At 64.9% G+C, this 114,549-nt stretch carries 108 protein-coding genes and 1 tRNA gene (2 of these 109 only partly in view); 53 read left to right on the forward strand and 56 right to left on the reverse strand.

The features are described 5' to 3' along the window. Both ARTH_RS10825 and ARTH_RS10830 read right to left on the reverse strand, forming a co-directional pair. Positions 1–1,955: the 5' portion of an acyl-CoA dehydrogenase family protein gene (locus ARTH_RS10825; RefSeq protein ID WP_011691988.1), read on the reverse strand. The gene continues 160 nt to the left of window position 1, outside the view; only the first 1,955 of its 2,115 coding nucleotides appear in the window; it begins with the start codon at positions 1,953–1,955; its stop codon lies off the left edge, out of view. Positions 1,956–1,985: 30 nt separating this feature from the next. Continuing rightward, on the reverse strand, positions 1,986–2,642 hold the full coding sequence (locus ARTH_RS10830) for a TetR/AcrR family transcriptional regulator (RefSeq protein WP_052309777.1): 657 nt from the start codon (positions 2,640–2,642) through the stop codon (positions 1,986–1,988). A 156-nt stretch (positions 2,643–2,798) separates the two neighbouring features. Between ARTH_RS10830 and ARTH_RS10835 the strand changes: the two genes are divergently transcribed. The 3 genes from ARTH_RS10835 to ARTH_RS10845 are packed head-to-tail and all read left to right on the forward strand — an operon-like array spanning position 2,799 to position 6,440. Further along, on the forward strand, positions 2,799–4,169 hold the full coding sequence (locus ARTH_RS10835) for an acetyl-CoA C-acetyltransferase (protein WP_011691990.1): 1,371 nt from the start codon (positions 2,799–2,801) through the stop codon (positions 4,167–4,169). A gap of 10 nt (positions 4,170–4,179) precedes the next feature. Next, on the forward strand, positions 4,180–5,520 hold the full coding sequence (locus tag ARTH_RS10840) for a 3-oxoacyl-ACP reductase (RefSeq protein ID WP_011691991.1): 1,341 nt from the start codon (positions 4,180–4,182) through the stop codon (positions 5,518–5,520). Continuing rightward, complete coding sequence (locus ARTH_RS10845) at positions 5,517–6,440, forward strand: MaoC family dehydratase (protein ID WP_011691992.1); 924 nt, start codon at positions 5,517–5,519, stop codon at positions 6,438–6,440. The genes ARTH_RS10840 and ARTH_RS10845 overlap by 4 nt, the downstream gene beginning before the upstream one ends. On the opposite strand, the gene ARTH_RS10850 is transcribed toward ARTH_RS10845, so the two are convergent. Genes ARTH_RS10850 through ARTH_RS10870 form a run of 5 tightly spaced genes read right to left on the reverse strand, consistent with a single transcriptional unit; the run spans position 6,431 to position 10,977 of the window. Beyond that, a complete protein-coding gene (locus tag ARTH_RS10850; RefSeq protein ID WP_011691993.1) occupies positions 6,431–7,552 on the reverse strand; it encodes an FUSC family protein in 1,122 nt (373 codons plus the stop codon). The two genes, ARTH_RS10845 and ARTH_RS10850, sit on opposite strands and share 10 nt — an antisense overlap. 51 nt (positions 7,553–7,603) lie before the next feature. After that, positions 7,604–8,740, reverse strand: a complete 1,137-nt coding sequence (locus ARTH_RS10855) for an EstA family serine hydrolase (protein ID WP_011691994.1) — start codon at positions 8,738–8,740, stop codon at positions 7,604–7,606. Between the two features lie 36 nt (positions 8,741–8,776). Beyond that, on the reverse strand, positions 8,777–9,859 hold the full coding sequence (locus tag ARTH_RS10860; RefSeq protein WP_011691995.1) for a glutathione S-transferase family protein: 1,083 nt from the start codon (positions 9,857–9,859) through the stop codon (positions 8,777–8,779). Between the two features lie 9 nt (positions 9,860–9,868). Then, on the reverse strand, positions 9,869–10,615 hold the full coding sequence (locus tag ARTH_RS10865) for a M50 family metallopeptidase (RefSeq protein WP_011691996.1): 747 nt from the start codon (positions 10,613–10,615) through the stop codon (positions 9,869–9,871). Beyond that, positions 10,612–10,977: a TraR/DksA family transcriptional regulator gene (locus tag ARTH_RS10870; RefSeq protein ID WP_043429769.1), complete on the reverse strand. Its 366-nt coding sequence runs from the start codon at positions 10,975–10,977 to the stop codon at positions 10,612–10,614. Before ARTH_RS10870 ends, ARTH_RS10865 begins: the two co-directional genes overlap by 4 nt. A 165-nt stretch (positions 10,978–11,142) precedes the next feature. Here ARTH_RS10870 and ARTH_RS10875 point away from each other — a divergent pair, with 165 nt between their 5' ends. Next, positions 11,143–11,661, forward strand: a complete 519-nt coding sequence (locus tag ARTH_RS10875; RefSeq protein WP_011691998.1) for a hemerythrin domain-containing protein — start codon at positions 11,143–11,145, stop codon at positions 11,659–11,661. A gap of 76 nt (positions 11,662–11,737) precedes the next feature. Continuing rightward, a complete protein-coding gene (gene malQ / locus ARTH_RS10880; RefSeq protein WP_011691999.1) occupies positions 11,738–13,891 on the forward strand; it encodes a 4-alpha-glucanotransferase in 2,154 nt (717 codons plus the stop codon). Positions 13,892–13,951: 60 nt separating this feature from the next. Here the strand turns inward: malQ and ARTH_RS10885 are convergent, their stop codons facing one another. The 6 genes from ARTH_RS10885 to ARTH_RS10915 form a co-directional block, all read right to left on the reverse strand. Further along, the gene (locus ARTH_RS10885; protein ID WP_011692000.1) at positions 13,952–14,845 is read right to left on the reverse strand and encodes an HNH endonuclease; all 894 of its coding nucleotides are present in this window, start codon (positions 14,843–14,845) and stop codon (positions 13,952–13,954) included. Positions 14,846–14,903: 58 nt separating this feature from the next. Continuing rightward, positions 14,904–15,275 (reverse strand): STAS/SEC14 domain-containing protein, encoded by a 372-nt coding sequence (locus ARTH_RS10890; protein WP_011692001.1) that lies wholly within the window; start codon positions 15,273–15,275, stop codon positions 14,904–14,906. Positions 15,276–15,414: 139 nt separating this feature from the next. Continuing rightward, positions 15,415–16,614, reverse strand: a complete 1,200-nt coding sequence (gene lhgO / locus ARTH_RS10895; protein ID WP_011692002.1) for an L-2-hydroxyglutarate oxidase — start codon at positions 16,612–16,614, stop codon at positions 15,415–15,417. 45 nt (positions 16,615–16,659) lie between these two features. Further along, entirely contained in the window at positions 16,660–17,964 is a 1,305-nt protein-coding gene (locus ARTH_RS10900) for a class I SAM-dependent methyltransferase (RefSeq protein ID WP_011692003.1), read from the reverse strand. A 527-nt stretch (positions 17,965–18,491) separates the two neighbouring features. Next, positions 18,492–18,683 (reverse strand): hypothetical protein, encoded by a 192-nt coding sequence (locus ARTH_RS10910; RefSeq protein WP_011694000.1) that lies wholly within the window; start codon positions 18,681–18,683, stop codon positions 18,492–18,494. Then, positions 18,680–19,153: a hypothetical protein gene (locus tag ARTH_RS10915; RefSeq protein WP_011692004.1), complete on the reverse strand. Its 474-nt coding sequence runs from the start codon at positions 19,151–19,153 to the stop codon at positions 18,680–18,682. The genes ARTH_RS10910 and ARTH_RS10915 overlap by 4 nt, the downstream gene beginning before the upstream one ends. Before the next feature lie 113 nt (positions 19,154–19,266). Here ARTH_RS10915 and ARTH_RS10920 point away from each other — a divergent pair, with 113 nt between their 5' ends. The 3 genes from ARTH_RS10920 (at position 19,267) to ARTH_RS10930 (ending at position 21,907) form a co-directional block, all read left to right on the forward strand. Beyond that, complete coding sequence (locus ARTH_RS10920; protein WP_011692005.1) at positions 19,267–19,839, forward strand: hypothetical protein; 573 nt, start codon at positions 19,267–19,269, stop codon at positions 19,837–19,839. Positions 19,840–19,968: 129 nt separating this feature from the next. Next, positions 19,969–20,721, forward strand: coding sequence for an HNH endonuclease family protein (locus tag ARTH_RS10925; protein ID WP_011692006.1), 753 nt, complete (start codon positions 19,969–19,971; stop codon positions 20,719–20,721). Positions 20,722–21,124: 403 nt separating this feature from the next. Then, entirely contained in the window at positions 21,125–21,907 is a 783-nt protein-coding gene (locus ARTH_RS10930; protein ID WP_232223509.1) for a hypothetical protein, read from the forward strand. Between the two features lie 485 nt (positions 21,908–22,392). On the opposite strand, the gene ARTH_RS10935 is transcribed toward ARTH_RS10930, so the two are convergent. Further along, a tRNA-Leu gene (locus ARTH_RS10935) sits at positions 22,393–22,475 on the reverse strand. A gap of 165 nt (positions 22,476–22,640) precedes the next feature. On the opposite strand from ARTH_RS10935, the gene ARTH_RS10940 reads away from it, so the two are divergent. After that, positions 22,641–23,945: a M20/M25/M40 family metallo-hydrolase gene (locus ARTH_RS10940; protein WP_011692008.1), complete on the forward strand. Its 1,305-nt coding sequence runs from the start codon at positions 22,641–22,643 to the stop codon at positions 23,943–23,945. A gap of 44 nt (positions 23,946–23,989) precedes the next feature. Then, positions 23,990–25,153, forward strand: coding sequence for an acyl-CoA dehydrogenase family protein (locus ARTH_RS10945; RefSeq protein ID WP_011692009.1), 1,164 nt, complete (start codon positions 23,990–23,992; stop codon positions 25,151–25,153). 4 nt (positions 25,154–25,157) lie between these two features. Here the strand turns inward: ARTH_RS10945 and ARTH_RS10950 are convergent, their stop codons facing one another. Next, positions 25,158–25,391: a DUF5703 family protein gene (locus ARTH_RS10950; RefSeq protein WP_011692010.1), complete on the reverse strand. Its 234-nt coding sequence runs from the start codon at positions 25,389–25,391 to the stop codon at positions 25,158–25,160. Positions 25,392–25,430: 39 nt separating this feature from the next. On the opposite strand from ARTH_RS10950, the gene ARTH_RS10955 reads away from it, so the two are divergent. Beyond that, entirely contained in the window at positions 25,431–25,697 is a 267-nt protein-coding gene (locus ARTH_RS10955) for a hypothetical protein (RefSeq protein ID WP_011692011.1), read from the forward strand. Positions 25,698–25,751: 54 nt separating this feature from the next. Here the strand turns inward: ARTH_RS10955 and ARTH_RS10960 are convergent, their stop codons facing one another. Continuing rightward, positions 25,752–26,687 carry an aldo/keto reductase gene (locus tag ARTH_RS10960; RefSeq protein ID WP_011692012.1) on the reverse strand — a complete coding sequence of 312 codons (936 nt, stop codon included), beginning with the start codon at positions 26,685–26,687 and terminating at the stop codon, positions 25,752–25,754. A 52-nt stretch (positions 26,688–26,739) separates the two neighbouring features. Here ARTH_RS10960 and ARTH_RS10965 point away from each other — a divergent pair, with 52 nt between their 5' ends. Continuing rightward, positions 26,740–27,573, forward strand: a complete 834-nt coding sequence (locus ARTH_RS10965) for an undecaprenyl-diphosphate phosphatase (RefSeq protein WP_043429776.1) — start codon at positions 26,740–26,742, stop codon at positions 27,571–27,573. A gap of 15 nt (positions 27,574–27,588) precedes the next feature. Further along, positions 27,589–28,869 (forward strand): cysteine--1-D-myo-inosityl 2-amino-2-deoxy-alpha-D-glucopyranoside ligase, encoded by a 1,281-nt coding sequence (gene mshC, locus ARTH_RS10970; protein ID WP_011692014.1) that lies wholly within the window; start codon positions 27,589–27,591, stop codon positions 28,867–28,869. A gap of 65 nt (positions 28,870–28,934) precedes the next feature. Here mshC and ARTH_RS10975 read toward each other — a convergent pair whose 3' ends face one another. Continuing rightward, positions 28,935–29,840, reverse strand: a complete 906-nt coding sequence (locus ARTH_RS10975; protein WP_011692015.1) for a PAC2 family protein — start codon at positions 29,838–29,840, stop codon at positions 28,935–28,937. A gap of 164 nt (positions 29,841–30,004) precedes the next feature. Here ARTH_RS10975 and ARTH_RS10980 point away from each other — a divergent pair, with 164 nt between their 5' ends. The 18 genes from ARTH_RS10980 (at position 30,005) to ARTH_RS11065 (ending at position 50,867) form a co-directional block, all read left to right on the forward strand. Continuing rightward, a complete protein-coding gene (locus tag ARTH_RS10980) occupies positions 30,005–30,754 on the forward strand; it encodes an HAD family hydrolase (protein WP_083812691.1) in 750 nt (249 codons plus the stop codon). Further along, a complete protein-coding gene (locus tag ARTH_RS10985) occupies positions 30,723–31,934 on the forward strand; it encodes a site-2 protease family protein (protein WP_011692017.1) in 1,212 nt (403 codons plus the stop codon). The genes ARTH_RS10980 and ARTH_RS10985 overlap by 32 nt, the downstream gene beginning before the upstream one ends. A 101-nt stretch (positions 31,935–32,035) precedes the next feature. Next, on the forward strand, positions 32,036–33,103 hold the full coding sequence (locus ARTH_RS10990; protein ID WP_011692018.1) for a tRNA (adenine-N1)-methyltransferase: 1,068 nt from the start codon (positions 32,036–32,038) through the stop codon (positions 33,101–33,103). A gap of 82 nt (positions 33,104–33,185) precedes the next feature. Beyond that, positions 33,186–34,967 carry a proteasome ATPase gene (gene arc / locus ARTH_RS10995; protein ID WP_043430712.1) on the forward strand — a complete coding sequence of 594 codons (1,782 nt, stop codon included), beginning with the start codon at positions 33,186–33,188 and terminating at the stop codon, positions 34,965–34,967. Positions 34,968–35,017: 50 nt separating this feature from the next. Then, a complete protein-coding gene (gene dop, locus ARTH_RS11000) occupies positions 35,018–36,637 on the forward strand; it encodes a depupylase/deamidase Dop (RefSeq protein WP_052309781.1) in 1,620 nt (539 codons plus the stop codon). Positions 36,638–36,721: 84 nt separating this feature from the next. Beyond that, positions 36,722–36,925: a ubiquitin-like protein Pup gene (locus ARTH_RS11005; RefSeq protein WP_043429778.1), complete on the forward strand. Its 204-nt coding sequence runs from the start codon at positions 36,722–36,724 to the stop codon at positions 36,923–36,925. Between the two features lie 86 nt (positions 36,926–37,011). Further along, complete coding sequence (prcB, locus tag ARTH_RS11010; RefSeq protein WP_011692022.1) at positions 37,012–37,839, forward strand: proteasome subunit beta; 828 nt, start codon at positions 37,012–37,014, stop codon at positions 37,837–37,839. 1 nt (position 37,840) lies between these two features. Next, positions 37,841–38,548, forward strand: a complete 708-nt coding sequence (gene prcA, locus ARTH_RS11015) for a proteasome subunit alpha (protein ID WP_011692023.1) — start codon at positions 37,841–37,843, stop codon at positions 38,546–38,548. A gap of 1 nt (position 38,549) precedes the next feature. Then, on the forward strand, positions 38,550–39,914 hold the full coding sequence (gene pafA, locus ARTH_RS11020; protein ID WP_011692024.1) for a Pup--protein ligase: 1,365 nt from the start codon (positions 38,550–38,552) through the stop codon (positions 39,912–39,914). A gap of 111 nt (positions 39,915–40,025) precedes the next feature. Next, positions 40,026–40,955 carry an FKBP-type peptidyl-prolyl cis-trans isomerase gene (locus tag ARTH_RS11025; protein ID WP_011692025.1) on the forward strand — a complete coding sequence of 310 codons (930 nt, stop codon included), beginning with the start codon at positions 40,026–40,028 and terminating at the stop codon, positions 40,953–40,955. A gap of 26 nt (positions 40,956–40,981) precedes the next feature. After that, positions 40,982–41,377: an FKBP-type peptidyl-prolyl cis-trans isomerase gene (locus tag ARTH_RS11030; protein ID WP_011692026.1), complete on the forward strand. Its 396-nt coding sequence runs from the start codon at positions 40,982–40,984 to the stop codon at positions 41,375–41,377. A 125-nt stretch (positions 41,378–41,502) separates the two neighbouring features. Continuing rightward, positions 41,503–43,494, forward strand: a complete 1,992-nt coding sequence (locus ARTH_RS11035; protein WP_011692027.1) for a helix-turn-helix transcriptional regulator — start codon at positions 41,503–41,505, stop codon at positions 43,492–43,494. Positions 43,495–43,504: 10 nt separating this feature from the next. After that, positions 43,505–43,876: a hypothetical protein gene (locus ARTH_RS11040; RefSeq protein WP_011692028.1), complete on the forward strand. Its 372-nt coding sequence runs from the start codon at positions 43,505–43,507 to the stop codon at positions 43,874–43,876. Between the two features lie 32 nt (positions 43,877–43,908). Beyond that, complete coding sequence (tatA, locus tag ARTH_RS11045; protein WP_011692029.1) at positions 43,909–44,205, forward strand: Sec-independent protein translocase subunit TatA; 297 nt, start codon at positions 43,909–43,911, stop codon at positions 44,203–44,205. A 48-nt stretch (positions 44,206–44,253) separates the two neighbouring features. Further along, entirely contained in the window at positions 44,254–45,048 is a 795-nt protein-coding gene (gene tatC / locus ARTH_RS11050) for a twin-arginine translocase subunit TatC (protein WP_011692030.1), read from the forward strand. A gap of 24 nt (positions 45,049–45,072) precedes the next feature. Continuing rightward, a complete protein-coding gene (locus ARTH_RS11055) occupies positions 45,073–47,967 on the forward strand; it encodes a DEAD/DEAH box helicase (protein ID WP_011692031.1) in 2,895 nt (964 codons plus the stop codon). Positions 47,968–48,029: 62 nt separating this feature from the next. Then, positions 48,030–49,706 carry an amidohydrolase gene (locus ARTH_RS11060; protein WP_011692032.1) on the forward strand — a complete coding sequence of 559 codons (1,677 nt, stop codon included), beginning with the start codon at positions 48,030–48,032 and terminating at the stop codon, positions 49,704–49,706. Positions 49,707–50,126: 420 nt separating this feature from the next. Beyond that, positions 50,127–50,867: a polyprenol monophosphomannose synthase gene (locus ARTH_RS11065; protein WP_011692033.1), complete on the forward strand. Its 741-nt coding sequence runs from the start codon at positions 50,127–50,129 to the stop codon at positions 50,865–50,867. 118 nt (positions 50,868–50,985) lie between these two features. On the opposite strand, the gene ARTH_RS11070 is transcribed toward ARTH_RS11065, so the two are convergent. The 4 genes from ARTH_RS11070 to ARTH_RS11085 form a co-directional block, all read right to left on the reverse strand. Continuing rightward, a complete protein-coding gene (locus ARTH_RS11070) occupies positions 50,986–51,333 on the reverse strand; it encodes an RNA polymerase-binding protein RbpA (RefSeq protein WP_011692034.1) in 348 nt (115 codons plus the stop codon). 261 nt (positions 51,334–51,594) lie between these two features. Further along, complete coding sequence (locus tag ARTH_RS11075) at positions 51,595–52,581, reverse strand: SPFH domain-containing protein (RefSeq protein WP_011692035.1); 987 nt, start codon at positions 52,579–52,581, stop codon at positions 51,595–51,597. Positions 52,582–52,684: 103 nt separating this feature from the next. After that, positions 52,685–53,146 (reverse strand): NfeD family protein, encoded by a 462-nt coding sequence (locus ARTH_RS11080; RefSeq protein ID WP_011692036.1) that lies wholly within the window; start codon positions 53,144–53,146, stop codon positions 52,685–52,687. Positions 53,147–53,268: 122 nt separating this feature from the next. After that, the gene (locus ARTH_RS11085; protein ID WP_011692037.1) at positions 53,269–54,120 is read right to left on the reverse strand and encodes a putative RNA methyltransferase; all 852 of its coding nucleotides are present in this window, start codon (positions 54,118–54,120) and stop codon (positions 53,269–53,271) included. Between the two features lie 124 nt (positions 54,121–54,244). On the opposite strand from ARTH_RS11085, the gene ARTH_RS11090 reads away from it, so the two are divergent. Continuing rightward, a complete protein-coding gene (locus tag ARTH_RS11090; protein WP_043429785.1) occupies positions 54,245–56,305 on the forward strand; it encodes a S9 family peptidase in 2,061 nt (686 codons plus the stop codon). On the opposite strand, the gene ARTH_RS11095 is transcribed toward ARTH_RS11090, so the two are convergent. Both ARTH_RS11095 and ARTH_RS11100 read right to left on the reverse strand, forming a co-directional pair. Next, entirely contained in the window at positions 56,302–56,982 is a 681-nt protein-coding gene (locus ARTH_RS11095; protein WP_011692039.1) for a peptide deformylase, read from the reverse strand. The two genes, ARTH_RS11090 and ARTH_RS11095, sit on opposite strands and share 4 nt — an antisense overlap. A 9-nt stretch (positions 56,983–56,991) precedes the next feature. After that, positions 56,992–57,918, reverse strand: coding sequence for a hypothetical protein (locus tag ARTH_RS11100; RefSeq protein WP_156810669.1), 927 nt, complete (start codon positions 57,916–57,918; stop codon positions 56,992–56,994). Positions 57,919–58,007: 89 nt separating this feature from the next. Here ARTH_RS11100 and ARTH_RS11105 point away from each other — a divergent pair, with 89 nt between their 5' ends. Continuing rightward, positions 58,008–58,448, forward strand: coding sequence for a nuclear transport factor 2 family protein (locus ARTH_RS11105; RefSeq protein WP_052309685.1), 441 nt, complete (start codon positions 58,008–58,010; stop codon positions 58,446–58,448). Between the two features lie 13 nt (positions 58,449–58,461). Here ARTH_RS11105 and ARTH_RS11110 read toward each other — a convergent pair whose 3' ends face one another. Genes ARTH_RS11110 through ARTH_RS11120 form a run of 3 tightly spaced genes read right to left on the reverse strand, consistent with a single transcriptional unit; the run spans position 58,462 to position 61,540 of the window. After that, a complete protein-coding gene (locus tag ARTH_RS11110) occupies positions 58,462–59,598 on the reverse strand; it encodes an FAD-dependent oxidoreductase (RefSeq protein WP_011692042.1) in 1,137 nt (378 codons plus the stop codon). Further along, positions 59,595–60,326 (reverse strand): class I SAM-dependent methyltransferase, encoded by a 732-nt coding sequence (locus ARTH_RS11115; protein WP_011692043.1) that lies wholly within the window; start codon positions 60,324–60,326, stop codon positions 59,595–59,597. The genes ARTH_RS11110 and ARTH_RS11115 overlap by 4 nt, the downstream gene beginning before the upstream one ends. Beyond that, the gene (locus tag ARTH_RS11120) at positions 60,326–61,540 is read right to left on the reverse strand and encodes a type III polyketide synthase (protein WP_011692044.1); all 1,215 of its coding nucleotides are present in this window, start codon (positions 61,538–61,540) and stop codon (positions 60,326–60,328) included. Before ARTH_RS11120 ends, ARTH_RS11115 begins: the two co-directional genes overlap by 1 nt. Positions 61,541–61,710: 170 nt before the next feature. Between ARTH_RS11120 and ARTH_RS11125 the strand changes: the two genes are divergently transcribed. The 4 genes from ARTH_RS11125 to ARTH_RS11140 all read left to right on the forward strand — a co-directional run bounded on the left by ARTH_RS11125 (position 61,711) and on the right by ARTH_RS11140 (position 67,395). Beyond that, the gene (locus tag ARTH_RS11125) at positions 61,711–64,095 is read left to right on the forward strand and encodes an ATP-binding cassette domain-containing protein (protein WP_011692045.1); all 2,385 of its coding nucleotides are present in this window, start codon (positions 61,711–61,713) and stop codon (positions 64,093–64,095) included. A 354-nt stretch (positions 64,096–64,449) separates the two neighbouring features. Next, positions 64,450–65,556 carry a tyrosine-type recombinase/integrase gene (locus tag ARTH_RS11130; protein WP_011692046.1) on the forward strand — a complete coding sequence of 369 codons (1,107 nt, stop codon included), beginning with the start codon at positions 64,450–64,452 and terminating at the stop codon, positions 65,554–65,556. Then, positions 65,550–65,888 (forward strand): helix-turn-helix domain-containing protein, encoded by a 339-nt coding sequence (locus ARTH_RS11135; RefSeq protein ID WP_232223511.1) that lies wholly within the window; start codon positions 65,550–65,552, stop codon positions 65,886–65,888. The genes ARTH_RS11130 and ARTH_RS11135 overlap by 7 nt, the downstream gene beginning before the upstream one ends. Next, entirely contained in the window at positions 65,878–67,395 is a 1,518-nt protein-coding gene (locus ARTH_RS11140) for a recombinase XerD (RefSeq protein WP_011689759.1), read from the forward strand. The genes ARTH_RS11135 and ARTH_RS11140 overlap by 11 nt, the downstream gene beginning before the upstream one ends. A 425-nt stretch (positions 67,396–67,820) precedes the next feature. On the opposite strand, the gene ARTH_RS11145 is transcribed toward ARTH_RS11140, so the two are convergent. The 3 genes from ARTH_RS11145 to ARTH_RS11155 form a co-directional block, all read right to left on the reverse strand. Then, positions 67,821–68,117 (reverse strand): putative quinol monooxygenase, encoded by a 297-nt coding sequence (locus ARTH_RS11145; RefSeq protein ID WP_011692047.1) that lies wholly within the window; start codon positions 68,115–68,117, stop codon positions 67,821–67,823. A 138-nt stretch (positions 68,118–68,255) separates the two neighbouring features. Further along, positions 68,256–68,732, reverse strand: coding sequence for a VOC family protein (locus ARTH_RS11150; RefSeq protein WP_011692048.1), 477 nt, complete (start codon positions 68,730–68,732; stop codon positions 68,256–68,258). Between the two features lie 130 nt (positions 68,733–68,862). Continuing rightward, entirely contained in the window at positions 68,863–69,231 is a 369-nt protein-coding gene (locus ARTH_RS11155) for a VOC family protein (RefSeq protein WP_011692049.1), read from the reverse strand. 168 nt (positions 69,232–69,399) lie between these two features. Here ARTH_RS11155 and ARTH_RS11160 point away from each other — a divergent pair, with 168 nt between their 5' ends. Next, positions 69,400–69,816, forward strand: a complete 417-nt coding sequence (locus ARTH_RS11160; RefSeq protein ID WP_011692050.1) for a DUF3054 domain-containing protein — start codon at positions 69,400–69,402, stop codon at positions 69,814–69,816. Positions 69,817–69,897: 81 nt separating this feature from the next. Further along, the gene (locus ARTH_RS11165) at positions 69,898–70,179 is read left to right on the forward strand and encodes an Lrp/AsnC family transcriptional regulator (RefSeq protein WP_011692051.1); all 282 of its coding nucleotides are present in this window, start codon (positions 69,898–69,900) and stop codon (positions 70,177–70,179) included. A gap of 11 nt (positions 70,180–70,190) precedes the next feature. On the opposite strand, the gene trpD is transcribed toward ARTH_RS11165, so the two are convergent. Beyond that, positions 70,191–71,249 (reverse strand): anthranilate phosphoribosyltransferase, encoded by a 1,059-nt coding sequence (trpD, locus tag ARTH_RS11170; protein ID WP_011692052.1) that lies wholly within the window; start codon positions 71,247–71,249, stop codon positions 70,191–70,193. 148 nt (positions 71,250–71,397) lie between these two features. Between trpD and ctaE the strand changes: the two genes are divergently transcribed. The 4 genes from ctaE (at position 71,398) to qcrB (ending at position 75,739) form a co-directional block, all read left to right on the forward strand. Next, entirely contained in the window at positions 71,398–72,036 is a 639-nt protein-coding gene (gene ctaE / locus ARTH_RS11175; RefSeq protein ID WP_011692053.1) for an aa3-type cytochrome oxidase subunit III, read from the forward strand. A gap of 87 nt (positions 72,037–72,123) precedes the next feature. After that, a complete protein-coding gene (gene qcrC / locus ARTH_RS11180; protein ID WP_011692054.1) occupies positions 72,124–72,912 on the forward strand; it encodes a cytochrome bc1 complex diheme cytochrome c subunit in 789 nt (262 codons plus the stop codon). A 99-nt stretch (positions 72,913–73,011) separates the two neighbouring features. After that, the gene (gene qcrA / locus ARTH_RS11185; RefSeq protein WP_011692055.1) at positions 73,012–74,082 is read left to right on the forward strand and encodes a cytochrome bc1 complex Rieske iron-sulfur subunit; all 1,071 of its coding nucleotides are present in this window, start codon (positions 73,012–73,014) and stop codon (positions 74,080–74,082) included. Beyond that, entirely contained in the window at positions 74,060–75,739 is a 1,680-nt protein-coding gene (qcrB, locus tag ARTH_RS11190) for a cytochrome bc1 complex cytochrome b subunit (RefSeq protein ID WP_043429792.1), read from the forward strand. The genes qcrA and qcrB overlap by 23 nt, the downstream gene beginning before the upstream one ends. Positions 75,740–75,803: 64 nt before the next feature. Here qcrB and ARTH_RS11195 read toward each other — a convergent pair whose 3' ends face one another. Then, positions 75,804–76,598 (reverse strand): GntR family transcriptional regulator, encoded by a 795-nt coding sequence (locus tag ARTH_RS11195; protein WP_011692057.1) that lies wholly within the window; start codon positions 76,596–76,598, stop codon positions 75,804–75,806. A 160-nt stretch (positions 76,599–76,758) separates the two neighbouring features. Between ARTH_RS11195 and ARTH_RS23880 the strand changes: the two genes are divergently transcribed. Then, positions 76,759–77,052 carry an HPr family phosphocarrier protein gene (locus ARTH_RS23880; protein ID WP_043430722.1) on the forward strand — a complete coding sequence of 98 codons (294 nt, stop codon included), beginning with the start codon at positions 76,759–76,761 and terminating at the stop codon, positions 77,050–77,052. 141 nt (positions 77,053–77,193) lie between these two features. Here ARTH_RS23880 and ARTH_RS11205 read toward each other — a convergent pair whose 3' ends face one another. From ARTH_RS11205 to ARTH_RS11225, 5 genes are all read right to left on the reverse strand, one after another. Next, complete coding sequence (locus ARTH_RS11205) at positions 77,194–77,595, reverse strand: cytochrome c oxidase subunit 4 (protein ID WP_011692059.1); 402 nt, start codon at positions 77,593–77,595, stop codon at positions 77,194–77,196. Further along, positions 77,592–79,319: an aa3-type cytochrome oxidase subunit I gene (gene ctaD, locus ARTH_RS11210; protein WP_011692060.1), complete on the reverse strand. Its 1,728-nt coding sequence runs from the start codon at positions 79,317–79,319 to the stop codon at positions 77,592–77,594. The genes ARTH_RS11205 and ctaD overlap by 4 nt, the downstream gene beginning before the upstream one ends. A gap of 10 nt (positions 79,320–79,329) precedes the next feature. Next, positions 79,330–80,202: an aa3-type cytochrome oxidase subunit II gene (gene ctaC, locus ARTH_RS11215; protein ID WP_011692061.1), complete on the reverse strand. Its 873-nt coding sequence runs from the start codon at positions 80,200–80,202 to the stop codon at positions 79,330–79,332. A gap of 186 nt (positions 80,203–80,388) precedes the next feature. Then, complete coding sequence (locus tag ARTH_RS11220) at positions 80,389–80,778, reverse strand: HesB/IscA family protein (protein ID WP_011692062.1); 390 nt, start codon at positions 80,776–80,778, stop codon at positions 80,389–80,391. A 209-nt stretch (positions 80,779–80,987) separates the two neighbouring features. After that, positions 80,988–82,418: a dipeptidase gene (locus ARTH_RS11225; RefSeq protein WP_011692063.1), complete on the reverse strand. Its 1,431-nt coding sequence runs from the start codon at positions 82,416–82,418 to the stop codon at positions 80,988–80,990. A 131-nt stretch (positions 82,419–82,549) separates the two neighbouring features. On the opposite strand from ARTH_RS11225, the gene ARTH_RS11230 reads away from it, so the two are divergent. Further along, the gene (locus tag ARTH_RS11230; protein WP_011692064.1) at positions 82,550–83,152 is read left to right on the forward strand and encodes a DUF3043 domain-containing protein; all 603 of its coding nucleotides are present in this window, start codon (positions 82,550–82,552) and stop codon (positions 83,150–83,152) included. A gap of 84 nt (positions 83,153–83,236) precedes the next feature. Here the strand turns inward: ARTH_RS11230 and ARTH_RS11235 are convergent, their stop codons facing one another. Further along, complete coding sequence (locus ARTH_RS11235) at positions 83,237–84,310, reverse strand: quinone-dependent dihydroorotate dehydrogenase (protein ID WP_011692065.1); 1,074 nt, start codon at positions 84,308–84,310, stop codon at positions 83,237–83,239. A gap of 126 nt (positions 84,311–84,436) precedes the next feature. Here ARTH_RS11235 and ARTH_RS11240 point away from each other — a divergent pair, with 126 nt between their 5' ends. Beyond that, the gene (locus ARTH_RS11240) at positions 84,437–85,447 is read left to right on the forward strand and encodes an alpha/beta hydrolase (protein WP_011692066.1); all 1,011 of its coding nucleotides are present in this window, start codon (positions 84,437–84,439) and stop codon (positions 85,445–85,447) included. Further along, entirely contained in the window at positions 85,444–86,529 is a 1,086-nt protein-coding gene (locus tag ARTH_RS11245) for an alpha/beta hydrolase (protein WP_011692067.1), read from the forward strand. Before ARTH_RS11240 ends, ARTH_RS11245 begins: the two co-directional genes overlap by 4 nt. 6 nt (positions 86,530–86,535) lie before the next feature. On the opposite strand, the gene ARTH_RS11250 is transcribed toward ARTH_RS11245, so the two are convergent. From ARTH_RS11250 to leuA, 3 genes are all read right to left on the reverse strand, one after another. After that, complete coding sequence (locus tag ARTH_RS11250) at positions 86,536–87,396, reverse strand: isoprenyl transferase (RefSeq protein ID WP_011692068.1); 861 nt, start codon at positions 87,394–87,396, stop codon at positions 86,536–86,538. Between the two features lie 2 nt (positions 87,397–87,398). Further along, positions 87,399–88,154, reverse strand: coding sequence for a DNA repair protein RecO (gene recO, locus ARTH_RS11255; RefSeq protein ID WP_043429795.1), 756 nt, complete (start codon positions 88,152–88,154; stop codon positions 87,399–87,401). Positions 88,155–88,244: 90 nt separating this feature from the next. Further along, on the reverse strand, positions 88,245–89,984 hold the full coding sequence (leuA, locus tag ARTH_RS11260; RefSeq protein ID WP_011692070.1) for a 2-isopropylmalate synthase: 1,740 nt from the start codon (positions 89,982–89,984) through the stop codon (positions 88,245–88,247). A gap of 254 nt (positions 89,985–90,238) precedes the next feature. On the opposite strand from leuA, the gene ARTH_RS11265 reads away from it, so the two are divergent. Beyond that, positions 90,239–92,191 (forward strand): M13 family metallopeptidase, encoded by a 1,953-nt coding sequence (locus ARTH_RS11265; RefSeq protein WP_043429797.1) that lies wholly within the window; start codon positions 90,239–90,241, stop codon positions 92,189–92,191. 79 nt (positions 92,192–92,270) lie between these two features. Here ARTH_RS11265 and ARTH_RS11270 read toward each other — a convergent pair whose 3' ends face one another. From ARTH_RS11270 to ARTH_RS11290, 5 genes are all read right to left on the reverse strand, one after another. Next, positions 92,271–93,836 carry an LCP family protein gene (locus ARTH_RS11270; RefSeq protein WP_011692072.1) on the reverse strand — a complete coding sequence of 522 codons (1,566 nt, stop codon included), beginning with the start codon at positions 93,834–93,836 and terminating at the stop codon, positions 92,271–92,273. Positions 93,837–93,987: 151 nt separating this feature from the next. Then, entirely contained in the window at positions 93,988–94,944 is a 957-nt protein-coding gene (era, locus tag ARTH_RS11275) for a GTPase Era (protein ID WP_011692073.1), read from the reverse strand. Then, a complete protein-coding gene (locus ARTH_RS11280; RefSeq protein WP_011692074.1) occupies positions 94,928–96,271 on the reverse strand; it encodes a hemolysin family protein in 1,344 nt (447 codons plus the stop codon). Before ARTH_RS11280 ends, era begins: the two co-directional genes overlap by 17 nt. Continuing rightward, positions 96,268–96,741 carry an rRNA maturation RNase YbeY gene (gene ybeY / locus ARTH_RS11285; RefSeq protein ID WP_011692075.1) on the reverse strand — a complete coding sequence of 158 codons (474 nt, stop codon included), beginning with the start codon at positions 96,739–96,741 and terminating at the stop codon, positions 96,268–96,270. Before ybeY ends, ARTH_RS11280 begins: the two co-directional genes overlap by 4 nt. Next, a complete protein-coding gene (locus tag ARTH_RS11290) occupies positions 96,738–97,826 on the reverse strand; it encodes a PhoH family protein (protein WP_011692076.1) in 1,089 nt (362 codons plus the stop codon). Before ARTH_RS11290 ends, ybeY begins: the two co-directional genes overlap by 4 nt. A 378-nt stretch (positions 97,827–98,204) precedes the next feature. Here ARTH_RS11290 and ARTH_RS11295 point away from each other — a divergent pair, with 378 nt between their 5' ends. Beyond that, positions 98,205–99,167 (forward strand): GerMN domain-containing protein, encoded by a 963-nt coding sequence (locus ARTH_RS11295; protein ID WP_011692077.1) that lies wholly within the window; start codon positions 98,205–98,207, stop codon positions 99,165–99,167. Between the two features lie 8 nt (positions 99,168–99,175). Here ARTH_RS11295 and ARTH_RS11300 read toward each other — a convergent pair whose 3' ends face one another. The 3 genes from ARTH_RS11300 to hrcA all read right to left on the reverse strand — a co-directional run bounded on the left by ARTH_RS11300 (position 99,176) and on the right by hrcA (position 102,190). Next, on the reverse strand, positions 99,176–99,952 hold the full coding sequence (locus ARTH_RS11300) for a 16S rRNA (uracil(1498)-N(3))-methyltransferase (RefSeq protein WP_011692078.1): 777 nt from the start codon (positions 99,950–99,952) through the stop codon (positions 99,176–99,178). Positions 99,953–99,954: 2 nt separating this feature from the next. Further along, on the reverse strand, positions 99,955–101,082 hold the full coding sequence (gene dnaJ, locus ARTH_RS11305) for a molecular chaperone DnaJ (RefSeq protein WP_011692079.1): 1,128 nt from the start codon (positions 101,080–101,082) through the stop codon (positions 99,955–99,957). Positions 101,083–101,176: 94 nt separating this feature from the next. Continuing rightward, positions 101,177–102,190 carry a heat-inducible transcriptional repressor HrcA gene (hrcA, locus tag ARTH_RS11310; RefSeq protein WP_011692080.1) on the reverse strand — a complete coding sequence of 338 codons (1,014 nt, stop codon included), beginning with the start codon at positions 102,188–102,190 and terminating at the stop codon, positions 101,177–101,179. A gap of 244 nt (positions 102,191–102,434) precedes the next feature. Between hrcA and ARTH_RS11315 the strand changes: the two genes are divergently transcribed. Both ARTH_RS11315 and ARTH_RS11320 read left to right on the forward strand, forming a co-directional pair. Then, a complete protein-coding gene (locus ARTH_RS11315; protein ID WP_011692081.1) occupies positions 102,435–103,286 on the forward strand; it encodes a DUF3097 domain-containing protein in 852 nt (283 codons plus the stop codon). A 167-nt stretch (positions 103,287–103,453) separates the two neighbouring features. After that, on the forward strand, positions 103,454–103,873 hold the full coding sequence (locus ARTH_RS11320; RefSeq protein ID WP_011692082.1) for a DUF4870 domain-containing protein: 420 nt from the start codon (positions 103,454–103,456) through the stop codon (positions 103,871–103,873). A gap of 39 nt (positions 103,874–103,912) precedes the next feature. On the opposite strand, the gene hemW is transcribed toward ARTH_RS11320, so the two are convergent. Together hemW and lepA are read right to left on the reverse strand one after the other, a co-directional pair. Next, on the reverse strand, positions 103,913–105,142 hold the full coding sequence (gene hemW, locus ARTH_RS11325; RefSeq protein WP_011692083.1) for a radical SAM family heme chaperone HemW: 1,230 nt from the start codon (positions 105,140–105,142) through the stop codon (positions 103,913–103,915). A 36-nt stretch (positions 105,143–105,178) separates the two neighbouring features. Beyond that, positions 105,179–107,032, reverse strand: coding sequence for a translation elongation factor 4 (gene lepA / locus ARTH_RS11330; RefSeq protein WP_011692084.1), 1,854 nt, complete (start codon positions 107,030–107,032; stop codon positions 105,179–105,181). A 180-nt stretch (positions 107,033–107,212) separates the two neighbouring features. Between lepA and ARTH_RS11335 the strand changes: the two genes are divergently transcribed. Both ARTH_RS11335 and rpsT read left to right on the forward strand, forming a co-directional pair. After that, the gene (locus ARTH_RS11335; RefSeq protein ID WP_043429802.1) at positions 107,213–107,770 is read left to right on the forward strand and encodes a type II toxin-antitoxin system PemK/MazF family toxin; all 558 of its coding nucleotides are present in this window, start codon (positions 107,213–107,215) and stop codon (positions 107,768–107,770) included. Positions 107,771–107,968: 198 nt separating this feature from the next. Then, positions 107,969–108,229, forward strand: coding sequence for a 30S ribosomal protein S20 (rpsT, locus tag ARTH_RS11340; RefSeq protein ID WP_011692086.1), 261 nt, complete (start codon positions 107,969–107,971; stop codon positions 108,227–108,229). 124 nt (positions 108,230–108,353) lie between these two features. Here the strand turns inward: rpsT and holA are convergent, their stop codons facing one another. From holA to leuS, 6 genes are all read right to left on the reverse strand, one after another. Then, on the reverse strand, positions 108,354–109,370 hold the full coding sequence (gene holA / locus ARTH_RS11345) for a DNA polymerase III subunit delta (protein WP_043429803.1): 1,017 nt from the start codon (positions 109,368–109,370) through the stop codon (positions 108,354–108,356). Beyond that, complete coding sequence (locus tag ARTH_RS11350; protein ID WP_011692088.1) at positions 109,304–111,274, reverse strand: ComEC/Rec2 family competence protein; 1,971 nt, start codon at positions 111,272–111,274, stop codon at positions 109,304–109,306. The genes holA and ARTH_RS11350 overlap by 67 nt, the downstream gene beginning before the upstream one ends. 1 nt (position 111,275) lies before the next feature. Continuing rightward, positions 111,276–112,256 carry a ComEA family DNA-binding protein gene (locus ARTH_RS11355; protein ID WP_011692089.1) on the reverse strand — a complete coding sequence of 327 codons (981 nt, stop codon included), beginning with the start codon at positions 112,254–112,256 and terminating at the stop codon, positions 111,276–111,278. Positions 112,257–112,355: 99 nt separating this feature from the next. After that, a complete protein-coding gene (locus ARTH_RS11360) occupies positions 112,356–112,541 on the reverse strand; it encodes a hypothetical protein (protein WP_043429806.1) in 186 nt (61 codons plus the stop codon). 43 nt (positions 112,542–112,584) lie between these two features. Further along, a complete protein-coding gene (locus tag ARTH_RS11365) occupies positions 112,585–113,589 on the reverse strand; it encodes a DegV family protein (RefSeq protein ID WP_011692090.1) in 1,005 nt (334 codons plus the stop codon). A 69-nt stretch (positions 113,590–113,658) separates the two neighbouring features. Then, on the reverse strand, positions 113,659–114,549 hold the 3' end of the coding sequence (leuS, locus tag ARTH_RS11370) for a leucine--tRNA ligase (RefSeq protein ID WP_011692091.1). The gene runs 1,641 nt beyond the window's last position; only the last 891 of its 2,532 coding nucleotides appear in the window; the start codon falls outside the window, past its right edge; it ends in the stop codon at positions 113,659–113,661.

The following is a 114,549-nucleotide window of genomic DNA, read 5'->3' on the forward strand; positions in this document are numbered from 1 at the left end:
GGGCCGTAGCCGAAGGCATCCACCAGGTCCAGGGCATGCGGGCGGATCTTGACCAGGAGGCGGTTGATGTAGTCGCCCACAGTGCGCGCCCGCTGCATCGACAGGCGACCGTTCATGAGGTACCAGGACAGGTTCTTCTCGATGAGCGAGAGTCCGAACAGATCCCGGAGCCAGGTCAGCACCCGCTTGGTGCCCGGGTCCTTCACGTCGGCCAGGGCTTCCGTGAAGGCTTCCCACTGCAGAAGCTCCGCGTGGGCCTGCGCCGCCTCAATCAATTCGTGCTGGTGCTGGTTGAAAGCCGCAGCGGCCTTCTGCTGCGGCAGCTTGTTGGTTCCCTTGAGTGCTGCTCCGGCCTCGGCAACCATGGTCTGCACCCTGTCCGTCAGCAGCAGCCGCTGGGTGTCCTCGTCCCGGAGTGCAATGGCCGCCTTCTGCACCGAGCCCGTGTCGGCCATGAACTGCGCGACCTGGCGAAGCCCGGTCCGGTGTACCGCGGCGCCGGCCGCCTGGCTCACTACGTAGCGTGCCAGCACCCCGACGTCCACGTTGCGGAATTCCTTCGCGTAGTCCGCGAGGAGCCGCTTGGCCACCAGCTGGAGGAGCACGGTGTTGTCGCCTTCAAACGTGACATACACGTCCAAGTCCGCCCGGAGGGAAGCGAAACGGTTCTCGATCAGGAACCCTGCGCCGCCGCAGGCCTCGCGGCACTCCTGCAAAGTATCCAGGGCGTGCCACGTGCTGAGCGGCTTGAGTGCGGCGGCCAGTGTCTCGAGGTCCTGGCGGTCCTCGTCGGTGTCGTGTGCACCCGAGAAGACGTCGTCGAATTTCTGCAGCAACTGTTCGTGGGCGAAGCCTGCGGCATAAGTGGTGGCGAGCCGGGTGAACAGCCGCCGCTGATGACGCTGGTAGTCGAGCAGCACTTCTTCGTCAGTGTGCGAGGAGGCGTTGAACTGGCGGCGCTCAGTGGCGTACTGGATGGCGGTCTTGAGGGCCAGCTTGCTGGCAGCCACCGCGGCACCGTCCAGGGAGACGCGGCCCTGGACGAGGGTGCCCAGCATGGTGAAGAAGCGACGGCCCGGGCTGGCAATGGGAGAGGTGTAGGCCCCGTCGGCGTCAACGTTGCCGTACCGGTTGAGCAGGTTGGCCCGCGGTACGCGGACGTTGCTGAAGTGCAGCCGGCCGTTGTCGATGCCGTTCAGCCCGCCCTTGACGCCGTCGTCCTCTCCACCGATGCCCGGCAGGAACTCCTTGGTCTTCGGGTCCCGCAGGTCCACGTAGAACGCGTGGACCCCGTGGTTCACGCCGCGGGTCACCAGCTGGGCGAACACCACGGCGCCGAGACCGTCGATGGCGGCATTTCCTATGTAGTCCTTCCAGGCGGCACGGAAGGGCGTGTTGATGACGAATTCCTGCGTGGCCGGGTCAAAGGTCGCCGTGGTGGCAATGCTGGCCACGTCGGAGCCGTGCCCGGTTTCCGTCATCGCGAAACAGCCGGGAATGTCCATGTTCATAATGCCGGGCAGCCACTTGGCATGGTGCTCCTCGGTGCCCAGGTGCATCACAGCCGAACCGAACAGCCCCCACTGGACGCCAGCCTTGATCTGCAGCGACGGATCGGCTGTGACGAGTTCCTCGAACCCGGCGATGTTCCCGCCGTGATCATCCGAACCACCCAGTGATTCGGGGAAAGCGCGATGAACGGCACCGTTCTCCACCAGGTACTGGAGCTGGCCGAACGTGCGCTTCCGGTGCTCGGTGTGGGTGAGGCCTTCGGTCTTGTGCAGTTCGGGACGGCCTGAAAGGTCGCGCGAATGCCGGCGGATGTGGGCCCACTTGCCCAGGAGCTGCTCGCCCAGCGCAGCGACGTCGACGGCGGGCGCCGCGTCGGCATGGTGGTGTGCGCTCCCGGCGGGGCGGCGCGCCTGGCTGGCGGCGCGGTCAACTACGTCAGTCATGTCGATTCCTTCTTTGGTTCTGACAATTCACTAGGGGTTTGGATTGTGGGGGTCCAGGGTCTCCAGCTCCGGGGCAATCCCGACGCACAGCCAGGCGGTGATCTGGCGGGCCATGGTTTCCTGGTCGGGTTTGCCAGGCGACTCCGGCGCGGCGAGCCACTGTTCGCCGGCGTTCCGGACGAGCCCGATTGCCGCGGTGGGCCAGTAGCCGATCACGGCTTCCTTGCCGGTGCCCAGGTGTGCGCGCATGGGCCGGGCGATCATGTCACGGACCTCTTCGAAGAAATGGCCGAGCGCGCCTGTTGCCGCCATGCCGCCGATGGCTGTTCCGGATTCTCCTGCCGAGTACGTGGTGACGAATGTGTAGACGTTGGGGCTGGTTTCCGCCATTTGAAGGTAGGCGGACACCATGGCCAGAAGCCCCTCCCGGGGCGTCTGGGCGCCCTTGGCGGCCTCGTGGATGCGGCGTTGCATCTGGCTTATCACCACCTCGCCGACAGCCTGCTGCAGCCCCGCCTTGTCGCCGAAGTAGCGGTAGAACACGGACTTGGACGTCCCGGCGGCGGCGGCGATGTCCTCCATGGAAGCGTCGCTGCCCAGTGCATGGACCGCTTTCCGTGCGGACTTGATGAGTTCGCGACGGCGCTCCGCCCGGTGGGACTGCCAGCGGGCGGCGCGTCCGTCAATTGCTGAGCCGCTTGCGGCGGAACTGGCTGGAGCGCCGTGGCCGGGGGAGTTGCCACCCCTGGAAACGCCAGGGTCGGCGGGAAGGATGTTCACGATACCCAGCGTATCAGGTACGCTGGGTATCGGTAATCAGCGTTGAGCAAAAGGAGAGAGCACATGTCCTTTAACGGACAGTCCGCCACCGGACCAGATGAATCAGCCGCAGCCCCCGCAGCCACACCCGGCGCAGGCCTGCTGCGCAAGGCTGTGGTCGTGGGCGGAAACCGGATTCCGTTTGCCCGGACCGGCGGCGCGTACACCAAGTCCTCGAACCAGGACATGCTGACCGCAGCCCTGGACGGCCTGATTGCGCGTTTCGGCCTCGCTGATGAACGGATCGGCGAGGTTGCCGCAGGCGCTGTGCTCAAACACTCCCGCGACTTTAACCTCACCCGCGAGGCGGTGCTGGGCTCGGCACTCTCCGCGGAGACTCCTGCCTATGATCTCCAGCAGGCGTGTGCCACGGGACTCGAGACGGTCCTCGGCCTTGCCAACAAGATCAAGCTCGGACAAATCGATTCGGCCATTGCCGGTGGAGTCGACTCCGCGTCCGATGCGCCCATCGCCGTGAGTGAGGGCCTGCGCGAGGTCCTGCTGGACCTCAACCGCGCCAAGACCCTGCCCCAGCGCCTGAAGGTCCTGGGCCGGCTTCGCCCCAAGGACCTGGCGCCCGACGCACCCAATACGGGGGAGCCCCGGACGGGGCTTTCGATGGGCGAACACCAGGCCCTCACCACCGCGCAGTGGAAGATTACCCGCGAGGCCCAGGATGAGCTCGCATATAACAGCCACCGCAACCTCGCGGCCGCTTACGATGCCGGCTTCTTCGACGATCTGCTCACGCCGTACCGCGGACTGAACCGGGACTCGAACCTCCGCGCCGACACAACACGTGAAAAACTGTCCACGCTCAAGCCCGTTTTCGGTAAGAACCTGGGCGCCGAAGCAACCATGACGGCCGGCAACTCCACCCCGCTCACTGACGGCGCGTCCACCGTGCTGCTCGCCTCGGAGGAGTGGGCGGACGCCCACGAACTTCCCAAGCTCGCGACGGTTGTTGACGGCGAGGCGGCCGCCGTCGACTTCGTCCATGGCAAGGACGGACTGCTGATGGCGCCGGCCTTCGCGGTGCCCCGCCTGCTGGCCCGCAACGGTCTGACGCTGGATGACATCGATTTCTTCGAGATCCATGAAGCATTTGCCGGCACAGTCCTCAGCACGCTGGCAGCGTGGGAAGACGAAGAATTCGGCCGCACCCGCCTCGGCCTGGACGGTCCGCTGGGCAGCATCGACCGGGCCAAGCTGAACGTGAACGGTTCCTCGCTGGCAGCCGGGCACCCCTTCGCCGCGACCGGAGGGCGGATCGTGGCCACGCTGGCCAAGATGCTTCACGACAAGGGGCAGGTGGACGGCCGACCGGCCCGCGGCCTGATTTCCATCTGCGCTGCCGGCGGCCAAGGCGTCGTCGCCATTCTTGAAGCATCCTAGGGAGACCGGAATGACGGACAAGTACACACAATTCGTATCCCGTGGCATCGGGAAGGACGTTGCCAAGAAGCTTGGCTTGCCGCAGCCAGTGGTGCTCAGGCGCTACCAGCCAGGGCAGCCCCTTGTCACGGGGCCGATCCTGGTCCAGGGCTCCAGCAACGGTGCTGACGAGCTTGCGGCCGCCCTCCTGTCCTGGGACCTCGATGTCCGGAGGCATGCGGTGCCCCGGGAGAAGCTGGGCGCCATCATTTTGGTGCTGGATGAACTGGCCCACCCTGAAGAACTTGAACGGCCGGTTCTCTCGGCGGCGGCGTCCGTTCGGGATCTGGCACCAAATGCCCGCGTCGTGACGGTGTCCCGTACACCGGCGAGCGCGCCGGGGCCCGCTTGCGCAGCAGCGCGCCAGGGAGTTGACGGCCTGCTGCGATCCCTGGCCAAGGAACTGCGTGCCGGCGCCACCGCCAACGGCATCGTTCTGGCAGACGGGGTGACCACCACGAGTCCCAGCTCCCTCGGAGCTCTGCGCTTCTTCCTGTCCGGCCGGTCAGCCTTTGTCGACGGCCAGTCCCTCACCGTCACATCCGGGGAAGGTCAGCTCCCCGCCGATCCTGAAAAACCCCTTGCCGGCAAGGTGGCCGTGGTGACCGGGGCCGCACGGGGCATCGGCGCGGCCATCGCCCGCACGCTCCACCGTGACGGTGCCACCCTGGTGGTCGTGGACATCCCCGCAGCCGGAGACCACCTGGCCGCGGTAGCAAACGCGGTCCGCGGGACGGCGCTGCAGCTGGACATCAGCCGGGAGGACGCCGGGCAACGGATCATCGAGCATGCGGTGGGCAGGCACGGGCGCCTGGACATCGTGATCCATAACGCGGGAATCACCCGGGACAAGCTCCTCGCCAACATGGACCAGGGCCGCTGGAGTTCCGTCCTTGCCGTGAACATCGCAGCCCAGTTGCGCATCAATGAGGCGCTGCTGGCGTCCGAGCACTTCCGCAGTTCCCCGCGGATTGTGTCGGTCGCCTCCACCAGCGGTATTGCCGGCAACCGCGGCCAAACGAACTACGCGGCGTCCAAGGGCGGCGTCATTGGAATGGTCCGCGCCACGGCCCCCCTTCTTGGGGAGCACCATGGCTCCATCAACGCCGTGGCGCCGGGCTTCATCGAAACCGAGATGACTGCCCGGATTCCCTTTGCGACGCGGGAGGTGGCCCGGCGCCTGAACTCCCTGCAGCAGGGAGGGCAACCCGGGGATGTTGCGGAAGCCATCGCCTTCCTTGCCAGCGACGCCGCGGGCGGCATCACCGGTGAGGTGCTGCGGGTGTGCGGCCAGAACCTGGTGGGCGCATGACCGGTGCCCAGCCCGTAATCCTCGGGGACATGCCGTCGCTGTCCAAGCTCTACGTCAATGCCGCGGCCACCGCAGCCAGGCGTCGGGTGCTCGGTACCGGCACGGGGATCTCGCTGCCTCCCTGCGGACACGAGGTCAGGGGAGTGGTGGCCGATGTGGGCAACCTCACCGCCTTCCAGCACCTGGTGGGTGAGACAGCAAGCGACACCCTGCCTGCCGGTTTCATTCACGCCCTCGCCTTCCCGGTATCAATGAGTGTGATGAACCGTGACGACTTCCCGTTGCCGCTGCTGGGAATGGTGCACTTGAAGAACAAGGTGGAACAGCACGGAACCATCCTGTTCACTGAAGCGCTGGACATTACCTCTTGGGCTGAGAGCCTGCGCGGCCACCGCGCCGGCACGCAGGTTGACATCGTGGCGGAGGTCCGGCGATCCGGGGACGCCAAGGTCCTCTGGAAGGGAACGTCCACGTATCTGGCCAAAGGTGTCTTCCTGCCGGGCATAGACAAGCCGTCGGTCCCTGCCCCGCCCGCAACGTTCTCGGCGCCAGACCCTACGGCACTGTGGGAGTTGGGTGTTGACACCGGCAGGGCGTATGCGGCCGTATCCGGCGACTTCAACCCCATTCACCTCAGTGTCCTCTCGGCGAAAGCGCTGGGCCTGCGGCGGTCCATAGCGCACGGCATGTACCTCGCCTCGCGGGCGCTGGCCGACGTGGGCGCCGTGAAGGGGGAATCCTTCAGTTGGGAGGTGTCCTTCGAAACGCCGGTGTTCCTGCCGGCGCGGGTGGCACTGGACATCAGCTCGGTCGATTCCCCGTCGGGCGCCTGGCAGCACTCCGACTATGCCGCGTGGAATCCGCGGTCGGGCCGGAGGCACTTCAGCGGGAGCGTAACGGCGCTCCAGGGTCAGGACTGACCGGCCGTGACCACCCTGAGAATGCGGTGCAGGTTCAGCACGATTGATTCCGCGGCGCTGGGGGCATCCGGGTTGACGTCATCGGATGCCATCCGGTCAGCCAGGGCGTCCACGGCGGCAGTGGCCGCCTCAATCAGTTCGTTTTGCCGGTCAGGGCGCTCGTCTTCCATGGACCTGAGGACCTCGCTGACCGCCGCCAATGCATCCGCCAGCGGCTCGCTGTAGGGAAGCGGAATGACGAAGGGGACGTCCTTGTCCCAGATGACATCGGCCAGCACTTCGGTCATGTCCTGAATGTGGAAGGTCACGCGCTCGAGGCCCCTGAGGTCCTTGAAGTCCCGGTCCAGATCGTGAGGGTGGAGGCGGCGCCGCGGATTGACCTGCCTGCTGGCATCGGCCTTCTGGACGGCGGCCCGGACGGCACGGGCCGATTGGGCGAGCTCGTCCGATCGCGCTGCCCAGTCCTCGTGCTCGGGCGGCCACGTTTCCCGCATCGCTTCGCCCATGTCCGAGAGCTGCTTGGCGAGCGCCCACCGGAGTTCGGCAAGGCTGAGCGCGGCGGCTTTGAAATGCAGGGGCGGGAAAACCAGCATGTTGACGGCTATGCCCACCACGACTCCTACGCCCATCTGCAGGAGGTAGCCGAAGGAGAAGTCGTCCGGGTTGTTGCCGCCCACAAGTAGGACCAGAAGCGCCGCCGTCGGAATCCAGTCACGCCCCGCTCCGAGCCGCGGCAGCCCGGCGAGCAGGACACCCAACCCCATGACAATCGCCACCGTCACCGGCGAAGGGTCGGTGACACTCACGAGCAGGAAGGCCAGGCCAATGCCGATCCCGAGCCCCACGAGCGTCTGCACCCCTTGCTTCATGGAACCCGACACGTTTTCGTACATTGCCACGAGGGCACCGAGCGGGGCGTAGTAGGGATACTGGGCTGCGGCACCCGGCATCAGGGGTGCAATGAGGAATGCCAGGCCGGCGGCGAGTCCTGCCTTGGCAGCCAGCTGGAGGCGGGGTCCCGCAACTGCTACGGCCACACTGTCCGTCACGGACTGCCGTATCTTGCCAACCCGCGACGGGGCGGCCTCGTCCTGCTGTTTTGTATTTACCATTTGGGCCCACGATAAAGGTGCATGGCAGGTGCTACAAATGGACAAACCTACTCACGGGTAAGTGCCGGCCGGCATTGCCTGCGCGGCGGAGGCCGCAGCTTGCCGTGCCGCGTGTGCCAGCCTGTGGGCGCGGCCGGGTGTTCTGCCTTCCTCCTGCGTCCCCGGAATGTAGCCGAAAGCGAGATCGTAGGCGGGGTCCGCAAAGCCCAGCGCGGCATTGGCACCCTCGTGGCCGAACGCCCGATGGCTGCCGAAGTTCCGGCTGGGGTGCGGCTTCATGAAGACCACCGCGAAAGCGTTGTCGAGTCCCGAGGTGCGGTCCAGGCCCCACACCTGCTCTTCGGACATGATCCGGACGGTTTCCGGCTCCAGGAACGCAGGACCGCCGTCAGCGCCCGTGGTGGCGGCGGCGTAGAGCCGGGCCAGGCCTTCAGCGGATCCCACGCCTCCGGCGCTGCTCATGCCGTGCTCGCGAATGACCCGGTGGTTGGGGAGCTCCATGACTGTGCCCACTGCCGCGTTGCCGTTGAGCCCCTCGAGGCCCAGAGGGTCCAGCCACGGCTGGCCGGGATCGACGGCGTACAGCACGTCCCGGTAGCGGGACTCCTGGTCCTCCGGCAACCCCAGGAAGAAGTCGATGCCGAACGGCTGCCTGATGCGGGAGCCGTACAACTCCTGAAGGGTGCTGCCGGAGACCCGGCGGCAGAGTTCCTCCATGATGATGCCGATGGTGAGGGCGTGGTATCCGAACGTGGCGCCGGGCCGCCACAGCGGTGCCGTAGCTGCAAGCTTCCGCGCTGCGGCCGCCGTCGTGAATTCACTGAGCGCCAGGCCGCCTTCCACCCCCAGCAGCCCTGCGCGGTGGGACAGCGCCTGCCGCACGGTGATCTCCTCTTTTCCATGGGCAGCGAACTCAGGCCAGTAGTGAGCCACGGTACGGTCAAGGTCCAGCAATCCGTCCTGGACCAGGAGTGCGACGACGAAGGCGGCCACGCCTTTGGAACAGGAGTAGGCGCCCGTGATCGAATCCTCCGCCAGGTGGGCGCCGCCGCTAAGGTCCACCACTTTCAGGCCCGCACGATAGACGGAGACCTGGGCGCTGTACTGCGGGTCGTTCCCGAGGAACGACTCAAACAGGTCCCTGACCGCTTGGAATTCGGGCAGGGCAAAACCGGACGAAAGTGGCATGCGACAACACTAGCGGCGTGCGGATGACGACGGCGATCAGCTTGCGCCGTGTCCCGCGGTAACTTCCTCGCCGCTTCGGACGGGGCCGGGTGCCGTGCCGTCTCCGAAGGGTCGGCCGCCCAGTGACTCCCGGCCGTGCGCTGTCAGCCATCCGGACAGGTCCGGCCCCTGCGGAACGATCCCGGTAGGGTTGATGTCCTCGTGGACGATGTAGTAGTGCTGCTTGATCTGCACGAAATCGATGGTGTCGCCGAAGCCGGGCGTCTGGAACAGATCACGGGCATAGCCCCACAGCGCAGGCATCTCGCTCAATTTTTGCCGGTTGCACTTGAAATGGCCGTGGTAGACGGCATCGAACCGGACCAGCGTGGTGAACAGCCGCACATCGGCTTCCGTGATGGTGTCTCCCACGAGGTACCGCTGGCCGGTGAGGCGTTCCTCCAGCCAGTCCAGGGCGGTCCAGAGGCGGGTGTACGCAGCGTCGTAGGCATCCTGTGAGCCGGCAAAACCGCAGCGGTAGACACCGTTGTTCACTTCGGTAAACACCCTTTTGTTTACTTCGTCGATCTCCTCCCGGAGGTGCGCAGGATAGAGCTCCGGGGCGCCCGTCCGGTGGAATGCAGTCCACTCAGTGGAGAAGTCCAGCGTTATTTGCGGGAAATTGTTGGTGACAACGGCGCCCGACGGCACGTCTACGACCGCCGGCACGGTGATTCCCCGGGGGTAGTCGGGGAACCTCCGCAAATAAGCGTCCTGGATCCGTTCGATGCCGAGGACCGGATCAACACCGCCCGGGTCCAGGTCGAAGGTCCAGGACCGTGCGTCATGCGTGGGCCCGGGCTGCCCAAGGGATATGGCATCCTCAAGACCCAGTAGCCGGCGTACGATGACAGTTCTGTTGGCCCAGGGGCAGGCGCGGGCGGCGATGAGGCGGTAGCGTCCCGCCTCCGCCGGCCAGCCGGGTTCCCCGTTGCGGCCCGGCTCGCCGTCCCTCGTGATCCGGTCCTCGATGTAGTTGGTGTCACGGGTGAACTCCTCACCTCCGGTCACATAGGACCCCCTGGTGCTGAACCCCGGATCGGAGGAATGGTCGGCGGTCGGGCGGGAATCGGTAGTCATGGTTACACCTTATTGGCCGGCCGGCGCCAGCACGTGCGCCATGGGCTGCCAGGCCACCCACCAGGAACCGCCAACGACGGCCGCGAAGAGGAGGATCCAGATGACGGCGGGCACCGAGGTGGCCCGGTAGAGAAGATGTGCGTCCGACGTGGACAGCCTGTCCCGACGCCGCAAGTGGACGTTCGAGAGCTTCGACAGATCACGGACGGCAGCAACCAGCAGCGCCAGGCCCAGTGCAATGACGACGTGGCCGGTGAACTGGGGCGGGACGAAGAGAACCAGGAGTGAGCAGCCCAGGACTGCTGCAAAGGTGATGGCCAACCCCATGGCGTTGCGGATGAAGAGGAACGAGCCCAGCAGGATCAGCGTGCCGACGGACATCGCAGCCGGCCCCCAGCCGTTGAAGCCGGACCACACCATGGCGGCTCCCACAACGCCCGGCACGGGGTAACCCCAGAACGTGGACCAGACTGCCGGGAAGCGGCCCCTGCTGTAGGTGGTGGTGGTCCCGGAATGGTCCAGGCTCAGCCTGATGCCGCCAAGGCGCTGACCGGTCATGAGGGCCGCAAAGGCATGCCCCAGCTCGTGGGTGACGGTGGCCAGCAGCCCGAAATAGCGCCAGGAAGCCCGGGGGAGGGACACCACTGTTGCCAGCACGATGACTATCAGCAGTTCGGTCGCCGTTACCTCAGGGGACGGCGACTGCGAGAACCCCGAAACGATCCTTTGCCACAGTGAGCCCGCAACGTCGGTCACGGCCTTGTCCCGGCCTTGCCACTAGCATGATCGATGCAGTAGGGCGTCCACGGGCGGGCTTCCAGCCTGCCTTCTGCTATTGGCTCGCCGCAGACTTCACAGTAGCCGTAACTGCCGTCCGCGATCCGGGCCAGAGCCGCCTCGACCTGCACCAGGGTGGCGCTGCTTTGCTGCAGCAACGCGGAAGCCTGGGAAAGCTCAAAAGCGATAGTGGCGCCCTCGGGATCATGTTCGTCATCAACGTTCGAGTTGTGCCGGGCAGCATTCGCGGAAGTGATGTCCTCCCGAAGGGCCGGCAGCAACAGCGCTTTCCGGGCGCGCTCTGATTCCAGCAGGATCCTGAACCTCTCGACGTCAACCATAGTGTCCAAGGCTAGCCCGCTACAGGGGCCGAGCCTAAAGAGTGGCCGGGCCCTAAGACCCGTTGCCGCCGGCCCGGGCGGCCGTAGAGTGAAAGTGCGTGAAGACAGTCCATGCCCGGTGTGGGGCCGCCCGCCGGCGGGCGCGCAAGGAGCCAGGGAGGCACCATGAATCTTGTGTCGAAGAAGGACCCCGCCGCAGAGGCCGAAGCCATGGAAGCGGTTGAACGTCATCACACCAACATGCTTAGACGCCTCACGGCGCTCGCAGACGCGGTGACGGGCTCCGTGGAGAAGCATGACGCCTCGGCCGAGCATGATGCACACGAGGTGCTGCTGGAATGGTGCGAGAACGAGCTGGTGCCCCATGCGCTTGCCGAAGAGGGCCCCTTGTACAGCGGGCCGCGGAATTCCGCCGAGGGGAGGCTCCTGGTTGAGGGCATGCTGGCGGAGCACCAGGTGATCGTGGCCCTTGTGGAAGAGCTTCGCGGCGCGCGGGGCGTGGCCGCCGCTGTGGCCGCCGGCGCCATTCAACGCATCTTCGCCTTGCACCTGGACAAAGAGAACCGGCTTCTCATGCCGTTCGTGGCGGCGTCGCCCGAGCTGTCGCTGGCCGAAGCCGTGTCCGGGCTGCACGAACTGGTGGGCGAAGGGCACGCGCATCCGGGTGGAAGCGGGCACGGCTAACATCGCCTGACGGCTGTGGGACGAAAACAGGTGCGGGTGCCGGTGCCATAGCCCGGTGAGCCAATAGAGTAGGGCCATGGCGGATGGAACGGAACAGGACCACACAGGAACAACAGACGAACTGCTCCGCAAGCTGGCGGCAGTACGCGGCGTAAGCACGTCTTTCCGCGGCTGGGACGGTAAGGAACATCCCGTCGCGGCAAGCACGCTGCACAGCGTGCTTGCCGCGCTGGGAGACCGGACCGGGACGCCGGACGAGCTCCAAGACGCCCTTCGCGAGGCGGAACTGGCGCCGTGGCGGAGGCTGCTGCCGCCATCGGTGGTATCGAGAGAAGGTCGCGAAATCCACGTTGCCGTCCATGTCCCGCACGGAACACCCGTCAGGGTGTGGGCGGTAACCGAGGACGGGAACCGCGTTGAGGCCGGCCAGCGCGACAACTGGGAGGATCCGCGGGACGTGGACGGCACGCTCACAGGGCGGGCGTCCTTTGCCATTCCCGGCGATCTGCCCCTTGGCTGGCACACCCTGCATGCCGATGCCGCCGGGGAACTCGCGGAATGTGCCCTGGTCATTACGCCCGAGCGGCTGGAAACCACCAGGCGCCTGGCATCCGAGCGCCATTGGGGGCTCACAGCCCAGCTGTACTCGGTCCGGTCTTCCCGCTCTTGGGGCATCGGCGATTTCTCCGACCTTCTGGACCTTGCCGCGATTGCAGGAGAGGACGGTGCGGGTTTTGTCCTGGTAAATCCCCTGCACGCGGGGGAACCCCGGCCTCCCATTGAGGATTCGCCGTATCTGCCCACCACCCGCCGTTTCTTCAACCCGCTCTATATCCGCGTTGAGGACGTGCCGGAGTACGGATACCTGGACCCTGCATCCAGGGCAGGCATCGAGAAGAACGCGGCATTGCTTCATTCCGCCAATACGGCGGTCGGCCTGCTGGAAAGAAACGTCAGCTACCAAGCCAAACTCGAGGCCCTTGAGCTCATTTTCAAGGTCCGCCGCAGTCCCGGCCGTGCGCGCATGTTTGAGAACTTCTGCGCAGCGGAAGGCAAGGGCATCGATGACTTCGCCCTGTGGTGCACGCTTGCGGAGCGGCTTCCGCCGACGGCGCCCGAGTGGTCCGGCGAGGCACTGTCCCCGGACACCCCGTACTGCGACAATGTGCGGCACGAGCAAGCGGACCGGCTGGAGTTTTACCGCTGGTTGCAGTGGATCTGCGACGAGCAGCTGGCTACCGCCCAGCGGACGGCGAAACATTGCGGGATGGCCATCGGCATCGTCCATGACCTGGCGGTGGGCGTCAAGACCACCGGGGCAGACGCCTGGATGCTTCGCGGCGTGCTCGCCCAGGGCGTCACTGTCGGCGCCCCGCCGGACGTCTTCAACCAGCAGGGACAGAACTGGACCCAGCCGCCTTGGCACCCCGGACGGCTGGCGGCGGCAGGGTACAAACCGTACCGCGACATGCTGCGAACCGTACTCCGCCATGCAGGCGGCATCCGCGTGGACCACATCCTTGGACTCTTCCGCCTGTGGTGGATCCCGGAATTCGCCGGTCCGGACGAGGGCACGTATGTGTACTACGACCATGAAGCCCTCATCGGCATCCTGGCACTTGAGGCCCAGCGGGCCGGCGCGACTGTTGTCGGCGAGGACCTTGGCGTGTTCGAACCCTGGGTCCGTGACTACCTCACGGAGCGGGGCATCCTCGGCACTTCCATCCTGTGGTTCGAACACAATGAAGCGGGCCCGCTGCCGCCCGAAAAGTACCGCCAACAGTGCCTGACCAGCGTCAACACCCACGACCTGCCCCCGACGGCCGGATACCTCGCGGGGGAGCATGTCACGCTCCGCGAAACGCTGGGCCTGCTCCTGCGCCCGGTCGAAGAGGAACGGGCGGAGGCGGCAGCGGAGCAGGAGGCCGTGCTGGCCCTGGTCCGCGAACGGGGGCTGCTCGCGGATTCGTCGGCGGACGTTCAGCGCACCGTCGAGGCGCTGTACGCATTGACCGCCTTGACGCCGTCTGCCCTACTGGGCGTTGCCCTGGTCGACGCCGTCGGTGAGACTCGCACGCAGAACCAGCCCGGAACGGACGCGGAGCACCCGAATTGGCGTATTCCGCTCGCGGGGCCCGGGGGGCCGGTACTGATTGACGACCTGGCGGATAACGCCCGGTTCAATTCGTTGGTCGGGGTGGTCCGGGATGCGCTGAAGCCGTCCGGTTAAGTGCTTTTCCCGCGGAGTTCTACGTTCTGCTAGGGCGCTTGTCGGGCATCGGCCCCGTGCTTATGCCCCGGTTTCCGGCCCGGGATGATCTTCCGCGGGACCGAGGAGCCGCAGTGCCTCCTGGTGCGACTCAAGTTCCCCCGGGCTCACCGCCCGCCCCTGCATAAAGCCTGCGCCGGCCAGCATCCGGCGCAGTTCCGGGAGCGTCCGCGGGGTGGTCACGCCGAGGTGCGCCATGGCGTGGCAGTTTGAACATAGGGGCACGAGATCCGTCACCGGATCCAGCCGGTAGCTGCTGTCCAGCAGCGAAACCGGCGTGGTGTGGTGAACATCGATGAACTCCCTGCCGGCGTCTCCATAGGCGATTTCGAAGGAAAAGCCGCAGGCTGCACAACTTGTTCCGTAGTGGGCGATGCAGGCACGTCGTGCCTCCGGATTTCGTTCGTACCGGTTCACCTCTACCTTGCTGACGGCCCACGCGGGATAGGTCCCGGGCACCGGCAAGGTGGACCCGGAAAGCGGCGGCGGTCCTTCCAGTCGCCAGAGGTCACGGATGCGGGCCTGCGCGGACGGCTCAATGGCCTGCCCGTTACGCACCCTGTTCCAGCGCAGCTCCGGAAGGGCGGTGCTCAGGACTTCCTGCCCGATCTGGTCGCCAAGGGGCAGGAGCGAGTCGAATGCGACCGTCACGGCAGGGGAAGGCGTCCCGCCGGCGGCTGCAGCAGGCGGCGCAGCCCATGGCTGCGGGCGGATCACCACGCCGTGCCCGAGGAGACCGGGCCCGTGCTTTCCCTTGAGCAGCAGCCACGCGTCCCCGCGGGCGGGGACGCCGGCGGGGCGGCTAAAATGCCACTCTCCGTGAGCTTGACCGGCGTCGCTGACCTGCTCGACGACGGACGCGTAGTTCCAGTCGTTCCAGCGGTCAGGGTTCCACACCAGGAAGATGGCTGTCATGCGCCCATTCTTTCAGGGTAATGACGGGACGGACCCGCCGGTTCTCTGACGGGGCAGGTCATCCGGTGACGGATTGAAGCCAGTTCAGTGCTTCGTCCTCGTCCGTGAAGTATTCACTTGGGCAGGCCGGCAGGGGCAGCCCAAGCAGTCCATGCGCGATGACGCGGTCCACGGGGGTGCTGCCCAGGATGGCGAAGGCACTGACAGTCGCTGCAGAGCTGTAGACACGGATCGCTTCACGGCTGACTGAGCCCACACCCGTGATGTCCAGCAGAACCCCGCCGCGGGCGCCGCCGGTCAAGGCCAGCAGCTGTTCCCGGGTGCGGATCCCGTCCTCTTCCGTGACCCGGGCGCCGGGTCGCAGGGTGATGCGCGATACTCCCTCGCGTATATGGCCCACGCAGACGTTGGCCTCGGTGCTGTTGGTCATTGGCTCCCCCGGCGGTGCAGTACTCAGCGCAGCCGGCCGGCTGCAATCTTCCCCGGCATTTCACCGGGAAAGCTGCCCCGGCGTCAATCTAACCGGACCCGGCGTCATTGTCCATCAACCACGCAGTCCCTTCAGTGCGTCATCTGCGGGGGAGGACATGATGCTCCAGCACATAGTCCGCGATCGCCATCGCGGAGGTCGCCGCCGGGGAGGGGGCGTTCCGCAGGAGGGTCACCGGTCCCATCTCCTCGATCGCAAAGTCGTCGAGGAGGCTGCCGTCCAGTGACCATGCCTGCGCGCGGACGCCGGCGGCGGTCTTCGCCGTCAGGTCGTCCATGTGAAGTTCGGGGATGAACCTGCGTGCCTGCCGGAAATACAGCGGCTTGATCAGGGAGGCGGCGATCTCCTGCGCGCCCATCCGCCAGTGTCTCCGGGCCAGCGCCATCGCGCCGGGCCACATGATCGACGCAGCAGTGTCCTGGAAGGACACTTTGCTCCAGCGATAGCCCTCCCGGGCCAGGGCAGGCACGGCGTTTGGCCCCACGTGGATGGTGTCGTAGACGCCGCGGGTGAAGTGGACGCCCAGGAAGGGGAAGCGGGGATCAGGCACGGGGTAAATCATGCCCCTGACAAAGTGTTGTTTCGCGGCTGACAGGTCCCAGTACTCCCCGCGGAAGGGGAGGATCCTGGGCGCCGGAGAAGCGCCCGCAAGTCCGGCAACGACGTCGGACTGTAGCCCGGCGCAGGCGATCAGTCGATCGAAGGTGAATTCGGCGTGGCTGGTGGTGACAAGCACTTTGCCGCGTTCGGCAGTGATGGACACGGCTTCGTGGCCCAGCATGATCCGCCCGCCTGCAGCCCGGATATCCTCGGCCATGGACTCCGTGATGGCAGCAAAGTCGACGACGGCGGTATGCGGTGAGTGGAGTGCTGCCACGCCGGCGACGTGGGGCTCCACCTCGCGCATCGCGTCGGCGCCGAGCCGGCGCAGCCCGGGCACGCCGTTTGCGACCGAGCGGCTTTCAATGTCTGCAAGGGCCGGAAGTTCATCCTCTGTAACGGCAACGACAAGCTTGCCCAGTTCCCGGTACGGCAGGTTCCTCTCCCGGCAGTAGTCCCGCGTAAGCACCCGGCCGCGTTGGCACAGCATGGCTTTCAGTGATCCCGGGGCGTAATAGAGGCCCGCGTGCACCACACCGGAGTTATGCCCCGTCTGGTGCGCGGCAACCCGCTGCTCCTTTTCCAGGACTGTGACGTCCGCCGGCCCGCGACTGCTGAGGGCGCGTGCAATCGCGATTCCGACGATGCCGCCTCCAATAATGCCTATCTGCTCAGTCATTCGTAAGGCCCCCAGACGGGGCATCTTCAGCGGCGTGCAGGACCATCACATCCATGCGTGCCGCCGCAGCGGGGGTTCGGTCCCGCCAGGGCGCTGGACGAGCACCTGGTTGACGCCTGTCAGTCCGTTCTCGAAGCCCAGCGCACTCGCGGCCATGTAGAGCCGCCACACGCGCGCCCGTCCGGGGCTGCTGGTGTGCACGGCGTCATCCCAGTGCTCCTCCAGGTTACGCACCCAGGCGCGAAGGGTCAGGGCGTAGTGCTGCCGCAGCGCCTCGACGTCGAGCACTTCGAGCCCGCCGGACTCCAGCGCACCGATCATGTCCGCAAGGCTGAGCATTTCGCCGTCGGGGAAGACGTACCGGGGTATGAACGAATCAGGGTCCGGGCTCGTTGGGCCCGCGTTCCACGAGATGGCGTGGTTAAGCAGCCTGCCGCCGGGCCGCAGCAGGTTGTGGAGCTGGGAGACGTAACGGGAGATCTGCTCGCGGCCGACGTGTTCGGACATGCCGATGGAGCTGATCGCATCGAACGGTCCGTCGTCCACGTCGCGGTAGTCCTGGACCCGGATGTCCACGCGATCCGTCAGGCCCGCGTCGGCCACGCGCTTGCGCGCCAGCCCTGCCTGTTCATTCGAAAGTGTTACGCCAACGACGTCCACGCCGAAGCGCTGGGCCGCGTGAAGCGCGAAGCTGCCCCAGCCGCAGCCGACGTCCAGTACGCGCATGCCGGGCTGCAACCCCAGTTTGCGGCAGACCAGGTCGATTTTGGCTTCCTGGGCGGCCTCGAGGCTGTTGGCCTGGTCATCATCTGTGTCCGTTTTCTCGTTCCAGACAGCGCACGAGTAGACCATTGACGGGCCAAGAACCAGGGCGTAGAAATCGTTGCCGACGTCGTAGTGGTGCGAGATCGCAGCCGCGTCGCGGCTCTTCGAATGGCGCCGGCCCTGTCGATGCACCTTGGATTCCTCCGGAGGCGGAGCAGGATTCGGGCCGATCGCGCCGATCCGGATCGCGGTTCTGAGCAATGTCCACAATTCCTTGGCGGTCAAAGGAGGAAATGGACCGGGCTCGGCGAACTTTCCTGCCGAGCTCAGCGCGGCGAAGCTGGCGAAAATGTCACCCGGCGCGTCGATGTCCCCGGCCACATATGCCCGGCTGAGGCCGAGCTGCCCGGGCGACCAAAGCATGCGGCGCAAGGCCCGGCGGGAACGGAACTCAATCACAGGGGCGTCGTCCGGGCCGGCCTCCGTCCCATCCCAGGCCCGCAACCTTAGCGGGATCCCTTCCGTACCGAGGACGATGGCCAGCGCTTCGGCCAGCCGTGTTGCCACACCCTTTGTCTTCGCCATGTACGTTTGCCCCTCATCCGAACTGGAAATGCTGCCTGCCTGTTCCTCATCCCACGGTTACTTGAGGGCTCTGCCCGCCCTCAAGCGCACCTGTAGTTGTTCAATCTATGGTGCAACCCCCGCCGATGTCTTGGGCCGAACGACACCTCTCACTTTCCGATCCAAAAATGATCGACCTGCGTGGAAATTGAGAGGAGGATTAAAGGGCATTCACTATGAGGAGGTCAGTGATGTGCTATCCGTATAACAAGGAATTCCGGAGGGACATTCGGAAAGAAGAGTCTCGGGAACCGGAAAAGCAGCCCGAACCCCGGGTGGAGGCCAAGGACTTCAAGTTCTGGGCTTTCCCGCGCCGGGAACGGAAGTTTACGGGCTCAGAACCGGTGGTTGACCGCACTCCCGAGAAGGTCTAGGCGAACCTGGACCAGGGTAGGCAAAAGGCCCCGCTTATGCGGGGCCTTTCCTTGAGCTGTGGTCTTCCGTTGCCCGGGTTTTCTTTGCCGTCGCCGGGGTTTCCGGGCTTTAGCCTAGAGGTCTTCCTCGGAGAGCGCCTTGGTCTCAGCCGGAGTGGGGCGGCCCAAACGTTCGTCGAGCGCCACACGCAGCTTTGCTGCGGCGACCTGGACCCTGTGCTCGGACGGGGTTAGTTGCCGGCCGCGCGAAGCGGAGACGTGACGGGGCGTCCGGGATTTCTTCTGCTCCGGTGTGCTGGTGCTCATGGCCTTCCCTCCTCCGTTCGGTCCGTACTCGTGGTTCCATTGTCGCCGATTGGTTCCGCGGAGTCCACGGCTTCGACGTCCTCGTCCCACGTTCCTTCGCCGCCGTTGGCCTCCGTCACCGATTGCCACGCGATGTCCAGCAGTTCCAGTTCTTCTTCACGGGCAAGATCGCTGCGGGCCAGGACCGCCAGGGACGCCAGGCCAAGGGCTTTTGCATCCTCATCTGCCTCCAAGGCTTTGTCCAACGCCCACTGTGTGCGCTTCCACCACTCGGCGCGGTCATCAGCCCGGGTTCTTTGCCTCAGAGCCTGAGCGTCCGCCACGGCTTTTTGCCGCAGTGTCCGCCACCCAATGAACGCGGCCAGGACGGCGCCGGCCAGGACCGCCGGGGGGCCAAGCGCGGCAACAATCTGCCACCATTCGGCAGGGGCCGACACTGCTGCTTCAAGCGGGACCGGGGACAACTTCACATAGTCAGCCTAGGCCTTGGCCTGTCGTGTGGCCGGCATTTGAACTGCCGCAGCAGCGAGTCTCCTGAGCCGGTGCACCTTTGGCCGGTACCGTTATTTCGGGGGTGCATGACATGGAGAACAGCGTTACGGACCGGCTGTGGGATAGGGACGTGCAGGAGTTCATTTCAGCCTGCCGGCAGGAGAAACTGAGCGACATTGCGTTGGACCATAGACCCGGGGCCAACGGGCGGGTGCTGTTAGACGTCTCGGCCACTTACCGGTCCCGGAAAGGGCGCATCGTGCCTGTCGGTTACCGGTGGGCAGATTCACGGTCAGGCCTGGCCGCCGAGGTTTACGCCGGTAAGGCAAAGGCACCGGCGGGCGTGGAGCTGGACGGACTGTTCCGGCTCGCACTCAGGGCGGGTCTGTGGGCTGAGCGGCGACACGTTGCCTTCGCGCTTCTGGCGGTCAGAGACGTTCAGTCAAAGGCCGACGGCGTCAGCAGCCGTTTGCAGCTTGAGTACCTGAAGGCGCTTGGCGCCAATGAGTCCGATTCGACGGCGTCGCTGCTGCGGGGCACGGGCGACTCAGCCGGGGATCCGGAGCGGATGGCGCTTATTGCCCAAGCGCGCGGGCTGACGATGCAGACGCTCAACGATCTCGCCTATTTGTACGGCAGCCGCTCTGGACACGACGAACCCTAGTAGGCCCATGCCGTTTTGCGCGAGGCCGGCCTTGCGGCGCGCACCCGGACAGCTGTGACCGGCGCCATCACTAGGCCTGCAGCACCAGTGCCTGCGACGGCGATAACCTGAGCTGCAACTTCCGCATCAATGAAGGACATGACGATTCCGCGCCGTAGTTCCAAAGCACTGACCATTGTGACCGCCGTACTTCTGTTGGGAGGCCTTGCCGGTTGCGGGGCCGTTGAGTCGGCCGGGACTGCCGTCGCTGAAGCCGTCCGCAGCGCTGTACCGTCCGTAGGCGCAGGCAAGCCAGCCCCGCAGCCGGCGGGGAACCCGGATGAGGTTTCAGCCGCGTTGGCCCGGCTTGCGGCCATTCCGGTGAAGGGCCGCGCACCGAAAACCGGCTACAGCCGCGAACAGTTCGGCCCCGCCTGGGCTGACGTGGACCACAATGGCTGCGACACACGGAACGACATCCTGGCCCGCGACCTGACCGGCGAGACCTTCAAACCGGGCACCCACGACTGCGTTGTGGCCGACGGGACGCTGGCTGACAAGTACACCGGCAAGACGATCCGGTTCGTTCGCGGCGCGGAGACCAGCTCGGCGGTCCAGATAGACCACATCGTTCCGCTCTCCCTGGCATGGCAGACCGGCGCCCAGCAGATCACCGAAGAACAGCGAAAGCAGCTTGCCAACGATCCGTTGAACCTCATGGCGGCCGACGGGCCGGCAAACTCGGCCAAGGGTGACAAAGATGCGGCCACCTGGCTCCCGCCTAACAAAGGTTTCCGGTGCGAATACACGGCCCGGATGACCGCAGTGAAGGCAAAGTACAAGCTATGGGTGACCCAGCCCGAACATGACGCGATCCAAGGCATCCTGGCCGCCTGCGCGTGATCCCGGGGGATGTGCCGCCCGGTACTTTCGCCTCTGGGGCGCAGCGCCCTAGTGGCGCCACACTGATGAGTGGTTGCCCCGGCGCCAGGCGGGCTCGGAAAGGAACCCCATGCCCAGTCACCCCTCCTGGCCTTCTCGACGTGGCGGAACGCTCGTGGCCGTGCTGGCCCTGTTCCTCTCCGCATGCGGTCAGCCCGGGCCCCAAAGTGGGCCGTCGTCGTCGGTCGGCCCGTCATCAGGCATGGGCAGCCCGGCATGCGAACTCATTACCCCGGAGATTGCAGCGAAGGCTGCACCCGGGCTTGTGCTTGTTGGCCAAAACACCCCCGACAGGCCGATGGGAAGCAAAGCGTACGTGTGCACCTATTCGAGCAAGTCCGATAAGGGTCTGACGGCGCTGTCTGTGGCCCTCATATCTCCGGCATCAGCAGCGGACATCTCCAAAGCAAAATCGACATCCGACTGCTCACCCGTCACAGGAATCGGCGACTTCGCATGCCTGCAGTGGACGGGGTATTTCCGCGGTGAGACGGGCGGCGCGTCCGCGAATGTCGTCCTGACGGCTGTCCGGGGTACCGAGACCCTCGAGATGCCCTACGTGGCGTCACCGCCCATGGCCGGGTCTGCCGTCCCGGACGGCGACGCTATGGCCCGTGCGCTCTCGCAGGCTGCAGTGGATGCCGGCTGGGGCAACGGCACCGCACTCAGCGTCCCTGCGGCACCCCCAGTGGGCCCGCAGGCAACGACGAACAACGCGGTGTGTGCCCTGATCAGTGCTGATCAGGTCAGGGAGGCGTTCGGGGCGAAGACCCAGCCGCAGGTCCTACCGCGAGAGGTCAGTTGCCGCTACACGTTCGGCGACCTTGGCACCCCGGGCCCGGACTCCCTTGTCTTCTCCGTTGAAGTCCTGGAGGGCGCGGCGCCGGCGCTGGCCGGCCCCGGCATTCACGGCGAACCGATCGACGGCGTCGGGGACAGGGCGTCCTTCACCATGAGCACCGAATCCGCCGGCCCGAAGTCCCTCCGCCCCGCCAGCGATGTGCCGATCACGATCCTGTCCGTCATGGTGGTCAGGGGCCGGAACCTCGCGACATTCAACGCGCAGGTCCTGATCTCTCCGACGGGGCCTTCGGCCGAGCAGACGAAGGATCAACTCATCAACCTCGTGCGCGGCGTCGAGTTCTAAGCGGCTCCCCGCGATGCGGTTCTACGAGGGCCCTCCGAGGACCCGCTAGCCGAGGTCGGACCCGACTGGTTCACTCTTCTATTGCGGTGCTGTGAGGGCCATCATTGGAGTGATGGGGCGCGGCGATTCAGATCGGAGATTGCCATGATCCACGCTCTGCTTTGCAAATTGGACATCCGCCACGAATGGCACGTCGAGCACACCGACGATGGCAGTCTCTACAAGCGCTGTACGCGCTGCGGTAAAGACGATGATCGCGGTGGTGGCGGATCCGGCGCGCCGGGAGCCTGGGCCGGACCAGCAGGAATGGGCTAGCAGCTACAGCGAACGATGGCGTAAAGGCAGCAGCTCCTGATGCCGGTCGGACGGCTAGTGCGTCACCGCGTTGTCAGCCCCAGTGCGGGGGACCGCGGGGACGGCGCCCGCAGCGTGGGCCGACACAGAAAAAGCCCCAGGAATCCGTGGATTCCTGGGGCTTTCAGTTGTGCGCGGAGGGGGACTTGAACCCCCACCCCCTTTCGAGGACTAGCACCTCAAGCTAGCGCGTCTGCCATTCCGCCACCCGCGCAGGTGGTAATTCGGAGATCGTATCCGCCTTTCAGCGTTTTGGATTTCTCCGAAGCAGCGAGAAAGACTCTAGCACGACTTTTCGGGAAACAAATAATCGAGGGTTGGAGGGGGCTTGTGGGTAGGCTGAAACCAACAATCGCGCGGCCCCCACGAGGAGTGAAACATGACTGAAGTACGCCCCGAGGATGAAGTTGTCAGGATCTGCCAGGAACTGATCCGGATAGACACTTCGAACTACGGCGACGGAACAGGTCCCGGGGAGCGCGCGGCTGCGGAATACACCGCCGGCCTCATCACCGAAGTGGGGCTGGACGCAGAGATTTTCGAATCGGCGCCGGGCCGGGCCAACGTGGTCACCCGGATTGCGGGGGAGGACCCCTCCGCCAGCGCCCTGGTGGTCCACGGGCATCTCGACGTCGTGCCTGCCCTCCGGGATCAGTGGTCAGTCGATCCCTTCGGAGCCGAACTCAAGGACGGCCTGATCTGGGGCCGCGGAGCCGTGGACATGAAGGACATGGACGCCATGATCCTCGCTGTCATGCGGAACTTTGCCCGGACCGGGCGCAAGCCCAAGCGGGACCTGATCTTTGCGTTTTTCGCCGACGAGGAGGCGGGCGGCACCTACGGAGCCCGGTACGCAGTCGAAAACCGGCGCGAACTCTTCGACGGCGCCACAGAGGCCATTTCGGAAGTCGGCGGCTTCTCCGCCACCATTGGCGGACAACGGACCTACCTCCTGCAGACCGCAGAGAAGGGGCTGTCGTGGCTGCGGCTGGTGGCCCACGGCCGCGCGGGCCACGGCTCGCAGATCAACACCGACAATGCCGTGACGCGCCTCGCCAGCGCAGTGTCCCGCATTGGCGAGTACCAGTGGCCCGTTGAACTGACACCCACCACCAGGCAGTTCCTTGACGGCGTGACGGAACTCACGGGGGTGGAATTCGATCCTGACGATCCGGAAAAGCTCCTCAAAGAGCTCGGAACCGTTGCACGGTTCGTGGGAGCCACGCTTCAGAACACCACCAACCCCACCCTCCTCAAAGGCGGCTACAAGCACAACGTCATTCCCGAGTCGGCTGAGGCTCTGGTGGATTGCCGCACACTTCCGGGCCAGGAGCAGCAGGTACTGGAGATCGTCAAGGAGCTCGCAGGTACCGGCGTCGACGTTTCCTATGTCCACAACGACGTGTCGCTTGAGGTGCCGTTTGCCGGGAACCTGGTGGATTCCATGATCGACGCCCTGCACTCCGAGGACCCCGGCGCCAAGGTACTTCCCTATACTCTGTCAGGCGGCACGGACAACAAGTCCCTGAGCCGGCTGGGCATCACCGGATACGGCTTCGCCCCGCTGCAGCTCCCGGATGAACTTGATTTCACCGGCATGTTCCACGGTGTGGACGAGCGGGTGCCCGCGGATTCCCTCAAGTTCGGGGCCAGGGTTCTGGACAGGCTCCTGACCAACTACTGAGTCCCTCCGCAGCCGAAAGCCACAGCAGCCACGAAAGCCAGGTCATGACACCGGAACAGATCCTCACCGACCCCCTGCTGGACCGTATCCGCGGCCGTGCCGCCCGCTATGACCGGGAGAACGGGTTCTTCACTGAGGACCTGGAAGAACTCGCCGCTGCCGGCTACCTCAAGATCTTTGTGCCGGCGTCCGACGGCGGCCTGGGCCTCGGCCTCGCCGCGGCAGCCCAGCTGCAAAGGAGGCTGGCGACGGCGGCCCCGGCCACCGCGTTGGCGATCAACATGCATTTGGTATGGACCGGCGTCGCACATGTCCTCGCCGCCCGCGGCGATTCCTCCCTGGACTTTGTCCTCCGGGAGGCGGCGGAGGGGGAGATCTTCGCCTTCGGGAACTCTGAAGCCGGCAACGATTCGGTGCTGTTCGATTCCCGGACCGTCGCAGCCCCGCAGGCGGACGGGAGCTACAGCTTCACCGGGCGGAAAATCTTCACCAGCCTGTCCCCGGCCTGGACAAGGCTCGGCATCTTCGGCAAGGACGGTTCAGCCAGGGACGGCGAGGGGGAGCTGGTGCACGGCTTCCTCGGCAGGGAGTCCGCCGGCTACGACATCCTGGAAGACTGGGACACCCTGGGCATGCGTGCGAGCCAGTCAAACACCACGGTCCTGGACGGTGCCCTGGTGCCAGCGGACCGGATCTTCCGAAAACTGCCGGTGGGCCCAAACACGGACCCGATGATCTTCGCGATCTTCGCATGTTTCGAGACCTTGTTGGCTGCCGTTTACACCGGGCTCGGCGAGCGGGCGCTGGCCCTGGGCGTCGAGGCCGTCAAACGCCGGACATCCTTCAAGAACGATGGACGCAGTTACGCCCAGGACCCGGATATCCGGTGGAAGGTGGCCGAAGCCGCCATGGCAATGGATGCCTTGTATCCCCAGCTGGCAGAGCTCTCGCGTGACGTTGATGGCCTGGTGGACCACGGCGGCCAGTGGTTCCCACGGCTGGTGGGCCTCAAGGTCAGGGCCACGGAGACCGCGCGTACGGTTGTGGACCTGGCTATCCGGGTCTCAGGGGGTTCCAGCTACTTTCGGGGATCCGAACTGGAGCGGTTGTACCGGGACGTGCTCGCCGGGATGTTCCACCCCTCGGATGACGAGTCCGCGCACAACACCGTGGCCAATGCCTGGCTGGGACCGCTGGACACCCACTAGCAGGCTAGACCGTGCGCTGCACCTGGATGACTTTGCGGCGCAACCAGAAGCGCCTGCCTCCGCCTACGTAAAGCCGGCTGCGTTCCAGTTCCCACTTGCCGTATTCGGAATGCTCAACAAGGCGCCGACGCGCTTCCGGAAGGGAATCCTCAGGGCCGACCGTCAGTACCAGATACTCGTACTGCCTCGCGTAGTCCCGCTCCCGCTGGACTGAACTGCTCAGAAAATGTTCTTTCATTGCTCTCCATTTTCGTCCTTTTCCGGCTAACGTGAAGTCATGAGCATCGATCCGCGTGTCGCGCTTCAGTCCCTGACCACAGCCCTGGAAGAACACCTGATCGCAGCCTCCGCACGGCGGGGCGAAGGAGACCCAACCGTCGAAGCGGCGTTCTTTGCCGTTGCTGATGCTTTCGAAGTCTACGACGATTCCCTTTATGAGGCCTACGGCGAGGTCACCCCGCTTGAAGTCATCGACGACGTGGACGACGAAGACGAAGAAGAAGAAGCCGAGGACGACGAAGACTTGGAGATCGTCGACGATTAGTCAGGTTCCGGGTGCCACGATTCAGGGGCCCGACAGCCTGATTCCTCCGTAACTTCAGTCCACCGCGGAAACGTCTTCCAGCGCCCGCGCGATTTCCGCAGGCACGTGTGTCAGCTGCGAATCCAGGATCTCCTTGAGCTGCACGGGAGACCTGGCCCCCACGATCGCGGTCGCCACTCCGTGCTGCGACAGCAGCCAGCTCAGGGCAACATCGATTGATGACCGGCCCAGTCCCCGCGCGGCCATCGCAACCGCCTCCACGATCCTGGACGCCGGCTCCTCCAGGTAGGGCTCCACGTAGCCGGCCAGGCGCTTCTGTGCCGCCCGGGAATCCGCCGGGATGTGCCCGCGGTACTTCCCGGTGAGCACTCCGCGGCCCAGGGGCGCCCAGGCAAACAGTCCCAGGCCCGCGTCCTCGATGGCCGGGATGAGCTCTGATTCAGGCTTCCGCTGCAGCAACGAGTATTCCGTCTGGCTCGCCACGAGCGGGAAGCCGGCCACGGCGGCGGCCTTGGCCGCCTGCCACCCTGTGAAATTCGACACTCCCGCATAGCGGGCGCGTCCCGTGCGTACCGCGAACTCCAGGGCTGACAACGTCTCCTCCAGGGGGACATTCGCATCCCAGGCCTGCGCAAACCAGACGTCGACATAGTCGGTGCCGAGCCGGGCAAGGCTGGCATCAAGTCCGGAGAGCATGCCGTTACGTGAAGTATCGACGCTGCGCCGGCCGTCCGACGTCGAAATTCCTGCCTTGGTGGAAATCACCACTTCCGAGCGGGAGACGACGTCACCCAGCAGGGACCCCAGGAGGGCCTCCGCCTGGCCATCGGCGTAGGAGGCAGCGGTGTCTATCAACGTCCCGCCGGCGTCAACGAACGACCTCAGCAGTTCGGAGGCATCCTGCTCATCCGTCTCCCGTGCCCACGACATCGTTCCAAGGGAGAGTGAGGACACGCGCAACCCACTGTTGCCGACATAACGCTGCTGCATAGCAGTTAGCTTACGGGGATTCACCATGCTTCATGACGTAGGGTCTATAAACGTGAACTGGTTTGAAGCGGCCCTGCTGGGTCTTGTCCAAGGGCTGACCGAATTCCTCCCGATTTCCTCTAGCGCCCACCTGCGCATCGTCGGATCATTCCTGCCAAATGCAGCGGATCCGGGCGCGGCCTTTACAGCCATCACCCAGCTCGGAACCGAGACAGCGGTAATCGTTTACTTCTGGCGGGACATTGTCAGGATCGTCAAGGCCTGGGCCGGCACGTTGACGCGGCGCGTGCCGACGGACGACCCGGATGCCCGAATGGGCTGGCTCGTGATTCTGGGGAGCCTCCCCATCATCGTCCTCGGCCTGATCTTCCAGGACCAGATTGAATCCGTCCTTCGCAGCCTCTGGATCGTAGCCACCATGCTCATAGTCTTCGGCCTGATCCTCGCCGTGGCAGATGCGGTGGGCCGCCAGGAGCGCGAGCTGACGAGGTTGACCTACAAGCACGGCATCTTTTACGGGTTCGCCCAGGCCATGGCCCTCATCCCCGGCGTGTCGCGGTCAGGTGGAACCATCACGGCCGGCCTGCTGATGGGGTACACCCGTGAAGCCGCAGCCCGGTATTCGTTCCTGCTGGCCATTCCGGCCGTGTTCGGCAGCGGGCTGTACCAGCTGTACAAGGTGATGTCCAAGGACGGCATCACGGGGCCCTACGGCTTGCCGGAAACGGCGCTGGCCACTCTGATCGCCTTCGTTGTTGGCTACGTCATCATCGGCTGGTTCCTGAAGTTTGTCTCCACCCGCAGCTACCGGCTCTTCGTCTGGTACCGGATTTTCCTTGGGCTGGCGCTGTACTTGCTGCTCGGTTTCAATGTCATCAGCGCCTAGCACTAGGCTTGGCCTGTGAAATCCTGGATCTCCCGCCCTGTCCCTCAGCTCCCGGGCCGCATGCCCGCCGTTCGGATTTTCGACACCGCCGTGGGGGCTTACAGCACCCTCGACGCCACGGGTGAACAATCACTATATGTCTGCGGAATCACCCCGTATGACGCAACCCATATGGGGCACGCGGCCAGCTATGTCGCTTTTGACCTGCTGAACCGGGCGTGGCGGGACGGCGGCCAGCGCGTTGCCTATGTCCAGAACGTCACCGACGTCGACGACCCCCTTCTCGAGCGGGCCACGGCAACAGGCGTTGACTGGCGCGACCTTGCCGCAAGCCAGATCGAACTCTTCCAGACCGACATGGCTGCCCTTAACGTCCTGGCACCGGACCACTACGTCGGTGCGGTCGAATCCATCCCGGAAATCGTTCCCGCCATTGAACGCCTCCTGCACCTCGGCCTTGCATACCGCGTTACCGGCACTCCCGGTGAGCCGGACGGCGACGTCTACTACGACGTCGAGGCCGCCAGCAAGCACTCCGCGGAGGCCAAGGACGCCTGGACCCTGGGATCAGTGTCCGGGCTCTCCGAAACCGAGATGCTGGAACTCTTCGCCGAACGCGGTGGCGACCCGGGCCGCCGTGGCAAGCGGCAGGCCCTGGATCCGCTGCTTTGGCGCGTGGCCCGCGACGGCGAACCCAGCTGGGCGGGCGGCGAACTGGGTTCAGGCCGGCCAGGCTGGCACATTGAGTGCACGGTCATTGCACAGAAGTACCTGCCGGCACCCTTCACGGTTCAAGGCGGAGGATCCGACCTCATCTTCCCGCACCACGAGATGGGCGCGGGACACGCATACTCGCTGACCGGCGTTCCCCTGGCACGGCATTTCGCCCACGCCGGGATGGTGGGCCTCGACGGCGAAAAGATGAGCAAATCCAAGGGAAACCTGGTGCTCGTGTCCAAACTCCGGGCTGCCGGCGAGGAACCCGCGGCCATCCGCCTGGCAATCCTCGCCCACCATTACCGCACGGACTGGTCCTGGACAGAGGCAGGCTTCGCGCAAGCAAAGACAAGGCTTGCCGAGTGGCGGGACGCCCTCACTATGGCTCCGGGGGAGTCAGCCGCCACACTTATCGCCGAGATGCGGAGCGAACTGGCCAACGACCTGAACGCCCCGGGCGCCCTCGCTGCCGTGGACCGCTGGGCCGTCGCCGCAAAGCAGCAGGCAGGGGCCGGCTCGCCGATGGACCAGGCGCTGGTCAGTGACGCCGTCAATGCCCTGCTCGGCGTCGAACTCTAACGTTGCAACAGGGAGCGGTCCCCGGCGAAATTCGCCGGGGACCGCTCCCTGTTTAAAACTGCGCCCTACTGCTTGTCCTTGCCGCGGCGTTTGAGGTAGCGCTCGAATTCGCGCGCAATGGACTCGCCGCTGGCCTCCGGAAGGTCAGCGGTGTCCTTGGCTTCCTCCAACTGCCGCACGTACGCTGCAATTTCCGGGTCCTCGGTGGCAAGCTCATCCACACCGCGTTCCCAGGCGTCTGCTTCTTCCGCCAGTTCGTGCGTGTCAAGCGGCACCTGGAGCAACTCTTCAATCTTATGAAGAAGGGCGAGCTGGGCCTTGGGGGAGGGGGCCTGCGCGACATAGTGCGGAACGGCCGCCCAGAGGGACACTGTAGGCAGGCCGGCCAGCAGCGCCACTTCCGAAAGTACGCCGACAATCCCCACCGGTCCCTCGTACTGCGAGGCCTCAAGGTTCATGCGCTCCCGGAGGGCGCTATCGTCAGTGGACGTGCTCACCGGGATGGGACGGCTGTGGGGAACATCCGCGAGCAGGGCGCCCACCAGGATGACGTAGTCCACGTGCAGGGCCTCGGCATGGACCAGCAGTTCAGCGGTATAGGCCCTCCACTTATAGGACGGCTCCGTGCCCTGGACGAAGATCACATCGACATTCGCGTCCGGGGCGCTGGCTTTGTAAATCCGCGTGGACGGCCATTTGATTTTGCGTTCCCCGGAGGACGTCCGGCGGATGGTTGGTCGTGTGAACTGGAAGTCGTAGTACTCGTCGGCATCAATCGATGCCACCTTTTTGCCGCCCCATAGTTTGTTCAGGTAACGCAAAGCGTCGCTCGCCGCTTCGCCGGCATCATTCCAGCCTTCAAAGGCGGCGAGCATCACCGTGATGCGCTGGCCTTCTGGCACGGGCTGCAGCAGCCGCTCCGGCTCGGGCGTGGCACCCGGTTCGCTGGTGTCTCCGTCGAAGCTATTCATTTCTTCACCCTACGTCCAAGACCCCGCCGGGTGCATGGAATGAAGCGCCACAAATCTTGCGCAGGCCGCAGCCGCACCGCTGCAACACAACATCCCGCCGCCTGATATTCGCCGAGGGCGTAGTGCACGCCGCCTCCCGAGGGGCGCACCGTAGACTTGGAGCTATGCGATCCTCAGCCTCCCAGCCACTTCTCAAAGCCGCTTTATGGGACATGGATGGCACTATCGTCGACACTGAACCGTACTGGATCGAAGCTGAGCATGCGCTCGTTGCCGCCCACGGCGGACAGTGGTCCCACGCGCAGGCCATGCAGCTGGTGGGACAATCCCTGGTCTTCTCGGCAGGGGTTCTCCAAAAGGCCGGAGTCAAGCTTGAGGCCCGGGAGATTATCGACTCACTGACGGCCCGGGTCGTCAGCAAAGTCCGCAAGTCCGTTCCCTGGCGCCCGGGGGCGCGTGAACTGCTGGACCAGCTCCATGAGGCAGGCATCCGATGCGCCCTCGTGACCATGTCCGAAGGGCCGCTTGCACGTGAGGTCGTCGCGGCACTGCCGAAGCCCTACTTCGAGTTCCTGGTCACCGGCGACACCGTCACCAACGGAAAGCCCCACCCGGAGGCCTACCTCAAAGCAGTCGAACTGCTCCAGCAAGGAGATTCCGCACTGACTATCGCCGACTGCGTTGCGCTCGAAGATTCGGCGCCCGGCGTTGCTGCCGCCATGGCCGCAGGAGTGGCGACCGTGGCGATCCCGCACATCGTTCCGCTACCGGACGATCCGGCCCGGGCCACCTGGCACTCCCTCGAAGGCCGCACCGTGGCCGACCTGCAGCAGTTGGTGGCCCGGCGCAGCGAATTCGCTGTAGGGGACATCGGCCTGGAAGATGCAGCATTCCGGAGCCACGGCCTTGACTGACCCGGCGGGCGGCAGCGACCCGAAGGTTGCCAATGGCCGCAGGGAAGGCATATCGCTGGGCCGCATCGCGGGTATCAGGGTAGTCCTGGCGTATTCGTGGTTCATCATTGCTGCGTTCACCGTGATTGTGTACGGACCGGTGCTGGAGGGGCAGTACCCGGACATGGGAATCACGGCCTACTACGTGGCCTTCGCTTATGCCCTGCTCCTGCTCCTCTCAGTACTTGTCCACGAGCTCGCCCACGCCCTGACGGCCAAGATCTTCCACTGGCCCACCGAGAAAATCGTGCTCAACCTCTGGGGCGGCCACACGCAGTTCGAGGGCTTCACCGCAACGCCCGGACGCTCGGTGCTGGTGGCGATGGCCGGGCCTGCTGCGAACCTGGCACTGGCCGGTGCCGGCTGGCTGTTCATCCTGGCAACGGATCCCTCCGGCGTGGCGGGAATCCTGTCCAACATCTTTGTCTGGGCGAACCTGCTCATCGGCATCTTCAACGTCCTTCCCGGGCTGCCGCTCGACGGCGGCCGCCTCGTTGAGTCCGCTGTCTGGAAAGCCACCGGAAGCCAGGAAAAAGGCACCGTGGCCGCCGGCTGGGCAGGGCGCATCATTGTCATTGCCCTAGCGGTCTGGTTCGTCCTGCTTCCGCTGGCGCGCGGCGACCGCCCCGACGTTTCACTGATGCTCATCACCGTGCTGGTGGGCAGCTTCCTGTGGATGGGGGCGTCGGCCTCCATCCAGCACGGAAGGCTTCGCAGCCGGCTGCACCTTGTCAACGCAGCGGCCCTCGCGGAACCAGCGGTCGGAATACCCGAATCCTCCACCGTGGCCGACGTTCTGCGGCTTGCTCCGCAAGGCACCCCTGCCATCGTTCTCTGCGGATCGGACGGACGTCCGGCCGGAATAGTCTCCGATGTCGCCGCCGCCTCCGTTCCCGCAGGTGCCGCAGCAACAACCCCCGCCACCGCAGTGGCGCACGCCCTCAGCGCCGGCGCCTACGTGCCCGAATGGTCCCAGGGCCAGGAGCTGGTGCAGTACCTTGCTCAGCTTGAGGGCCACGAGTATGCCGTGGTGGACCACCACGGAAAGGTGACCGGTCTGCTCCGCCAGCAGGCCGTGGTGACCGCCATTACAGGCAAAGAAATGCGCCGCGGCGGGCGCGCCAAGGCGCAGAACCGGTAGAGTTACCTGCCGGTCGTGAAATACCGCTGCTCGGGCCCGCAACTGGTGCCCGGCCGTACTGATGCGTGGCCACCCAGGTTTACAAAAGCGAGGAATATTCCATGAGCAGCGAAACTGCCGCCAACAACATCACGCGGGACGACACCGCAGACGCCGCCGGTACCACCGGGGTAGTACCCGTGGGTGCCGCCCGCCGCCGGGGTCCGTTCCGCGAAGGCGAGCGTGTGCAGCTGACTGACGAGCGCGGCCGGATGAACACCATCACACTGGAGGCCGGGGGAGCGTTCCACACCCACCGGGGCTTCCTTAACCATGATGAAATCATTGGCCAGGCCGATGGATCCGTCGTGACCAACAACGTGGGGCAGCAGTACCAGACGCTCCGTCCGCTGCTCTCGGACTTCGTACTCTCCATGCCCCGCGGGGCTGCCGTGGTCTACCCCAAGGACGCCGGCCAGATCGTCACCATGGCGGACATCTTCCCCGGCGCCCGTGTGGTGGAAGCCGGTGTGGGGTCAGGTGCGTTGTCGATTTCGCTGCTGCGGGCAGTCGGCGACAACGGCTATCTGCACTCCTTCGAACGGCGCGAGGAATTCGCGGACATTGCCCGCGGCAACGTGGAAACAATCTTCGGCGGACCGCACCCCGCGTGGAAGATTTCCCTCGGGGACTTCCAGGAGGAAGTGGTCCGCAGCGAAGCACCCGGATCCGTGGACCGCGTGGTGCTGGACATGCTGGCACCCTGGGAATGCCTTGACGCCGTCGCCACGGTTCTCGCCCCGGGCGGCGTGTGGATCAACTACGTTGCCACCGTGACCCAGCTGTCCAGGACGGCGGAAGCAATCCGGGCCGATGGCCGCTTCACTGAGCCCGACGCCTGGGAATCCATGGTCCGCGGCTGGCACCTGGAGGGCCTTGCCGTGAGGCCGGACCACCGCATGGTGGCCCACACTGGATTCCTGCTGGTCACCCGCAGGCTCGCGGACGGCGTCACCGGCATCTCGGTAAAACGCCGGCCGTCCAAGACGGACTTCAACGAGGACGACGTCAACGCCTGGACTCCCGGCGCTGTAGGAGAGCGGCTCGTCTCCGACAAGAAACTCCGCCGCGCTGCACGAGATGCCATCGCCGGAACCCACGTCAAGGACGACCCGGAGGTCACGAACTAGTCCGTATTTCGGATGTCTCCAGCAGTACCCGGCTTCTTGGGGCTAAGGTCTTAATAGAAGCGCAGGAAGGGGCTGATGCATGATGGAGACTCCGAACAACGACTCCTCACGGACACCGGACGAGGCCGCAGGGGCACCGGACCCTGAGAGTGCCCGCTACGTAGCCAACGAACTCTCAGTTGCGGACCGTCAGGTGAACATCCTCCGGGACAAGCTGCGGCACATAGACCGCCAGCTTGCCGCCGCGACGCAGAACAACTCAAAACTGGTGGGCATGCTGGAAACCGCGAAAGCGGAAATCCTGCGCCTCAAGAACGCCCTGGACCAGGAAGGCCAGCCGCCCTACAGCTTTGGGACCATTCTGCAGCTGAACCCCAAGCGGCAGCCCACAGCCGGCAACAGCGGGCAGGCGGCCACTGAAGAATCGGTGGACATCTTCAACGCCGGCCGCAAAATGCGCGTCGGCGTGAGCCCGCTGGTAAACATGAATCAGCTTGCCGTGGGGCAGGAAGTCCTCCTCAACGAAGCACTGCTGGTGGTGGCGGGCCTCGGCTACGAACGCGCCGGGGAACTTGTCACGCTCAAGGAGATGCTGGGGACCGACCGAGCCTTGGTCGTGGGACGCGCTGACGAGGAACGGGTCATCCGCCTTTCCGGGGCGCTGATGTCGGAGAAGCTCCGCGTGGGCGACGCCCTCTCCATCGACTCGCGGACGGGGTATGCCCTCGAGAAGGTTCCGCGCTCGGAGGTGGAGAACCTTGTGCTCGAAGAGGTCCCGGACATCACGTATGAGGACATCGGCGGCCTGGGCCCGCAGATCGAACAGATCCGGGATGCCGTCGAGCTGCCGTTCCTGCACCCGGACCTCTACCGCGAACACGGCCTGAAGGCCCCCAAGGGGATCCTCCTTTACGGCCCGCCGGGATGCGGCAAGACGCTGATCGCCAAGGCTGTGGCCAATTCGCTTGCTGCCCGGGCCGCCGAGCGCACCGGGAACGTGGACCTGAAGAGCTACTTCCTTAATATCAAGGGCCCGGAGCTCCTGGACAAGTACGTCGGCGAGACCGAGCGGCACATCCGCCTGATCTTCTCGCGTGCACGGGAAAAGGCCTCGGACGGCAGCCCGGTTGTTGTGTTCTTCGACGAGATGGATTCGTTGTTCCGCACCCGCGGCACCGGCATCTCCTCGGACGTGGAAACGACCATCGTCCCTCAGCTCCTGAGCGAGATCGACGGCGTCGAACGCCTGGACAACGTGATTGTCATCGGCGCGTCCAACCGTGAGGACATGATCGACCCGGCCATCCTGCGCCCGGGCCGGCTGGACGTCAAGGTCAAGATCCAGCGGCCGGATGCAGAAGCCGCCGCCGATATCTTCTACAAGTACATCACCACGGACCTTCCGTTCCACGAGTCCGACCTCGCCGAACACAGCGGCGACGTCCAGGCGACCGTCGACGCCATGATCCAGCGCACCGTTGAGGCAATGTACTCCACCGAGAAATCCAACGAGTACCTCGAAGTGACGTACGCCAACGGCGATACCGAGATGCTGTACTTCAAGGACTTCAACTCCGGCGCCGTGGTGCAGAACGTGGTTGACCGTGCCAAGAAGTACGCCATTAAGGACCTTCTGACCACACAGCAAAAGGGTCTTCGCATCGACCACCTGCTGCGCGCCGTCGTCGATGAATTCCGTGAACATGAGGATATGCCCAACACCACCAACCCGGATGACTGGGCGCGGATCTCCGGCAAGAAGGGTGAACGCATCACCTATATCCGCACGATCGTCCAGGGCAAGGCAGGACAGGAACCCGGGAAATCCATCGAGACAATGCCCAGCACGGGCCAGTACCTGTGACGCCGCGCAGCGCCGGGGTTCCCGGCGCCCCGCTCCCGGCGGGCGGGGCCATGCGGGTGATGGGTTCGGAAACCGAATACGGCATCCACGCTCCGTCGGCGCCGGGCGCCAACGCCACGATGATGTCCGCCCGGGTAATTCAGGCCTATGCCCAGCTGACCCGCCAGCGCGCTGCAGGCGGGGCGGAAACACGGTGGGACTACACGGATGAGGAACCCCTGCATGACGCCCGGGGCTGGACCCTCGAACGCAACCAGGCCGACCCAAGCCAGCTGACGGACCAGCCCCCGGTCCTCGACGCCGAAGCTGTGGCGCTGGCCTACGGACGCGAAGAACTGGAGCAGGACGGCGAAGACGAAACCGGCTCGCTCCTGATGAACATGGTGTTGGGCAATGGCGCGCGCCTGTACGTGGACCACGCGCATCCGGAATATTCCAGCCCGGAGGTGACGAATCCGCTGGACGCGGTTGCCTGGGACGCTGCAGGAGACCTGGTGGCACTTTCGGCGGTACGCCGCATGGCCGCCGATCCGCAGCTTCCGCCGGTGAACCTGTACAAGAACAATACGGACAACAAGTCGGTGTCCTACGGCTCGCACGAGAATTACCTCATGCCGCGGGCGGTGCCCTTTGGCGACATCGTCCGGGGGCTCACGCCGTTCTTCATCACGCGTCAGATCATGTGCGGTGCCGGCCGCGTGGGCCTCGGACAGGACAGCTCCCGGCCGGGCTACCAGATCAGCCAGCGGGCGGATTTCTTCGAGGCTGAGGTTGGTCTGGAGACGACCATCCGCCGTCCGATCATCAACACCCGTGACGAACCGCATGCCACGGCGGACAAATACCGCCGCCTTCATGTGATCATCGGCGACGCGAACCTCAGCCAGGCCGCCAACTACCTGAAGTTCGGCACCACGGCCATGGTGCTCAGCCTGATCGAGGCCGGACTTGCCCCCCGCGTTGAGGTCCACGAGCCGGTCGCGGCCCTCCAGGCCGTTAGCCATGACACCTCCCTGACCGCAACCCTCAGGCTTCTCGATGGCCGCCGCGTCACGGCTTTGGACCTGCAGTGGATGTACCACGAGGCCGCAGCCAAGCTCGCCCAGGACACCGGGGTGGGTGATTCCGTGGACGGCGACGGACACACCCACGCCCTCCTGGAACGCTGGGCTGCGACGCTGACGGATCTCGACAGTGACCGGACGGCTGCTGCCTCGTCCGTGGAGTGGCTTGCCAAGCTTTCCTTGTTGGAAGGCTACCGTCAGCGGGATGGACTGCAATGGAACGACGCCCGGCTGGGCCTTGTGGACCTTCAGTGGGCAGACGTCAGGCCCGAAAAGGGGCTTTACTACCGGATGCTTGCACGGGGCCGGATGGACCGGATCGTCGCCGACGAAACCATCGCCCGGGCGATGACGGAGCCGCCGTCGGACACGCGCGCATACTTCCGCGGCCGCTGTGTCAGCAGCTTCAGCAAAGACGTGGTCGGTGCAAGCTGGGACTCGGTCATCTTCGATGTACCGGGCCATGGACGGCTCCAACGAGTACCCACCCGTGAGCCCTTGAGGGGAACGGAAGCCCTCACCGGGGGCCTGTTTGCGAGGCACAAGGACACCGGGTCTTTCCTGGCAGAACTACTCGGACAAACTCCGCCTCCGCCACCGGCATAAAGCACCCCACCATGGCTTAAGGCGTGGCAATATGGGCTTACAGGATGTCCCCTCTCATCGGGGATGGATAGAAGGAGAAGGAAAATGGCAGGCCAGGAGCAGCAGCAGCCGCAGTCACGGGAGAGCGAATTCGAAGACGACGCCCCCGCAACGCCGCCCGCACCCGGAGAAGCCCAGGCATCGGCAGCCACCCAAGGCGTGGACGACCTCCTGGACGAAATCGACGGCGTCCTCGAATCAAACGCCGAAGAATTCGTCCGTGCCTTCGTTCAAAAGGGCGGCCAATAGGACCCAGGCTGCCCTCGCCTGAACGGAGGGACGGCAGGCCGGACGCCCGAAGAGACGTTGATCCACCACGTTGAAGGAGTGCATCAGTGCAGGACACCACAGCCAACCAGGTAGCTGCCAACGCCACGTCATCATTCACTGAACACCTCCAACGCAACAGGCCCGGCCTGCTTCCCTACAATCAGCCGTTCCCGGCAGCGCTGACCGGGGCGGGATCACAGCCGTTGCAGGTGCCGCACGCCACCACCATCGTTTCCCTGACCTATGGCGGGGGAGTCCTGATGGCCGGAGACCGCCGCGCCACGATGGGGAACGTCATCGCCAGCAGGCACATCGAAAAAGTGTTTCCCGCCGACAGCTATTCGGTGCTGGGAATTGCCGGCACTGCAGGCATCGCCATCGATCTCACGCGGCTGTTCCAGGTGGAGCTGGAACACTACGAAAAAATCGAGGGAACCCTGCTGAGCCTGGAGGGTAAAGCCAACCGGCTCGGTGCCATGATCCGCGGAAACCTGCCCATGGCCATGCAGGGACTGGCCGTAGTGCCGTTGTTCGCCGGGTTCGACCTGCCCGTCGGCATCGGCCGCCTGTTTTCTTACGACGTCACCGGCGGACGGTACGAGGAGAAGGAACACCATGCCGTGGGTTCCGGTTCCGTGTTTGCACGAGGTGCACTCAAGAAACTTTGGCGGCCGGGGCTGACGGCCGAAGAGGCCGTGGCCGTGGCCGTTGAATCCCTTTACGACGCGGCTGACGACGACTCGGCAACCGGCGGACCGGACCCCGTCCGGCAGTTGTGGCCGGTTGTCTATACCGTTGAACGTTCAGGCGCCAGGCGCATACCCGACCATGACCTCGCCTCCGTGGCCGGGGCCATCATCGAGGCCAGGACCACGGCACGGCGGGAGGCCTGAGATGACCCAACAGTTTTATGTGTCGCCCGAACAGCTGATGAAGGACCGTGCGGACTTCGCACGGAAGGGTATCGCCCGCGGCCGCTCGGTCGTGGTCATCAGCTGCGAGGAGGGAATTGCACTCGTCGCGGAAAATCCCTCCCCGTCGTTGCACAAGATCGGTGAAATCTACGACAAGATCGCCTTCGCCGCCGTCGGAAAATACAACGAGTTTGAAAGCCTCCGCCAAGCGGGAGTCCGGTACGCGGACGTCCGCGGCTACTCCTACGACCGGGAGGACGTCACAGCAAGGGGCCTGGCCAGCGTCTATGCGCAAAGCCTGGGTGCAGTGTTCACGGCCGAACAGAAACCGTTTGAAGTTGAGCTTGCAGTAGCGGAAGTCGGAGGGAACCAGTCGGACGACCACCTGTACCGGCTGACGTTCGACGGTTCGATCGCTGATGAGAAACGCTTCATCGTGATGGGCGGCCAGGCCGACAAGGTGGCCGAGACGGTGGAGGGCGGGTGGCAGCAGGAACTGAACTTCGCCGGTGCAATCAGGCTCGCAATGAAAGGGCTCGTCACCGACAAGGAAGCCGGCGAACTTCCGGCGTCAGCCCTGGAAGTTGCAGTACTGGACCGCGCTTCGGAGAGCACCCGTGGATCACGGCGGGCCTTCCGGCGCCTCGGCGACGACGAAATCGCCGCCCTGCTGTCTAAGGAGAACTGAAATGGACAAGCGCATTTTCGGCATTGAAACCGAATTCGGCATCTCGTACTCGAGCCCGGACTCGCGTCCGCTAGCACCGGAGGAAGTGGCACGCTACCTCTTCCGCAAGGTGGTCAGCTGGGGCCGTTCCTCCAATGTGTTCCTGACGAACGGGTCACGCCTATACCTGGACGTGGGCTCCCACCCCGAGTACGCGACCGCCGAATGCGACGACCTGGGACAGCTGATCGCCCACGACCGCGCGGGTGAACTGATCCTGGACGACCTCGTGGACGAGGCCCAGGAAAGGCTCGCCGCCGAGGGATTCAACGGCACCGTTTACCTTTTCAAGAACAACACCGACTCCGCGGGCAATTCATACGGCAGCCACGAAAACTACCTCATTCCCCGCCGCGGTGAATTCTCGAGGCTGGCCGAGATCCTCATCCCCTTCCTGGTAACACGCCAGCTCATCGCCGGTGCCGGCAAGATCCTGAAGACCCCGCACGGCGCCACTTTTGCCTTTTCCCAGCGCGCGGACCATATCTGGGAAGGCGTTTCCTCCGCAACCACCCGGTCCCGTCCTATCATCAACACCCGGGACGAACCGCACGCCGACGCTGAGTTCTACCGCCGCCTCCACGTCATCGTGGGCGACTCCAACATGTCCGAAACTACGGCCCTGATGAAGGTCGGCACGGTGGACCTGATCCTCCGTATGATCGAGGCCGGGGTGATCATGCGGGACATGCGGATGGAGAATCCGATCCGCAGCATCCGTGAGATCTCCCACGACCTCAGTGGAAGGGCGCTCATCCGCCTTGCGAACGGCCGTCAGCTGACAGCCCTGGAAATCCAGCGTGAGTACCTCAACAAAGTCACGTCCTTTGTCGCCGAGAACGGCGCCCACAACCAGCATGTGCCGCTCATCCTGGACCTCTGGGAACGGACGCTGACGGCCATTGAAAGCGGAGACACCAGCACGATTGACACTGAGATCGACTGGGCCATCAAGAAAAAGCTGATGGACAGCTACCGGAAACGGCACGGACTCGGGCTGGATGCACCGAGGATCGCCCAGCTGGACCTCACCTACCACGACATTTCGCGGACCCGCGGGCTCTACTACCTGCTGCAGTCCCGCGGTGCTGTCCGCCGGGTGGTGGACGACACTGCCGTCAAGGACGCTGTTGATGCGCCGCCGCAGACAACCCGGGCAAAGCTCCGCGGGGACTTTGTCCGCCGCGCCCAGGAACTGGGCCGCGACTATACGGTTGACTGGGTGCATCTGAAGCTCAACGACCGCGCCCACCAGACGATCCTCTGCAAGGATCCGTTCCGCAACGTGGACGAGCGCGTCGATGCCCTCCTGGACTCTATGGGCTGATACCCAGCTTCAGGGGCTATTCTGGATGGGGCCGTTTAACCGGCCCCGACTGCGTTGCCGCAGGCTCCACTTGCGGCAACGCATCCATCTTGCCCCGACGAAAGTTCTTACGTGCGCCGACTACTAGCAATTCTCATTCCCGGACTGCTGCTGATATCCGCCTGCGGCGGAACGCCCGCAGCCCCGGAACCCACCAGCCAGTCTGCTGGCGAGACCGCCAAGCTCGACTCCCTGAAGCTTACGGACAACGGGGACAAGAAGGCACCCGGAGTCGCATTCGACAAGCCCCTGGACGTGAAGGAACCCACCGTCAAGGTGGTCACCGAGGGCGACGGGGAACGCCTCAAGGCCAACCAGATCGCCGACATCTCCATCCTCGCCGTCAGCGGCAAGGACGGCTCCACCCTTGAAGACACCTTTGCCAAGGACCCGGAGCCTCTTGAATTGAACGATGCCCTCAAGACCGGAAACGCCGTGATCTACAACGCGTTTGTGGGCGCCAAGATTGGCTCGCAGCTGGCTCTCGCCGTCCCCGGCCAGGCCGCCAAGGAAGGTGCCGAGGCCGGCCCCACGCAATTGCTCGTGGTCAAGGTCCTCTCCGCGAAGGACGCCCCGAAGGTGCTCGACAAGCCTGAGGGTGAGACGGTCACGCCTCCCGCCGGGCTTCCCACCGTCAAGGAAAACGACAAGGGCATCCCGGAGATCTCTGTTGAGGGCGTCAAGGCACCCACGGCACTCGTCTCCCAGGACCTGGTCAAGGGCACAGGCCCCGCTGTGAAGGAAACCGACACCCTGACGGTGAACTACGTCGGAGTCACCCTGAACGGCGGAACGAAATTCGATTCCAGCTTCGACCGCGGCGAAAAGGCCAGCTTCCCGCTGACCGGCGTCATCAAGGGCTGGACGCAGGGCCTTGCCGGCAAGACCGTGGGCTCACGCGTCCTCCTGGTCATTCCGAAGGACCTTGCCTACGGTGATGCGGGACAGGGCGAGGCCAAGGGCGACCTGGTGTTCGTCGTCGACATCCTCGGCGTCAAGTAAGCCAAACCAACCAAAAAGGAGCAAACATGTCATTTGGACAACGCAATTTCGACCGCCAGAAGCCGGAAATTGACTTCCCCGAAGGCGATGTACCCACCGAACTGGTCATCACTGACCTCATCGAGGGTGACGGAGCCGAGGCCAAGCCGGGCGACACTGTCTCCACCCACTATGTCGGAGTCGCCTGGTCCACGGGCGAAGAATTTGACGCCTCCTGGGGCCGCGGCGCTCCGCTGGACTTCCGCGTTGGCGTCGGCCAGGTCATCCAGGGCTGGGACCAGGGCCTGCTGGGCATGAAGGTCGGCGGCCGCCGCCGCCTGGAGATCCCCTCGGAACTCGCGTACGGTTCCCGCGGTGCCGGTGGAGCGATCGCCCCCAACGAAGCACTCATCTTCGTTGTGGACCTCGTCGGAGTCCGCTAGGCGGATCCGCGCCCTGCGTCGGCCGGGCGAGCTCTGCAGGGAGCGCGGTAACAATCGGAAGGAAATTTCCGTTTGTTGCCGCGCTTCCGGCGTTAAGCCGCGACGGCTTTAGTAACGTAGCCAAGGTGTCCGCCTTACGTACAGAACGCCTCCTGAACCTGCTCATCGCGCTGCTCAACACCCGCTACGGCCTGCGGCGCAGCGAATTGCGCGAAAAGGTCTACCGGGACACCAGCAGCAGCGAGGTGGCCTTTGGCCGAATGTTCGAGCGGGACAAGAGCGACCTCCGCCAGTTCGGCTTCGAAGTCGAAACGGTCATGGACCAGGGCTGGGGTTCGGATGATCCTGCCACCACGCGCTACCGCATCGGCAAGGAGTCCAACCGGCTTCCTGACGTGAACCTCACCTCCGCCGAATGCACTGTGCTCATTCTGGCAGCGCAGCTGTGGGAGCAGGCCGCGCTGGGGTCGGCCGCACAGAACGCCATGCGTAAACTGCAGGCAGCCGGCGGCCTCACGGAAGCCGAACTGCCGGCAGGCGTCCAGCCTCGGATCAGGCCCGCGGGCCAGGCCTTCGAGGACCTGGTCACGGCCATGCATGCCCAGCATCCCGTGACGTTCCGTTACCTGGCCGGCAGCACCGGCCGCGAAGAACTCAGGACTGTAGAGCCCTGGGGCCTGGGCAGCCGCTTTGGCCAGTGGTACCTGGTCGGCCTGGACCGGGGCCGTGCGGCGAAACGCTTCTTCCGTCTGTCCCGCTTCACCTCTGCTGTGACCGTCCGGGAAAAGGAACGGTATTCGCCCCCGCCGGGCTTCAACGTCCGGAAGGAACTTGATTCACTCCCCGAACTGCCGGTGCAGTCCGCCATCGTGGACGTGGCGTCCGGCAAGGTGCTGGGCCTGCGCAAGCGCGCGACGGGAGCCCCCACCGCCGGGATGCCGGTCGAGACGCACGACGGCGGTTGGGACCGTCTCACAGTCCCTTTCCGGGACGCTGAGGTGCTGGGCGAAGAACTCGCATCATACGGTCCGAACGTCACGGTGGTTGCGCCCCCCGAGCTGGTATCGGCGGTCCGGAGGAGGCTGAAGGCCGCTGCAGATTTCGCGGCTTCTTCGTCTCCTGCGGTCGTCTTCCCGGATAACCCTCCGGCGAAGCGCCCGCGGAAAAGGACGTCAGAGGACCAACTTCAGCGGATGCTTCAGCTCGTGCCGTTCCTGGTGCACAATCAGGGCCTTCACATCAGCGAAGTTGCTTCCAGTTTTGGAGTCACCCGAAAGGAGCTCGAAGACGATCTGCGCATCCTGATCTGCTCCGGCCTCCCCGAGGGATACCCGGACGATCTCCTGGACATCCAGTGGGAGGATGACCACGTCTACATCACGCAGGACCTTGACCTCAACCGTCCGGTCCGCTTTACCGTAGATGAAGCCTGCGCCCTGCTGACCGGCCTGGAGGCCCTCAACGGCCTGCCTGAGCTCGCGGAAGGGAGTGCGCTGGAGTCCGTCACGGTGAAACTGATGGCGGCAGCAGGGGAGGAGGGCCTGAAAGCGGCGTCCATCGCCGGCCCGGAGGTGGGTCCTGGGAATTCGGCGCATCTTGCGACGATCCGGCAGGCCATCACGGACGGGCTTCAGCTGCACCTAAAATACTTTTCCGCGCAGCGGGACTCCATGTCGGAGCGGGACGTCGACCCGCTGCGGCTCTACTCACTGGACAACACCTGGTACTTCGAGGCGTACTGCCACAGCGCACGGGACCTGCGGAACTTCCGGCTGGACCGCATAGAGACCCTGGAACCAAACGGCCGACGGGTCACCGAGGCGGCAAAACCCGCCGACGGCTTCCCGGTGAAACTGTTCACCCCGAACGACGACGACGCTCTGGTTATCGTCGAACTGGCACCCCAAGGCATCGGGCTGGCCGACGACTACTACGCCGAACGGACGGCCCCGCTCCCCAACGGCGGTCTCATTGCCGAAATCAGGTTCGGCAGCACCGGGTGGCTGCCCATGTTCGTAGCCCAGCATGGCGGCGCGGTCCGCATTCTGGCACCGCAGGGCCTGGCCGATGCTGCCGGGGAATGGATCGACGCGGCCCTGGCCCGCTACGGCGGCTAGACTACACAGCATGCCTTGGTGGTCTTGGATCCTGATCTGGATAGCACTCGTAGCCGTTTCCCTGCTCTTCTATGTGCTCTTGGGAATCAGGCTCTTCAGGCAGTTCATGGCCACGGTCAAGGACCTTGGCGCTGCAGGCGAGCGGTTCGGGGCACCCTTGGCCAACCTCAGCGAGCCGTCCCGACAGTCCGGGCCGGACGGAGAGCCCGGACGGGAGTCGGGGGCCAGCCCGGGTTCGGCGGTTTTTGCCTCGCCGATGCAGATGAGACATGATTACCTCACGTCCAAATCCTCCCGCGGGGAAGAGCGCCGTCAACGGCGCGTTCAGCGCAAAGCGGACCGTGGCCAACCCCAGGCGCTGCGCGACATCGAATTCGGTTAGACGTAGGATGTATTTCGAGGAAAGGACTTCCAGTGGGACGACTCTTTGATGGCCCTTGGCCCATCGTCATTATTATCATCGTGGCTCTATTGCTGTTTGCCGCGCCCAAACTTCCGGCCATGGCACGTAGCCTCGGCCAGTCCATGCGGATTATTAAATCCGAGGTCAAGGAAATGAAGAACGACGGCAAGCCCGAAACCAAGGACGGCACGGATCCCGTCGAAGGTAAAATCGTCAACCATCCGCAGTCCCGCCCACAAAACGGCGACTCCAGCAGCAGCACCGGCAGCGCAGACGGCACCGACGTTCCGCCGTCGAACCGCGTTTGACCTGAAGTGGCACTGACGAAGGGCCGAAAATCCAACCCTGAGGGTCGGATGGCCCTGCTGGATCACCTTAAGGAGCTCAAGAACCGGCTCATTAAGTCGGCCATTGGCCTGATCATCGGCGGCATCGGCGGGTGGATCCTCTACGACCCGGTCTTGAGCGCCCTGAAGGAACCGGTGGATCGGATCGCCGAAACCACCGGCGGCACTTCTTCGGTGAATTTCTCCAGCATCGCGTCGCCGTTTGATTTCAAACTGCAGCTTTCACTGTTGATTGGCGCCGTCATCTCCAGCCCCATCTGGATCTACCAGCTGTGGGCCTTCATCACCCCCGGCCTCACCAAAAAGGAGCGGCACTACACGCTCGGCTACATGGCCGCAGCCGTGCCGCTGTTCCTGGCCGGTGTGTGGGTTGGGTGGATGGTGACGCCGCAGGTGGTGCGCGCACTCACCCAGTTCACACCGGCCGGATTCTCCAACCTCATCGATGCCCGTGACTACGTTGATTTCGTCACGCGAATGGTCCTGTTCCTTGGTCTCGCGTTCCTTGTCCCCGTGGTCCTGGTGGGCATTAACATGGCCGGCATCATCAGGGGTGAAACCATCCTGAAGGCCTGGCGCATCACGGTGTTCCTCGTCTTTGTACTAGCCGCCGTTGCTGCTCCGGGCGCAGATGCCTTGTCCATGTTCCTGCTTGCCGGCCCCCTGCTGGCACTGTTTTTCGCCGCCATCGGACTCTGTATCTTCAATGACCGGCGCCGGGACCGGAAGGCCGCGAAGACCGCCGCCGAAACTGAAGCGACGGCCGACGTTGCAACGCCCGGCACCGAACTGGGGAAACTGTAGTCCCGGGGCCACTAGGCTGGAAGTATGTCCTCCACAACCGGGCCACAGTCGCCGTCTGAACTCTACCGGGCCAGTGCCGAACGGACCGCAGAAGCTAAAACGTACCTCGGCGCCTTCGTCCGGACGCTGGATTTCGAACTCGACGATTTCCAGCGCCAAGCATGCCTGTCCCTGCAGCAGGGACGGGGAGTCCTGGTCGCGGCCCCCACAGGGGCCGGCAAGACCATCGTGGGGGAGTTCGCCATCTATCTGGCACTCCAGCGGGCGCTGAAAGCCTTCTACACCACCCCGATCAAGGCACTGAGCAACCAGAAGTATTCGGAACTGGCCGATAAGTACGGCCCGGAGAACGTGGGGCTCCTCACCGGGGACACCAGCATCAATGGCGATGCCCCGGTTGTCGTCATGACAACCGAAGTCCTGCGGAACATGCTGTACGCGGATTCGGACACCCTGGACGACCTCGGCTTCGTGGTCATGGACGAGGTCCACTACCTCGCTGACCGGTTCCGGGGCGCGGTATGGGAAGAAGTCATCATCCACCTTCCCAGCGAAGTGCAGGTGGCCTCGCTTAGCGCTACGGTCTCCAACGCCGAGGAATTCGGTGCGTGGCTGGACACTGTGCGCGGACACACCGACGTCATTGTTTCCGAGCACCGGCCGGTGCCGCTCTGGCAGCACGTCATGGTGGGGCGTGAAATCGTGGACCTCTTCGCCGGGGAAACGACGTTCGATGAGATTGCCCCCGAAGGCGAATCGGATCCCGCCGCGACGGCGATGACGGCCAACGCCGCCCTGGAGCGGGGCTTCGAAGTGAACCCGGACCTGCTGGCGATGGCGCGCACCGAGAGCCAGATGAATTCACGGGCCCGTTTCGGGCATGGCGGACGCAGCCAGCGCCGCCAACAACACCAGCGCGGCGACAACCGCCACGGCCAGGGCGGCCAGCAGAGCCCTGTCCGCAAGGCCAGCCGCCCCCAGGTTATCGCCAGCCTGGACCGCCAGGACCTGCTGCCCTCCATCACGTTCATCTTCTCCCGTGCCGGCTGCGACGCCGCAGTGGCCCAGTGCGTTTCAGCCGGATTGTGGCTGACCACTGAGCGCGAACAACAGGTCATCGCCCGCCGTGTGGATGAAGCGGCCCAGGACATCCCGTCGGATGATCTTGATGTGCTCGGGTTCTGGAGCTGGCGCGACGGCCTGCTGCGCGGGCTCGCAGCCCACCACGCAGGGATGCTTCCCACGTTCAAGGAAGTCGTGGAGAAGCTGTTCGTCGAGGGCCTGGTCAAGGCGGTGTTCGCCACGGAAACCCTGGCCCTGGGCGTCAACATGCCGGCACGGTCGGTGGTGTTGGAAAAGCTGGACAAGTTCAACGGTGAAGCCCACGTCGGGATCACGGCCGGCGAATACACCCAGCTGACCGGACGGGCCGGGCGCCGCGGAATTGACGTCGAAGGCCACGCCGTGGTGCTGTGGCAGCCCGGGACCGACCCGACAGCTGTTGCGGGCCTGGCGTCCCGGCGCACCTACCCGCTGAACTCCAGCTTCCGGCCCACGTACAACATGAGTATCAACCTCCTGGCACAGTTCGGCAGGCCACGCGCCCGGGAAATCCTGGAATCCTCTTTTGCCCAGTTCCAGGCGGACCGTTCAGTGGTGGGCCTGGCCAGACAGGTGCGGAGCAGGGAGGAATCCCTGGCCGGCTTCCAGAAGTCCATGACCTGCCACCTGGGCGACTTCACCGAATACTCCCGGCTGCGGCGTGAGCTTTCGGATGCGGAGAATATCGCCTCCCGCAGCACCTCGCGGGCCCGTAAGTCCATTGCTGAGGACTCGCTGAGCAGGCTTCTGCCCGGCGATGTCGTGGATGTACCTACAGGCAGGGCTCCCGGCTTCGCCGTGGTGCTCGGCTCCGACCACAACTCCCGCGAACCGCGGCCCGCGGTGCTGACGTTGGACAACCAGCTGCGAAGGATAGGCCTCCAGGACCTTGAAGGGCCCATCACGCCGGTGACCCGGGTCCGGATACCAAAGTCGTTTAACGCAAAGGTGCCCAAGTCGAGGAAGGACCTCGCATCGTCGGTCCGCAACGCGATCCGGGAAAACCGCCCGCCTGCACCCGGAAACGCCCGCAACACTGATTTCGGGCGTGCTGCGGCCCTGCCTGACGTGGAGAAGCGGATCAGCGATCTGCGCCTGGCGTTGCGTTCCCATCCCTGCCACGGCTGCAGCGAACGGGAGGATCACGCGCGGTGGTCGGAGCGCTGGTGGAAACTCCGGCGCGAAACGGATGGACTGGTCCGGGAAATCCAGGGCCGCACCAACACCATCGCCAAGACATTCGACCGGGTCTGCGACCTTCTCTCCAGCTACGGTTACCTCGAAACCTCCGAATCCGGAAAAGTAACCATCAATGCCGACGGCCAAAAACTGCGCCGGATTTACGGTGAGAAGGACCTCCTCATATCCCAGTCGTTGCGGCAGGGCGCATTCAGCGACCTCGATGCCACGGAAGTGGCGGCCCTGGCCAGCGTGCTGGTGTACCAGGCGAAACGGGAGGAACGCGGGCTCCGTCCCCGGATGCCCAGCGTGTCGCTGGAGACCGCCGTCGACATCGTCGTCCGGGAATGGTCCGTGCTGGAAGACGCCGAGGAAGAAAACAAGCTTCCGTTGACGGGGGAGCCGGAACTGGGGCTTGTCTGGCCGATCTTCAAGTGGGCCAAGGGCAAGCATCTCCAGGAAGTCCTCAACGGAACAGACCTGGCCGCTGGGGACTTTGTGCGGTGGGTCAAACAGGTTATCGACCTGCTGGACCAGCTGGCGAAGATCCCGGGACTGGATCCGCGGCTTTCACGGCTCTGCTCAGAGGCGATCGTCCTGGTGCGCCGCGGCGTGGTCGCCTATTCCACTGTGGTGTGACGCTACGGGCATCGCACCCCCACTTCCACCATTTCCAAGGCTGCTTAGGAGCACCACACAACATGACTGACGCACGGGCGGACCTGCCGGCCGAACAACGCAAAGTGACGCTGTACCGTAACGGTTCCGTCTACACCGCCGCCGACCCTTTCGCCACCGCCATGCTGGTGGACGGTGACACCGTTGCCTGGGTGGGATCAGAACAGGCGGCGACGTCGATCGCCGATGCGTCGATGGACATCATCGACCTCCATGGCGCTCTGCTGGCCCCCGGCTTTGTTGACTCACATGTGCACCTGACTGAAACGGGCATTGCCCTGGACTCCCTTCAGCTCGGGAGATTGCGCTCAGCTGCCGAAATCCTGGATGCCGTAGCTTCCTCCGTCGCAGGCAAGTCAGTCGACGCCCGCGCCACGGTCCTCGGCCATGGCTGGGACGAAAGCGGCTGGGCCGATCAGGCGCTGCCCAGCCGTGAGGAACTGGAGCGCGCGGCGGGAGGCCGGCCCGTGTATTTGTCTCGGGTTGACGCCCATTCCGCCCTGGTCTCATCCTCACTGGCCGAGGCAGCCGGCCTGACCGGCCTGGACGGCTTCTCCTCCGGGAGCCAGGTTAAGCGCCAGGCCCACACGTCCGCCAGGCGTGCAGCACGCCAGTTGCCGGCTGACCGCCTGCAGGGCTTTCAGTCACGTGCACTGGCCGAAGCCGCCGCCAACGGCTACGTGGCCGTGGCCGAAATGGCGGCGCCGCATATCGGCAGCGCAGCGGACCTGCGGATTGCGGCCGGGTGGAACAGCCCCGATGGCTCGCGGAAGGCTGTGCCTGAAGTACTGCCGTACTGGGGCCAGCTGGCGGGTTCCGAGGAGGAGGCCCGGGGCATCCTCGAAGGCCTTGGAGCCAGTGTGCGCGGCCTTGCCGGGGACCTGAACATCGACGGATCCCTGGGGTCCCGTACAGCCGCCCTAAGGGACGACTACAGCGATGCTCCGGGGGAGCGCGGCAGCCTCTACCTGTCGGTTGACGAAGCTGCATCCCACCTTGCCGCCTGCTCGCTGCTCGGCATTCAGGCCGGGTTCCACGTCATTGGAGACGCCGGGCTCGACGCGGCGCTGGACGCCCTGGACCGGGCAGCAGCCGACGTAGGGGAGCAGCGGGTCAAGGCGGCAGGCCACCGGTTCGAACATGTGGAAATGGCCGACCCCGAGGCAATCGGCCGGCTCGCAAAGTACTCGGTGACCGTTAGCGTGCAGCCGGGATTCGACGCAGCGTGGGGCGGACGGGGACGCCTGTACCAGGAACGGCTGGGGCACCGGGAGCGCGGCATGAACCCCTTCGCCTCCTTCTATGCGGCGGGAGTCCCTATCTGCTTCGGCAGCGACAGCCCGGTCACTCCGCTCAACCCGTGGGCCAGCGTCCGCGCCTGCCTTGAGCACAGCAACCCGGACCAGCGCATCTCAGCCCGCGCGGCGTTCCTCGGCCACACGAGGGCAGGCTGGCGGGCAGCCAAGTACAACAATCCAATGGCTGGCCAGCTGGTTCCCGGCGCGCCCGCCAGCTTTGCGGTCTGGGAGGTGGAGGAACTGATGGTGCAGGTCGCGGACGGGCGGGTGCAGTCGTGGAGTACCGATCCGCGGGCGCGCACACCCTTGCTCCCGGCGTTGGACACCGGGAACGATCCTGTGTGCCTGCAGACCATCCGCGACGGAAAAGAGTTGTTCACAAACGGTTCCCTTCAGTCATAGACCGTAAAGCTACCGGCGCGCCGTATGTCCCTGACCTGCGGTTACACCTAAAACCGCACGTCAAACGCGGGTTGACACTCCCGGGGCGGTCCGTAGCATTGAGTCGCAACGGACGGAATCCAAAGTCGAGGGGCTCCGTCTGGCCACGTGGCCTTCCAGCAGGATGCCTAGCCCGCGCCTGACGGCAGGCCGGAGCGTGGTAGTCCCAGGGGCAGGTCCACTTCGCAGCAGAAAACAGTTCCGCCGAGGCATATCGCATCCGTCCGAAACTGGCCCGAGGCGTGTGGACCTGCCCGCGGCATCACGTGTGACGCGCCCGGTATGCGCAAACTCCCTATAATGGTGACTTGCGCCTTAAAGCCGGCTCTCCTGTTGAGCTTCCTGGCGCGTGACCGCTCCCATCAAGGAAAGGGCCTCGCTGTGCGTGTCCTCACCATCATCCCCACCTACAACGAGCTGGAATCGTTGCCCAAGACACTCGCGCGCCTGCGTGCAGCTGTCCCGGCTTCCGATGTGCTGGTGGTGGACGACAACAGCCCGGACGGCACAGGCCAGCTGGCGGACGGTATCGCTGCTGAGGACGGCCAGGTCCACGTCCTGCACCGTGAAGGCAAGGCCGGACTGGGAGCCGCCTATATCGCCGGATTCAAGTGGGGCCTGGAGGCCGGATACGACATCCTCGTGGAAATGGACGCCGACGGTTCGCACCAGCCCGAGCAGCTGCAGCAGCTCCTCGACGCAGTGGAGGAGGGCGCGGATCTGGCCATGGGTTCGCGCTGGGTGCCGGGCGGCAGCGTGGTCAACTGGCCGCTGTACAGGCAGGCGATCTCACGCGTCGGCAGCACGTACGCGAGGCTGATGCTGGGCATCAAGATCAAGGATGTCACCGGAGGGTACCGCGCCTTCCGCCGCACGACCCTGGAGAAGCTCAACCTCGACCAGGTGGACTCCGTGGGTTACGGGTTCCAGGTGGACCTTGCCTGGCGTGTGGCCAGGATGGGTCTGAAGATCGTGGAACGCCCCATCACGTTCGTGGAGCGGGAACTCGGAGCTTCCAAAATGAGCGGAAACATTGTGGTGGAAGCCATGATCAACGTCACAAAATGGGGACTGACTGCCCGCTGGCAGAAGCTCACGGGCCGGAGTTCCGCCGCAGCCTAGACGAGCGGCGAGGTGCCGGCAGCGGCCGGACAGACACAGTCGCAAAAGGGCCGGGCCCGTAGCCTCACAAGAGGTCACGGGCCCGGCCCTTTTATGCTGCGCCTAGCCTGCGCCGGACCTAAGCCGAGCGCCGTTCGCCGCGGCGCTCCCGCAAAATGGTCAGGCGATCTTCGAGGATCTGCTCGAGCTCAGGCAGCGAGCGGCGTTCAAGGAGCATGTCCCAGTGCGTGCGGACGGCCTTCTCATTGCTGTTGATGGGGCGTTCGCCGTCGACAAGCAAGGCTTCCTTGCCGGTCTTCGAAACCCACACCGGGGGAATCTCGGCTTCGGAGGAGAAGGTAACGAAGACCTGCTCGCCGTCCTCGCAACGGTACTCAACCCGCTGGCGCGGAGCCGGCTCAACACCGGATTCCGTCTCCATGCTCTGTGCGCCAAGACGCATGCCCCGGAGGCTGCGATCGCTCATGATTTCTCCCTTTGGTCGATTCGCGGAGTCAGGCTCCGCGCTAGCCGGGGCAGCTAACGCCTCGGACTACTGTTTGCAAGCATTGCACCAATAGGTACAACGCTTTGCCAAGCTATGTTGTTCCGGCGGGGCTGAACCAGCCGGACAAATATACTATTATACGGGTTTTTGTGCTGGCGAGTAAAGCGGAGGCCGCGGCACGAAACAGGGGAGGCGCCCGCACTGCGGATACCTCCCCTGGCCCACGGTTCACGGGGCTGCCTACAGCGGCTGCCTCGGAGTGTTGGGTTCGGCAGCATCCGGCCGCGCCCCGGCGGCGGTGTTCGTGCCGTCGCCAGTAGCGGCATCGAACAGACCGCCGGCGCGGGGATCCGGGTTGCTACCGCCAAGGGCGTTGCCGATGCCCTTCAGGGCCTCGCCAACTTCGCTGGGGATGATCCAGAGCTTGTTCGAGGAACCTTCGGCCAGCTTGGGCAGGGTCTGCAGGTACTGGTAAGCCAGGAGTTTGTTGTCGGGGTTGCCCTTGTGGATTGCGTCGAACACCTTCTGGATCGCCTGGGCTTCGCCGTCTGCGCGGAGAATGGCAGCCTTGGCGTCACCTTCAGCCTTGAGGATGGAGGACTGGCGCTGGCCTTCCGCCGTGAGGATGGCTGACTGTTTGGTGCCCTCAGCGGTGAGGATGGCGGCGCGGCGGTCACGTTCGGCACGCATCTGCTTCTCCATCGAGTCCTGGATGGAGTGGGGCGGATCAATGGCCTTCAGCTCCACACGGGAAACGCGGATGCCCCAGCGGCCGGTCGCTTCGTCCAGGACGCCGCGAAGCTGGCCGTTGATCTGGTCGCGGGAGGTCAGGGCCTCTTCGAGGTTGAGGCCGCCGACGACGTTTCGGAGCGTGGTGGTGGTGAGCTGTTCGACCGCCTGGATGTAATTCGCAATCTCGTACGTGGCCGCCCTCGCGTCAGTGACCTGGAAATAGACCACGGTGTCAATGGAAACGACGAGGTTGTCCTCGGTGATGACCGGCTGCGGGGGGAATGAAACAACCTGCTCGCGAAGGTCCAGGAGCGGCAGGAGCCTGTCCACGAAGGGAATAAGGATGGTGAGGCCGGGGAGCAGTGTCCGCTGGTACTTACCGAGCCGTTCCACGACGCCGGCCCGGGCTTGCGGGACAATCCGCACCGACCGGACCAGCACTATTATTACGAACGCAACGAGAACCAGCAGCACGATTGCGACTGCGATATCCATACATCACCTATTCCCCAGTTATGTGCCCTGCTATGTATTGCGGCGATGCTCTGCCGCCTGACCGGCGCCGGTGGCGGCTGCCGGAAAAGTAATGGTGCTGCTGCTACTGAACGGCCGTTTCCGGTTGTGGCGCCACGACGGCGGTGGCTCCTTCGATGGCGGAAACCACCACGCGTTGCCCGGCGTTCAGGACTCCGTTCTCAGAGCGCGCGCTCCAGACATCCCCGCCGATCTTGACCAGGCCGGAGGATGTGCTGACAGTCTCCATGACGAGGGCGGATTCGCCGATCAGGCGGTCGATGTTAGTCCGCTGTTCCGCGGGGCCCTTCTTCAGGTGCTTCAGCGCTACGGGCCGGACAAACACCACCATCAGCAGGGAAACAACGCAGAAAACAACGATCTGCAGCCAGAAGTCGGCACCGGCGAAGTCAGCAAGCAGCCCGGCCAGCGCTCCGCCGCCAAGCATGATGAAGAAGAGGTCCAGCGTCAGCATTTCCACCACGGCGAACGCCAGGAATACGGTGAGCCACAGTGCCCACCAGTTCTCGCCAAGCCATTCAAACATGTGTTCCCCCTTCGTCCCCGGAGCTGCGGAAGCAGGCCCTCAGTAACTGTCCTTCCATCCTAGACCGAAGCCACGGAGCGCAGGAGGCTGCCCCCTGGGACGTTCCGAACGTAGTCAAGTCGTTATGCAGGCGGCCGCTTCAAGAGTTCGAAAACGCTGATTCGGAACCGTGCTGAGACCTTGGTGAGGGGCGGCAGCGCGGCGATGATGGTGTCCAGCGCTACAGGATCCAGGTGGTGGCCGGCGGGGCCCATCAGGGCAAGGTTGCCGACGTCGGCCGGTTCAAGGCCAAGCTCGAGGTCCAGCTCCCGGGCGGAGTGCGGAGCGAAATGTCCCCCGAGGGAAGCGGCCAGCCGTTCCTCCTTGGCCGGTTCGATGCCGAGCATGCCCGTCTGTCCCGCTATTTCCGCGAGGTGCCCGGACCGCGGCGTCACCACGATCAGCCGGCCGCCGGGACGCAGCACCCGGGCGAATTCCGAGGCGTTCCGCGGCGCGAAGACCACCGTAACGACGTCCACGGCCGTGTCCGTGACCGGAAGCGGCTGCCAGACATCGCAGACCAGGTTGGCGGCGCCGGGATTCATCCGGGCGGCACGCCGCAGCGCGAACTTGGAAATGTCCAGGCCGATGGCCGCCGCGGGTGCGGCGGCCAATACCTCCTTGAGGTAGTGTCCGGTTCCCGTGCCGGCGTCGAGTACCGCGGCGTGCGGTCCCTGTAGCACCGGGGCTGCGAGCTCCGCGACCGCCCCGGCGAGCGGCCGGTAATGACCTTTGGAAAGAAAATCGAAACGGGCTGCCACCATGGCGGCGGTATCGGCTTCGAAGACAGTTCCCTTGCCGACAAGCAGGTTGAAGTACCCCTGCCGGGCAGCGTCGAAGCTGTGGCCCTCGACGCAGGCCAGGCGGTTGCCGCTCAGCGTCAGGCTGTTCCGGCAGACGGGGCACTGGAGGGAACGGGCGGCGTCGGGAAGCATGCCACCATCCTAGGGGCCGCGGCGGCGGCCGATTCACGGTTCCCGGCCGCTGGCGCCGGCAGTCCCGTCCAGGCGCGGCGTGAGTTATTTCACAGGCCATGCGCGAGCCGTTAGGCTCACAATCGTGAAACCTGAACATCTGCCCCTGCTGAAGTCCGTTTCCGCCCCGGCCGTCCATCCGGACGGCAGCCGGGCCGTGGTCTCCGTCATCCGCCCTGATTTCGACGCCGATACTTACGTGGGCCAGTTATGGACTGTGCCGCTGGACCCTGAAAAGCTGCCCCGCCGGCTGACCCGCGGCTTCCGCGACACGGCACCGGCATTTTCCCCGGACGGCCTGGTGCTGGCGTTCCTGCGCGCTACTGCCGACGGGAAGCCGCAGCTTTATGTCGTGGAGGCTGCTGGCGGCGAACCGCAGGTCCTGACGAACGCCAAACTCGGCGTTTCCTCCTTCGCCTGGTCTCCCGATTCGCACAGCATTGTGTTCGGCGCCAGGACGCCCGACGACGGCCGGTACGGCACGCTGGACGGCGTATCCGCCGGGGCCGAGGACGCACGGCTCATCACAGACTTCAAATACAGGATGAACGGCGTGGGATATACGGCGGACAAGCCGCTCCAGCTCTACGTCGTGGAGGTACCCGAGCTGGACGACGAGCCGCCCGTTGCGCCCGCAGGGCGCGCCCTGCGGGCGCAAAAGACCGTTGCCGAAGGTACCGGAAGAGAAGCCGGTCCGGCGCGTGAAGCCGACACCGCCGAGGCCCTGCTTCCGCCGGCACGGCAGCTGACGTTCGCCGCGGCTGACCACAGCGGAGAATCCTTCAGCACGGACGGACACTCTGTGTACTTCGTTGCAGCCCTTCATGAGGGCAGCGACCATGACCTCGAGACCGGCGTGTACCGCGTTCCCGTCGTTGGAGGAGAACCGGAACCGGTCAGGGCTGCCAACAGCGGCCGCCAGACGGTGGGCGCGGCACGTCAGTCCAGGAACGGACAGTGGCTGTTCTACACCGCCCAGGAACTTGGCGAGTCCGGCCAGGACTTCGTCGCACGCAACACGGCCCTGTATGTGATGCCGGCCGGGGGCGGCGACGCCAGTGTATTGAGCGACGTCGAAACTATGGACCTGGCCGGGTCCGCCGGGGGACTGGAGCTCCGCGGACCTGATTCCGTCTTGCTGCTTAACAACGCCCAGGGCACGGTTGAGCTTCTGGAGTTCGGAGCAACGGGGAACCACGCGCTGCTGGTTCATGGTGACCGTGTTGTCACCGGCGCAGCTGCGGCCGCCGGCTCAGTGTTCGTCAGTTTTGCTGATCCCGCCACGGCGGGGGACGTCGCAGCGCTGGAGGAAGGCCAGCTGAGGCTGCTGACCGATTTCTCGGCGGAGCTGCGGCGTCAGGCAGAAATCATCGAGCCCCGGGAGGTCACCTTCGAGGCGGCTGACGGCTATCCGGTCCACGGTTGGCTGGTGCTGCCGCCGGGGAAAGGGCCGCACCCCGTTCTGCTCAACATCCACGGCGGACCGTTCTCGCAATACACCGTGGCCCTGTTTGACGAGGCCCAGGTGTACGCCGCGGCCGGTTACGCAGTGCTTATGTGTAATCCGCGGGGCTCGGCCGGGTACGGCCAGGCCCACGGGCGGACCATCAAGGAAAAGATGGGAACCGTTGACATGCAGGACGTGCTGTCCTTCCTCGACGGTGCCCTGGCAAAGTTCCAGGAGCTCGACGGCGGAGCGCTTGGGATCATGGGAGGTTCCTACGGCGGATATCTCACGGCCTGGACCATCAGCCAGGACCACCGTTTCAAGGCGGCCATCGTGGAGCGCGGATTCCTGGATCCGGTCAGTTTCATCGGCTCCTCGGATATCGGCTGGTTCTTCGGCGGCGAGTACACCGGCACCTCGCCGGAACAGATGGCCGCCCAAAGCCCCATGGCCACGGTCGGCAACGTCCGGACGCCGTCGCTGGTCATCCACAGCGAAGAAGACCTCCGCTGCCCGGTGGAACAGGGCCAACGATACTTCACAGCGCTGAAGCAGCAGGGCGTGGACGCCGCGTTCCTCGTTTTCCCCGGGGAGAACCACGAGCTCTCCCGGTCCGGTACCCCGCACCACCGGAAGCAGCGCTTCGAGGAAGTCCTGCGCTGGTGGTCCCGCTACCTGCCAACGGCGGCCAACAGCTAGTTGCCCTGGTCGGTACCCTGACCCGGCAAAAACCCCAATGCCTGCCGGGCCAGGCGGATGTCCGGATGCGCCCAGCGGGCACCGTATTCGGCGTTGTTGCTGAGGGAGCGCAACTCAGCCTTGTCCACATAGAGGATCCCCTGGAGGTGGTCCGCCTCGTGCTGCACAATCCGCGCCTGCCAGCCGAAGAAATCCTGCTGCCGCCTGGTTCCGCCGGGATCGGTGAAGTCGAGGCGGACCGTTTCGTGTCGAGAGACCACGGCCTGCAGGCCCTGGAGCGACAGGCATCCCTCGTAAAACGCCGCAGTGCCGGTCCCCAGCGGCGAATATGACGGATTGATGACCGCAAAGAACTCCAGCGGCGACCGGTGGCGGACGGCGGCAGTCTCGGCGTCGACGTCGTACTGGTCCTCAAGGACCGCAAGCTGCAGGGGAATGCCGAGCTGCGGTGCGGCCAGGCCGACGCCCGGCGCGTCATGCATCACCTCCCGCATCAGGGCGATCAGCGCTGCAAGTTCAGTGCCATCCAGCTGGCCCTCGTACGGGGCAGCCTGTTGCCGGAGCACCGGATGGCCGGCCTGGACAATGGCGGGAAGGACGCCTGCGGAGAGGATTTCCTGGACAGTTTCCCTGATCCGGGCGGCGCTGAACGGCGTGGGATTGGCTACGTGAAGCATGGGAAAAGCCTAGTGCGCTGCGCATGCCGCCGTGACGAATTCGTAGATCCGGGCTTTCAGGACGGTTCCGGCAGCAACTTTGAGCACACCCTGCCGGCCGCCGGCATCGGCGCGCAAAGGCAGCAGGGTCCCCACCTTGTCCTCAGCGACGGCATGCGGATCGCAGCGTGCAGGCCGGATATGGAGCCTGAGCTCCCGGGGAGCCGCGCCGGTCGCCACGGTAATGCTGCGCGGCCAGGGGTTCCCCTGCGCTTCGGCCAGCAGTGTGGTCCCCTCGATCCTTTCTATGGTCAGTGTGCGCGATGCTCCGGCACCGGCGCTGCGCGGGGTGACCCGAAGGCGTACGACGGCGGTCCGGCCGTCCGCTGCAACCTCCAAGTCCGGGGCCAGGCCTATGTCAGCGATCTCCCCTGCGTCCTGCGCGAGGCACAGCTCGGAATAGTTCCGGACCAGGACGCCGAACGGGTCGGCAGCCGTAAGACGCTCCTCGCGGGTTGTGGAGCCCTGCCGGACGGATACCGTTACTTCCGCCGGCGCACTGCCGGGCCCGGTTTCCGCCCCTTCAGCGGTCTCAGGTTCATCAGTCCCGGGGTGACCGCACGCGGGTGCCGGCAGCCTGGCAGGCAGGCTCTTGGTCTGGCCCGGCGGCACCTCAGTGCCCTCCGCTTGCGCGTGCCATGCCGTGCCGGCCGGGAACAGGGAAGTCGACACTTCGGCGCTGAGGACAGTGACCGGCTCGTTCGCCGTATTGCTGAGCTGGATCTCGATGATCCCGGTGCCGTAGCTGTCCCTGAACTGGTTGAGCTCCGCTGTCAGGGGACCGGGCGCCTGCGGTTGGGGACTGCAGCCCTGCATCGCCGGGCCCGCCACCAGGGCACCCAGAACGGCGAAGGTTGCTGAGGACCGCCGTCGTCCTGCCCTTGGGAAGCCGTTCATGCCAGCAGTCTAAAGCCACTGCCCGGTGGCATTGCCCGGCCGCGACCGGCGCTGAAAAGCGACGCCTGACAATGGGCTACCCTCGTTCCATGACTGAACAGACGCCGCTCACCTGTGTCCTTGGATTTGTGCGCGCCATTGAGGCCGGCGGCGGCGCCGCTGAAGTGGACGGCTTCCTTGCCGAGGATTTCACCCTGGTCGAAGCGCCGCACGTGCTTGCCCCGGAAGGAACCAGGCGGACCCGCGACCAGGTGCTGGCGGGTGCCGAGCAAAGCCGGCAGGTGGTGTCCAACCAGCGGTTCGATGTCCGGCGGACCACGTGCGAAGGAAACCGGGTTGTGCTGGAAGTGGACTGGTCTGCGACGCTCTTGATGAATCTCCGCTATTGGGATGCCGGCGACACCATCAGGGCCCGCACCACCTCCGTCTTCGAAGTCCGTGAAGGCCGGATCACCAGCCAGGACAGTTACGACTGCTACTTCACCGGCGACGAGGATGACGCAGATGAGGTACAGCCGGCTGCGGAGTAGGCCGCCGCGACTTTTAGTGCATGGTGAACCGGGCGGCAACGCGTGAATTGATGACCGGCACACTGGCGGCGGATCCGATCAGCCGGTTCCGGACATGCCACAGCGGGCGCGGCACCGGCCGGCCCAGCGCCATGTTGACTTCGGATTGCCGGACGGCCCTGGCCGCCGCCCGCAGCCGGTGGCGTTCAAAGGACCTGAGTTCAGGCCCGCAGTCAGCATGCGCCAACCGGCTGAGGATGAGCGGCGCCAGTTCAGCGGCATCCAGCCACCCCAGGTTCATTCCCTGGCCGCCGATGGGGCTGATTTCATGGGCGGCATCACCGATCAGAGACGTCCGGCCGTGGATCATGCTCTTCACCCGCCGTGAGCGGACGCCGAAACTGCTGAACATCGAATTGGTGCCGGCGTCGACGGCGATTCCGGTCCGGTCGCGCACGATCAGGGCCAAGGAACCAGCGGTGGGCACGTCCGGCGTGGTTCCCGGAAGCCTGGCCACCCACCGACGCACGCCTCCAGGCAGGGGGAAGGACTCCACGATCCCGGAAGCCTCCAGGAAAAGGGCCGCGTCGGGGCCGAACGACGTGCCGTCCGCGAAGTCTCCCATCAGGTATCTGTCCGGATACGTCCTCAGCGGGGCGGTGATGGCCAGCAGCTGACGGATGGTGGAGCGGACCCCGTCCGCGGCCACCGCCAGCGAGGCGTGAATTCTGGATTCCCCGCCGGCGGTGACGACGTCCACCGCAACCGAGGAGCCGTCGTCGTGAATTCCTGTCACTGTGGCGCCGCGGATGATCGCCCCGCCGTCCAGTGCACCCACGCGCCGTTCCAGGGCGGCCTCCGTAAGAACCTGCGGGACCGACAGCACGAAGGGGAAGCGGCCGGACACGCAGTCGAAGGACATGCCGGCTACTTCCACGCCGCCGCCAATGGCAACCCCGCGGCGGATCCGCACGCCCTCGTTCACCAGGCCTGACGCCACCCCGATCCGGTCAAGCGCTTCCAACGACGGCGGATGGATGCCGATGGCGCGGGAGTGGGTGTCGGGTTCCGTGCGGCGCTCCAGGACGCGGACCGATACGCCCTGCTGCAGCAGGAGGGCCGCCAGGTACAGCCCCACCGGCCCGCCGCCCACTACGACGACGTCAATCACCGCGGGCGTTCCGGTTCAAGGTCAATCCGGGTGAGGAGGTTGCGGAAGGGTACGCGGGGCGCAACGGCCCAGCCCGGGGGAGCGGCAGCCCGGAGTTCCGCAGTTGTGTAACTGCGGCGGATGGACGTCAGCCCGTCCGCCCTGATGAAGGAACCGCGAAACGGCCATGATCCCGCGTAGAAGAGCGCATATGCGGCGGGGCTCCGGCGGATGTCGTTGTGGAGGACGGTGCCGCGGGACAGCAGCGCCGACTCGGCGAGGAACTGCGGCAGTTCCGCTGCGCCCAGGTGGTGCAGCACGTGGTTGGAGATGACGACGTCGTAGCGTTTTCCTTCGGCGGCCAGTTCGGCAGTGGATGCCTGCCGGAACGTCACTGCGTCGAGGCGCCCGCGGCGCAGCGCGAACTCAAAGGCACGACGGTCCGGATCGATGCCGGTGACTTCCAGCTGCCGCCGATCCCTGGCCGCCCACGCCGCCAGCAGAACCGCCAGGTCCCCGCCCCCGCAGCCGATATCCAGCAGCGTTGTGACCCTGTCCGTTGAAAGGAGCGGCCGGAGGTGCGTCCGGTAGATTCCGCGCCATCCGGCCACGGCCCGGTTGACCAGGGAAAATTGTGCGTAGGTGCGGTCCAGCCGTGCAGGATCACAGCCCGGACGGTCCATTTCCTCCACAGCGTGCGTGTCACGCTCGCGCAGCATTCCGACGGCGGCCGTCGTATGCGTGGCCATCAAATGAGTGACGGCTCGGTGCGTGCTGCGGCTTCATCCGTCCCGGCGAACTGCCGGATAGCCGCGTGCGAGCCTTCCGGCTGCGGTGCGCGCACCTTGGTGAACATCGCCGTTTCCACCGTCAGGCCCGGCCCGAAGGCCATCGAACAGATGCGTTCATCGCCCTCCTGCGGCGGGAGCCCGGCGATGTGTTTGAGGACAAACAGCACCGTGGCGCTGCTCATGTTGCCGAAGTTGCGGAGGGTTTCCCGTGCCGGCACGAGCTGCTCATCGGTGAGCTCAAGCCGGGACTGTACTTTGTCCAGGATGCTCCGCCCGCCGGGGTGGATCGCCCAGTGGGTGATGTCACGGTAGGGGAGTCCCCGCAGGGATTCGTCCCGCGAAAGCAGCGGCTCAAGGGCGCCGATGATGTGGTCGTCAATGATGTGCGGGACATAGTTGCCCAGCACCATCTCGAAGCCCTCGTCGCCGATGTTCCACGCCATGGATTCCTCTCCGACGGGAGTGAGTACCGTTTCGAAGTGGTCCAGCTGCAACAGGGGCGTTCCGTCCGGAATGTCCCGTGCCGAGATGACCGCTGCTGCGGCGCCGTCGGCGAACAAGGCCGAGCCCATGATGGTGTCGGGGTCGTTGGAGGTGCGGACATGGAGCGAGCAGAGCTCCGCGCAGACCACCAGGACAACGGCGTCGGGGTCTGCCTCGCAGAACGACTTGGCGGCACGCAGCGCCGGAAACGCCGCGTAACAGCCCATGAAGCCGAGGTGGTAGCGCTGCACGGCCGGACTCAAGCCCAGGGCACGGACGATCTTGTAGTCCGGGCCGGGGTTGAAGAAACCCGTGCATGAGACTGTCACGAGATGGGTGACGTCCTGTGCACCGATTCCGTGGCAGGCATCAAGCGCGGCCTGGGCGGATTGAACGAAGAGCTTGGTGGCTTCGCGGCCGAAGATGTCGTTCCGGACCTTGGTGCTGGGGCTCAGCACAAGGCCGGTGGCCGGGTCGAAGAACTGCGGATCGTCCGCACGGGTGTCCTTGGTGAGCTCGGTGACAGCCGTGTACCGGGTGTCGATGGCTGCGGAATCAAAGCAGGTGTTGACCAGCCGGGACCCCAGCCTGGTCAGCCCCGGCTGGGCCGCGAACACGTCGCGGGCTTCAGACTGAATGAGTACGGTGGGCGGGACAGCAGTTTCCAGGGACCTCATGTAGACCGTCATGGTTCATTCTCAGTGAGCTTCGGACTTAAGACAATGGTGGCTACCAAACGGTAGGGCACCCATCCGGACCGGCCGGAGCTGGTTAGATTGAACCGGGTTAGATTGAACCGGGCGACGCCGACGGAAGCCGCGACGGCTGCCCCCGCATAACCGAGGGAGACACGATGAGCATGGCCACCCAGGCCGAACCCCAGCCGCCGGCACCGCACGTGGCCGACAGCCACGACCTGATCCGCGTGCAGGGGGCGCGTGAGAACAACCTCAAGGACGTCAGCCTGGAGATCCCGAAGCGCCGGCTGACGGTCTTTACGGGCGTCTCCGGTTCGGGCAAGAGCTCACTGGTGTTCGCCACCATTGCCGCGGAGTCGCAGCGGATGATCAACGAGACGTACAGCGCGTTCGTGCAGGGCTTCATGCCGACTCTGGCGCGGCCCGACGTCGACCTGCTGGAGGGCCTGACCACCGCGATCATCGTGGACCAGGAACGGATGGGGGCCAACCCCCGCTCCACCGTGGGCACCGCTACCGACGCCAACGCGATGCTGCGTATCCTCTTCAGCCGGCTGGGGACACCGCATATCGGTCCACCCACGGCCTTCTCCTTCAATGTCCCGACACGGAAGGCAAGCGGGGTGATGAGCACCGAGAAGGGCGGCCGGGTCGAGAAGAGCGTGGTGCAGAACGCGGTCTACCTGGGCGGCATGTGCCCGCGGTGCGAGGGCATGGGCTCGGTCTCCGATTTCGATCTCACGGCGCTCTACGATGACAGCAAGTCGCTCGGCGGGGGTGCCCTGACGGTCCCCGGGTACAGCATGGACGGGTGGTACGGCCGTATATTCAGCGGTGCCGGCTTCGACATGGACAAACCGATCGCGAAGTTCACCAAGAAAGAGCTGGACGACCTGCTCTACAAGGAGCCGACCAAGATCAAGGTCGAGGGCATCAACCTCACATACGAGGGCTTGATCCCGAAAATCCAGAAATCGATGCTCTCCAAGGACGTTGACGCGATGCAGCCGCACATCCGTGCCTTTGTTGAGCGTGCCATCACCTTTCAGTCCTGCCCTGAGTGCGAGGGCACGCGACTCAGCCCGGAGGCAAGGTCGTCGAAGATCCAGGGCCGGAATATCGCCGACCTGTGCGCGATGCAGATCAGTGACCTGGCCGGCTGGGTCCGTGACCTCAGGGAGCCGTCCGTCGCCCCGCTCCTCAAGGGGCTGCAGCACCTGCTCGACTCCTTCGCCGAAATCGGGCTGGGTTACCTTTCCCTGGACCGGCCCGCGGGCACGCTGTCCGGGGGAGAGGCGCAGCGTACCAAGATGATCCGGCACCTCGGTTCGTCCCTCACGGACATCACCTACGTCTTTGACGAGCCGACGATCGGGCTCCACCCGCATGACATCGAACGGATGAACAAGCTGCTGCTGCAGTTGCGTGACAAGGGCAACACCGTGCTCGTCGTAGAGCACAAACCGGAAACCATCGACATCGCTGACCACGTTGTTGACCTCGGCCCCGGCGCAGGCACCGAGGGCGGCAACGTCTGCTTTGAGGGCAACGTGGAGGGGCTGCGGGGGAGCGACACCATCACCGGCCGCCACCTCGACGACCGGGCAGCTGTTAAGAACACGGTGCGCACGCCGTCCGGCACCCTGGACGTTCGTGGTGCCTCGACGCACAACCTCCGCGACGTGAGCGTCGATGTTCCGCTCGGCGTGCTCTGCGTCGTGACAGGGGTCGCGGGTTCAGGCAAGAGCTCGCTGATCCAGGGCTCGGTGGCCGGCCGCGATGGCGTTGTGGTGATCGACCAAGGCGCTATCAAAGGCTCGCGCCGCAGTAACCCGGCGACGTACACCGGCCTGCTTGAGCCCATCCGTAAAGCATTCGCAAAGGCCAACGGTGTGAAGCCGGCGCTGTTCAGCTCCAACTCCGAGGGCGCCTGCCCCCCGTGCAACGGTGCCGGGGTCATCTTCACGGACCTGGGTGTGATGGCCACCGTGGAGTCCGTCTGCGAGGACTGCGAGGGCCGGAGGTTCCAGGCGTCAGTCCTGGAATACGAGCTGGGTGGCCGGAACATCGCTGAAGTGCTGGCAATGTCCATGACCGAAGCCGAGGCGTTCTTCGGCGCAGGCGAGGCACGGACGCCGGCAGCCCACAAAATCCTCGACAGGCTTGTGGACGTCGGGCTCGGGTACCTGACGCTCGGCCAGCCGCTCACCACGCTGTCCGGCGGCGAGCGGCAGCGCGTCAAGCTGGCTACCCAGATGGCGGAGAAGGGCGACGTCTACGTCCTGGACGAGCCGACCACCGGCCTCCATCTCGCCGACGTCCAGAACCTGCTGGGCCTGTTGGACAGGTTGGTGGATTCCGGGAAATCAGTAATCGTGATCGAACATCACCAGGCCGTTATGGCTCACGCCGACTGGATTATCGACCTTGGCCCGGGCGCCGGGCACGACGGCGGACTGGTCGTCTTTGAGGGCACGCCGGCCGAGCTCGTCGCCGGACGTTCCACGCTCACCGGTGAACACCTCGCGGCCTACGTCGGCGCCTGACCAGACAGGGTGCCCAGGGGTTCAGAAGGCGGGTCCTCTCGTCTTCTGAACCACTTCTCCAAAACGCCGATAATCTACATTATGTAAAGTAGTGCTCTGCGTATTGCATCAGATGAATCAATCGCCCCGATCCCCCTGATCGGCAAGGAGTTCTCTAACTCCATTGAGATTCCGCGGAATTTGCGGCCTGACGGCTTTGATGCGCCGCGGCCCAAGCGCTCCTGACGGCTGCAACGCCCATCCTCAGAGCGACCGACACAAGCGTCTGACCTGCGGTTTTGCGCTGATGATGCATTTAATGAATCATTGATTCAGGATTTGAGCACAAACTTCGACGGAACTGTGAGGCGAAAAATGGCGGTCGACGGGTCCGGGCGTGTGCTGCAGCTGAGCGCTGTTCAGCTGCTGCATCCCGAGGAACAGACGCTCGAAGACATGCTGACCGGCTGGCGCAACCAGCAGCTCTCCAGGAACCTCCAGTTCGACACAGTCGACAAGGGCATCGAGTGCGTCCGCCGGTTCGTCAACCATGTGAACGAGTTCCCGTGGAACTGGGCACCGGAGCAAGTCGAGGAGTATTTCGGTGACCTCCGCTCGATCCACCAGCTGAAGCACTCCACTATCCGCGGCTACCAGTCCACGCTCCGCCGGTTCACGTCCTACGTGTCGAACCCCGACTACGGCTGGGACCAGGTCTGCGAACAACGCTTCGGCACACACCCCTCCCAGGTCTTCTTTGACTGGAACACCGCCACCCACACGCAGGAGTACGAAGGACGCGCCTCCAAGCGGCCCTTCACCAAGACCGAACTGCAGATGCTGTTCGATCACGCCGACGACCAGGTCGAACTCATCGCCGCCTCAGGCAAGAAAGGCTGGCAGGCAGCCTACCGGGACGCCGTCATGCTGAAAGTCGCCTACTCGTACGGGCTCAGATTCAACGAGCTCCGGCACCTGCAAACCATCGACTTTGCGGCCAACCCCCAAGCACGAAGGTTCGGCAAGGCAGGCGTCTGCAAGGTCCGGTTCGGCAAATCACGCAAGGGCTCCCCCCACAAACCCCGCAGCGTCCTGACGGTCTTCGACTGGACCGCCGGAGTCATCGAGGACTGGCTCGCCAACGGACGAGGCACACTCGACACCTTGGACCTGTTCCCCAGCGAACGCGGCGGCCTGATCTGTGAATCCACCCTGCTGCGCCGGCTCCGGCGCTACCTCAACGAGCTGGGCCTGCCAATGGATGGCCTGGACCTGCATTCGCTCCGGCGCTCCTATGCAACGCACCTGCTCGAGGACGGATGGGATCCTAGATTCGTGCAACATCAAATGGGCCACGAACACGCCTCCACCACCGGGATCTACCAGTTCGTCAGCGACGACTTCCGCAACACGACCCTCCGGGCGGCCCTGGACCGCACCATGGACGAAGTCCTGGGCGTGCAGATGCGAGGTCAATGGTGAAACGCGAAGTCGAATACAAATGGCGGCTCTCCGAGCTCATGGCAGCACGGGGACTGCACAACACCACCGACCTCATCCCCCTGCTGGCCGAGCGCGGCATCACCTTGTCCCGGCCACAGGTCTACCGTCTCGTCAACCAGAAGCCCGAACGCGTCGCACTGCAGGTCATCGCCGCGATCTGCGACATCTTCTCCTGCGGACCCGAAGACCTCATCACCGTCACAGCCGCCGACGTCCGCGCCCGCAAAACAGGCACCAGCGCCCCCAACGTCGTCGACCTGAACCGCACCGTCAGACCACGACGGGCGCGCATCATCGACAATGATCACTGACAAGCCCGAAGGCCTCAGTCCCCGCAGCACCAGCCGCGGCCGGCCCCGCACCACCGGGACCGCTTCCTGCGCACGCTGCGGCCGGGCCGCCGGCAGAACCCGCGCCACCTGGCCCGAAGGCCGAATCTGCGGCCCCTGCTTCACCACCGCCACCCGCACCCACGGGACCTGTCCGGAGTGCGGCCAGCACAGACTTCTACCCGGGCCACCGGACATCAGCGGAGGGCCACGCTGCGCGCCCTGCGCCGGCATCCTCCACGACTTCCACTGCACCCGTTGCAATACGGAGGGCGAGTTCTACCGGCGCGGCATATGCGCCCGCTGCGCCCTCCGGGAGGATCTCAACGAACTACTGCTCACGCACCCTGCCGACCCGGAGACCGCCGGCAAAATCGTCGATGTCCTCTGCAAAGCAGAACGGCCCGAAAGCATCATCACCTGGAAGCGCTCCCCCAAAGTCCAAGCCCTCCTCGGCTCTCTATCGAGCGGGGAGACTCCGCTGACGCACGAAGGACTCGATGCCGCGGCTAAGTCAGCGAACCGCGAAGCCAATCACCTGCGCGCCCTGTTCATCCACCACGGACTCCTCCCCTACCAAGACCCGCATCTGGCCCGGTTCGAAACCTGGATTGACGACAAGCTCCGCCACTTGCCCGAGGAGGTCGCCAAACCCGTCGCACAGTTCGCCACCTGGCATCACCTCCGCCGCATCCGATCCATCACAACACCGGAGAAGAGCGCCCAAGCTCCGGTCCACTCCGCCAAACAAGAGATCACCGAAACCATCAAGTTTCTGGACTGGCTCTGGGAAACCCACCAGCGGACAGCGGCGAACTGCACCCAACAAGACATCGAAACCTGGCTCGCCACCGGTCCCACGACCAGAAAAGCCATCCGCACCTTCATCGTCTTCATCAAAAACACCGGCACAAACCACCGCGTGGACATGGGCCACTACACCGCCAAAACCCGCCCAACGATCACCCAGGACCAGCGCCTGGCATGGCTCCGGGAACTGCTTACAGGCACCAGCGAGTCCCTGACCTACCGAGTCGCCGGCATCCTGCTGCTTCTCTACGCCCAACCGCTCGTGCGGGTCGCCAAACTCCGAACCGACGCTATCGAAACCAATGAAAGCACCGGCAACATGCGGATCACCTTCGGCCCGCACCCAGTGCCCATTCCCGAACCCTTCGCCGGCTTGCTTCGAGAGCACCTTAAAGGCCGTCCGAATCTCAGAACAGGATCAGACGCACAAAGCCCTTGGCTCTTCCCGGGGATCCGGGCCGGACAACCACTTCACCCAAACGGCATCATGGATAGGCTCCGAAGCTTGGGCATCGATCTTCAGGGCGCACGAAACACGGCCCTCGACGAACACCTCTTAGCCTCACCACCGCCACTGGTCGCCAACGCCCTTGGCTATAGCCACCAAGTAGCCTTCCTCCACGCCGACGCAGCAGGCGACGCCTGGTCACGCTACGTCAATCTCCGCACGACGCCCTGACGTCACTGGGTGAGGGCTATGGCTCGTCTCTGACTGATTCCTGCTTTGCGTTCCGCCAAATCAGGGTATAAACGATGGCCAGTCCCAGAGAGGCCAACATGAGCACAAGATAGATCAAGCGGAAGTCGTTATTCATGACGTCAAAGACCGTTTTCACCGCACAGAAAACGCTGACGATCCACAGACCAACCGCCGCCCATCGGGCAGTTCGACGAGGATCTCCACCCAAAGGGTTCCTGTTTGCGCTCATGGCTCACCCTAGGCAATACCTAAGCCAATTCGCCATAGGCAACGCAGGCCAGGCAGTCCGCCCACCTCGCCGTCTCTCCTCAACGAATACGCTCAGACTGAATCCGCAGGGATGCCACTAGAAGTTTTCCGGCGAAGCCCCAGGCACAGTGTGAGCGTGACGTGTCCGGCCGGAATCAGCCGATAGCCGCCGCTTCATCCAGGGTGTGCGGTTGAAAGTGCTCCAGCATGTCGCGCATGGCCTCATAGCCCTGGGTAAATGCGGGTGAGGCCCGCCACACGTCGACCTGTTCAAGCGACTCCCAGGGGCCGGTACTGATGAATCTGTTGGGAACATCGCGATCATGCATCAGCACAGCTTTCGCGCCGGGAAAATCCTCTTCGGTCTTCCGGGCGAGATCGCGCCATGCCTGGACAAAGTCATTCTCCCTGCCGGGTTTCACCAACCAGATTCCGAGCGTGTAAACAGACATCGCGAACGCCTCCAATCGCGTGCGGGGTAGGTATTCCCGATTATCGTCCCGCCAGCCGGAGCCGGGTAGGGCCACATGGCATGTGGCCCGCTCCCCCGGCACCCAACCTGGGAGCCGGCCCCGACGCCTAAAGTTCCTTCAGACCCCGTCGTAGGCGGCCTGCAGCTCGCTGATCACCAGCTTGCGCATTCCCAGCATTGCCTGCATGGCACGCTGCGCACCCTCAGGATCCGGCCCGCCCAGCAATTGCCCCATTGCGGAAGGCACTACTTGCCACGAAAGGCCGAACCTGTCCTTGAGCCAGCCGCACTGGCCCTCCGAACCGCCGGCCGTGAGGGCCGTCCAGTATCGGTCCACTTCTTCCTGTGAGGAGCAGTTGATTACAAAGGAAACAGCTTCAGTGAACGTGAACGCGGGCCCACCGTTAAGACCCAGGAATTTGCGGCCTTCAATTTCGAACTCCACGGTCATCGCCTGGCCTGCGATGCCGGGTCCAACGTCGCCATAACGGGCCACGTTAAGGATTTTCGAGTCGTCAAAGACCGAGACATAGAAGTCCGCTGCTTCCTCGGCCTGCGTATCAAACCACAGGCAGGTGGTGATCTTTTCAGTCACTTGGTTCCCTCATCTCACTGGCTTCATCTCACTGGCTTCGCCGGAACGGACTCCCGACGCGATCCTTCGGTTGCGTGTGTGAGCCTAGCGGCGGGTGATTCGCGGCACAATGGAGCCGGTAAGCTGGCCGTTAATGCGGCAGCTGGCTGACCAGGCCAAGGGTGTTCCCTTCGCTGTCCCGGATGAAAGCCATCCATTCGTCGGTTCCGGCCGGACCCAGGCGGTCATCAGCATGGCTGAAGATCACCTTGGGCTCCTCAACTATCTCCACTCCCCTGCCCCGGAGGCCGGTCACGGATTCCCTGACGTCAGGCACTGCCAGGTAGAGCAAGGCGGACGGCGCCCCGGTTTCGAGCAGCAAGCGCACGCCGTCCAGGTCAAAAAAGAGAAGCCCGGGCGGATCGAATAATGCACGGGCCTCGACGCCGAGCAAGGCGGCGTAAAACTCCCCTGCCCGCGGAAGGTCGCTGGCATGTTGCGCGATCTGGACAAGTCTCATAGTGCCGTCCGGTTTGTCGTTGCGTGAGGAACTGGTGCTGTGGGGCGTGAACAGGAACGCCGGAAAGTTTGCTGGCGGTGTTCCCGGTCACAGTCTAGGGCCGCCGACGGCTGTCACGCAGGCCCACATCGGCTCGTCCGGGCGCGGAACCGCAACTAGTGTGGAGGTATGCCTTCCCGCCCTAACCCGACACCCGTCCGCGCCGCTGCCAGGAACGCGGCAGGATTTGCCGCCCTCGCCGATACCGTCCTTATCCTGGCGTTTGCAGCCATCGGCCGGGACGCGCACCAGCGCGGAGACGTGATCACCGGGGTCCTCTCGACGGCCTGGCCGTTTCTGGCCGGGGCTGCCATCGCATGGCTTGCCTTGCGGGTATGGCGGGGGCCGTTGCGCGTCTGGCCGGAAGGCGTCGCTGTGTGGCTTGGCGCCGTGGCCCTGGGCATGGTTCTGCGGGCGGCGACCGGACAGACGGTGGTCCTGCCGTTCGTGATTGTTGCCACGCTGAGCCTGGGCGTTTTCCTTGTGGGCTACCGTCTGATTGTGGCCGCTGTTGGCCGGTTCAAAGGACGCCGGCAGCTCCGCTGATTCACATTGAATGTACTAGGCTGGCAGCACACAGCATCGCCTGCCGCCCCTTAAAGGGCGCATCCATCCGAAAGGTCCAGAGTGATCACCGCATTCGTCCTGATCAAGACAGACGCCTCCCGAATTCCGGAGACGGCGGAGGAAATTTCGGCGATTCCGGGCATCAGCGAGGTCTACTCCGTGACCGGGGAATGGGACCTGATCGCCGTGGCCCGGGTGGCGAAGCACGATGACCTCGCGGACGTCATTGCGGACAAGCTGTCCAAGGTGCCGGCGGTGGTTCACACGACGACGCACATCGCGTTCCGCGCGTACTCCCAGCACGACCTCGATGCGGCTTTCGCACTGGGCTTCGAGCAGTAGCCCCTGAACGGCTAGCCCCGGGTAAGGGCGACCCACTTTTCCAGCACGGCCGCCGCGGCACCGGAGTCAATGGACTCTTCCGCTCGCTTCAACGCGGCCGCCATCCGGTCCGTGAGCGTGCCCTCGGCATCGACGTCGAATGCCACCAGGCCCGCGGCGGCATTCAGAAGGACGGCGTCACGGGCCGGGCCCGCCACGCCGCTCAGGACATCACGGACGACGGCGGCATTGGCTGTCGCGTCGCCGCCGCGGAGCTCCTCCACTGTTGCGGCACGGATGCCCAGCGCCTGGGGATCAAACGTCTGTTCCGTCACTTCGCCGTTCCGGATCTCCCAGACAGTGGACGGTCCGGTGGTTGTCAGTTCGTCCAGTCCGTCACTCCCCCGGAAAACCAGGCCGCGGCTTCCGCGCTTGGCCAGGACCCCGGCAACCAAGGGGGCCATCCTTTCGTTGGCGACACCAACCGCCGAGGCCTGAACCCGCGCGGGGTTGGTCAGCGGGCCGAGGAAGTTGAACGCCGTGGGTATGGCAAGCTCCCGGCGCGGGACGGCAGTGTGCCGGAAGGAGGGGTGGAACACCTGGGCGAAGCAGAACGTGATCCCCGCTTCTTCTGCGTTGCGCGCAACGCGTTCGATGGGCAGGTCCAGCCGGACGCCGAGCGCTTCCAGCACGTCCGCCGACCCGGACGACGACGACGACGCACGGTTGCCATGCTTAACCACCTTTGCGCCCGCTCCCGCACAGACGAGGGCGGCCATGGTGGAAATGTTGACGGTGTTCAGCTGGTCACCGCCGGTGCCCACAATATCCAGCTTCTCGCCGGCGATGTCGACAGGGTTCGCGTGCGCCAGCATGGCCTCGACAAGCCCGGCTATCTCGTCCACCGTCTCGCCCTTTGACCGCAGCGCCACCAGGAACCCGGCGATCTGCGAAGGGGTGGCCTCCCCGGACATGATGGTGTCCATCGCCCATTCCGTATTGTCGGCCGTCAGGTCCGCGCCGTTGATCAGTGCCGAAATGAGCCGCGGCCAGGTGTTGCCCGCCGCCTGTGCAGATGCCTGTGAAGTCACCTCCTGATGCTATCGAGGCACCCGCCCTGATGACCAATGTGAACCGGTCCGGGAACTTTTCCGCGCGAATTCGCGTCTTGGTAGAAAAAGTCCGCGGAAATGGCGGTTTGCGTTGGGCAGGAGGAACTTTTACAGACATAATGTCTATGTGACATCTGCGACCCATGCCCCCAGTACCCCGGCGCACCCGACGCTGAACCGCCCGAATATGGTTTCCGTAGGAACCGTTGTCTGGTTGTCCAGTGAGTTGATGTTCTTCGCCGGTCTCTTTGCCATGTACTTCACACTCCGTTCGACGTCCGGACAGATGTGGGCCGAAGAGACAGCCAAGCTCAACTTCCCCTTTGCGCTCGTAAACACGATCGTCCTCGTGGCAAGTTCATTCACTTGCCAGATGGGCGTCTTCGCCGCTGAGCGGCTCCAGCCGCGCCGCGCCGGCGGCCCCCTTGCCTTCACGCGTTGGGGGATGAACGAATGGTTCACGCTCACGTTCATCATGGGTGCCTTCTTCGTTGCCGGTCAGGCAACTGAATACGCCATGCTCGTCTCGGAGCATGTGTCGCTCTCGTCGAACGCTTACGGCTCTGCCTTCTACATGACCACCGGCTTCCACGGCCTGCACGTCATCGGCGGCCTCATCGCCTTCCTCTTCATCATCGGCCGTTCGTTTGCCGCCAAGAAGTTTGGTCACTTCGAGGCAACGTCCGCGATTGTCACCTCGTACTACTGGCACTTCGTCGACGTCGTGTGGATCGGCCTCTTCCTGGTCATCTACGTCCTCAGGTAGCCCCGACTTGACTCTTTTTCTACAAGAGGCAGAATTTCAAGAAGCGGCTCCCGGAGCCGACGCACGATCGAAAAAAGGAACCACCACGTGAAGGCACTCTCGCAGAAGCGACGTCACCCACTGGCAGCCATTGCGCTGCTGCTGATGGGCCTCCTCCTCACTGGTGGGCTGTACGCCGTTGCCACCACCGTCAACGAGGCCAAGGCTTCCACCACCAGCTTCAGTGCGAACGACACTGAAGAGGGCGGGAAGCTTTTCGCCGCCAACTGCGCAACCTGCCACGGCATGGGTGCGAGCGGAACCAAGGACGGACCCTCACTTGTAGGCGTCGGTGCTGCCGCCGTTGACTTCCAGGTAGGCACCGGGCGCATGCCCATGCAGATGAACGGCCCGCAGGCTTACAAGAAGCCCGCACAGTTCAACGACGAACAGACCCACCAGCTGTCCGCTTACGTCGCTTCGCTCGGCCCCGGCCCGTCCATCCCTGAAGAGGGCCTCCTGGACGCAAAGGGCAACGCCGCAGAGGGCGGCGAGCTCTTCCGGGTCAACTGCGCCATGTGCCACAACGCTGCAGCCGCCGGCGGAGCGCTCACCCGCGGTAAGTTCGCACCGGCCCTTGCTGATGTTTCCGAAAAGCACATCTACGAGGCCATGGTTACCGGGCCGCAGAACATGCCGGTCTTCAACGACGCCAACGTTTCCCCCGAAGGCAAGCGCGACATCATCACCTTCCTGAAGCAGATCGAAGCCAGCGGTTCACCCGGCGGAGCCGATCTCGGCGCCCTGGGCCCCGTCTCTGAAGGTCTGTTTGTCTGGATCGCCGGCCTGGGCGTCATCATCGCCTTCACCATCTGGCTGACGTCCCGGACGTCCTAGCGACGTCCGCAACTGTAAGAACTCCTGCTGACGAGTCAGCAGTATGGAATTGAAAACTAACCCGGCACTGGCCGGGACGAGAGAAGGATGAGGCGAATTATGGGCAACCATAGTGACGGCAGTCCGAACCACTCGGGCACCGTAGCTACGGCTGGTCAGAATGAGGTGGAGAAGTTCCAGGATCCTGGAATTCCCCCGCATCGTTTGCGCCTGGCTGACACGGACCCGAAGGCCGCAAAGCGTGCAGAACGGCAGGTTGCCGTTCTCTTCGGCAGCTCAGTCGTGGGCACCGTGATCTTCCTGGTGGCGTACTTCGCCATCGATCTTGGACCCGACTCCACGATCGCCACCATCCGGCTGCAGAATGCCCTGCTGGGCATTGGCACCGCCTTTGCCATGCTCGGCATCGGCACCGGCATTGTCCACTGGGCCAAGGCGCTCATGCCAGACCACGAAGTCTCCGAAGAGCGCCATGCCATCCGCACCGAAGAGGACCGCCAGGCGGCAGTCCGCATCGTTGATGACATTGTCGAAGAAACGGGCATCAAGCGCCGGCCGCTGATCCGCAACACGCTCCTCGGCGCCGTGGCTTTGGCTCCGCTGCCTGCACTGGCCGTCTTCGGTGACCTCGGTCCCCGTCCGGACGACAAGCTTGCACACACCATGTGGGCCCCGCAAGAGGGCAAGCTCAAACGCCTTACCCGGGACCCGGACGGTACGCCCATCAAGGCTTCGGACGTCACCATCGGCTCGGCTTTCCACGTGATTCCGGAAGGCCTGAACGAACTGCATGAAGGCAAGCTGAACGAAAAGGCCAAGGCCGTCGTCCTGCTCATGCGCCTGAACCCCGAGTCCCTCAAGCCCTCTGCGGGCCGCGAGGACTGGAGCTACAACGGCATCGTTGCCTACTCGAAGATCTGCACCCACGTTGGTTGCCCTGTTGCCCTGTACGAGCAGCAGACCCACCACCTGCTGTGCCCGTGCCACCAGTCGACCTTTGACCTGACCCAGGAATGCAAGGTTATCTTTGGCCCGGCCAGCCGGCCTCTCCCCCAGCTGCCCATCGCAGTTGACGCCGAGGGCTACCTGGTCGCTACGAGCGACTTCAAAGAACCCGTAGGACCGAGTTACTGGGAGCGTGATGAGCATGAGCGCAACATCAACAGCTAATGCCCCCGCCTTCGTCGCCAAAACCAAGGGCGGCCGCATTACCGACTTTGTTGACCAGCGCGTCGGCGGATCCGGCATTCTCCGCGAATTCGGCCGAAAGGTCTTCCCGGACCACTGGTCGTTCATGTTCGGCGAAGTGGCGCTGTATTCCTTCGTCATCCTGCTGCTCTCCGGCACGTTCCTGACGTTCTTCTTCGATCCGTCCATGGCGGAGACGCACTATGACGGCTCGTACACGCCGCTGAAGAACGTCGAAATGTCGGTCGCCTATAGCTCATCGCTGGATATCTCCTTTGATGTCCGCGGCGGCCTGTTCATGCGCCAGGTGCACCACTGGGCCGCCCTGCTGTTCGTGGCTTCCGTTTCCGTCCACATGCTGCGGGTGTTCTTCACCGGCGCGTTCCGCAAGCCCCGCGAACTGAACTGGGTGGTGGGCGGTGTCCTGCTCATCCTCTCCATGGCGGCAGGCTTCACCGGCTACTCGCTCCCCGACGATCTGCTCTCCGGCAACGGCCTGCGGATCATCGACGGTGTCATCAAGTCGATCCCGGTGATCGGTACCTACATCTCGTTCTTCCTGTTCGGCGGCGAGTTCCCCGGTACGGTCATCATCAGCCGGCTCTACATGCTGCACATCCTCCTGGTACCGGCACTGATCCTGCTGATGATTGTGATCCACCTCTTCATGGTTGTTGTTCACAAGCACACCCAGTACCCCGGCCCCGGCCGCAACGACGGCAACGTCGTCGGCTACCCTCTTGGTCCGGTGTACGCGGCCAAGGCCGGCGGCTTCTTCTTCATCGTGTTCGGTGTCATCGCCCTCATGGCGGGGTTCTTCACCATCAACCCGATCTGGAACTACGGTCCCTACGACCCCTCCCCGGTTTCCGCAGGCACGCAGCCTGACTGGTACATCGGCTGGGTTGACGGCGCGCTGCGGCTCATGCCCGGTGTCATCGGTGACTTCCATTTCGAGTACGTCATCTTCGGGCACGTCCTGACCCTGAACGTGCTGCTGCCGGCCCTGGTACCTGCCGGCCTCGTCTTCACGGTGCTGTTCATGTACCCGTGGATCGAACGCTGGATCACCAAGGACGACCGCGAACACCACGTCCTGGACCGCCCGCGCAACGCTCCCACTCGTACCGCGATCGGCATGGCCGGCTTCACGTTCTACTGCGTGATGTGGGCTGCGGCTAGCTCGGACCTCATTGCCACTCACTTCCATGTGGCACTGAACGACGTGACGTACTGGTTGCGGGCACTGTTCTTCATCGGCCCGGTCATCGCGTTCGTTGTGACCAAGCGCGTCGCCTTGGCGCTTCAGCGCAAGGACCGCGAAATCGCCCTGCACGGCCGCGAAACCGGCCGCATCGTGCGCCTGCCGCACGGTGAGTTCATTGAGGTCCATGCCCCGCTGGATGACTACAAGCGTTACAAGCTGGTGGGCTTCGAGTCACCGGTGCCGCTACCTGCTGTTCCGAACGAACACGGCGTCGTAACCCGCAAGGAAAAGCGCCGTGCAGCGCTCTCGCGCTGGTTCTTCGAGGACAGGGTCGCACCTGCCTCGCCGGCTGAGCTCGAGGCCGCCCACGGGCACCACGGCCAGCACGAAGCGGTCGAAACGGCCGAGGGACAGAAGACCCTCAGCCACTAGCTAGTGGTTTGAAAGCGACACAGAAGAGGCCCGGTCCGAATGGACCGGGCCTCTTCTGTGTCGCCTATGGATTCCGGTAGCCGGAGGCGTAGTTGCGCGTGGGACGGACTCCGGGACGTTGCAGCGGCACCCACAGCTTGTAGCGGTCTGCCCGGTAGTAAGACACGGAGTAGTCCACCATGGAGCGAGCAACGAAGGCGTGCCTCTGGATCTTCAGCAGCGGGGATCCCACCTCTACATTAAGAAGCCTGGCAGTGGACGGAGACGCTGCCGTGGCCTCAATCATGTCCTCCCCCCACTCCATGACCAGGCCAAAGCGTTCACTCAGGACGTTGTACAGCGAGGTGGGTGGTTCGCCGTCGAGCAGGCCGGGAACGCGATGAGCGGGAATGAAGTTCTCGTCGACGCTCATGGGCTCGTTGTCGGCCAGCAGGAGGCGCCTGAAGCGGACCAGGGGGGTACCCTCGTCCAGCTGCAGCTCGCGGGCCAGGAACGCACTCGCGCCGATCTGCTCGAAGCTCAACACCTTGGCGGCAGGGACCATGCCACGGCGCTGCATTTCCTCACTGTAAGAGGTCAGCTTCACCTGCAGATCGAGTTTTGGTTTCCGGACGAAGGTCCCCAGGCCAACCACCCGTTCAATGACCTCCTCGCCTACCAGCGCATCGATGGCCTGGCGGACCGTCATGCGGGCCAGCCCGAATCTTTCGGCGAGGTCGCGCTCCGAAGGCAGCGACGAGCCTGGCGGGCAGGAAGCCGTGATGTGTGCGCGCAGGAGTTCCCGCAGCTGGACATAGATGGGCGTCCCGCTGTCGCGGTCGATCTCCCCTACCATCCTGCTCGCGTCAGACGCCGCCATGGCCGCAATCCAGATCTACATTCATGTTTTAAGGGTAGAGCAACAACAGGGCAGGTCTAGACCACCCGGATGGCGGTTTCGGCCACCGGATGTACCGGCACTACGCTTGTTCAGGAATGCAGTCGTGACGGCCGAGACCCGTCGGAACAAAGGAGTCCTGTTGCCAGTGCGCAAGGCAATCGTTCAATCACCCATAGGCCTGCACGCGCGGCCGGCCGCTGTCTTCGTCCGGGCCGTTACGGATTCCGGCCTGCCGGTCAGAATCGGGAAGAAGGGAATCGTGCCCGTCGATGCGCGGTCCCTGCTCGAAGTCATGACCGCCGATTTCTATTGCGGCTGTGAGGTGGAACTCTCGGTCGACCCCGAGGCGCTTCCCGCCCGCTACAGCGTCGAATCCGCAGAGGCAGCACTGGAAGGCCTGACTCTACTGCTGGAGGCAGGCGCGGCCGCCTGAGGGCTTCCTGACCGACTTCGGCGGGCCTGTGCGCCACACCGCGCGAGGTACGGACGCGTCCTACTGTGGCTAAGCGCAAATAACGACGGCGGGCCCCACCAAATGGTGGGGCCCGCCGTCGTTGTTATCAGTACTTATGCGCTAGTGCGCGTGGTCGCCCCGGCTGTATTCGTACACCCAGCCCACGAGGGCGATGACGGCCAGGCCGCCGGCGATGAACGTGACCCAGAACCCTACGGCCAGGCCGAGGAATCCGCCTGCGCAGGACAGGCCCAGGACCAGCGGCCACCAGCTCCAGGGGCTGAAGTGCCCCTGCTCGCCGGAACCTTCGTGGATCTCGGCGTCGTTGCGGTCCTCGGGACGCATACCCACGCGCTTGCCGGTAAAGCCAAGGTACGCGCCGATCATGCCGGCAAGGCCGCCAACGAGAAGGATACCGAGGATGCCGACCCACTCAGACCAGTTGGTCAGGAATCCGTAAACCAGGGAGACCGGTACGAAGAAGAAGACTCCGGCTCCAAAAATCCATGATTCGATCTTCACTTGGCGGTGTCCTTCTGATCTGCGTTGCCCAGCACGGACGCTGCCGGTGCCGGTGATTCAACGGTGTGCGACTGTGCGAGCTCCGGGTGGTGGAGGTCCAGGGCAGGACGCTCCGAGCGGATCCGGGGCAGCGACGTGAAGTTGTGGCGCGGCGGCGGGCAAGAGGTTGCCCACTCGAGAGAAGCACCGAAGCCCCAGGGATCGTCCACTTCAACCTTTTCGTTGCTGCGCCAGGTGATGTACACGTTCCAGAAGAACGGGATCAGCGAAGCGCCCAGCACGAACGAGGAGATTGTGGAGAACTGGTTCATCCACGTGAAGTTGTCCTGCGGCATGTAGTCCGCGTAGCGGCGGGGCATGCCCTCGACACCCAGCCAGTGCTGAATCAGGAAGGTTCCGTGGAAACCAAGGAACAGGAGCCAGAAGTGGATCTTGCCCAGGCGCTCGTTGAGCATCTTGCCGGTCCACTTCGGCCACCAGAAGTAGAAGCCGGCGAACATTGCGAATACCACGGTGCCAAACACCACGTAGTGGAAGTGGGCCACCACGAAGTAGGAATCCGATACGTGGAAGTCAAGGGGCGGTGAAGCCAGGATGATGCCCGTCAAACCACCGAACAGGAAGGTTGCCAGGAAGCCGATGCTCCAGAGCATGGGCGTTTCGAAGGTGATGGAACCCCGCCACATGGTGCCGATCCAGTTGAAGAACTTCACGCCGGTAGGTACGGCGATCAGCATCGTCATGAAGGAGAAGAACGGCAGGAGGACCGAGCCGGTGACGTACATGTGGTGAGCCCACACGGTCACGGACAGAGCAGCGATGGCGATGGTTGCGTACACGAGGCCCTTGTAGCCGAAGATCGGCTTGCGGCTGAAGACCGGGAAGATCTCGGAGACGATGCCGAAGAACGGCAGCGCGATGATGTACACCTCGGGGTGGCCAAAGAACCAGAACAGGTGCTGCCAGAGGACTGCACCGCCGTTCTCGGGATCGAAGATGTGTGCTCCGAAGCGGCGGTCCGCGCCGAGGGCGAACAGGGCTGCAGCGAGAGGCGGGAAGGCCATGAGGACCAGGATGGCCGTAACCAGCGTGTTCCAGGTAAAGATCGGCATGCGCCACATGGTCATGCCCGGAGCGCGCATGCAGATGATGGTGGTGATGAAGTTGACTGCACCGAGGATGGTGCCGAAGCCGGAGAGTGCGAGGCCGAACACCCAGAGGTCACCGCCGACGCCGGGGCTGAATGTGGTGTTGGACAGCGGCGCGTACGCGAACCAGCCAAACGAAGCGGCACCCTGGGGCGTAATGAAGCCGGAGACGGCGATCGTGGAGCCGAAGAGGAAGAACCAGAAAGCCAGTGCGTTCAGTCGCGGGAAGGCGACGTCGGGTGCACCGATCTGCAGGGGCATGATGACGTTGGCGAAGCCGGCGAACAGCGGGGTCGCAAACATCAGCAGCATGACGGTTCCGTGCATGGTGAACAGCTGGTTGTACTGCTCTTTGGTCTGCAGGATCTGCATTCCGGGCTCGAAAAGTTCGGCGCGGATCAGCAGCGCCATGACGCCGCCGAAGCAGAAGAACACGAAGGACGAGATCAGGTACATGTACCCGATGGTCTTGTGGTCGGTCGAAGTGATCCAGTTGACGACGATGCGTCCCTTGGACTTCGGAACAACGGGCGCCCCAAGGGCCCCGGCAGGTGCGGATTGAGTGTACGTAGCCACGTCGCTCCCCTTACTTAATTTCGTTCAGGTTCGGGTTGCGGTCGTACTCTTCGCCGAGCAGACCGGTGTTGCCGTCCTGTCGGAGCTGGTCCAGGTGCGCCTGGAACTCCGTTTCGGAGACAACCTTCACGCGGAACAGCATTTCGGAGTGGTATTCGCCGCAGAGTTCGGCACATTTGCCGTCGTAGGTGCCCTCTTTGGTGGGGGTAAACCTGATGTAGTTCGTCTTGCCCGGGATCATGTCGCGCTTCTGCAGGAAGGCGGGGACCCAGAAAGAGTGGATAACGTCGCGGGAGTTCAGCTCCAGGTCAACAGACTTGTTGACGGGGAGGTACAGGGTGGGCAGCTTTTCCTTGTCCACTTCAGCACCGGTGAGGTGCGCCTGGACGCCTGCTTCGTGGACGTCTTCAGTGATGACGTCGCCCTGCTTGTAGTTGAAGTCCCAGGCCCACTGCTTGCCGCGGACGTCCACAACGACGTCGGCCGGCTCGGAGCGGTTGTCGATGGCCTGCTGGTCCCGGTCGGTGAAGTAGAAGAACACCAGCACCATGAACAGCGGGATGGTCAGGTAGAAGACCTCGAGGGGAAGGTTGAAGCTGGTCTGCCGCGGGAACCCGACGGTGCCCTTGCGGCGGCGGTAGGCGACGACGCACCAGACCATGAGTCCCCAGGTAATGATGCCGACGACCAATGCGGCTATCCATGAGTTGACCCAGAGGTCCATGATGCGGTCAGTGTGATTGGTGGTGCCACGCTCGGTGGGCAACCAGCCTCTCTGTACCTCTGGTGAACATCCAGTCAAAGCCAACGCGCCGGCTAGTGCCAAGCCAGTGATCGTAGTGATCTGTTTGCGTCGGCTGCCGGTTCGGTTCTGCGAACTCACAGACGGCCCTTCCTACTTGTTGCTGTTGCCCGGGCCGTAGATGGCTCCCCGGGCACACTAAAAGTTTTACTACTCGATGTAGAGCTTACCGCTCCCCGGGGGTTTTCGCTCACATGTCGGCACCGTGCGTCGGCACCGGTTTTCACCGGTGCCGAAAGCAAGCTGTCATGGGGCAAAAGAGCCAGGCTAGTGGAAAGAATCCCCGCAGGCGCAGGAGCCGCCGGCGTTGGGGTTGTCAATGGTGAAGCCCTGCTTCGAGATGGTGTCTTCGAAGTCGATGCTCGCGCCGCTGAGGTACGGGACGCTCATCTTGTCGACAACGACCTCGACGCCGTCGTAGTCACGTACGGCATCTCCGTCGAGCAGGCGCTCATCGAAGTAGAGCTGGTAGATCAGCCCGGAGCAACCGCCCGGCTGGACAGCAACGCGCAGGCGAAGGTCGGTGCGGCCTTCCTGCTCCAGCAGGCTGCGGACCTTGCCCGCGGCGACGTCGGTCAGCTTGACCTCGTGCGTGGGCAGTTCTTCGCTGGCGGTGCCGGTGGCTGCGGCGCTGTTTTCATTGGTTGTAGTGCTCATTGGCCTACCTTCTTACGACGGTGGTGGCGACTCGGCTTGCGCGTTGCCCGCCCCTACGGAAACGGTATGGGCTATAGCTACATGCTACGTCGATCCTGCGTGTAGCTCTAACTCCTGACGTAACCGTGGCCATACCCTGAATGTTCCCTGGCGGGTCCGGAACAGACCCGCCAGGAAACGCGGGTGCAGCTGCACTGCCGGTCCAGGCGTCAGGCAAGACCCTCATGGTTGAGCCGGGCCAGCAGGAGGGCTTCAGCCACCACGGCGTTGCGGAAGTCGTCCAAGTGCAGTGACTCATTGGCGCTGTGGGCCCTGGAATCGGGGTCCTCGACACCGGTCACCAGGATCTGCACGTCCGGATAGACCTCCGTAAGGTCCGCGATAAAGGGAATCGAACCACCGATGCCCATTTCGACCGCCGGAACGCCCCATGCTTCCCCGAGGGCCCACATCGCCATGCCTGCGGCAGCGGAACCCGTGTCGGTCAGGAAGGAGCTTCCGCTCTCCCCCGGGGTGAAAACCACCTTCGCGCCGAACGGTGCATTGGACTCAACATGGTTCCGCACGGCGGCCATGGCGTCGGCCGGGTCCTGGCCCGGAGCCAGCCGCAGGCTGAACTTTGCCCGCGCCCGCGGCAGCAGTGTGTTGGAAGCCACGTCCACAGCGGGAGCATCGAAGCCGATGATGGACAGTGCGGGCTTGGTCCATAGCCGGGAGGCGATGGTTCCGCTGCCGGCGAGGCGGACGCCGTCCAGTACTGACGCGTCGGCCCGGTATTCCGCCTCCGTCAGGTCGACGGAGACGTCGTCCCTGCTGACCAGGCCCTTCACGGCGACGTTCCCTTCGTCGTCATGGAGGGTGGCGATCAGGCGGGAAAGCAGCGTTGGCGCATCAAGGACCGCCCCGCCGAACATTCCGGAGTGGACGGCGTGCTCCAGGACCTGCACCTCAATGGTCCCGTCCACCAGGCCGCGCAGGCTGGTGGTCAGCGCGGGAATGCCCACTTTCCAGTTGCTGGAATCCGCTACCACAATGACGTCGGCGCGCAGCAGTTCGCGGTGCGTTTCCAGGAACGTGCGGAACGTGGGCGATCCTGCTTCCTCCTCGCCTTCGATAAAGAACGTCACACCCAGTCCAAGTTCGTCGGCCAGTACCTCGGTGACGGCGGCGTAGGCGGCAATGTGGGCCATGATGCCGGCTTTGTCATCGGCGGCACCCCGCCCGTAAAGCCGGCCGTCGCGTTCGACGGCGGTGAACGGTTCGGTCTCCCACAGCGCCAGGTCCCCGGTCGGCTGGACGTCATGGTGGGCGTAAAGCAGAATGGTCGGCTTTCCATCGGCAGCGGCACGTCGTGCCACGACAGCCGGGCCGCCCGGCGTCCCGTCCTCTTTGTTGCAGCGCAGGATCCGGACGTCAGCGACTCCCGCAGCCCGCACCAGCTCCGCCACGGCCTCCGCGCTGCGGTCCAGCGGAGCAGGATCGAAGCTGGGCCAGGCGATGCCCGGGAGCGTGACGAGGTCCTTCAGCTGCCCAACGGTGGTGTCGAAGGACTCGTGTACGGCCTGGCGCAGGGCGTCGACGTCGATTCCGTCGATTCCTGCGCTGATTTTTTGCGGGGTCCCCGCCGGTGATGAAGTCATGGCCAAAACCCTACCTGTGTCCGTGACCACAGGAAACACTTCGGAACCGCCCGCCGGCTCCCCCGGTTCGCCGCCGCCGGACCCGCGCGACACATGAAATTCCGCCTGCGCGTGCAGGGTATTCTTTAGGGGTGTTTGGACGTAAAAAAGAAGCGCCAACGGCGCAGGACGTAGTTGACCAGCAGGCAGCCGAGGCCTTGGCCCGGCAGGACGCAGCCCTCGGCAAGGGCGCGCCCACGCCCAAGCGCAAAGCACAGGAAGCTGCGCGGAAGCGCCCCCTGGTGCCGGAGGACCGAAAGGCCTCCAAGGCAGCCGAGCGGGCGGCCGTGCAGGAACAGCGGATCAAAATGCGCCAGGCCCTGGACACTGGCGACGAAAAGTTCCTGCCCCTTCGCGACAAGGGCCCGCAGAAGCGCTACGCACGCGATTACGTGGATGCACGCTTCAGCCTGGGCGAGTACCTGATGTTCGGCGCCCTCTTGTTCGTTGTCATCTCCCTGCTGGTCCCCTCCACCAGCGAGGCAATGATCTATGTCCTGGGCGGCTTCTGGGTCATGTTCCTCGCCGTTTTCGTTGACGTCTTCATCCTGTCCCGTAAGCTGCGGAAGCGCCTCACCGAGAAGTTTGGCGAGGTGGAACGCGGAACCGTCTGGTACGGATCCATGCGTTCACTCCAGTTCCGCCGCCTGCGCCTTCCCAAGCCGCTCGTCAAGCGCGGAGAATTCCCCGCCTAATTGAGGCAAGAAGAAGCCCCCGGCAGTTCACCAACTGCCGGGGGCTTCTTTGTCGTCGGGCGCTTTTCGCAGAATTGCCGGTTACTAGCGGCGGGCGGGGTGTTTGGCCAGCTGCCGGTTGATGCGCGCGGCCCAGAACGGACCCTCATACAGGAACGCCGTGTAGCCCTGCACCAGGGTGGCACCGGCGTCAAGCCGTTCCTGCACATCCCTGGCATTCTCCACTCCGCCGACGGACACGAGCGTGAGCGAGCCGCCGGTTGCTTCCTTGAGGCGGCGCAGCACTTCCAGGGACCGCGCCTTCAGCGGAGCCCCGGAGAGGCCACCGGGCCCACAGTCCCGGATTTTCTCCGGGTCGGACGTGAGCCCCTCCCGGCCGATCGTAGTGTTGGTGGCGATGATGCCGTCCAGCCCGAGGTCCAGGGCGAGCTTCGCGACATCGTCAATGTCCTCGTCCGTTAGGTCCGGGGCGATCTTAACCAGCAGCGGAACGTGCCTGCCGGCGGCCTTGTCCGCTTCCTCTCCCACCGCTTTGAGCAGGGGGCGGAGGGTCTCAACGTTCTGGAGCAGGCGGAGACCCGGCGTGTTCGGTGAACTGACGTTGACCACGAGGTAATCGGCTGCGGGTGCAAGGCTCCGGGCGCTGACGAGGTAGTCGCTGGCCGCGTCCTCCAGCTCCACTACCTTGCTTTTGCCGATGTTGACGCCGATCACCGGGCGGACGCCCGGGTGGCGGCGCTGCAAGGCGGCCCGCGCGGACTTAAGCCGGGGGGCCACGGCGGTGGCCCCGTCGTTGTTGAATCCCATCCGGTTGATAACTGCCTTGTCCTCGACGAGGCGGAAGAGCCGGGGCTTTTCGTTTCCGGGCTGGGCCTGCCCGGTGATGGTGCCGACCTCCACGTGGCCGAACCCGAGTTCAGTCAGCGCTTCAATGCCGTGCCCTTCCTTGTCAAAGCCTGCGGCGAGCCCGAAGGGTGAAGGGAAGGTAATGCCGAAGGCAGTGGTCTGGAGCGACGGCGCAGGTGCCGTGAATTTAGCGAGCACCCTGCCCGCCCCTGAACTGTGGGCCAGCCTGATGGCACGGAAGCCGATCCTGTGGGCGCGTTCGGCGTCCATCCATGAAAAGGCCAGGCGAAAGAAGGTGGGATATACGCGCATGAGTCCAGTTTTCCGGTTCAGGCTCCGCAGACCAAACCGGCGCGCACGACGGCGGGCGGTGTGACGCGCTTCGCGGGCACGGCCGGTGTACTCGCCGCTGAAGCAGGCGTTGTCTAGTCTGATGAAATGGAATGGCACACAGATATCCTGGGGGACGACTTCCAAGCCTGTTCCTACCAGGCCACCGGCGGCGACGGCGTGGAGCGCACGGCTACCCTTGTGCGCCATGTGCCCCAAGGCGACGCTGGCGGGCCGGGCGGTTCCGGACCCCGGCCCCTCCCCCGCCGCGCCATCCTCTTCCTGCACGGCTGGAGCGATTACTTCTTCAACGTGGAGCTCGCCCAGTTCTGGACAGGGAAAGGATTTGAGTTCTTTGCCCTAGACATGCACAACCACGGGCGGAGCCTGCAAGCAGACACCCATGGCGGCTACGTGGCCGACCTCGATGACTACGACGCCGAAATCAGCAAGGCAATTGAGATCATCGGCTCCCTTTGGCCGGAGCAAGCCGGCAAGCCGCCGCTGACCCTGATGGGCCACTCCACCGGCGGCCTCATCGCCGCGCTGTGGGTGAGCCGGCATCCGGGCGTGGCTTCCCAACTGGTCCTCAACAGCCCGTGGCTGGAAATGCACGGCAGTTCACTGGTCCGGCGTGCCGCCAGGTCCATGGTGGGACCGCTGGCACGGTACCGTCCGGAGGCTGTGCTGCGGCTACCGGAGCGCGGTTTTTATTGGCGGAGCATCAGCAGCGAAGCTGAGGGTGAGTGGACGCTGGACAACAAGTACCGGCCGCCCCTGGCTTTTCCCGTGCGGGCCGGCTGGCTCAGCGCCGTCCTGGCCGGGCATTCCCGGGTGGCCCGCGGACTGCGGATCGACATCCCCATCCTGGTTCTCCTGTCCGGAGCCAGCGCGAACGGCATGTTCTGGACCGAGGCAATGCGACGGACCGACGCCGTGCTGGATGTGAATACGATCGCCATCCGGGCAATGGCCCTCGGCCGGACGGTCACCCTTGAAAGGATCGACGGCGCCCTCCACGACGTCTTCCTGTCTCCACCCCACGTCCGGGCGGACGCGTACGCGCGGCTGACCCGCTGGATCCGGGGCTACGTCCTGGACGACGGCGGCGGGGAGTGAAAGAGGCGGAGCCGGAGGCACTTTCCTGGCAGCCCGATCTGCTCGGGGAAGGATTCGAGTGCCTGGAGCTGCCCTTGGCCGACGACGAAGAAGGTACGGTGACTGCCACCCTGATCCGTTACGTGCCGGCGGTTCCGGCGGGTCCGCCTGCCTTCCTTTCTGCGCTGCGTAATACGGTCCTCCGGCCCTTGGAGTGGCCGTCATCAGGCGGCCGGGAGCACAACGGTTCATCGCGCCCGCGAGTAGTGCTCTACCTTCACGGCTGGGCGGACTACTTCCTGCAGTCCGAACTTGCCAGGTATGTCGGTGCGCACGGAATCCACTTCTATGCGCTGGACCTCCGCAAGTACGGCCGGAGCCTGCGCGACTGGCAGACGCCCGGCTACACGACGGACCTGGGCGTCTACGATGAGGACATTTCCGCTGCGATCGAGGTCATCAGGACGGACGTGGCAGGGCGGACCGGCCTGGCCGCGGATCCCGCGGTCCACATGCTGGCGCATTCACTGGGCGGCTTGATCGGTGCGCTCTGGGCGGACCGGCACCCGGCCGCACTCGAGACACTGATCCTCAACGCGCCATGGCTGGAGCTCCAGGGCAGCAGCCTGATCCGGAACATCGCCATGCATCTCGTGGAACCGATCGCACGCACGGATCCACGGCGGGCGTTCCGTTTTCCGGAAATGCCCGGCTATTGGGAAAGCGTCAGCGACCAGGCCCACGGCGAGTGGTTCCTGGATCCGCAGTGGCGCCCGACGGCGTCGTTCCCTATCCGTGCGGGCTGGACCCGGGCCGTCCTTGCCGGCCATGCAGCCGTGGAGCGGCGCCTGGACATTGCGAAACCTGTTCTGGTGATGCTCTCGGACCGTACCAGAATCCAGGCTGAGTGGTCCGAAGAGTTGATGATCGCGGACGCCGTGATCGACGTGGAACAGACAGCGCGCCGCGTGCTGGGCCTGGGCCGCCGGACGTCCGTGTTCCGCTACCCCCGGGCGATCCACGACGTCTTCCTCTCACGCCGCGAGGTGCGGCAGGAAGCTTACCGGGACCTGGTCGACTGGCTGAGTTCGCATCCGGGCTGACGGATATCAGGACTCCGCGGACTCCACAGGCCGGGATGCGTCGTCCGGGCCGGTCCGGGCAGCATCCACGGCCCCGCCGTACCGGCGGTCACGCCCGGCATAGATTTCGACGGCGTCCCACAAGGTGCGGCGGTCGACGTCGGGCCAGAGCGTGTCCATGAAGACAAACTCCGCGTAGGCGGACTGCCACAGCATGAAGTTGGAGAGGCGCTGCTCGCCGGAGCTTCGGAGGAAGAGGTCGACGTCGGGAAGGTCCGGCTCGTCCAGGTACTTCTGGATGGTCCGTTCGGTGATCGAGCCCGGCTTCAGCCTGCCGGCCGCGACGTCTTCGGCTATCGCCGAGACAGCATCCGCAATTTCGGCACGGCCGCCGTAATTAACACACATGGTCAACGTGCACGTGCTGTTGCCCCGCGTGTACTCCTCTGCTTCTTCCAGTTCGCGGATCACTGATCCCCACAGCCTGGGCCGGCGTCCCGACCAGCGGATCCGTACGCCCCACTCGTCCAGCTGGTTCCGCTGCCGTCTTAGCACGTCCTTGTTAAATCCCATCAGGAAGCGGACTTCCTCCGGTGAACGCCGCCAGTTCTCCGTGGAGAAGGCGTATACCGTGACGTACTTGATGCCTAGCTCAATGGCGCCTGCGACGACATCCAGCAGCGCCGGCTCCCCCGCTTTGTGGCCCTCGATCCGCGGCAGTCCGCGCTGGTTGGCCCAGCGGCCGTTGCCGTCCATGACGATCGCCACATGCTGCGGGATGAATTCCGCGGGTATCGACGGCGCCACGGCCCCGGAGCCGTGCGGATACGGCGCGATCACGGGCCCGGTCCGTTTCCGGACGGGGGTCTTCTTCTTTCCAAGGGCCACTGTCAGCTACGCTCCACATGTTTGAGTGATTTCAGCACCCGTTCAAGATGCCATTGCAGATAGCTGGCCACCAAACCGGCAGCCTCCCGCCGGTGAAGCGCCAGGGACGTATCCGCCGTCGTCCAGTCCCCTGTCAGCAGTGCCCCCAGCAGGAAGACTGTTTCCGCTGCGGGTGCGGGTGATCCCGGCGGACGGCAATTGCTGCACACCATGCCGCCCAGCGGCGCTGAAAAGGCCGTGTGCGGGCCGGGTGCGCCGCAGCGGGCGCACACCGTGAAGCTCGGCGCCCATCCCCCGGTAGCCAGTGCACGCAGGAGGTAGGAGTCGAGGATGAGTTCAGGAGTGTGCTCGCCCCGGCTCAGCGAGGCAAGGGCTCCCACCAGGAGGTTGTATTGCGCGGTTCCGGCCTCGCCGTCCACGTCCGTCAGCTTTTCGGCGGTCTCCGTCATGGCCGCCGCCACCGTGTAGCGGCCGTAGTCGGCCGCGATGTTGCCGCCGTAGGCACCCTTGGCCACCGCCTGGGTCACGACGTCCAACGTCCGTCCGGAGATTAGCTGCAGGTCCGCCACCATAAACGGTTCCAGGCGGGCGCCGAAGCGGCTGCTGGTGCGCCGCACTCCCTTGGCCACCGCACGGACCTGGCCATGGTGTTTGGTCAGCAGCGTGATGATCCGGTCTGCTTCGCCCAGTTTGTGGGTACGCAGCACCACGGCATCGTCACGGTAGGCGCGGGCAGAAAAGGAGGATTGTTGGGCCACAGTTAATCTTCGCACTGAACTTCAGGAAAACGCTGCTGCGCCCCCGGAGTGGTCCGGGGGCGCAGCCTGTCAGTGGTTCGACTAATGCGCCTAAGCCTGCGCGTCCCGGATGGCACGGTTGACGGCCGAAATGACGGCCTTCAGCGAGGAGGTGGTGGTGTTGGAGTCGATCCCCACGCCCCACAACACCCGCTCGCCGACAGCGCATTCAACGTACGCGGCTGCACGGGCGTTGCCGCCTTCAGAGAGCGCGTGCTCACTGTAGTCCAGGACGCGTACGTCCACGCCATCCTGGCCGAGGATCGACAGCAGCGCTGCGATCGGACCGTTGCCGGAGCCGGTGCGGCGGACCTGGACGCCGTCCACGGTGACCGTCGCATGCAAGGTCATGGCGCCGTCGTCGTCCGTTTCCGTGCTGAACGACCCCAGCGAATACCGGCCCCACTGGCCGTCCTCCTTGCTGGAGGGCAGGTATTCGTCCTGGAAGATCTGCCAGAGCTGGGCGCCGCTGACCTCGCCGCCCACGGTGTCCGTCCGCTTCTGGATGACCCCGGAGAATTCGATCTGTGCGCGGCGCGGCAGGTCCAGGCTGTGCTCGTTCTTCAGCAGGTAGGCCACGCCGCCCTTACCGGACTGCGAGTTGACCCGGATGACGGCTTCGTAGCTGCGCCCCAGGTCCTTGGGGTCGACCGGCAGGTACGGAACCTGCCAGGTGTAGTCGGCCACATCCTTGCCGGCGGCAGCCGCATCCTTTTCGAGCGCTTCGAAGCCCTTCTTGATGGCATCCTGGTGCGAGCCGGAGAACGCCGTAAAGACAAGGTCGCCGCCATACGGCGAACGCTCCGCCACCGGCAGCTGGTTGCAGTACTCCACGGTGCGGCGGACGTCGTCAATGTCGGAGAAATCAATCATGGGGTCGATGCCCTGGACGAACATGTTCAGGCCCAGCGTCACCAGGTCCACGTTTCCGGTCCGCTCGCCGTTTCCGAACAGGCAGCCCTCAATCCGGTCCGCCCCGGCGAGGTAACCGAGCTCGGCCGCGGCAACACCGGTGCCGCGGTCGTTGTGCGGGTGCAGCGAGAGGATGATGCCCTCGCGGGGGTGCAGGTGCCGGCTCATCCACTCGATCGAATCGGCGTAGACATTGGGGGTGGCCATTTCCACAGTGGCCGGCAGGTTGATGATGACCTGGCTGTCAGCCGAGGCCTCAAAGACATCGGCCACTGCGTTGCAGACGCGGACAGCGTATTCGAGTTCCGTGCCGGTAAAGGATTCCGGTGAGTACTCGTAGGTGATGTGGGTGTCCGCCAGCGTTTCCTCGTACTTCTTGCACAGCCGGGCGCCCTGGAGTGCAATGTCCAGGATGCCGTCCTCGTCCTGGTTGAACACCACGCGGCGTTGCAGGACCGACGTCGAGTTGTAGAGGTGCACGATGGCCTGCTTGGCGCCAACCAGGGATTCATAGGTCCGCTCGATCAGGTGCTCACGGGCCTGCGTCAGCACCTGGATGGTGACGTCGTCCGGAATGTGGTTGCCTTCAATCAGCTGACGGACAAAATCGAAGTCAGTCTGCGAGGCGGAGGGAAAGCCCACCTCGATTTCCTTGTAACCCATGCGGACCAGCAGGTCGAACATCTTCATCTTGCGGGCCGGGCTCATGGGGTCGATCAGGGCCTGGTTGCCGTCCCTGAGGTCAACGGCGCACCAGCGCGGGGCCTTCGTAATGACTTTGTCCGGCCACGTCCGGTCAGGCAGTTCAACGGTGATCTGGTCCTGGAACGGCATGTAGCGGTGGACGGGCATTCCGGAGGGCTTTTGTGCGTTTCGCATTACTATCGGGGCCTTTTCTGTGGTTCCTGGGTGAAAGGTGGCCGGGCAACACAAACTCCGCGACGAGGATTGGCCTTGCGCTAGATCGCGTCTGAGGCCTCGCCGCGGCAGCTAAGAAGAAGCAGTTCTGCGCGCACCATTTCACAGTAACACGGGTGCGTAAGATGAAGGAGCAACACCTCCAGCAACGTCCACCATGCAGACGCTGCCACCGGTGCCAGCGCCGGAGGCAGCCTTCACCTGAAGGAGCACTTGTGCCAAACTCGGGGATCGACCTGTCCAATATCGACCACACCGTGCGGCCGCAGGATGACCTGTACCAGCACATCAACGGCGCGTGGCTGAAGAGCACGACCATCCCGGACGACCGCCCCCTTGAAGGCACTTTCACCGCTTTGCGGGACGGCTCCGAGCTGGCGGTCAGGGAAATCATCGAAGAAGCCGCCGGACGCGGCAAGGAAGCCACCGGGATCGAACAGAAGGTCGGGGATCTTTACAACAGCTTCATGGATGAAGCTGCCGTCGAAGCCAAAGGCCTGGACCCCATCCGGGAACGGCTCGCCTCCGTCTACGACACGAAGTCCGCGGCGGACGTCATCGAACTGGCAGGAAAGCTCTTCCGTTCCGACGTGTCAGGGCTTTTCTACATCTACCCGGCACCCGACGCGGGCAACCCGGACCGGATCCTGCTGTACACCGGCCAGGGAGGCCTCGGGCTGCCGGACGAGTCGTACTACCGCGAAGAAAAGTTCGCTCCCATGGTGGCGGCCTACCGCGACCATGTCCGGACAATGCTCGGCCTCGCCGGAGCCGCGGACCTCGATGCCGCCGCTGAACGCGTGGTCCGGCTGGAGACGGCCCTTGCCGCCCATCATTGGGACAACGTGACCCTGCGGGATCCGCAAAAGACCTACAACCTGAAATCCGCCGAGGAGGCGCGGGAGCTCTTCCCGCTGATGGATGCCTGGTTCGAGGCCGCCGGGATCGGGCCGGACAAACGCCAGGAGATGGTGGTCAGCACCCCTGACTTCTTCGCCGGGGCAGCCGGCCTGATCGAATCCGAACCGCTGGCGGCCTGGCAGGACTGGCTGGCCATGCGTGTCGTCAGCTCCGCAGCCCCGTACCTGTCGTCCGAATTCGTGGACGCGAACTTCGCGTTCTACGGCACCACGATTAGCGGCACCCCGCGCAACAAGGACCGCTGGAAGCGCGGCGTCGCCGTCGTCGAGGCAGCACTGGGCGAGGCGGTCGGCCAGATCTATGTCTCCCGGCACTTTCCCGAAACCCACAAAGCCCGCATGCAGACGCTCGTCGCCAATCTCATCGAGGCCTACCGGCAAAGCATCACCGCTCTGGCCTGGATGGGCGAGGACACGAAGCTCGAAGCCCTCAAGAAGCTCGAAGCATTCCGGGCCAAAATCGGCTACCCGGATGAGTGGATCGACTACTCCGCGGTGGAAATAGACCCGGCCGATCTGCTCGGAAACGTTGAGCGGGCCCACAATGCCGACGTGGACCGGCACCTGGACGAAGTTGGCAAGCCCGTTGACAAGAACAAATGGCTCATGACGCCGCAGACCGTCAACGCTTACTACCACCCGTTGCTGAACGAGATCGTGTTCCCGGCAGCAATCCTGCAGGCCCCGTTCTTCACCGCGGACGCCGACGACGCCGTCAACTACGGCGGTATCGGCGCCGTCATCGGGCACGAGATCGGGCACGGCTTTGATGACCAGGGCTCGCAGTTCGACGGCGGCGGTGCCCTGCGCAACTGGTGGACCGAGGACGACCGGACTGCGTTCGAAGCCCTGACCTCCAAGCTGGTGGCGCAGTTCGATGCCTTGTCGCCTACTGCGGCCCCCGGCCACCATGTCAACGGCAAGCTCACCCTCGGCGAAAACATCGGCGACCTGGGCGGGCTCACCATCGCGTACAAGGCTTACCTGATAAGCCTTGATGGTGCAGAGCCGCCTGTTTTGGACGGCCTCACCGGACCGCAGCGGTTCTTCGCGTCCTGGGCTGCCGGCTGGCGCCAGGTGATCCGCAACGAGGAGGCAATCCGCCGTCTCGCTACCGACCCGCACTCACCCAACGAGTTCCGCACCAATGCCATCGCCAAGAACCTGGATGCGTTCCATGACGCGTTCGGCGTGGCGGAGCAGGACGGCATGTGGATGCCCGCGGAGGAACGCGTCAGCATCTGGTGACCGGCAGGTCGTGATGAAACTGCGGGGCCGGCCACAAACAGTGGCCGGCCCCGCAGTTTATGCGTCGATGCAACCGCAGCTAGCGGACGATCAGTTCAGGGTTCGCCTGCTGGCAGACGGTGTCGCCGGCCGTTTGGTTGACAATGTCGGACGGGAGCGGCACGGAGTCCATCTTTGTTCCGGACATGAAGTCGGTGCCGAGGTAGACCTGAACTCCGCTGACGCCGGCCGCCGGGAGAACCTGCGTGGCGGGTATTTCCAGCAATGCTGCGACGTCCGCCGCCACGTCCTCGAAGCCGGGTCCGTAGTAGACCGCCGTCTTCGCGACAGGCTGCGCCACAAGCGGGGCCACCTGGGTGAAGCCGCCGGCGATGATCGCCTGGGTGATCTCCTGGGTCCGCGCCGGAACACCCGTTCCGTTCGCGACGGTCACCGGCTGCAGCGCCTTATCGTAGGGCGGCAGCGGCGTTTCGGTCGGCGTCGGGGCGGGAGCCGATTCGCTCGGCTCCGCCGTGGGGCTCGGGGTGGCTGTCGGGTCGGTCAGGTCGACGTCCTTGCGCAGCGCGGCGAAAAGCTGCGATGCGGCCGGCTCGGCAACGGTGAGCCGGTTGGGATCAGTGGGAGCAGGCGTGGTTGGCACGGCAACGAACGCCACCTTGCTGATGTCAATGTTCTTGAGCCGGTTGCCGATGGTCAGCAGCGACGGGACGGACGCCAGTCCATCATCCACCGTAAGGTTCTGCGTGACGACGTCGGCAATCTTGAGCATCTTCTGGGGGTCGGACAGTGTGCCGTCATCCTTGATCTTGCGGGTGAGGGATGACAGGAAGCCCTGCTGCGCCTTGATGCGGCCCAGGTCACCGCCGTCCGCGAAGGCATGCCTGGTCCGCAGGTAGGCCAGCGCCTGCTCGCCCTGCACCTGCGAGTTTCCTGCGGGGAGGCGCAGGCGGGAGTCGGGGTCGTAGACGGCGTCACTTACGCAGACTTCCACGCCGCCCACCGCGTTGGAAAGTTCCTTGACCGCGTTGAAGTCCGCCATCATGAAGTGGTCGATTTCCAACCCCGTGATTTTGTTCACCGTGTCCACGGCGCAGCCGATGCCGGCCTCTTTCATGGCTTCGTTGATCATCACGCCGCTTCGGGCCGGGAACACCTGCTTGGTCTTCTGGTCCGTGCATTCGGGAATGTCCACGAGCAGGTCGCGCGGGAAGCTGATGACGCTGACACGCTTGTTGTCCGCCGAGATGTCCATCATCATCATGACGTCCGACTGGCCGTAGCCTGTGGAGTCCTCGGCCGTGCCGTAGTCGGAATTCTTGCCGTCGCGGGTGTCCGAGCCCAGGATCAGGATCTGCATCCGGTCCTTGGAGTCGTTGACGGGATCTTCGGTGCGGCTGCTGCCTGCGCCGAGTGGAGCTTTGCTGATGTTCATCTGCAAGCGGATGACCCAGAAGGCGGCGAAAGCGAGAGCGCCCACCAGGACAAGGGCCACAACAGCAGTGGCCACCTTGAACCACGCGGGCTTTCCGCCCATGGCGCCGAGGTGCCGGGCGGGGCCCATGTCCTTCGTGTCCGAATGCCTGGCAGCGGCGTCGGACGCTGGCGAACCAATGCCTTGTCCGGGAGTGTCTCGGCGTCGCACCACGTGGTGTTACCTTCCTCTATAAAACGGGGTTCGGTCCATTTTAGTGGTCCTGGCTGGGAAAACGCCCGATGGGCGGGCCCGCCGGACAGCCGGGATGGGCCGTCCGGTCCGGCGGCAGCATCTCGGGACGCAGCCCCGTGCCCGGCGAGGGCTAGAAACCGAGCTTCACCAGCTGCTTGGGATCCCGTTGCCAGTCCTTGGCCACCTTGACATGCAGGTCGAGGTAGATCCGGGTACCGAGGAGGGCTTCGATGCCCTTGCGGGCGGTGGTGCCGACTTCCCGCAGCCGGGCGCCGCCCTTACCGATGATGATGGCTTTTTGGGAGGGACGCTCCACGTAGAGGTTGACCCTGACGTCCAGGAAAGGGCTGTCCTCGGGCCGGCCCTCCCGGGGAACGATCTCCTCCACCACTACGGCCAGGGAGTGCGGAAGCTCGTCGCGGACACCCTCCAGCGCGGCCTCGCGGATGAGTTCGGCCACCATGACTGCCTCGGGCTCATCGGTCAGGTGCCCGTCCGGGTACAGCGGCTGCGAGGGCGGCATGTGGCTGATGAGGACGTCCGCCACGGTGCCGACCTGGAAGCCGTCCGTTGCCGACACGGGCACGATGTCCTTCCAGCCCTCCTCGCCAAGGACTTCGCGGCCCAGGGCGGCAACGGCGAGCAGTTGTTCCGTCAGTGCCTGACGGTCCACCAGGTCTGCCTTGGTCACGATGGCGATGATGGGCTTTTTGCCGACCGCGGCCAGCTGGGCGGCGATAAAGCGGTCGCCGGGACCGATCTTTTCGTTGGCAGGAAGGCAGAAGCCGATGGCGTCCACTTCGGAGAGGGTGTCCGCCACCAGGTCATTGAGGCGCTTGCCGAGCAACGTCCGCGGCCGGTGCAGACCGGGTGTATCCACGAGGATGAGCTGGGCGTCGTCCCGGTGGACGATGCCACGGATCGTGTGGCGCGTCGTCTGCGGCTTGGCAGAGGTGATGGCCACCTTCTTGCCCACAAGGGCGTTCGTCAGTGTGGACTTACCGGCGTTCGGCCTGCCCACAAGGATCGAAAATCCGGCCCGAAAGCCGCCAAAGGCGTCGTCGTCCGCTTTATTCTGCTTGCTCACGTGGAACTCCCTGTTGCATTGTTTCGGCCTCGTCGAGTAGGTCTTCAAGGTCAGTTTGTTCTGGAACGGCGCCCTTTGCAACGGGCGCCGCGATGATGTGGCTGACCCTGTTGCGGCGGCCTTCCAAGCGTTCCGCCCGCAGCGAGATCCCGTCCACCTCTACGGTGCTGCCGACGATGGGAACCCGGCCGAGGGCCTTGGCGAGCAGGCCGCCGACGGTGTCCACTTCGTCGTCGTCGAGTTCCACATCAAACAGCTCGCCGAGGTCGTCGATGCCCATCCGGGCACTCACCCGGTAGCTGCCGTTGCCAAGGGCCACGGCCTCGGCGCTCTCGGTGTCATATTCATCCACAATCTCGCCGACGATTTCCTCGATCAGATCCTCAAGCGTCACAAGTCCGGCAGTTCCGCCGTACTCGTCGATCACGATGGCCACATGCGTTGATTCCTTTTGCAGTTCACGAAGCAGGTCACTGACCTGCTTCGACTCCGGCACGTAGCGGACTTCGCGGGCAAGGTCATCCACGATGGGGGGTTCCTCGCCCGGGCCGAGGCCGTGCAGCGCGGCGGCGACATCCTTGAGGTAGATGATGCCCAGGATCTGGTCCGTGTTGTCGCGGATCACGGGGATCCGGGAGTAGCCGGACCGCAGGAAGAGGGACATGGCCCGGTGCAGGCTCGAGCCCGCGTCGATGCTGAGGATGTCCGTGCGGGGCACCATCACGGCCCGGACCAGGGTGTCGCCGAAGTCGAACACGGACTGGATCAGTTCGGCTTCGTTGTCCTCGATCATGTCAGATTCAGTGGCACGGTCCACGAGCTCGCGGAACTCTTCTTCACTGAAGGAGGCTTCGTCGCCGGCGCGTGCGCCCGGTGCCACGACGCTGCCCAGCGCAACCAGCCAGCCCGGAATGGGACCCAGCACCCAGCATAGGAAACGGATGATCGGCGCACTGAACCTGGCGACGCCGGCGGCGTGGGCACGGCCCAGCTGCCGCGGTGACACCCCCACGATCACGAAGCCTACGAGGGCCATGATTCCGGTGGCGGCAAGGCCGGCGAGCCATACACTGTCCAGCAGGCTGTGCAGAAGGACAGCGACCGCCACTGCCGAGGCCATTTCGAACCAGATCCGCCAAAACCTCAGGGACCGCATGTGCGCGACTGGCTGGTCCAGGATGCGCTTCAGGGCCTGGCCGTCACTTCGAAGCACGGCCTCTTCGGCGTCGTGGCGGGGAAGGAAATTAAACGCGGACTCAGCCGCTGTCAGCAGGGCTGCGAAACTGAGGAAGACCAGCGCCATGCCAACAAGGATCAGTGGGGTCACTGCATCGTCTCAGACGGGGCTTCTTTACCGGTGAAGCCCTCAAGCAGTTCCCGCTGCAGGCCGAACATCTCTTCCTTTTCCTCGGGATCGGCGTGGTCGTATCCCAGCAGGTGCAGGATTCCGTGGGTGGTGAGCAGCAGCATCTCATCCTGCGTGGAATGCCCGGCATTGCGTGCCTGGACCTCCGCCACCTGCGGACACACGGCAATATCGCCGAGCATGCCCTGCGGCGTCGGCTTGTCCGGTGTGCCCGGAGTCAATTCGTCCATGGGAACGGACAGGACGTCGGTGGCCCCCGGCTCGTCCATAAGTTCCAGGTGCAGTTTTTCCATGGCGGGTTCGTCCACCAGGAGGATGGACAGTTCAGCCTGGGGGTGGATGTACAGGCGTTCAAACACAAACCGGGCCAGGGCAACCAGCTGGGCTTCATCCACCGTGACGCCTGATTCGTTGTTCACTTCAATACTCATGCGTGCTCTCCCCGCTTCTCCCGGGTCACGGAATGCTTCACCCGGTTCCTCTGTGCCTCGTCCCACACGCCGTACGCATTGACGATGTCGCCCACCAGCCGGTGGCGGACCACGTCCGAGGCATCCAGCACGCTGAAATTCACGTCCTCAATTCCCTGCAGGATCTCTTCCACGATCCGGAGGCCGGAACGGGTGCCGAATGGCAGGTCCACTTGGGTGACATCCCCGGTGACCACCATTTTGGAGCCGAAGCCGAGCCGGGTCAGGAACATCTTCATCTGCTCTGGTGTGGTGTTCTGGGCCTCGTCGAGGATGATGAAGGCATCGTTGAGGGTCCGGCCGCGCATATAGGCCAGCGGAGCCACTTCGATGGTGCCTGCCGCCATCAAGCGGGGAATGGACTCCGGGTCCATCATGTCGTGCAGTGCATCGTAAAGGGGACGCAGGTAAGGATCGATCTTGTCGCTCAGCGTCCCGGGCAGGAAGCCCAGCCGTTCGCCGGCCTCCACCGCTGGCCTGGTAAGGATGATGCGGCTGACTTCCTTCTGCTGCAGTGCCTGGACTGCCTTCGCCATGGCGAGGAACGTCTTGCCGGTACCGGCAGGTCCTATTCCGAAGATCACCGTGTGGGCGTCAATGGCATCCACGTAGTTCTTCTGGTTCAGCGTCTTGGGCCGGATCGTCTTGCCGCGGCTCGAGAGGATGTTGTAGGTCAGTACCTCAACCGGGTTTTGGAGTGACTGGCTCCGGAGCAGGGCTGCGAGCTGCTGGAGTACCGCCGGCGTAATGACAGTTCCCCGGTCAACGAGCCCGCGCACTTCATGGAGCAACCGCATGATCCTGGGAACGTCGGCGGCGGGGCCGCTGATGGCCAGTTCATTGCCGCGGACGTGGAAGTCGACGGCCGGAAACTGTTCCTCGATGAAACGCAGCGCCTCATCGTGGCTGCCGAGCGACTGAACCATTTGTTCGGAGTTGTCGAAGATGACCACCTCCGTCCGGACGCCGGGAAGACTATGGGGAAATTCACCTGTGGTGCGCTCTCCGGCGCTGAACCGGGGCCTTCCGTTTGTTGCTTCAGTCATGGTGCCGGCCTGCGGGCCTCTGGTCCCCTCCAGTTAGGAATAGTGTCTCTCCGGCCGATCACATCGCCGCTGCTGCTGCTGCAGCACCGGGCCCCGTGCCCGGCCGAGTCCTCTTATCTTACGCCAGCACGCCGCCCGGGAGCCGCGGACCGTGGAGGTCCGCCGGCCGGGTGCAGCCTTTTCGTTGCGGGTTTACGTCATTAGGTATCAACTTCATATCGGCCTCATATCGTTCCCGTTGCAGTTCTGCTGACCGTCCGCAAACGCCGCTGGCGGCCGCCCGCTCTATGTAATGCTGGAATCCGCCGGGATTGCGCCGGCCGAAAACGACGTCACCGACAACGGTTGCAGGGACAGGGCGGGGTACCCGGGAGCACTATGGAGATCTGGAATCCACGACGCCGGAAGGCAACAGGAGGCGGGCGGACACGGTCCGCCGCGCTACTGCTTGTGCTGCCCGCGGCCATGGTCCTCTCCGGCTGCGTCGCCACTCCCCAGCCTTCCGCGACGAGCGCGGACAGCACACCACAGTCAGTGACCGGGTCCGCCACCGCCGGTGTCCCCAGCACAAGCGCACCGCTGGAAACCACACAGGCCTCCAACAAGGCACCGGTGTATTGGATCGGGCGCAGCAACGAGAACGTCTTCCTTTACCGTGAGTTCCGGGACGTCCCCGAACAGGAAAATCCGGTTACCAGGGCACTTCGCGCCATGATGTCGGACAAGCCCCTCGATCCCGACTTCTTCACTCCATGGCAGAACCCGAAGAAGCTGGCAACCTCGATCTCCGGCAAGAACGTGATCACGGTGGACGTCTCAGCGGATGCCTTCAACAGCAACCTCGACGAGGACATGGCCAATCGTGCCATTCAGCAGTTGGTGTACACGGCAACGGCCGCCGGTGCCAGCTCCGGGCTGGTGGATTCGGGCCAGCAGATCCAGGTTGTCATCCTCGTTGACGGGCACACGGACTACCTGGCCTTCAACCACGTGCGGCTTGGCTCGCCCACTCCCCGCAGTGCAGGAATGGTGGCCCCGGTCTGGATCATCGACCCACAGGAAGGCGTGGGCGTTGCTGACGGCAGCGTCAAGATCAGCGGACGAAGCACCGTCCCCGGCGGGAAACTCCGGTGGAAGATCCTGAAGGTCGAAGGCAGCACAGACAAGGCGTCGTATTTGGGCGGGGAGGTTACGGCGTCGGCCGAGCCGGCACAATCGGGGCATTTCTCGCTGACAGTCAACCTGGCACCGGGGAACTATGAAGTCCGGGTGTCACAGATCGATCCGGGCAAACCCGACCGGGAAATGAACGTGGACACCCGGGGCTTCAAGGTCGAATAGCTCCGCCGCTACCAGCGTCCGAGGATGTCGCTGGCGAGCACTGTGGCCGCCGGACCTGCCGTGGAGGACCTCAGCACATGGTGCCCCAACAGGGCCGTGACGGCACCGGCGCTGCAGAGTTTGGTGACTTCCCGCGGACTGATTCCGCCCTCCGGACCAACAATGAGGAGAATTTCGCGGGGCCCCGAACCGGGTGTCCCGCCCTCGCCGTCGTGCCACTTCTCCAGCACTGCGCGCAGGGGCCGGACGGCATCCTCGTGGAGGATGATCGCCAGGTCCGCCGCGGCGACAGCGGACTGCAAACCCGCGCCGTCGACGGCGGAACGGACCTCGGGAATCCAGGCCCGCCGCGCCTGCTTGGCCGCCGCGGTCACCACAGACTGCCACTTGGCGTGGGCCTTGGCGGCACGCTCGCCTTTCCAACGGACTATGGAGCGCTCCGACTGCCACGGGATGACGGCATCGATCCCCAGTTCAGTAGCTGTTTCCGCTGCCAGTTCGTCGCGGTCGCCTTTGGCCAGCGCCTGCACCAGGACGAGGCGGAGGTCCGGACGCTCCTCAGTTTCAAGGACCGAACACTCCACCGTCAGTTCGCCCTGGTCGACGGCCGCAACGGTGCCGGTGAGCCTCTTGCCCGCGCCGTCGGCGATGTCAACCGACTCCCCCACAGCGATCCGCTTGACGGTGATCGCGTGCCGGGCCTCAGCACCCTGGAGGACAAAGTGCGAACCGGGAACCTGTTCGTCCAGGGCTCCCGGGGTTGCGAAAAAGACCGGGTTGCTCACCGCTACAGGTTACCGAACCGGTCCCGCAGCTTGGCAAAAACTCCCCCGCTGGCGGTGAGTTTTCCCTCGGTGTACTGCTCGCCCCGCAGTTTGGCGAGCTGCCGGAGCAGGTCTTCCTGGGCGGCATCCAGCTTCGTCGGGGTTTCGACCTGCAGGTGAACCTTCAGGTCGCCGCGGCCGTAGCCCCGGAGATGGGTAACGCCGAGCCCGCGCAGGGTGATGACCTCGCCGGACTGGGTGCCCGCCTTGACGTCGATTTCCTGCTGGCCGTCGAAGGTGTCCAGGCTGAGCTCGGTGCCAAGGGCGGCGGCGGTCATGGGAATGTGCAGGGTGGCGTGAAGGTCGTCGCCGTCACGCACGTACGTGGCGTCGTTATTCACGCGGATCTCCACGTACAGGTCGCCTGAGGGGCCGCCGGCCGGGCCGGCTTCGCCCTGCCCGCCGAGCTGGATGCGGGTTCCGGTGGCGACGCCGGCGGGGACCTTGACCGTCAGCGAACGGCGGCTGCGGATGCGGCCCTGGCCGTTGCACTCGTTGCAGGGATCCTTGATGACGGTTCCGAAGCCTTCGCAGGAACCGCAGGGGGCAGCCGTCATGACCTGGCCCAGGATGGAACGAACGGCCCGCTGAACCTGGCCGCTTCCGCCGCAGATGTCGCAGCGCACCGGGTGGGCCCCGGGCTGGCAGCAGGATCCCTCGCAGGTGGGGCACGTAACGGCCGTGTCCACCTCAAGCTTCTTGTTCACGCCGAAGACGGCATCGCGAAGGTCGATGCGGACGCTGATGAGGGCGTCCTGCCCGCGGCGGACCCGCGAGGCCGGACCGGACGAACCGCCGGCGCCGAAGAAGGTGTCGAAGATGTCCTGGAAGGCAAAGCCCTGTCCCGAGTAGCCGGCGCCGCCGAAGCCGTTATCGGTGCCGTTCTCGTTGCCGGTCGTGTCGTAGACCCGGCGCTTTTGCGGGTCGGAAAGGACTTCGTAGGCGTGGGTGACAGCCTTGAAGCGGTCCGAGGCATCCTCACCGGGGTTCACATCCGGGTGCAGGGTGCGCGCAAGCTTTCGGTAGGCCTTCTTGATCTCTTCGCCCGTCGCTTCGGGTGAGACTCCAAGAACGTCGTAGTGGCTGCTCAAAGTTCGTATCTCTTCCTGGTTGTACTGCCTGTGGTGCTGCTGCTGCGCCCCGGAAGCCGGGACACGGAGGCCTGGTTGGCTGATGTAGGACCGGTCACGGCCCAAGGATCCTGGAAAGGTAGCGGGCCACGGCACGGACCGCGGCCATGGTTGTGGGATAGTCCATCCGGGTCGGGCCGAGTACGCCCACCTTGGCGCTGGAGCCGGGACCGTAGCCTGTGGCTACCACCGAGGCTTCCGCGAGTCCGTCGTAAGGGTTCTCCCTGCCGATGCTGACAGTGACACCGCGGGGGTCCTGGGCCATATCGCTGAGCAGGCGGAGCATGACCACCTGCTCCTCGAGTGCTTCGAGGACCGGGCCGATACTCAGCGGGAAGTCAACGTTGGACCGCGCGAGGTTCGCCGTGCCGGCCATGACCATCCGCTCCTCGCGGCTGCTGCTGGCCAGGGCATCCAGGCCACGGGCCAGCGCCTGGGCGGCATGCCGGCGTGACGGTTCACAACCGGCGACGACGGCGGGCAGCGCCTGCGGGAGCAGGCTCAGGGGTGTCCCCGCCAGGCTTTTCAGGAACCGCGCGCGGAGGCCGGCGAGGGCATCATCGCCGAGTTCCTGGCCGACGTCGATAACCCGCTGCTCGACCTTGCCGGTGTCCGCGATCAGCACGATCAGCACCTGCCGCGGCGCGAGCAGCACAAACTCGATATGCCGCACCATGGCGCGGCTGAGGTGCGGATACTGCACTACGGCCACCTGGTTGGTCAGCTGGGATAGCAGCCGCACGGTGCGCTCCAGGACGTCGTCCAGGTCCTCCGACCCTTCCAGGAGCGTCTGGATAGCCCGGCGTTCGGCCTGCGACAGCGGCTTGACGGCTGATATCTGGTCGACGAAAAGCCGATAGCCCTTGTCCGTGGGGATCCGGCCGGCACTGGTGTGCGGCGCCGTGATGAGGCCTTCGTCTTCCAACGCCGCCATGTCGTTGCGGATGGTGGCACTGGAGACTCCCAGGTGATGCCGCTCAACCAGTGCCTTGGAGCCCACAGGTTCGCGGGAATGGACGTAGTCCTCCACGATGGCCCGCAATACTTCAAGCTTGCGTGGCTCGCTCATTCTCCACCTCCGATCGGCTTTCCCGGTGCGCGGCCCGGCGCTGCGCCGGGCGCATGTCCCGTTATCCGTTAGCACTCGACATGTCTAAGTGCTAACCAGTCTAATATGAGTCGCCGCGTTGTTAGCATTGGTACCGCTCCTGGCGAAACCCGGGAGCGGGACTGGACGTGCACTGCCGTGAACCTACAGACGCCCTGTTCACTTCTCCTGTTTATTTTTTCTAGCGCAAGGCTGTGTCTATCCGATGTCGTACCAGAACTGGGGCCCGCAGGACATCACCGCTCCCCGGAAATCCGAGCTGCCCGAAGTGCCGGTCGAACGCGGCATGGTGCTCGAAGACGTGCAGTCCGGCTGGGTGGGGGCCGTTACCAGGGTGGAGAAGTCCGGCGGAATGCATGTTGTTGCCTTGGAGGACCGGCGGGGCAAATCACGCACGTTCCGGCTCGGCTACGGGTTCCTCCTGGAGGGCCTGCCGATCCGGCTGATGCCCCCGGCGCCCCGGCCGCAGGCAGCCTCTGCCGGATCCGGAAGGACGGCCTCCGGTTCCGTGCGGGTGGAAGGCCAGCGCGCCCAGGTGGCCAAGGCCAGCCGCATCTGGGTGGAAGGCAAGCACGACGCCGAACTCGTGGAAAAAGTCTGGGGTGACGATCTCCGCGTGGAGGGCATCGTCGTCGAACCTTTGCACGGCATTGACGACCTCACAGCGGCGGTTGCCGCGTTCCGGCCCGGCCCGGGCCGCCGGCTGGGGGTGCTGGTGGACCACCTGGTTGCCGACTCAAAGGAATCACGGATTGCCGATGCCGTGATGGCGTCCCCCGGCGCCGCCGGAAACGTGCTGATTGTGGGCCACCCCTACGTGGACGTGTGGCAGGCCATCCGGCCCGCCGTCCTGGGCATTGACGCATGGCCGGTCATCCCCCGGGGCATGGACTGGAAAACCGGCATCCTGACGGCCTTCGGCTGGCCCCACGAGACCAAGGAGGACATCGGCCTGGGCTGGCAGAAACTGCTCGGGGCAGTCCGCAGCTACGCGGACCTGGAACCGTCCCTGCTGGGCCGGGTGGAAGAGGTCATCGACTTCCTCACAGTGCCCTAGGTGGAAGAGCACAAGCCTGTTGACGGAAGTACGCAGTGCCGAGGGCGCCTGTTGAACTCTTCGAATGCACCCCTGACCCAGTATTCTTGATACGGCGGTTGTTGCTGTTGAGGCAGCGCCCGCTTTTCCGGGAACCACCGCACCACTGCAATCCGAAGGACGACACCGTGGCAGAAGACGCACGTGAACAACGGGACAACCAGGCCGGCCATGGCCAGCCCCAGTATCATGGTGTCCCCGCCAATGCCCTGCCGCTGACGGCCAACGAAGACCGGCAGTGGGCAACCCTCGCACACTTCGGCGGCATCCTCGGGTGCGTCCCGTCGCTGTTGATCTACCTGATTTTCAAGGACCGCGGCCCGTTCACGGCACAGGAGTCCAAGGAAGCGCTGAACTTCACCCTGCCTCCCACAATCGCCGCCGTCATCTGCAACATCCTGGTGATGCTGCCGGTGGTGGGTAACATCTTCGCAGTGCTGGCCACGCTGATCTGGATCGCTGTAACCTGCTTCTCCGTGGCGGCCGGTATCCACGTCAACCGTGGCCAGCCCCACCGCTACGACTTCAACCTGCGCTGGATCAAGTAAGCCATAGGGCCGACCAACCGGCCGGCCAAGGTAACCGGATTAGTCGGGCAGGATCCTTCTGACTACGGCGTCCGCGAGCAGCCTGCCTTTCAGGGTGAGCACGAGCCTGCCCCGAAATGCCGCGGCGGGATCCACCAGGCCGTCTGCGATCAGTCCGGCGACGGCCTGCCGCCCGGACACTCCCAGTCCGGATACCTCGAGTCCGGTGCTCAGCCTGGCCTCAAGCATGACCCGCTCAACGTTGCGGGTTTCGGCGTCGAGCGTTTCCCGGCCCGCCGCCGGTGACACACCGCCGGCAAGCCTCCCGGCGTAGGCCGTGGGGTGCTTCACGTTCCACCAGCGGACTCCGCCGACGTGCGAATGCGCGCCCGGGCCGATCCCCCACCAGTCATCGCCGCGCCAGTAGGCCAGGTTGTGCCGGCACGCCTGCTCAGGTGTGCGTGACCAGTTGCTGACCTCGTACCAGCCAAGGCCTGCGGCGGTGATCAGTTCATCGGCGAGTTCATACTTGGCCGCGTGGTCGTCGTCGTCGATCCCCGGCACTTCGCCGCGACGGATCTGGGCGGCCAGCTTGGTGCCGTCCTCCACGATCAGGGCGTAGGCGCTGATGTGGTCAGGGCCGTACGAGAGGGCTGTCTCGAGCGAGTACCGCCAGTCCTCCAGCGACTCCCCCGGTGTTCCGTAGATTAGGTCGAGGCTGACGGCGAGTCCGGCATCCCTGGCCCACTGCACCACCTGCGGCACCCGGCTGGGCGTATGGGTGCGGTCGAGGACCTTCAGGACGTGCGGAACAGCCGACTGCATTCCGAAGGAAACACGGGTGAAGCCGGCATCCGCAAGGAGCTGCAGCGACTCCGGTGTGACCGAATCCGGGTTGGCTTCGGTAGTGACCTCGGCACCCGGTTCCAGGCCCCATTGCGATACCGCCGCGGTGAGGATGCGGGCCAGGTCTTCCGCGGGCAGCAGAGTTGGTGTGCCGCCGCCAAAAAAGACCGTGCCCAGCCGGCGTTCCGGCAGACCGCTGCCTTGCAGGGCCTTGGCGGCAAACTCCACTTCCGCGATGGCAGTGGAGGCGTACGCGTCCTGGGACGCGCCGCCGCCTAGCTCTGTCGCGGTGTAGGTGTTGAAGTCGCAATAACCGCAACGGACGGCACAGAAGGGAATGTGGACGTAGAGCCCGAATCGCCGCTGCGCAGCGCCGTAAGCGGCCTGCGCGGGCAGCAGGCCGTCCGACGGCGCGGGGTCGCCCAGGGGAAGGACGCTAGGCATGGGTGCGGCCTCCGGAGGTTCCGGCCACGATCATCACTACTTCTTGGCCTTGTCCTTGGATTCGTCCGTGGTGAGCGCTGCGATGAAGGCCTCTTGGGGCACTTCAACGCGACCCACCATCTTCATGCGCTTCTTGCCTTCCTTCTGCTTTTCCAGCAGTTTGCGCTTACGGGTGATGTCACCGCCGTAGCACTTGGCAAGGACATCCTTACGGATGGCACGGATGCTCTCACGGGCGATGATCCGGGAGCCGATCGCGGCCTGGATGGGCACTTCGAACTGCTGGCGGGGGATGAGCTCGCGCAGCTTGCCCGTCATCATCACGCCGTAGGCATAGGCCTTGTCCCGGTGGGTAATGGCGCTGAAGGCGTCCACCTGTTCGCCTTGGAGCATGATGTCTACCTTGACAAGGTCGGCTACCTGATCGCCGTCGGCCTTCCAGTCCAGCGAGCCGTAGCCGCGGGTCTTGGACTTGAGGATGTCGAAGAAATCGAAGACGATTTCGGCCAACGGCAGGCGGTAGCGGATTTCCACACGGTCCTCGGAGAGGTAGTCCATGCCGCCCATCACGCCGCGGCGGCTCTGGCACAGCTCCATGATGGCCCCGACGAACTCGTTCGGCGCCAGGATGGTGGCGGACACCATCGGCTCCCGGACTTCCGCGATTTTACCGGTGGGGTATTCGCTCGGGTTTGTCACATGGACGACCCGCTTGTCCTCCAGGGTCACTTCGTATTCCACGTTCGGGGCCGTGGAAATCAGGTCGAGCTTGTACTCGCGTTCGAGGCGCTCACGGGTGATTTCCAGGTGCAGCAGCCCCAGGAAGCCCACACGGAAGCCGAAGCCCAGCGCAGCCGAGGTTTCCGGCTGGTAAACAAGGGCGGCGTCGTTGAGCATCAGCTTCTCAAGGGCATCGCGGAGCACCGGGTAGTCCGTGCCGTCCAGCGGGTAGAGCCCGGAGAACACCATGGGTTTGGCGTCCGCATAGCCCGGCAGTGATTGTGAGGCAGGCTTGGCCAGGTTGGTGACGGTGTCGCCGACCTTGGACAGGCGGACGTCCTTCACACCGGTAATGAGATAGCCCACTTCGCCGACGCCCAGGCCCTTGGAGGGGGTGGGCTCCGGGGAGCTCACGCCGATCTCAAGGAGTTCGTGGGTGGCTCGCGTGGACATCATCTGGATGCGTTCGCGGGGGTGCAGCATGCCGTCGACCACGCGCACGTACGTGACCACGCCGCGGTAGGTGTCGTAGACCGAGTCGAAGATCATGGCGCGGGCGGGAGCGTCGGGGTCGCCAACAGGTGCCGGCAGGTCTCGGACGATCTTGTCGAGCAGTACTTCGACGCCCATGCCGGTTTTGCCGGAAACGCGCAGGACCTCATCGGGGTCGCCGCCGATCAGGTTGGCGAGTTCCTCGGCGTACTTTTCAGGCTGAGCCGCGGGGAGGTCGATCTTGTTCAGGACCGGGATGATGGTGAGGTTGTTTTCCATCGCCAGGTACAGGTTGGCGAGCGTCTGCGCCTCGATGCCCTGGGCCGCGTCCACGAGGAGCACTGCACCTTCGCAGGCGGCCAGCGAACGGGAGACCTCATAGGTGAAATCGACGTGCCCGGGGGTGTCGATCATGTTCAACGCGTAGCTGGTGCCGTCAACTTCCCAGGGCATGCGTACTGCCTGGGACTTGATGGTGATGCCGCGCTCACGTTCGATATCCATGCGGTCCAGATACTGGGCCTTCATGTCGCGGGACTGAACGACGCCGGTGTACTGCAACATGCGGTCGGCCAGAGTGGATTTACCGTGGTCAATGTGCGCAATGATGCAGAAGTTCCGGATGATGGCCGGATCTGTTGCGGCGGGCACCGGGGCGGTGCGGGCCATGGGAGACACGCAGGGTCCTTACTGTTGGCATTTCCGCGGCTGTGCTCAGGACGGCCGGGGCCGTCGCGGGACCTGCCGCACGTGAACTTATAGTGTCCCACGTCCTGCCGCCACTCGGTGCATTGTTTGCGTACCCGGACTGCGGGGGCGCAAAAGGTCCGGTCCATGCGGTCGAAGTATCGTTGCAGGATGGCATTCAACCTCCGCTCACTCGCCCGGGCTGTCCGCACCGCTTTTCGCCTGCTGGAAGGGCGCCCCGCCGCGGGTCGACCGGCCGGCCCGACCCCCGGCCGTTCCGCTCCCGCCCGTTCAAAGGTGCCGCAGGCCGCTGCCGGCGGCCTCAGCGGAAAATACCCTGGCGACTTCAAGGGCACCACGAATATCAAGTACGCCCCCTCCCCCAACGGCAAGCCGGAACCGGGCGAAGTCGTGTGGACCTGGGTTCCCTACGAAGAGGACCATTCCCAGGGTAAGGACCGGCCCGTGCTCCTGATCGGCAGCCGCGGGCGGTACCTGCTTGGACTCATGCTCACCAGCAAGGACCATGACCAGGACCGCAGGAATGACGATAGCTACGTGGATATCGGGACAGGCAGCTGGGACAGGCAGCGCCGGCTCAGTGAGGCCAAGCTGGACCGCATCATCCAGATCAGCCCGGCGGACATCCGCAGGGAGGGCGCTGTCCTGGACCGGCGACGCTTCGACACCGTCGCCTCGGTACTGCGTGAGCTGCACGGCTGGACCTGACTGACAACCACCGGGCAGCGACAGACGCCAGCCGGAAAACAACGGCATGCCAGAGCATCTGCTACTATTGACAGCTGTGTGTCCGTGCAGGTCGACGGCCACTGATGGTTGGCCGCCATAGGTATCCCCACGCCGCTCAGTCAATGGCCAATCTGAAAGCCCTCTAGACCATTTCCGCATTAAAAAGAGAGTTCACACGTGGCTAATATCAAGTCCCAGAAGAAGCGCATCCTCACCAACGAGAAGGCTCGCCTGCGCAACAACGCAGTCAAGTCGGAGCTGAAGACGGCCATCCGCGCCGTCAACACCGCCGTTGAGTCCACCGACAAGGATGCCGCTGCTGCTGCGCTGGTTGCTGCAAGCCGTAAGCTGGATAAGGCTGTCAGCAAGGGCGTTCTTCACAAGAACAACGCTGCAAACCGCAAGTCGGCGATCTCCAAGAAGGTCAACGCACTCTAAGGTTTTCCAGTTCACCTGAACTGATGATCGTGGCCGGCACCCCGACGGGGTGCCGGCCACATCCTTTTAACCGCGGCTGCAGGTTGGCAGAGGCCGCCGCGCTCCGCCCGCTACCGCTCCTCCGTTAGTTGCGGCGGACCGACGTTGCGATGACGGTGACAGCGTGCTCCACCGCGTAGACCGGATCCCGGGAAAGGCCTTTGACCTGGGCGTCCGCCTCGGCAGTCACCTGGATGGAGCGGACCAGGCCTTCCGGGGTCCAGCGCCTGACGTCCCGCTGCGCCTGTTCCACAAGCCACGGCTGCATGCCAAGCTGGCGGGCGATTTGCGCCGAGGATCCCTGCGCGCCGGCTACTTTGGCCACCGTGCGGAGTTTTGCGGCAAGTGCTGCCACGAGCGGAACGGGGTCCGCCCCCGTCGCAAGGGCGTGGCGGAGCGTAGAGAGTGCCAGCGGTCCGTTGCCGGCTAGCGCGGCGTCCGCAACTTTGAAGGCTGTTGCCTCGATCCGCCCGCCATAGTAACGGTCCACCATGTCCGTATCCACAGCAGTGGCTGCATCCGCGATGAGCTGGCTGCAGGCGGCGGCGAGCTCCGACAGGTTGGCGCCCACCGCATTCACCAGCGCATGGACGGCCTCGGGCTCGATGCGGCGCGAAGCGGCCTTGAATTCAGCAGCGACGAATGCCGACTTGTCCGCATCCTTCTTGAGCGGCTGACAATCGACCACCGGCCAGCCGGCGGCCTTGATGGCATCGAGCAGCTTCTTGCCCCGGACGCCGCCGCCGTGGCGGACTACCAGGACGGCGTCGGGCTCAGGGTCTGCCAGGTACTTGAGGGCGTCCGTGAGGAACGCGTCGTTCATTGCTTCCGCCGACTCCACCTCAATCAGCTTCGATTCCCCGAACAGCGAAGGACTGACGTTCATGGCCAGGGACCCGGGTTCATAGCTGCCTGCGTTGAGCCTGGTGATCTCGACATCCGGCTGGGCTGCGCGGACCTGGGACCTGATGCGGTCCATGGCCCGGATGCCGAGGTATTCTTCGGGTCCGCCGATCAGCACCACGCGGGCCGGGGTCACGTCGCGCCAGGTGGCGGTCGCTGACGTCGCCGGCTTGGATCGTGCTTTTTGCGCAGCGGCCACTCTTGGTTCCTCCCGGACATCGGATTAATACCTCTAAGACTCCCACGGTGGCGGCGCTCATCCAAGCCGGTGAACCGGGGCCACAGATCCAGCAGATCGACGGTCTTTCGGTGCGTCGCCAGGACCAGCGTCCACAAGGCGCGCGGGTGCAGAACAAGCCACAGCACAAGCAGCGTGCAGCCGGACAGCGCCACCATGGTGGCCGCGCCAAACGGTCCCTCAGGCCACGGCAGGGCGGCGCCGGGCAGGTCCGCGAAGAACCTGGCAACGGCCGCGACTCCGGCCGCGCAGCCACCCGCAACCGCCATGGGAACCGCAGCTGCCCAAGGGGCCAGCGGCACCACGGGCACGGCGGCTGTTCCGAGGATGGTCACCGGCGCCACGAGGGGAGCCGCCACCATGTTTGCCAGCAGGGCGTAGGACGAAAACTGGGGCTGCAGCAGGACGATCACCGGACTGCAGAAGAGTTGGGCGGACAGCGGAACGGCAAGGCCGGCAGCCAGCCAGCGCGGCACAACCGGTGGCAGCCATTCCATGATCCGCGGGCCGGCCGTCACGATGCCGAGAGTGGCCAGCACGGACAGCAGAAAGCTAAAACTGGTCCCGAGTCCCGGATCGGCCATGAGGAGCCCGATCACGGCCAGGCAGAGGAAGCTGAGCCCGCGTCCGGTCCGGCCGCCGGACAGAGAGACCAGTCCGATTGCGCCCATGAGCGCAGCCCGGAGGACGCTGGCGTCCGGACCCACCATCAGGACGAACAGTGCCAGGCCGGAGAGGGCAGCCGCAGCCGCGGGAGCCCTCGACAGGCGGATAGTTCGGGCAGCCAACAACAGAGTCCCCAGGATGAGGCTGCAGTTCGCCCCGCTGACTGCGGTCAGGTGGGTCATGCCGACAGTTTTCATGGCGCTTCCAAGCTGGTCGTCGAGGTAGCTGGTGTCGCCCGTGACCATTCCCGGCAGGAGGCCGCGGGCATCGCCGCCGATCCATTCGGCTGCGGCGGCAAACCCCCTGCGGAGGGCGCCTGGTCCCTCCTGCCATGCGGTGGTGGCTGCCGTGGTGGCTGGGTCCGTGGTGGCGGACAGGGTCCCCGCCTGCGTTTGGCCGTGGTCGGCCGGCCTCAGCTTTCCCGTAGTCCGGATCCGCTGTCCGGGGACCACGTGCTGCCAGTCCCCGCCGCCCACGAGCAACAGGCGGGCGTCACTCCTGATGAGGCCGCCGTTGGCGATAATCGCGTATGCGGTGGCTTCAACTGCCCAACGGTCCGAACCGCCGCGGCCGGGAATTTTCAGCTGGCGCGGTGTCCCCGCGATCTCGGCCTCAACCACTACAGCGGAGCGGGCCGTGACTGCATCCGCAACGGGCCCGTCGTGCTTCTGGGATGCGGCGATGGCCGAGTGGGACGCGATGGCCGCGGACAGCACCACGGCAATGCCGAGGGTGGTCAGGAAGCTCCGTGGCACCAGCCCTGCCCCGTGGCGCCGCATCCGGCGACAGCGGATGGCAGCTAACAGCGCCACAGCTGCCAGGAGCAATCCCGCGATCAAGACCCCGAGCGCGGGCAACGGCAACCAGACGCCGGCGACGGCGGCGGCCCAGGCGAGGAGTGCCGGAGGTACGAGACGCAGGTCGGTCCGGCGCTGCGGCCTGTTGCCGGTTGCGGTTCCCGCAGGTCTTCCTGTCCCCTGTACCCGGCCCTCCGGTCCGGGAAGGAGTCGCGCCGCGAGCACTTCCCGCAGGCCGGACGCCGTTCGCGGCACGATGCCCCTGATGCCGGCAGCGCGGACTTCCGCTGCCTGGCGGGCCTCCGGCGGGTTCTCGGCAGTGCGCGGCGGCCGGGGGGTCCCTCCCTCCTCACCGCTGACGGCTGCGTCGATGAAGCGGTGCCACGGACTGACCTTGCCCACCTCAGGACACCCGAACGAGGGGCAGCAGCGTTTCCAGCATCTTGGGGCCAACACCGTCCACCGCGTCTAGTTCCTCAACGGTGCTGAACCGGCCGTGTTCCTTGCGCCAATCGACGATGCGCTGGGCCAGCACGGGACCAACCCGGGGCAATGCGCCCAGTTCCTCGGCAGACGCCGAATTCAGGTCGATCTTCCCGCCCTCCGCTCCCGTTTGGCCGGGGACTGAGTCGCCGGGCCCCGATCCCGCGGCTCCCGGTCCGGTGGCGCCGGCTGCCGCCCCAGGGGCGTCCACCGGTTCCCCCACCAGCGGAACGTGGATTTTCTGGCCGTCGGCCAGGACGGCGGCAAGGTTCAACCGGTTCAGGTCAGCCCCTTCCGCACTTCCACCCGCACCGGCGATGGCCTCGTGGACCCGGCTGCCTTCCGGCAGTTCCACAACGCCCGCCCGGTTGACGGCCCCCGCCACGTGGACAATGATCTTCGCTCCGGATGCGGCACCTGAAGGCTGTCGTCCCGTTGAGGCGCCGTCGGATCCTCCCGGCCCTGAACCGGGATGTCCTTCCTGTTGCGCGCTGACTTCCGGGCTGCTGACGTCGCTCAAGGGCACCACGTGGGGACGGCTGGCTGCCACATCCCACCAGAACCAGCCGCCCAGCAGGAGACTCAGCAGTCCCAGCAGCACCGCAACGCGAAACCCCGAGCGCCAGCGGAACTTCGCCGGTGCATGTGTTCCGGAAACGGCGGATGAATCGGCGGCCGAGCCGCCAACGGCGCCAGGTTCCGGCTGCGCACCGCCGTCATACGTGAAAGACCCGTGGCCGTGAACCCCGGCGCCGTACCCCAGGAGCCCCGCCGAACCCGGGTTCCCGGCATCGGATCCACCGCCGTCACCGCCGCCGGAAGGCCCCAGTGTGGTTGCCAGGCGCCGGCGCGCGCGGCTGGCCGCGGCAGGTGCTCCCGCTTCCGCGTTCCGGCGTGACATACCCCCACGCTAGGCAAATGGAGGCGGCACAGACAGCGCGAATGACTGTATGTGGAAAGCGCTGCCGGCGGCTTCCTCTGCGGTTCCCCGGCCTGCCGGCTACTTCTGGTAGGTGATGTAGGCCTCGTACTGGACCCGCCAGGATTCCGGCGCCTTGGGGTCGGGAACAGTCGTCGTCAGGAACTGGACGCTTGTCACCTGGCCCTTGAGGTACTTCAGCCAGTTGGTGACTTCTTCGGACACGTCCTTGTCGAACTGCGCAACGTGGTGCACCTGCATTGTCATGGGAGCCTCCTTGCTTGGTGGGGAGACTGTACTACCGGCAAAGCTATCGGACCAGAGGGGGTTCCTTCTGCGGCGTGCTGCTCTCCCCCACGATCACGGCAAGGACCCCCAGTCCCGCGTGGGCAGCGAGTACGGCCGGGAGCGAACTGATCTGCGCCGGAGGCACTTCCGGTAGCGCGGCTGCCAGCCGGCCCGCAAGCTCCGCCGCCTCACCGGGGTTGCCAAAATGGTGGACTGCCAGCCTGGCCTGGCCGGCGGGCCGCGCTGCGGCGTCGGCAACCACGATTTCCTCAAGGCGCGCCACGGCCCTTGCCGCGGACCTGACCTTCTCCAGCGGAACGATTTTCCCGTCATCCACGGCGAGGATCGGCTTGATGGCGAACATGGTTCCCCAGAGGGACGCCGCCGCTCCGATCCGGCCGCCGCGGCGCAGCTGCTCGAGGCTGGGTACATAGAAATAGACCTTGGTGCGGGCCATCCGGTCTTCGGCGAAGGCGCGCACTTCGGCTGCGGGGCGGCCGTCCGCAGCCGCTACCACTGCGCTTTGCACACCCATGCCCAGCGCCATGCCCACGGTCTTCGAATCGACCACTTCCACGGGGATGCCTACACGGGTTGCCGCAAGCCTGGCGGAGTCGGCGGTGCCGGACAGCGCTCCGGAGATGTGCACGGAGACCACGGCTTCGAAACCGCGTCGCAGCGCCGCAAGATAGGCCTGCTCGAACTGGCCGGGTGACGGTCGTGACGTCTTGACCGGCGTCCCGGTGGCCAGCGCCACGGCGATCGTGTCGGTGATGTCGTCTTCGCCCTCGCCGTAAATCTCCGCCCCCACCATGACCGGCATGGGCACCACGGTCAGCCGCCCGTCGGCGGCGAAGTCCGTGACCCAGTCCGCAGGCAGCGCGGCTGCGGAATCGGTCACCACCGCGGTGCGCACGACGGCGGCCGGGACCACGGCTTCCGGCGCAGCCCCTGGCTTGGAAACCTGCCGCAGGCGGACAAGCCGTTCCTTTAGCCACGGCCAGCCGGCCGGCTCCCGGTCGTTCACGGCGTCCCCCTGCTGCTCCGGTAAAACGTCATGGCCGGCCGCCGGCAATACCGGCGGCCGGTGCCCGGGCTACGCCGGGACGATGTTGACCAGTTTAGGTGCACGCACGATGACCGTGCGGATACCCCGCCCGTCGAGGGCGCGCTGGACGTTCTCCGACGCGAGGGCCAGTTCACGCAACTCGTCTTCGCCGATCTCCGGAGAGACTTCGAGACGGTCGCGGACCTTGCCCTGGACCTGGACGACGGCGGTCACCGTGTCCTGCACCAGGAGCGCTTCGTCATGCGAGGGCCAGCCGGCGTTCGCCACCGAGGCGGGATGCCCCAGAACGTTCCACATGTCCTCGGCCGTGTACGGCGCGAAAAGGCTTAGGATGACCGCGACAGCTTCCGCTGCTTCGCGGACGGCGGGATCCGCCCCGCCCGCGCCGGAGGCTGCATCTATGGTTTTGCGGGTCGCGTTGACCAGCTCCATCAGTTTGGCCACCACCACGTTGAACTTATTGCTGTCCAGCAGTGCGGCGGCATCGGCGATGGTGCGGTGCGTGACGGAGCGTAGCGCCCGGTCTCCTTGGGCAGCGTCCGCGCCGGGCGCGCTGCTTACGTCCTGCGCCAGGCGCCAGGCCCGGGCCAGGAACTTTGCGGAGCCCGACGGCGAAACGTCAGCCCAGTCGACGTCGTCCTCCGGCGGCGAGGCGAAGATCATGGTGAGGCGCACGGCGTCGACGCCGTACTTGTCCAGCTGCTCACCGAGGTCGACGCCGTTGCCCAGGGACTTGCTCATGGCCTTGCCCCCGTTGAGGACCTGGCCCTGGTTGAGCAGCGCGCTGAACGGTTCGTCGGCGTCGATCATGCCGAGGTCATGGATGACCTTGGTGAAGAACCGGGCGTACAGCAGGTGCAGGATGGCGTGCTCCACGCCGCCCACGTACTGCCCCACAGGCATCCAGTCGTTGATCTT

Source organism: Arthrobacter sp. FB24 (assembly GCF_000196235.1).
Classification (GTDB): domain Bacteria; phylum Actinomycetota; class Actinomycetes; order Actinomycetales; family Micrococcaceae; genus Arthrobacter.

Bases quoted from the DNA above. Each gene is read 5' to 3' on its own strand.
- ARTH_RS11060 (WP_011692032.1), top strand. From the start codon at position 48,030: ATGACTGACGCACGGGCGGACCTGCCGGCCGAACAACGCAAAGTGACG.
- ARTH_RS11115 (WP_011692043.1), bottom strand. From the start codon at position 60,326: ATGGCCACGCATACGACGGCCGCCGTCGGAATGCTGCGCGAGCGTGAC.
- ARTH_RS11080 (WP_011692036.1), bottom strand. From the start codon at position 53,146: ATGTTTGAATGGCTTGGCGAGAACTGGTGGGCACTGTGGCTCACCGTA.
- ARTH_RS10850 (WP_011691993.1), bottom strand. From the start codon at position 7,552: ATGGTAAATACAAAACAGCAGGACGAGGCCGCCCCGTCGCGGGTTGGC.
- ARTH_RS11220 (WP_011692062.1), bottom strand. From the start codon at position 80,778: ATGAGCACTACAACCAATGAAAACAGCGCCGCAGCCACCGGCACCGCC.
- ARTH_RS10980 (WP_083812691.1), top strand. From the start codon at position 30,005: ATGCGATCCTCAGCCTCCCAGCCACTTCTCAAAGCCGCTTTATGGGAC.
- ARTH_RS10875 (WP_011691998.1), top strand. From the start codon at position 11,143: ATGAATCTTGTGTCGAAGAAGGACCCCGCCGCAGAGGCCGAAGCCATG.
- ARTH_RS11005 (WP_043429778.1), top strand. From the start codon at position 36,722: ATGGCAGGCCAGGAGCAGCAGCAGCCGCAGTCACGGGAGAGCGAATTC.
- lhgO (WP_011692002.1), bottom strand. From the start codon at position 16,614: ATGACTGAGCAGATAGGCATTATTGGAGGCGGCATCGTCGGAATCGCG.
- prcA (WP_011692023.1), top strand. From the start codon at position 37,841: ATGACCCAACAGTTTTATGTGTCGCCCGAACAGCTGATGAAGGACCGT.
- malQ (WP_011691999.1), top strand. From the start codon at position 11,738: ATGGCGGATGGAACGGAACAGGACCACACAGGAACAACAGACGAACTG.
- ARTH_RS10910 (WP_011694000.1), bottom strand. From the start codon at position 18,683: ATGAGCACCAGCACACCGGAGCAGAAGAAATCCCGGACGCCCCGTCAC.
- ARTH_RS11130 (WP_011692046.1), top strand. From the start codon at position 64,450: ATGGCGGTCGACGGGTCCGGGCGTGTGCTGCAGCTGAGCGCTGTTCAG.
- arc (WP_043430712.1), top strand. From the start codon at position 33,186: ATGGAGACTCCGAACAACGACTCCTCACGGACACCGGACGAGGCCGCA.
- ARTH_RS10840 (WP_011691991.1), top strand. From the start codon at position 4,180: ATGACGGACAAGTACACACAATTCGTATCCCGTGGCATCGGGAAGGAC.
- ARTH_RS11195 (WP_011692057.1), bottom strand. From the start codon at position 76,598: ATGGCGGCGTCTGACGCGAGCAGGATGGTAGGGGAGATCGACCGCGAC.
- ybeY (WP_011692075.1), bottom strand. From the start codon at position 96,741: ATGAGTATTGAAGTGAACAACGAATCAGGCGTCACGGTGGATGAAGCC.
- ARTH_RS10925 (WP_011692006.1), top strand. From the start codon at position 19,969: ATGAAGGACATGACGATTCCGCGCCGTAGTTCCAAAGCACTGACCATT.
- ARTH_RS11145 (WP_011692047.1), bottom strand. From the start codon at position 68,117: ATGTCTGTTTACACGCTCGGAATCTGGTTGGTGAAACCCGGCAGGGAG.
- ARTH_RS11125 (WP_011692045.1), top strand. From the start codon at position 61,711: ATGGCCACCCAGGCCGAACCCCAGCCGCCGGCACCGCACGTGGCCGAC.
- ARTH_RS11295 (WP_011692077.1), top strand. From the start codon at position 98,205: ATGGAGATCTGGAATCCACGACGCCGGAAGGCAACAGGAGGCGGGCGG.
- ARTH_RS10870 (WP_043429769.1), bottom strand. From the start codon at position 10,977: ATGGTTGACGTCGAGAGGTTCAGGATCCTGCTGGAATCAGAGCGCGCC.
- leuA (WP_011692070.1), bottom strand. From the start codon at position 89,984: ATGCGAAACGCACAAAAGCCCTCCGGAATGCCCGTCCACCGCTACATG.
- ARTH_RS11095 (WP_011692039.1), bottom strand. From the start codon at position 56,982: ATGCTTCACGTAGCCAATCCCACGCCGTTCAGCGCCGCCCGGATCAGG.
- ARTH_RS11070 (WP_011692034.1), bottom strand. From the start codon at position 51,333: ATGAGCGATCGCAGCCTCCGGGGCATGCGTCTTGGCGCACAGAGCATG.
- ARTH_RS11135 (WP_232223511.1), top strand. From the start codon at position 65,550: ATGGTGAAACGCGAAGTCGAATACAAATGGCGGCTCTCCGAGCTCATG.
- ARTH_RS10885 (WP_011692000.1), bottom strand. From the start codon at position 14,845: ATGACAGCCATCTTCCTGGTGTGGAACCCTGACCGCTGGAACGACTGG.
- ARTH_RS11085 (WP_011692037.1), bottom strand. From the start codon at position 54,120: ATGCTTCCCGACGCCGCCCGTTCCCTCCAGTGCCCCGTCTGCCGGAAC.
- ARTH_RS10955 (WP_011692011.1), top strand. From the start codon at position 25,431: ATGAGCATCGATCCGCGTGTCGCGCTTCAGTCCCTGACCACAGCCCTG.
- ARTH_RS10835 (WP_011691990.1), top strand. From the start codon at position 2,799: ATGTCCTTTAACGGACAGTCCGCCACCGGACCAGATGAATCAGCCGCA.
- qcrB (WP_043429792.1), top strand. From the start codon at position 74,060: ATGAGCGCAACATCAACAGCTAATGCCCCCGCCTTCGTCGCCAAAACC.
- ARTH_RS11040 (WP_011692028.1), top strand. From the start codon at position 43,505: ATGCCTTGGTGGTCTTGGATCCTGATCTGGATAGCACTCGTAGCCGTT.
- ARTH_RS10890 (WP_011692001.1), bottom strand. From the start codon at position 15,275: ATGACCAACAGCACCGAGGCCAACGTCTGCGTGGGCCATATACGCGAG.
- pafA (WP_011692024.1), top strand. From the start codon at position 38,550: ATGGACAAGCGCATTTTCGGCATTGAAACCGAATTCGGCATCTCGTAC.
- dop (WP_052309781.1), top strand. From the start codon at position 35,018: ATGCGGGTGATGGGTTCGGAAACCGAATACGGCATCCACGCTCCGTCG.
- ARTH_RS10945 (WP_011692009.1), top strand. From the start codon at position 23,990: ATGACACCGGAACAGATCCTCACCGACCCCCTGCTGGACCGTATCCGC.
- ARTH_RS11030 (WP_011692026.1), top strand. From the start codon at position 40,982: ATGTCATTTGGACAACGCAATTTCGACCGCCAGAAGCCGGAAATTGAC.
- ARTH_RS11120 (WP_011692044.1), bottom strand. From the start codon at position 61,540: ATGACGGTCTACATGAGGTCCCTGGAAACTGCTGTCCCGCCCACCGTA.
- ARTH_RS10960 (WP_011692012.1), bottom strand. From the start codon at position 26,687: ATGCAGCAGCGTTATGTCGGCAACAGTGGGTTGCGCGTGTCCTCACTC.
- ARTH_RS11355 (WP_011692089.1), bottom strand. From the start codon at position 112,256: ATGTCACGCCGGAACGCGGAAGCGGGAGCACCTGCCGCGGCCAGCCGC.
- ARTH_RS11225 (WP_011692063.1), bottom strand. From the start codon at position 82,418: ATGACTTCATCACCGGCGGGGACCCCGCAAAAAATCAGCGCAGGAATC.
- ARTH_RS11335 (WP_043429802.1), top strand. From the start codon at position 107,213: ATGGCATTCAACCTCCGCTCACTCGCCCGGGCTGTCCGCACCGCTTTT.
- ARTH_RS11140 (WP_011689759.1), top strand. From the start codon at position 65,878: ATGATCACTGACAAGCCCGAAGGCCTCAGTCCCCGCAGCACCAGCCGC.
- qcrA (WP_011692055.1), top strand. From the start codon at position 73,012: ATGGGCAACCATAGTGACGGCAGTCCGAACCACTCGGGCACCGTAGCT.
- ARTH_RS10975 (WP_011692015.1), bottom strand. From the start codon at position 29,840: ATGAATAGCTTCGACGGAGACACCAGCGAACCGGGTGCCACGCCCGAG.
- ARTH_RS10950 (WP_011692010.1), bottom strand. From the start codon at position 25,391: ATGAAAGAACATTTTCTGAGCAGTTCAGTCCAGCGGGAGCGGGACTAC.
- ARTH_RS11315 (WP_011692081.1), top strand. From the start codon at position 102,435: ATGTCGTACCAGAACTGGGGCCCGCAGGACATCACCGCTCCCCGGAAA.
- ARTH_RS10860 (WP_011691995.1), bottom strand. From the start codon at position 9,859: ATGACTACCGATTCCCGCCCGACCGCCGACCATTCCTCCGATCCGGGG.
- ARTH_RS10940 (WP_011692008.1), top strand. From the start codon at position 22,641: ATGACTGAAGTACGCCCCGAGGATGAAGTTGTCAGGATCTGCCAGGAA.
- ARTH_RS11360 (WP_043429806.1), bottom strand. From the start codon at position 112,541: ATGACAATGCAGGTGCACCACGTTGCGCAGTTCGACAAGGACGTGTCC.
- ARTH_RS11075 (WP_011692035.1), bottom strand. From the start codon at position 52,581: ATGGATATCGCAGTCGCAATCGTGCTGCTGGTTCTCGTTGCGTTCGTA.
- ARTH_RS11290 (WP_011692076.1), bottom strand. From the start codon at position 97,826: ATGACTGAAGCAACAAACGGAAGGCCCCGGTTCAGCGCCGGAGAGCGC.
- ARTH_RS10985 (WP_011692017.1), top strand. From the start codon at position 30,723: ATGCAGCATTCCGGAGCCACGGCCTTGACTGACCCGGCGGGCGGCAGC.
- hrcA (WP_011692080.1), bottom strand. From the start codon at position 102,190: ATGAGCGAGCCACGCAAGCTTGAAGTATTGCGGGCCATCGTGGAGGAC.
- ARTH_RS11105 (WP_052309685.1), top strand. From the start codon at position 58,008: ATGACTGAACAGACGCCGCTCACCTGTGTCCTTGGATTTGTGCGCGCC.
- ARTH_RS10920 (WP_011692005.1), top strand. From the start codon at position 19,267: ATGGAGAACAGCGTTACGGACCGGCTGTGGGATAGGGACGTGCAGGAG.
- ARTH_RS11160 (WP_011692050.1), top strand. From the start codon at position 69,400: ATGCCTTCCCGCCCTAACCCGACACCCGTCCGCGCCGCTGCCAGGAAC.
- ARTH_RS10845 (WP_011691992.1), top strand. From the start codon at position 5,517: ATGACCGGTGCCCAGCCCGTAATCCTCGGGGACATGCCGTCGCTGTCC.
- ARTH_RS11155 (WP_011692049.1), bottom strand. From the start codon at position 69,231: ATGAGACTTGTCCAGATCGCGCAACATGCCAGCGACCTTCCGCGGGCA.
- ARTH_RS10990 (WP_011692018.1), top strand. From the start codon at position 32,036: ATGAGCAGCGAAACTGCCGCCAACAACATCACGCGGGACGACACCGCA.
- tatC (WP_011692030.1), top strand. From the start codon at position 44,254: ATGGCCCTGCTGGATCACCTTAAGGAGCTCAAGAACCGGCTCATTAAG.
- hemW (WP_011692083.1), bottom strand. From the start codon at position 105,142: ATGCCTAGCGTCCTTCCCCTGGGCGACCCCGCGCCGTCGGACGGCCTG.
- ARTH_RS10855 (WP_011691994.1), bottom strand. From the start codon at position 8,740: ATGCCACTTTCGTCCGGTTTTGCCCTGCCCGAATTCCAAGCGGTCAGG.
- ARTH_RS10900 (WP_011692003.1), bottom strand. From the start codon at position 17,964: ATGGCGAAGACAAAGGGTGTGGCAACACGGCTGGCCGAAGCGCTGGCC.
- ARTH_RS11055 (WP_011692031.1), top strand. From the start codon at position 45,073: ATGTCCTCCACAACCGGGCCACAGTCGCCGTCTGAACTCTACCGGGCC.
- ARTH_RS11100 (WP_156810669.1), bottom strand. From the start codon at position 57,918: ATGAACGGCTTCCCAAGGGCAGGACGACGGCGGTCCTCAGCAACCTTC.
- ARTH_RS11240 (WP_011692066.1), top strand. From the start codon at position 84,437: ATGGAATGGCACACAGATATCCTGGGGGACGACTTCCAAGCCTGTTCC.
- ARTH_RS11235 (WP_011692065.1), bottom strand. From the start codon at position 84,310: ATGCGCGTATATCCCACCTTCTTTCGCCTGGCCTTTTCATGGATGGAC.